The organism is bacterium (assembly GCA_037128595.1).
Classification (GTDB): domain Bacteria; phylum Verrucomicrobiota; class Kiritimatiellia; order CAIKKV01; family CAITUY01; genus JAABPW01.
Map to the genome: position 1 here is coordinate 1 of JBAXWB010000018.1, position 104,958 is coordinate 104,958.

Below are 104,958 nucleotides of genomic sequence, written 5' to 3' on the forward strand. Positions count from 1 at the left end.
TCGCACTTTTCTCCTTTATTGAAAAGTGTCAATCTACAGCCGGACGGGACAGGCGGCCTCGACTGCTTCCTGCTGACCACCAAACCCTTCTTCCCTTCAGGCAAAAGCAAGCCCGGCCCGGCGGCCAAAGGCGGCGGCACCTTCGACGCCAGCGCCTTCGTCTGGGTCGAAGGCGAAGCCGCACTGCACTCGGACCTTAAACCGCATAACTGGTATTCGAATATGGTCAAGAAGGACCAGCTCTCCGGAAACGGCTGGATTTCCACCTTCGACGGCCCCGCCGGCGCCATCGCCGACTACAGCGTCGAGGTTCCAAAAGACGGCGATTGGACCCTGTGGGCGCGCGCCAACCCCGTCCAGGCCCAGATCGAATACCGCATTGGCAATGGTGACTGGACGGCCATCGACTGCACGAAGGCCACTGATCAGGTCAACATCGCCACCGACTCCAAGCCCGATCTGCGCTTCATCGCCTGGATGAAAGCCGGCGTGATTCCCCTGAAGGCGGGCAAGCAAAACGTCTCGTTCCGCTTCGACGGCAAGGCCAATCACCACGGGGGCCTCGACTGCTTCGTGCTGGCCGCCAAGCCCTTCACCCCCAACGGCAAGGTCAAACCCGGCATGACGCTCGACACGGCCGAGCCGGGCTGGTTCGCCTTTGAGCCCCCGATCGACGAGTTTTCCAAAGACGCCCTCCTCGATCTGCGCGGACTGAATGAGCGGCGGGCCGGCGAGAAGGGCTTCGTCCGGGCGAAAGGTGACGACTTTGTCGATGGGGCCGGAACCCCGATCCGTTTCTGGGCCGCCAACGCCGGACCGGCTAAAGATCCCGATGGGGCCGACTACCTGGCCGCACGCCTGGCCAAGAATGGTGTCAACCTGGCGCGTCTCCACGGCGGCTGGTTCGATCGCACCGGGAACGATCCCAAAGCACTCAACCCGGTACACATGGACCAGTGCTTCCGCCAGATCCAGGCCTTTGCTGATCAAGGGATCTACGTCCACCTTTCAATTTACTTCCCCCTCTGGCTCCAGCTCAAGGCTTCGGACGGCATCGTTGATGGCGCCATCGGTAAAAATCCAACGGGGTTACTTCTCTTCGAACCCATCTTCCAGTCCCACTGGAAAGCCTGGGCCAAGGGCGTGCTGACGACCAAAAATCCCTACACCGGCAAGACTCTGGCCGAGGACCCCGCCGTCGCCTTCTTCGAGATCCAGAACGAGGACTCCTTCTTCTTCTGGACCTTCCAGCCGGAAGGCTTTGGCCCCGGCCCCTATCGCCAGATGTGCCAACGCTTCGGCACCTGGGCGACCAAACGCTACGGCTCCCTCGATGCCGCCAAGACTGCCTGGAAAGGCGAGATCCATCCCTCCGATGGGGAAGGCCGCCTTGGCCTCTATAAGGCCTGGGACATGACCGCCGAAGGCTTCAGCAAATCGAGTCCCGGCAAACAGGCACGGGCCACCGACCAGATCCGTTTCCTGGCCGAGCTGCAACACCAGACCTATGCCGAACTGGCGGAGTTCCTGCGTAAGGAGTGCGGTTTCAAGGGGGTGATCTCGGCCAGCAACTGGACCACGGCCGACAACCGGCAGCTGGGGATGATCGAGCGCTGGACTTATACGGCCACCGACTGTATTGACCGGCATGGTTACTTTGGCGGCAAACACCAGGGCGAGGCGTCCGGGCATATGTTGCGAACCGGCCACACCTTCACCGACAAAGCGGCGGTCCTGGATCCCACCACGGCCCTCACCGGCTACCTGCAACTGGCGGGCAAACCGCACATCAACACCGAGGTCATGTGGGATGCGCCCAACCGGCTGATCGCCGATGGGCCGCTCCTGCTGTCCTCCTACTCCGCCCTGCAGGGCGTGGACGGCATCTTCAGCTTTGCCACTCACAGCGGCACCTGGGATACCGACGGCACCAGCAAGTGGCCCATGATGCGACCCGGCTGGCTGGGCCAGTTCCCGGCCACGGCCCTGCAGTACCGCCGCGGCGACCTGAAGCCCGGCCCCACCGTACTGCGTCAGGTCGTAAGCATCGACGACCTGTTTGCCTTCAAGGGCTCGGGGTTTGTCGAAGGCCCCAACACCGACTTCCGGCTGAATGAGGCCCCCAAGGCCGGCGAAGCCGGGCGTGATGACGCCTTCGACCCCTACAGCTACTGCGTCGGCCGGGTCGAGCGTGTCATCGGCGGCGCGGGCACGCCCGAGTCCGCCGACCTGTCGAAATTTATCGACCACGCAAACAAGGTGGTGACCAGCGCCACCGGCGAGTTGCGCTGGGATTGGGGCAATGGACTGGTCACCGTCAACAGCCCGAGGAGTCAGGCGGTCAGCGGGTTTCTCGCCAAGGCGGGTCCTGTAAAACTCAAGGACGTGACCCTCTCCTGTCGCAATGACTACGGCACCGTTCACGTGATCTCACTGGATGGATTACCCCTGGCCACTTCGCGGAAAATCCTCGTCCAGGCGTTCACGGAGCAGAAACTCTACGGCTGGCAGGCAGCCAACGGCCGTATTCTTGATGTCGGCCAGGCCCCGATCAACGTTAAAGACGTGTCGGCCACCGTCACCTTTGCCAACCCGGTGGGGCTCACGGCGGTGGTCCTGGATGGTAACGGAGTGAAACGCGGCGACCTCGCCATGGTGGGGGGCGTCCTCACGCTTCCCAAGGATGCGCTCTACACCATCCTGACCCGCTGAGCGGGTCAGGAGCCGATCGCATTGGCCAGTAGCCGCACCTGATCAACCAGGCGCGGCCGGGCCTCCCCGATCATCTCGGGGGTTACTGGCCCAAGCGGGACCAGGCCAAAGGCCTGACTTACCCCATGGCGGCGCCACTCCTCCTCAGCCAAGGTCACCTGCCCGGCAATCACCGCCACCTTGGCGTGGTTCCGTCTGGCAGCCGCCACGATCCCGGAAACCACTTTCCCCTGGAATGACTGGTGATCAAGGCGGCCCTCGCCCGTAATCACCCAGTCGGCGCCCTGCATCGCTTTTTCCACGCCGCACACCTCGATCACCGCCTCAACGCCGGACACGAGGCGGCCGCCCAAAAAGGCCATCGCCCCGGCCGCCAATCCGCCCGCGGCGCCTGCGCCGGGCACCGCCGCCACATCACGGCCGGCCTGTGCTTTCATGAACCCCGCCAAGCGGCACAAGGCGGCATCCAGGCGCCGCACCATTTCCGGCGTGGCCCCCTTCTGAGGTCCGTAAACTGCCGCCGCACCCCGCTCCCCGCATAACGGATTCGTGACATCACACAACACCTCAACGGCCGGCAGGGTCAACGGGGACACAGGAGGGATCATCCGGGCAATCGCCTCGACACCGCCCCCCCCCAGTATGACCAGCTGGCCCGCGGCATCCAGAAAACGCCACCCCATGGCCATGGCGGCACCCACCCCGCCATCCACGGTGGCGCTGCCGCCGAGGGCCAACAAAATCCGGTCAGGCCCCTTTTCCAAAGCCTTCATCACCAGCTGCCCCGTGCCAAAGGTGGTGGTCAGCATCGGATTCAACTGGTGGTCCGGCACCAGGGTAATTCCACTCGCTGTGGCCATTTCCACCAGCGCGGTCCGGCTTTCCGGGAACCAGACAAACCCCGCGTCAACCGTCTGCTCCGGCAACGGTCCCATGACGCGACAGGGGCACCACTCGCCCGAAACCGCCGCCAGAACCGTCTCTGAAGTCCCCTCCCCGCCATCAGCCATGGGTTTGGAGATCACCTGCCATCCGGGCCGGACTTCCGCCAGCGTCGAGGCCACAATCCGGCAGGCCTCCTGGGCTGGGAGACTCCCCTTGAACGAGTCAAATGCCAGTAAAATTTTCTTCATGAGTTGAGGCTACTTAATCAGCCTTCGCCCTTCAATATATTCTATTAAGCCCATGCGCCAACCCTAAACCTGCGGCGACCTCTTGGCTGAGCCGGATTTAATCGTGCGCCGGCCTTTTCGCCTCGTCTTGTAGGTCACCCTTGCTTCCTTCACAACATTCCATGCGGCCGTAGCGGTCGCAGCTTCGTCGTCCTTCGAGGAAAGCCGCAGACTCGGCAAAACCTGTTGCGGGATGGTGTCGAAATGCGAGTCCCTGTGAACCAGTACGGCGCCACAAACGGCCGCGCACGCGGAAATCAAGGCGTCCATGGCTGGCAAACGGCCCACCGCCGCATCGCGGATCTCGATGGCGCGCCGGACCACACGTTCATCCACCGCCACAATATGCATGAGTTCATTGGCGTAAGCATCCACCGTCTTACGCCGGATGGCGGCGTCCAGGCCGATATCACGAAGACAGGCCTCCATTTCCAACAGGGAAGGCGCAGCAAGCCACAACACCGCATCTTCGTCATCGAACAAGGCCTGTACCCGGGCATGACCTACTTCTTTCTGGTAATGCGCCACCACGGCGGACGTATCTAATAGATAAGCACTCATGAATTCCCCAATGCCCGCCGCCGCTCTTCGTCATCACGGACCCGCTGCGCAATAAGCACGGCGACCGCATCTGATCCAGGGCGCGCCTGCTTGCTCCCGCGCCCCCACAGCTTACGCGCCAGTTCGCCCCGCGTTGGTAAAACCCGTACCTCAACACTCTGCCCGTCATCAAGAACGCGCCAATCCAGCCGCGATCCACGATGGATAGCCAGTTGTTCCGCAACCGAGACCGGGATCGTAACCTGATTTTTCCCTGTTACTTTTGTTATCATGTTCATGTCTTAATCCTTGATATATTAAATCAAGGATATTTATGCAGAATGCCTGACAATATTCAAGGTTCAAGTAGAACTATCCCGGTAAAGCGGCGCGTGATCGCGCTTGATTTCCCCGCCCTGTTCCCGCACCATATCCGTCCATGAAAGCGCTTTTACAGGCTAGCCCACGGGGGCATGTGTCCATTCATAAGGATTCATGGGTCTCAATGCATCGGCATTGAATTTGAGGGTTGGCCTGAATGAGATTTGAAATATTAGGGATTTCCCTCTGCCTGACCCTTCTGGCAACGTGGAACGGCCGTGCTGACGAACTCGATGAACTCATCTGTCTGGCCTACAGTAACAGCCCGGCCCTGCAGGCTGCCCGCGAAGGCACACGGCAGGCCGAAGCGGCCCATGACGCCACCGGCGAATTTCTCGATCCCCGCACGACCGCAACGGCCGGACGGTTAGACGGTAACGCCTCCGCCCCCCTTATCGCCGCTCCCGTGTGGTTGCCGACGGCCGATGCGTATGGTGGCGCCGCTGCCGTTGAAGTCCCGATTCGCCCGGGCATCTATGCCGGAGTCGGCGTCTCGGAGCAGTACCTGATCGACCCGGCAAAGGGAATCGACTCAGGCTATCGCACCCTCGTCGGCGGCCAGATCCGCATCCCGCTGCTCCAGGACCGGGGCTTCAGCCAGTGGCGCCTGAGTCAAGCCCGCCAGAAAGAACTGCAAACCGCCGCCGAGGCCCGCCAGCTGGAAACACGTCAAGCCGTCCGGCATGCCGTGGAACTGGCCTACATTGCGTACCTCATGGAAATGGCCAATGCCGCCACCTCAGGATCCGCCACCGACCGCGCCCAACAACTGCTGAAGGAAGCGGAGGAGCTGGTCCGGCTGAAAGTCGTCCCTGAATACCAGTTGGCTCCCGCACGACTCGAACTCGCGCTACGCCGCGAGGAAATCTGCGCCGCCAGCCAGGCGATTGATACCGCCCGCATCAGGTTGGAACAGGTTCTGGGGATTGCGCCGCCTTCCCTGCTGACAACCAATCCCGCCACGCTGATCACCCGCGCCACCAGCCTGGCCGTCCCGGAGCTGCCGGCCTGCACCGCATCGTGTGCCGCCCGCGGCGCCCTGCGCGAAGTCGACGCCCTCTCTGCAGCTGCAGCCGCTGAAAGCCGGGCGCTTGACGACAAGCTGCGCCCTGACCTGGGACTCTCCCTGCGCGGCGTCTGGGCGACAGAGGATACCTCTTCACAGACCGCCGACACGGGGACCCTTATTGGCGGCGATACCTCATCCGCCGCGGCGTTACTGGTCTGGACACGCCCTTGGAGCCAGACGGGCGCCCGCGCCCGACTCCGCGAGTCACGTGCGCGTGAAGCCCAACTCGCTGAAGTCCGCCGTGAACTGCAGAACCGGCTGACCGCCGATCTGGCGGCCGCGCACCGTGATGTGACCGGCGCCGGGGAGCGGTTCAAGGAGATCACCATCGCCGTGGAGCAGGCCCGCCGGACCCTTGAGGCCGAGGCCGAGCGCTTCCGGCTCGGCGAAGGGCGCAGCCGCAATGTGCTGGATGCCCAGAATGACCTGACCAAGGCCTACCGCTCCCGTAACGCCATTGTCGCCGGCCTGCTGAAGGGCCATTCGGATTTCATGTACGCGTGCGGCTATCAGCCGGGAGGCGCCCCTGATGGACATCAGTAAACTCAAAGAGTTGTTCGGGCTGGGTGACGACTCCCCCGAGGAACTTGAAGTCGCCATGGAAAAACAGATCCTGCCCGAGATCCGGGAGGCGAAGCCCGCCTCCGATCGCGCCACCTCCCATATCCACCGCGATGCCCAGGGCAAGGAAGAGCTCCTGATTTCGGCCGAAGATCTGCCGGAGTATACGAAGTTTGTCAAGGTGGGCCGCTGCCCGGCCTGTGGGGACCAGATTCTGGAACGGGCCGAACAACCCTGCGCCTGGTGCGACACGCCCTGCCGCCCGGAACAGGACGGCTTCCATCTGGTTCATGTGGCACTGGGCTCATTCCAGGAGCGGCATTGCTTCTGTTGCGACGATTGTTACGAAGCCTTTCGCCGGATGTATCCGGCCCGTGTCCACCGCAACTGCTACGAGCGGCCCTGCGCGGATTGCAACTTCTGCATTAAACGTTACACCGATGAATCTGACGGGTTTCCGGGACAGCCGCCGGGCCCCGTCGCACCGGAGAAAGCCTGAATATTATGGGAGAATACCGCACCACCACCGGGGAACCCGCACTGACGTCCGCGCCGCAACGCCAACGCCGCCGGTTCCGCCGCCTGTCTTTCACCCTTGCGATCATCCTGATCGTGGCGCTCGCCGGCCTGTTCATCCACCTTGAACGCAGCTTTCTCGCCAATGGGTATATCACCACCGAACATTATGCGGAAGTGCGCCCGGCCACCGTCGGCACCGTGGCGGACATCCTGGTCCAGACCGGGACCATCGTGACGCAGGGCCAGGTGCTGGCCACTCTGGACATGACGGAAGAGCAGGCGGTCGTGGAAGAAGCGCAAAGCCGGGTGCTCCAGACGGAATCCGAACTGGCCCGGCGGCAGGCGGAAATCGTTGAGGAAAAACGACGCCATGAGGAACTGATCGCCATTGCCCGCCTGCGCGTCCAGAACACCAGCGCGAAATTGACCCGCGCCCAGGAATTGCTCGAGAAGGGACTCCTGGCCGGGAGCGCCATGGAGGACATGATGCTGGCAGGCAAGCTCTCCGAGGCCGAACTGGAGTCGCTGTTGAAAAAAGATCAGACGGTCAACGATCAGGAGTTGGCCGCCCGGCGCCAGGAAATCAAAGCCCGCCGTGATGCTCTCGCCCGGGCCGCGTCACGACTGACCTTGAAAACCATCCGTGCCCCCGTGGCCGGCCAGGTGTTGCGCTATGAGTTTGTGATCGGGGAACTGATGCGGCCCGAGAATATCATGTATGAAATTTTCGGTGGCGACCGGCAGGTGATGAAACTGCGGATCCCCGAGCGCTACGCCGCCCGGGTCGCCGTCGGCCAGCCCTACAAGGCCTATCTGACCCCCTATGGCGGCCTTCAGCCGGTCGGGTTTACGGGCAAGATCGAAGCCCTGCGGAATGTCATCCAGACCGAGGGACAGAAAACCTACCGGGTGGCCTATGGTGACTTCGAGGCCCGTGGCCGGACCGTTCCGCCCGGCACCTCGGCCGAGGCGCGCATCTACTGCGGCCAGGTCAACGTGTGGCAATTCATTGTGGACCTGTAGTCAACGAGGGGCCTCATGCTCGCCGATAGACTGAAAGTGTTCATCCCGATGCTGTCGCCCTACAAGAGGCGGCTGTGGGGACTGCTGGGACTGACGGCCTTGTTATCAATCCTGGCGATGCTCCCGCCCCTGGTCATGCGGGCCATCGTCGACCGGGTGATCACCCCCGGGGACCGGGCCCCCCTCTTTATGCTGGGACTGGCCATGATCCTGCTACCCCTGTTGAGCGCCGGCTGTTCCTATCTGCAAACCCTGGGCATCACCTACGTAGGGCAGAAGTTTGTCTTCGACATGCGGCAGACACTCTACCGGCATTTGTTGCGGCTCTCCATGCGGTTCTTCGGCAAGACTGGCGTCGGCATGCTCGTCAACCGCCTCATGGGTGATACCGGGGCGGTCCAGAACCTGCTCACCGCACAAACCATCAGCATCGTCTCCGATCTGGTCTGCTCCGCCTTCGCCATCACCGCCACCTTTCTCATCAACTGGCGGCTGGCCCTCGTCATCCTGCTCCTGATGGTGATCTTCGTGATCAACGTCCGCCTCAACATCGGGTTCATCCGGCAGACCAACCGGAATTACCAGCGGTCCATGGACCGGCTGTCTGCCGGGCTGCAGGACCGGCTGATGACCACGATGGTCGTCAAAAGCTATGGAGCGGAGGCACGCGAACAGCGCGTGTTCCGGGCCCAGTCGGATTCCAGCCTGAAGCAGGTCCGCACGATGCAGGTCGCCAATAACACCTTCTCGACGAACACCTCGCTGCTGGCCGAGGCCGGCCGCGCCACCATTTATTTTTCCGGCTGCGCGATGGTGCTCATGGAGTTGATGACCTATGGCGATGTGCTCGCGTTCACCACCTACGCCATGCAGCTGCTCTGGCCGGCCGTGCGGTTCTCGCTGCTGGCCAAACAGATCCAGGATGTGGGTGTGGCCGCCGACCGGCTGACCGAGCTGTTCACGGAAACTCCCGAGATCCAGGATCTGCCCGATGCGCAGATCCTGCCCCGCCTGAGCGGCCGGGTGGATTTCGACCACGTTGACTTCCACTACAACCCCGGCAAGCCGATCATCCGCGACTTCAGTCTCCATGTGGCGCCCGGCCAGACGGTGGCGCTCATCGGGCCAACGGGGTGCGGCAAGAGCACCCTCCTCTCCCTGCTCCTGCGCTTCTTTGATGTCACCGGCGGGACCCTGCGGCTTGATGGCCATGATATCCGCAAGGTGCGGCTCTCACAACTCCGCCGCCAGTTCGGCATCGTGCTCCAGGAGCCGCAGCTCTTTACCGCCAGTATTGCCGACAACATCCGCTACGCCCGGCCGGGCGCCACCCAGGCGGAAATCGAGACCGCCGCACAGACTGCCGAGATTCACGACTTCATCATGACCCTGCCGAACGGCTACAACACCCTGATCGGCACCGAGGGCACCCAACTGTCCACCGGCCAGAAGCAGCGCATCACCATTGCCCGCGCCGTCGCGGCCAATCCGGCCATCCTCATCATGGATGAAGCCACCAGCGCCCTGGATAGTGAATCCGAGCAGGCCATTCAACTCGCCATGGAACGTCTGCTGAAAGACCGGACGGCCTTCATCGTGGCACACCGGCTCAGCACGATCCGCACCGCGGACGTGATCATCCTGATGCGTCAGGGGCAGGTGCTGGAGCAGGGTAGCCATGATGACCTCATGAAAATCCCCGGCGGACACTATGCGGCCATCTATGCCAAATTCATGGGGCGCGGCACCCTCGACGAAAGCCAGACCGCATGAAGCCACACCACCGTAATATCCGTTTTCGCCCCCCGCGCCGGGAGTATGAGCCGAACGCCGGGCACATGGACCTCTATTTCCGCTTTCTGCGTGAATACGTCTGGCCCCACCGGCGGATGTTGCTGGCGATCTCCATCTGGTGGGTGGTGAACGCCTGGACCCCGTTCCTGATGGCCTGGTACGGCCGGGTAGTGGTCGATTCGATTCTGGTCGTAACCACCACCTCGGAGACACCCAACGCGTCCGCCACAGCCCCCGACCTCGCCCCGCACCAGACGGATCGGATGCCTGAAAAAACCGGCCCCACCGGGGTCCAGACCCGCGACCGGGGTCCGGAAATGACCGTCCGGTCTGCCGGGGCCATGGGGATGCTCGGGACGCTTTTCGGCATTTACCTGGCGACCCTGATCATCTCCAATGTCGGGTCCCGCATCGAGACCCGTGGCCGGATCAACATCTCCCAGAAACTCACCGCCCGGCTCCGCGAGGATCTTCACCAGAAGGTCATGAGATTGTCCCTGGCTTACCATAAATCCCATGCCCCGGGCCGGTTGATGGCGCGCATCATGTCGGATGTCGGCGAGGTGCAGGATCAATTGTACATGACCTTCCTGACGTTCCTCAGCGCGTTCACGCTCATCACCACGGGCCTGACGATCCTCTTTGTACTCGACTGGCGTTTTGGCGTGATTGTGTTGCTGACCCTGCCCGCCTACCTGCTTGCCTACCGCCGGTCGCGCCGCGTGCTGAATGAGGTCACCGCTGAACTCCGGCACACCAACTCCTGGATGTATTCCCTGGCCTCCCAGAAGCTTGACAGTATGCGGGCCATCCAGTCCTACGGCCGTGAAAAACATGAAGACCTGAACTTCCACCGGCTCTCCGCCTGCTTTCTGCGGGACACCATGCTGCAGCAAAAAGCCTCCGCCGGACTGGGCGCCCTGTGCACCATTATTTCGACCATCGGGACCTGCGCCCTTTTCCTTTATGGCACCACGCGGGTGCTGGCTGGCGAGATGACCCTCGGCACCCTGATGTACGCCTACGGGGTGACGGCGGTGCTGTTTGGTCCGGTGATTACCCTGAGCCAGCTGAACGTCACCGTGGCCAAGCTGCTGGTCGTACTGCAGCGGCTGGTGCAGGTGCTGGACGAAAAGGAAGCCATCGTCGATGCCCCCGACGCCATGGAGTTCCCGGTCCCCCTCAAGCGTGGCGTCACCCTGCTGAATGCGCATTTCCGCCACGAGCAGCAGAGCGAACCCGTGCTGGAGGATATTACCATGCATATTCCCACCGGGTCCTGGATGTGCGTCATGGGCGCGAGTGGCTGCGGCAAGAGCACCCTACTCCACCTGCTCAGCCGCCTCTATGAGCCCCTGACGGGGGAGATCTTGTATGATCACGTTCCGCTGAACCGGATTCGTGCCGACGCCCTGCACCGGCGGGTGGTCCTCGTTCCCCAGGAGCCCCAAATCTTCGGCGGCTCGATCCGGGACAACATCTGCTACGGGAATCCTGATGCCAGCCCGCGCCAGATCATCGCCGCCGCCCAAGCGGCCGAAATTCACGACTCCATCATGGAACTTCCCGTCAAATACGAGACCCTGATCGGCGAGAAAGGCATGACGCTTTCCGGCGGTCAGCGGCAACGCATCACGCTGGCGCGGGCCCTGCTGAGCCAACCCGACGTCCTGCTGCTCGACGACTGCATGTCGGCGCTGGACGCCGAGACGGAGCGCCGGATCCAGGCCACGCTCGTGAAAATCCTGGACGGCCGCACCGCGGTGATCGTCTCCCAGCGTGTCTCCATGGCCATGCGTTGCCAGCGGATCTGCGTCCTCGATGGCGGCGTGGTGGCCGAGACCGGCACCCACGACGACCTGGTGAAGGGGAACGGCTTCTACGCCCGCCTCTACCGCCAGCAGACCCGGTAAACGCTCTTGCTTGCGTTGTAGCATACCGACCAAATCCTGTCATATTCGAAACACCCGATATTATGAGGGTTGTGCAAACAGAAAAAAGGCATGTACTTTCGGCTTGAACATCAATAAGTGACCTTTCATAATGAACTACAGAAAAGCTGGCCATGGACACCAATAACGACCAATACGACATCTTGACGAAAATGACGCCTGAACAACGCCTACTGGCTTTCCTTAAATTGTGTCGTTCCGCGCGCCGGATCAAGGAGGCGGCATTTCGCCAATTTCATCCCGACTGGTCAGAAGACGAAATAAAAATGGCACTACGGGAAAGTTTCCTACATGCCCGAAGTTGATCCTGTATTAATTTTTGTGAACCGGCTGAACCAATTGGAAGCCCGATACATGGTCACCGGATCCGTAGCCAGCATCGCTTATGGAGAACCACGACTGACCCATGATATCGACATTGTCGTTGAGTTGGACAGGATCCAAGCGGGTAGGCTGGTTCTGAGTTTTCCTGCCCCGGACTTCTATTGTCCGCCCATTGACATTATCCGACTCGAACTCGCGCGTGAATGCGGAGGGCATTTCAACATCATTCACCAAGGGACGGGATTTAAGGCAGACATCTATCCTTTGGGTCAAGATCCATGGTCGGCCTGGGGTTTGGCCCGGAGTAAAAAATTCATGCTTGAGGGGATGCCCATGATTCTGGCACCACCCGAGTACGTCATCGCGCGAAAACTAGAGTATTTCCAGGAAGGTGGCTCAGAAAAACATCTTCGCGACATACGAAGCATTTTGCGAGTTTCCCGCTCCCTGCTGAATATAGAGGAACTTGAGCGTTGGATCCAAATACGCCATCTGGAACGAGGCTGGCAACGGGTTCACGAACTTCCATTGTAAACGCCACTAACGTGCACCGCATCGTCAATCCGTTAGCTCTTACCGATGGGATCAATGCCGGCCCTCTGCCAGAACGGGGAGAGGTCCACAACCGTCCCCGTGCGTTGAGCCTCATCCATTCCGAAGGCGGTGAAGGCCGCGCGCAGACCGTCCTCAAGGGAGGTGAGCGGGGGAGTTCCCTTCAACATGGTGTCAGCCAAACTGGTCCCCAGGATACTGTCACCCCCGCCATGCCCCCCTGAAGAGGTCGACCGGCAATCCTCAAGCTGGGTGTTGAACCCGATCCGCTTCACTTCCAACTGACCCGTCATGACGTCAGCGCGGAGGGTGCCTTCCGTTCCGCAAATATACATGCGGCGTTCGGGAATCCCGGTGATGCAATTCGTGTGGAATGAGGCGCGAGTCCCGCTCGCGAACTGGAGAATCGCCACCTGATTGTCGAGAATATCCTTGTCGGCATTAAAGGGATTCATGATATTCCCGTTAATCTTGTTGTTACTCCACGTGGTGAAGGCCTGCTTTCCGTCAGGCGACTTTCCCAGCCGTTCGGAATGGTGGGCATTGGCCGGGGTAAAGAAATCACAGCCACCAAAGGAGGCGGCCTTGACCGCCAGCGAGTCCGTCATCCAGTTGACCAGATCGATATCGTGACAGCACTTTTCCAGCAGATGGCTGCCAGCCCATTCGGTCTTACGACGCCAGTCGGCATGGATGTAGCCTCCGTGGTTGAATTCGAGTGTTTCATTGAATTCCATGCTAAGGATGGACCCGATTTTACCGGAGGACAGGATTTCCTTGATCCGCCGGTAGTGAGGGGAATAGCGCAGGGTAAACCCGATGGTAAACAGTTTGCCGGATTTCCGCCAGGCATCGCGGATCGCGAGGCAATCGTCAACCGACAGCGCGAGCGGTTTTTCGCAGAAGACATTTTTTCCAGCTTCAAAGGCCGCGATCGTGTGACGGGCATGAAAACAATTCCAGGAACCGATCATCACCCATTCCACCGCCGGGTCACGCACCAGGGCCTGATAATCCTCATGCACACGGGCGGTGGGATTATAAGCGGCCTTCGTGGCCTCGATGGAGTGGGGATTGGGATCACACAGCGCCACGATTTCGACCTGATCTGTAGCCCGGGTCAAGTGCCCGAAAACATCTCGTAACCGCCCGCCACATCCGATCACTCCGATTCCTAATTTCTTCATAGCCTGCATCCTTTTCGTTAAACCGTTGTTTGCTTGTGCTGCTTAAATCATCGATTAAGTTAATATATTGATTGAGACTGCCCTTGAAAATAGCAATAATGACGATATGTTTAACAAAACCGATGATTGGAACGCCTGTTGCAAAGCGGCAAAGCGGATCACCCAGCATCCCAGGGATTATTTTCAGGGGCTTCCAGACACCCCTTTGATCCTGCCGAAAAACTTGTTGCTGTTCACCCGGCAGAAGGCCTTTTCGCAGGGACAAGGCTCGGCGCATCACCGGTTCCTGCTGATCCTCTGCCTCCAGGGGGATGGCTCCGTGATTGTGGATGATCATGTGGCGCGCCTCACTCCCGGCTCTGCCTTATTAGTCACCCCGCTCCAGTTCCACCATTACGCCCGTTTCACAGGCGGGCCATTGCTCTGGCTGTTCCTGAGTTTTGAATTGGATGAGGTGGAGGCGTTAAGCGCCCTGCGGGGCCGGGTCCTGGAGCTTACGCCCCTGCAAGTGACCTGCCTCAAGCAGTTGGCGGGGACCTATACGGACCTTGGCGAGAAACGGATGGCCAATCCGGAGATCACACTCCTCGCGGCCCTTATTTTGGGGGAATTCCATGGCACATCAGCACCCGGAAGCCCTGCAAAACCGGCTCCCTCGAAAAACACCCGGGGCCTGATTCAAGAGGTGGCGCGCCAGGTCCATCTTCATGTCGGTGAAGCGATCCAGATCGCGGATGTGGCCAGAGCGGTCGGGCTTTCCGAAAGTCACCTCCGCGCCCGGTTCCAGGCCGCCGCCGGTCTCGGACTGGGTGCCTACATCCGCAGGCTTCGCCTGCATCGGGCCCGGACCATGATGCTGGCCACCGAATTGCGGCTTAAGGAGATTGCCGAGCGGTGCGGCTACGACTCCATCTATACGTTCAGCCGGGCTTTCCATCGCGAGATGGGGATGAGTCCCAGCCGCTACCGGAAACCAGACGCTATTCCCCTTGCGTCCTTAACCTGAAAGGAATTACAATCCTTATGTAGGTTACATACAGGAATGGTCTGCACATTTACCCGAGGAGGGTTACATGAAAAGGATTAGACACTTGGAACGCCGCGAAACACTGGCCTACTGGCCCGCGCTTGAGGAACAGACGGGTGACTCGGTAGGACTTGTCACCAACCTCAACGAGGAAGGCATCAGCATCCACAGCCATCACCAATTCGAGCAGGGACATCGGCTCAACATCAGGGTCGGGGTCGATCCGGAATTGACAGGCCGCCCCTTCATTCATCTTCATGTCGAAAACGCCTGGTGCCATCCCAGCGGCATCGAGGGGATCTACCACGCGGGATTTAAGCTCATCAACCTGTCGGAAGAAGCCCGGGACGGAATCCAGAAATTGCTGACGTCGTTCAGTTATCCCGCCCCCAGCCCTCCTCAGGGCTAGCTTTCGTTGCCAACCTCAAGCTCCGTCTCAAAACGAACCGTCTTATCCCAGGTCCGTTCCTTCCTCACTACCACATCCTGATAAAGGGCGCGAATAATGGCGGCCATCCAGAGATACCCATAGAAGAAATACATCAATAGCCCAACCAGCAAGTTTCCTGGCTGCGCCTCTTTCTCGAGGGTGAGTGTGTACCAGATTTGTGCAAAGTAAAAGAGCGCGGTAAACTGCCAGAAGCAGAAAATCCACCCCGTATCATGGGTGAGGTGATTAACCCCAAACAACGACAACATGAGCGCCGTTTGTGAAACCACGAGGGCAATGAGAAACAAGTAACTCATCGACAGCATGAAGAAATTCTCGAAGGTGCGCCACTTGTCTTTCGACAAAGTGAAGGTGCGCATGATTTTCATGATTGCGTAGTTATTTCCACGAGCCCAGCGGGTACGTTGTGTCATCCACACCTTCAGGGTCTCCGGCTCCTGCTCCCAGCTTTGCGAGAAAGGGACATAATCCACCCGCTGTCGCTCCATATATAAGCGCGTCGACAGTTCGCTATCCTCCGCCAGCGCCTCCTCGTCCCACCCCCCGACCTCAAGAAGCGTACTTCTCTTGATCACGTAATTGGTGCCTGTTAAAAAAGCGATTTTGAGCATCATATGCCGTCCGGCCTGTATGACGCCCTGAAAGCAAAGCCCTTCAATATTGACGCAACGGGTGAGAAAGTTCTGGCTTTTGTTGCCGCAGCGGAACTTGCCCACGGCCGCCGCCAACGAAGGGTCCGCGATGAACCGCGCCATTAACCGCAATAACGCCTCGGGCTCAGGACAGTTGTCGGCATCGTAAATGGCAATAAAGTCGTCTTTCACGCGCAAGGCGGCTGCATTCAAGGCCGCAGCCTTTCCCCTTCCCCCCTCCGGCTTTTGACGATGGTAGACCAGCACACGCGGGTTCTCCTCGTGCAGGCGGTCCAGAATAGCGGCGGTGCCATCGGTCGACGCGTCGTTGATAACCATCAAGGTGAGCTTGGTCTCGGGGTAGCGCAACGCCAGCAAGGTTCTGACCGTGCGCTCGATCACCACCTCTTCGTTGTGGGCCGGCACCAGAATCGTAAGCGGCGGATATTGCGTGAGGTCAGGCCGTTCGCGGCTCATCTCCCTGACCGCCCGGCGGTGATGAAACAAGGCGCCCAGCGCCAGGAAAAACTGATACACAACCATGACTGCAACCAACGTGGTTGAAACGATCGCAGCGTAATGCAGAAAATCGGACATCATTCTATTATTCCTTGCCTTGCTTTTGGCACCATTCCGCCAAAAGCATCGAAAGTAGACCACATCGGTCGCCGTAAGACAAGGGCCTACCGTCCGCTTTCCGCCGCCTTGAGGGCGCGGGAAGAATCGCCATTCAACTGCAGTTTTTGAAAGGCAGGGGTTTCCGGCAGGAAAAGATGAAATTCAGAAATCACTTCAGCCTTTACCGCCCCCCCCTGCCAGGTGCAATCCAGGAGATGACCGGCACTCTTCCGGTCTTCTGAGATAAAATGCAAGTGGTACCCGGGAAGGTTGAGGGTGCGGACATACTCCGGGCACCAGAATCCAACCAGGGACCCCTTGACGCGTCGGCGTTCAAACACAGGCTGCCGGGCCGCGACGTCAACCAGTTTCGGATAAGGTTTCACCTGCGGGGGGACACTCCTGAACTTGACGTAATCAAATAGGCCATCTACTCGGATGGCAAGGAAGAGATTGTCCCCTGCACGCACTGCGTCCATATTCTTTTTTAACGCCTCATAATCGGACGCAGCGCCGACCGTCCAGGTCAGGTCCGGCCTGAACCCGGTCACCGCGGCAAAGGGGACTTTCAATGAGTCCGGAACACGTGCCACGGTCCCATCGGCTTTCGCCTGATAGATCACGCCATCAATCAGGATCATCTCGCCATCCAGGTGATCGAACGTTCCAATCCCGAAATCGCCCTTCCGGCGAAGCTCGCCGCAGGAGGTCACCCCGTCATAGCCGCCCTCCAAAAGGGCCGTGATGGTCGAGGTTTGAGAAAGGACTCCGGCCGGGGGCGGCGGCCCATGATGAACGCAGGACACTAACCCGGAGGCAATAAACGTAATTCCCATCACCCAAACACAGCGCCTGACAAGCATAACAAAGCTCCTTCCTTGGATGCGTGAAGCCTACCATCCGGACAACGATTCAGGAATACTGAATTATTGATCATTAAGTTCATCATGGTCCTTGAACTCTGCAACCTGTTGTCGCACCATGTTCGGCATGAAGCAGCTGTTATCCGGGGTCCTCATTTTCCTCATTTATACGCAGTGGGCCCAGTCAGCAGAGTTGACGATCGTGGTTGAGGGCCTGAGATCCACGCGCGGGGCCTTGCATATCGCGCTGTTTGACTCAGGAAAAGGGTTTCCGATGGAGGCCGCCAGTGCGGTTGCCCGTCAGTCATTGATATTGGCCACCCGCCCCACAGACCAACCCATCAGGGTCGTGTTTAAAAACCTGCCTGAAAAGAAATATGCGGTCTGTATTTTGCATGATGAAGATTCAGACGGGAAACTGAAAACTAATTTCATTGGCATCCCGAAAGAAGGGGTGGGGGTTTCCAATAACGCCAAAGGCCTGCTGGGACCACCGAAATTTGAAGCCGCGGTCTTCACTCTCACGGGGCCCCTGACGATTTCAGTAACGGTCTCGTATTTCTAACGCGATCACCGCAACGACAGTGAGGCCATGGCCGTGGCGTAGATGCGCCCGCCCGAGGAGCCCCAGCGGGGGTCGGCCGTCCAGCTTCCGGCGGCATCCCCGCGCTTGATTTGCCGGGCCACCAGATCCTGACGCATCGCCGTCAACCCCTGATGCGCGGATGTCTCATCCATTTTCTTGAGGGCCGCCGTCAGGAAATACCGGCGATAATAATCCATGTCGGGACCGGGCGCAGAGGCCAGTCGTTGGACCTGGGCCTTGATCGCCTGACGCCGGCCAGGGGATACCAGACCGATGTGGGCAGGATCCAACAGGCTCATAGCCCCCATGGCCGTCAGCGTTTGTGAGGCGCCACCCGGGGTATCCCCGCTCTTCTGGTAGCCAAAAGACCCATCATCCGCCGCCACGCCTGCCATCCAACGCAGGCCGCGCTCCACCCTTGGCCGTACCTGCGGCAGGCCTTGCGTTGCGGCCAGTCGTAACGCCTCAATCTGCCACAAGGTGATCGACAGGTTGGAGGCCGGATGCGCCTCATGGTAATACCCCCAACCGCCATCCGCATATTGACCGGCACAAATGACCGCCACCGCCTTCTCCAATGCCAACCGGAGCGGCTCACTGGGGTGGCGTTCACAGGCTTTCGCCAGCGCTAACGTGGCAATTCCCTGGTTGTAAGGCATCCCGGAAACCCGCTCACCAAATCGTCCATCAGGGTGCTGCTGTTGAAGCAGATAGGCAATCGCTTTGTCGATCGCAGGGTCTGCCCCGGGGGCGCCATCCATGAGGGTCATCAGGGAAAGCCCGGTAAGGGCGATTTCAAATTGTTTATCTCCCCCCCATTTGGCGACACTCCAGGATCCATCGGGTTCCTGAATCTGGCGCAACCAGGCAACGGCCTGCCGCCCGGGATCCATGGGCCTTGCTCCGGCCAGCCACAACCCGCCCAACAGCACAGCCAAAGAAGCCGCCAAAGGGAGCACCCAACGCCAACTGGGGATCCAGCCCGTCTTCTGGTTCGCTTCGGCCCTCACCTTGGCCAGGATCTCCGGAGCCAGGTCATGCGAGACCACCGCCGAAGGGAGGCGCTTAAGCCGGTCTATGACGTCTTGCTCAGTTTTCATCAAAAATCCCCCTCAGTTCCTGCAAGGCCAGATTAATCCGTGACTTCACCGTGCCGAGCGGGATCTCCAACACCTCGGCAATTTCCTGATAACGCAACCCCTGATAGATATTTAACACCAGGACTTCCCTCAACTTGGGAGACAGCCGGTTCAGTGCCGTCTGGGCATCCATTCCCGCCTGCGAGGCCGGTAGCGATACCCCCCCGCCTATCTCCGCGTCCGTTTTCAAACTGGCCTCAAGCCGCGTGTGCATTTTGGCTTTCCGGCCCCGATCCGCCCAGACATGGCGGGCCAGTACATACAGGAAGGTGGTGAACTTGGCCGCCGGACGATACCTGCCCCGCGCCTTATAGACCCTGATAAACGTTTCCTGCACCAGATCCTCGGCATCATTATAAACGCCCATCCGGACGAAAAAGTTCAGTAGCCCGTTCTGGTGGCGGTGGATCAATTCCGAAAATGAGGTTTCTGACCCGGCCGCCGTCTCCAGCATCAGCTGAACGTCGGGATCATGGCTCCATTCAGAATGACCGGATTCCGGATTCATGTCTACCCTCGCGCGACCGTCACCACGCAGACACGACCGGCTCCGGACGCCTTGAGTTCGCGGCTGATCTCCGACACGGTGGCTCCCGTCGTCATGACATCATCAACTAACAGGAAATGGCGGCCTTCAATCCATTCAGGACCGTCGGCCTGGAACGCATGGGCCACATTTTTTGCCCGGGCCTTCATATTCAGGCGGGTCTGTGTCCCGGTTTCCCGGACGCGTTGCAGGCACCCGCCCGCGAGAGGGAGTTTCATGCGGCCCGCCAGCTGCCCCGCCAGTAATTTAGACTGGTTATAGGTCCGCGAGCGCTCTTTAGCGGGATGGAGCGGCACAAACCCCACGGCATCAAATGGTTCATGCGCGTAATGGGTGGTGACGCAGGCGTGCAACAAGGCCGTTAAATCGGACGTCATGTGGGTGGCATTGGAATACTTAAACCGGTGCAGCACGTCTTTCATTCCTCCCTTAAAGCGAACGGCCGAACGCGCCTGATCGAAGGCGGGCTTACGATCTACACACAAGGAGCAGACATATCCGCGGGTAATGGCCCCCTCCACGGGATCTCCGCACACGCTGCAGAACGGCGGCTGAATCAGGGGCAGCGCACCCAGGCAGTCCCAGCAGAGGTAATGTCCCGCCTGGCCCGGGCGGGCGCCACAGAGCTCACAGGCCCTCGGCCAGACCAGATCGCACAACGGGCCCGCAGGAAACCGGTCCACCAGCTGCCGCCAGCGGCTCACCCCTGAGGACAGGCCGGACACCGTTAGAAGGCCCCAATCAGCAGCGTCGTAAACGACACCACTGGCGACGTCTCCCGAAAATCATCCACGGCGAGCCGGACTTCACCCACGGCGGCCTTGACTTCATTGTACAAGGTCTCATCATTCACCAGCTTACCCAGCAGGCCTTCGCCCCGTTGGATCTTCCCGGTGATCAGCTTAAGTGAATCCGCTGTCGACGAGATGTCCTTGTAGAGTTGATCATCGCTCGACAGCAGCTTGCCCAGAGTCCCTTCACCCTTATTGAGCCGGTCGCTGATATCCTTGAGATTCACCGCCACCGCCTGAATATTTGTATAGACTGAATCATCCGAAATCAGTTTGCCCAACGTGCCTTCACCCTTGTTGATTTTTTCTGCAATTCCCTGAACCTGGGCCGTCACCGCGCGGATATCCTTGGCCGCGCCCTGGAACTCATTGTAGATGCCGTCGTCATTGACCAGTTTCCCGATGGTCCCCTCGCCCTTATTGATTTTTGACGTCACGTCCTTGATGGAGGCAATGGTTTGCTCAAGATTGGTCAGAATCCCGCCTTCATTCATGGCGCCCCTGATTTCATGAACCGCCTGTGCAGCCTCGGCCATCAGATCAAAGGGTTTCTCCCCCTGCGGCATCACATCAGGAGGCAGGAGGGCGGCATTGGGCGACCCTTCCTTCACTTCCACGTAACGCCCTCCGAGGATCGAGGTGGTCACCACGGTAATCTTATAGTCCGTCTTCAGGCGAATCGGGCTGTCCAGCAAGGCCTGCACCCGCACCCGGCCGTCCATCAGGCGCAGGGTTTTGATTTTTCCCACCGTCATCCCCCGCTGCACCACCGTATCATCCTTGCGCAAGCCCATCACGTCCGCAAACTCGACTTCGAGGGGGAACTTCTTCTCAAACAGGCTGGCCCGCCCCAATACAATGGTGAAGTAGGCGAGCGCCAGCAAAATCATGAACATGAAGGTTCCCACAATCAACTCGATCGACATCTCCCGATCCACGCTGCTCTGTTTCATAGTCCGTTCTTCTCCCATTCACCGCGAACGGTGATAAACTGTGCTTCCAAAAATAGCTGTACTTCCTCGACGTTTGATTTCACAAATTCGGCCGGCTCCGCCAGTTCAATGATTTTCCCCTGGGTCAGCATGGCAATCCGGGTCCCGATCGAGAGCGCACTGTGAAGGTCATGGGTCACGACGACGCTCGTCACCCCAAGCTCTTTTCTCAAATGTTCAATTAAACGGTCAATCATGCGCGAGGAGACCGGATCCAGCCCGGACGTGGGTTCATCATAGAGAATGATCTTGGGATTGGTGACAATGGCCCGGGCCAGCCCCACCCGCTTACGCATTCCCCCGGAAATTTCGGCGGGAAATTTCTCAATATCCTTTTCCAGGCCGACCATCGCCAGTTTCTCCATTACCTTGGCCATGATCTCATCATTGGACAGCGTCGTTTTCTCGCGCAGGGGCAGCGCCACATTCTCCGCCACATTCAACCATTCCAGCAACGCACCGCCCTGAAAGAGAACACCGAATTTATCACGGATCGATTCCAGCTGTTTCCCGCTGGCCTCGCTGACCACCTGCCCGTCCACCACGACACGTCCTTCGTCGGGCGTCATCAGGCGGACCATGTGCTTGAGCGTCACGCTCTTGCCGGTGCCGGAAGGCCCCACAATGACCAGGGTTTCCCCCTTGCGGACCTCCAGATTCACCCCGTCAAGCACGTTGCGCGTGCCCAGGATCTTGGTGACATTTTCAAGTTGGATCATACGTAGAAGAACCTTGTAATCATATAGCCCACCACCAGAATCGACAGGAACGAAATGATCACCGTGCGGCGGGTGGCATTACCGACCCCGACAGCCCCCTGGGTGGTCGCAAACCCCTGATGGCAGGCGGTAATCACAATAATCACACCAAAGAGAAATGCCTTGAGCATTCCCACAAAAAGGTCCTTGTTGTCGGCAAACCGGATCGCATTGTCGATGTAAGCCGCCCAGGGCACATTCAACTGGGTCATCCCCACGATGCCGCCCCCCACCACGCCCATGATGCAACTGTAAAACGACAACAGGGGCGTCATGATCATCATCGCCACTAAGCGCGGCATCACCAGGTACCGGACCGGATTGATCGACATCAATTCCAGGGCCGCGATCTCCTCGGACACCACCATGGTCCCCATTTGGGCCGCAATAGATGACCCCACACTGGCCGCCAGGATGAGCCCCGTCATAAACGGCCCCATTTCCCGTAACATCGAAACCATCACGGCAGCGCCAATGTAGACCTCCTGGCCGAACCGCCGCATTTCGATGCCGGTTTGAAGTGCCAGAATCATTCCCGTAAAGGAGGCGACCACCGTAATGACGGTCAGGCTTTTGATGCCCCCCACAAACATCTGATGGATGGCTTCCCGGCGCGAGCGGCGGGTCATCACATAACGTATGCACAGGATCGCTTCCGCCAGAAGGAGCATGGCCCGGCCGGCGTTCCGGCAGGCGCTCACTACTTCCCGACCCAATTGACTGCGCCAATCCGTAGCCGGCGGGAAAAATCTTGGTTCACGCGTGATTATGGCTTGTTCCTCCAGTGAATAAAATACAACAGTCGCCAGCTGGTTCCTGCGTCATCATGGCGGTATCCTATCATCCCTTTTAGAAAATCCCAGTTCTTCTGCGTGCCGTCCCGATCTCCCCGCCCCCATGAGGCCAGTGGGAAAACCGAACCCTGGGAGGTGCCATTGGTTTTGATGCCCCAGTGGATCAACCCCCATAAGATATCGTTCTCACGTCCCAGCGGGGTCCGTTCGTATTTGTAAAGCGTCCACCAGGGCGTCAGGTTGCGCTCAAAGGCGACCGAATCACGGAAGGGCCACAAATCCGGAAAACGGAATTGCTTGTAATCCCCGCCATTACGCTCGTAAGATGCTAATGGCCAAACACTTACATATCGATCTATGACGGGATCCCCTGCTGTTTTCATCGAGGTGCTCTCGGACTGATAGACCGGGAAAACTCTCAGGCGGCGATTGGTCCGGTCTTTCTGCTGCTCCGTCCGATTCCAGATCAGGGGCCATAGCCAGAAACGCCGGTCCTCTTCAGCCGTGGTGCGGCGTCCATAGAGCGGCCAGATATAAAACTTATCCTGATCCTTGGACGATTGCGTCTGGATGATGGGCCACAGGAAAATATTTTCCGTGCCAGCCTTACCCGTGGAATGGCGGAAGAAAGGGGGCAGGAACATCCAGGTTTCACTGCCTTCAGTCTTCGCATGCCCATAGATAGGAAACAGCATATAGCCACTCCCGCGCGCGCCGGGCTGGTCATATCGAACCGTTGTCCAGAAGGGCCAGAGAATCGAACGATGTTCGCCGACCCCTTTCTTTTCGGAGCGCGCATAGAATGGAAACACCCTGAAGCGGTAAATGTCATCCCCGGTCGTACGGGCGATCAGAGGCCACAGGTAGTGATCGGTCCTGAGATCTTTCAACTCGCTGTGCCAGTAAAGCGGAAACAAGGCAAACTCCACCCGGTCCCGACCGAACCAGTTGTCAATGCGCCCGCCCAGCGGGAACACGGCGCCATAATCCTCCCCGTTCTTGTTCCGGCCTATCGCCAGAACGGGCAACAGCCAGAACCGATAGGCGGCAGCGGGATCCGTGACATCCCGATTCTCATAAATGGCCAGAAGAAACCGCCAATCGACTTCGTTGTACCACCAGAGGAAATGCGCGGCCGGCCAGAGCACATCCAGATTTTCCTTGCCGGTACGGGGCTCGAATTCATGGACAAAAAATGGGCGGACCGCAGTGAACGTGTTGACGCCGCTGCGGGTGGAATTCTGGAATATTGGCCCCAGGGCCCGCGTCGTGTCACGCCCCATGAGATCCGGCCCCGAGGAGGCCAGGCAACCATAGTCGTACACCGGACTTGCGGACACCCCCGCGACCAACCCGAAGCCGAGAAGGCTTCCCATTAAAAGTTTATGCACTGCGCTCATGATGAAAGGGGAAAGCCTATGACGACTGCTGGGCATAGTACCGGTTAATGGTCGCTTCCTTGCCAAAAATGGCGGCGATCAAGGCGCTCCGGATCCACATTCCATTACGCATCTGGCGCCAATACACCGCCCGGGGATCTTCGTCCACATCCACGGAAATTTCCTGGCGTCGGGGAAAGGGATGCATGATGACGGCCTCCGGCTTGAGCCGGCTCAAATGAGCACGGGTAAATGAATACCGGCTGATATCAATATTCCGGCTTTCGCCGGCCGCATCCCATTCATCCTGGATGCGGGTCATATAGATGGCATCCCCCATCGGAATGGCCTTTTCAAAGTCATTCATCAGTTCAAAGCTGACGCCCGCCCGGGATAACTGACTGAGCACATCCTCACCGATCTGCAGTTCCTGAGGCGCGACAAACAGCAGTTTCACGTTCTGGTAATTGGTGAGCAGCCAGGCCAGGGAGCGTACGGTTCGTCCGCGCGCGAGGTCGCCTACAAACACCACGGTCTTGCCGTCGATGCTGCCCCGGTTCTCAAAACTGCGCTGCAAGGTGTAGATATCCAGCAAGGCCTGGGTGGGATGCTGATCTTTACCCGACCCGGCGTTGATGATCGGAACCGGGCGTTCCGTATTGGATAACAACCAGGCCATCCGCTCGGCGAGTCCGCCCGTCTGGGACCGCATGATGATGAGGTCAAAATACGAACTGAAGGTCCGCACCGAGTCTTCCTGGGTTTCCCCCTTGAATTCACTCGAGGTGGCGGTATCGCGCACTTCGCCGATATTCATTCCGAGAATCTTGCAGGCCGCACAAAAGGAGAGAAAGGTACGACTGCTGGGCTGGCTGAAATACAACATGGCCCGCTGGTTCTGCAACTGCTGCCGCAGGAACGTCATCCCCTCCTCCTGTTTGGAGATGCGCCGGATGGCGGTGGCCAGGGCGCCCAGCTCTTCCAGCCGCTTGCGATTGAACTGTTGCGCCACCAGGACATGGTACTCCCGCCCCTGCCCCGCCAGATAGCGTCCTTTTTCATCCAGACTCATGCCGTGAAAGGCGGCCCAACTCATATCGCTCAATTGTACAGGTTCAGACATACTCATCCCTTCATCCTAATGATGCGACCATGACCGCCTTGATTGTGTGGACCCGGTTCTCCGCTTCATCAAAAACTTTTGAGAAGGGCGCTTCAAAGACCTCATCCGTCACTTCCATGGGGCCGATGTCTTTGGTCAATTCCGTCTCATAATTGTGGAAAGCCGGCAGACAGTGCAGGAAGATTGCCTGACCGGCCTCCAGATTCCCCGTTTGGCGCATCAGCTCCATCGTGATCTGATAAGGCCTGAGCAGCTTCAGGCGTTCCTCGAATTTATCTTCCTCGCCCATGGACACCCACACATCGGAATAGACGACATTGGCACCCCGTACGGCTTCGAGCGGACGGGTTGAAACCGTCACACTGCCTCCACGGGAAGCGGCCATCAGACCCACCTCCCGGCATAAATCCGCTGGGGGAGCCAACTCGGCGGGGGCGCAGTCGACAAAATGCATTCCCGCCTTGGCGCACCCGATCATCAAGGTATTCGCCACATTGTTACGCCCGTCACCCACATAGACCACTTTCAAGCCTTTGAGCCGGCCAAAATATTCCCGGATCGTCAGCAGATCGGCGAGGATCTGGGTGGGATGCCATTCATCCGTCAGCCCATTCCAGACCGGAATACCGGAATGTTTCGCCAATTGCTCCACCGTGTTCTGCTTGAAGCCCCGGAAGGCGATCCCATCAAACATGCGACCGAGCACCCGCGCCGTATCGACAATGGATTCCTTCTTGCCGAAGTGAATATCCTGGGTACCCAGGTATTCCGACTGGCCCCCCTCATCCCGGGCGGCCACCGTGAACGCACAGCGGGTACGGGTGGAATGCTTTTCAAAGATCAGGGCGATATTCTTGCGACGCAGGCTGTCGCCGCGAATCCCCATTTTTTTCTTCTGTTTGAACTCCTCCGCCAAATCGAGAAGATAGATCATCTCCTCGTCAGACAAATCATCCAGCCGCAGCAAACTCCGCCCTTTTAACGATACATTCGTTTTCATCGCATGACCCCAATCCACCTCATGGTGCTTTCCACATCAATTTATGCATATCACCAAACACATTCACCTGCGGCCCATTGGAGGTCAGCACCGACACCGCCACTTCCAGGCCATTCGTTCCATACAGATTAAATTCCGGTTTGTCTTTCAATGTGGACAGCGCCATCTGGGCGAGCCCCTCATGAGTGAAGAATCCGAAGGCGGGTTCATCTTCCGCCAGGATTCCCAGGGCATTGCGTTTCTGGCCACCCCGGTCAAAAAAGCTCAAGCTGGAACCTTTCCGGTCCGTTGTCAAGCCAACCCGGTCCCGGCCCCGGTCATCACTCAGATTAATGGCCGACGCCTCGCCATATAGCCCGATCCCGCCGCGTTTGACTTCCCGTTTATCATAAAAAAAGAGGCTGCTCCAATCCTCACGCGCAAAGAGGGCGGTCCGCTTTTTTCCCTGCGGATCGCGCATCACCAGGCCCGGGAACCCTTCCACGATGCCAAGCACCACCCGCTCATTCTGGCCCATGTCGAAAATCCCGACCGCCGGTTCGCCCTGGCGCGTCATCCCGATCCCCATCCGCTGCTGACCGGACTGATCGAAGAAAATCAAACGCGGTCCGCCCTCGGCAATGCCCAACCAGCCACGCATCTGCCCATCCGTGTCCCGGAGCACCAGATGCCCGGTATCGATCTGGCGGAACCGCCCGATCGACTTGTCATCATCCGTGGCATCAAGCCCCATGACCACCAGCGACACGATAGCCACCACCATCAGTGAAACCGCCCATCGGAATATCCGCAATTCCCGTTCCAGACGTTTCAGACGCTGCTCAACTGTGTGAAGTGTGTTCATTTGAGTCCATTTAGAAAGGTTTCCGCCAATGTTCTGTTCTTTAAATTCCCGGACTGACCGGCCAATTCAACCGCTTTTCCCGCCTCTATGCCCGCCTGTTTACGATCCCCTGACGCCTGCAAACTTTGGGCCGCGCGGATCCGGCAATCGAATGCCTCCCCCCATTTTGACTCGAGTTCCCACGCCAGGGCAGCCGCCTGAAGGGCCTCGACCATCTCGGGATACTGTCCCGCCTGCTTCAGCCAGCTCGCGCGACTAAGTTGCAAGCCGGCCTCCGAGCCAGGCATCAGCCGGGCCTGCACGAGCCTCGCCCCCAGATGATCCAGACGGGCCCGGAGCGTCGCCGCCGTATCCCGGCTGACCTGTTTCAGGGCCGACTGATAACACTCCCTGGCCGTCTGGAATTGTCCAGTCAGGAACCAAGCCTCGCCCTGCAAAAGCCAGGACTGGACCTGCCCCTCCCGGTCAGCGCCGGCCGCCAACGCCTGCCGGGCCAACTGTTCACTCTCCGGGCCCGCCCCGGCGAGGCGTGCCGCTTCAGATTCCGCCAACAGGATACGAACCGCCATCAGGCCGCGCTCGTTGGCCAACAGACGGGCCTGAGTCAGCAGATTACGCGCCTCTCCCAGCTGCCCCTCAATCATCCTGCACAGCGCCAGATTATAGGCATTCCGGGCGATTTCCTCGCGGTCATCCACCCGCCTCGCCCGCGCCAGGGCCTTGACATACAAGGCATCCGCCCGCGCCACCTCGCCCCGCTGAAAGGCGGCCTGCGCCGCCTCGGCCTGGGTTTTGATTTCCGGATCATAGCGGTGGGGGGGTGGTGTCGTGCAACCGCAAGTCATTAAGGCTGCAGCGGCACAGACCGCCAGGGAAAGGCCCAACCCGGGGATCCATAAGGGCCGCATCACGGGGCCCTCCCTTCTCCGCCTGCCACGGGGAACGGGGCCTGCATCGGAGTCGCTCCGGTCTCCTTGATATAACTGCGCACCAACCAGTGTTTCTGAACCCCTTCCACCAGCACCTGTGTTTCGCGCAGCATCGATTCGGCCTGCAGGAGGACGGCCTGGACATTCGCCACCTGGCCGGTCAGACCGCCCGTCACGCCATGGACATCCTGAACGACCCCGGCGGCATTTCCAGAGATCCGGGGGAATTCACTGGCCGACTCCTTAAGCGATACCGCCACCGCCTGAACATTGGTCATCACGCCGTCCATTTTGGCAGCCATGAGCGGGAGTTGAGCCGCCGTCTGGCGGATATCCCGGACGATGCCGTCCACCTGTTTGGCCCACTCCGGATCACCAATCAGTTTACCCGCCGTTCCCTCCCTCTGCTCAATTTGATGCGTCACCGAGCTGACATTGGACAGAATCATGCTGAACTCATCCAGCATGGGCACCGCCGCGCGGCGGAAATCATCGACCATTTTTTTCGCCGCCTCGATCAATTCCACATCCTGTTCGCATTGGATATAATCTCCTGACGTCACGAAGGGTTGCGCCCTGCTACCGAGGGTAATATCCACAAACGCATCGCCTGCCACCTCGAATTTTTTGCGTACTTTAGCGATGGAGTTCACGCGGACAAACTTGCTGAACTTGCCCTGCAGGATCAGGGCGGTTTCCATACCGCCATTCCCGGAGGGCAGGATTTCACCCACCCGGCCGGCCAACGTGCTCAAAATCCGGACTTCCGCCCCCTCCTGAAGCCCATAGGTTCCCTTGTCGGCATCAAATCTGACTTTCAGGATCAATTTTTTCTGAAACCAGCCCTGGGCGTGGCCGGCGGTATAGATGCCCACAACCAGCAGAAATAACCCGAGCAAAACAAAGCCGCCGGCAATCTCATTCGCATAACGGAATCTGAACGCTTGACTCATGTGTCAGCCCCCTTCTTGAATTTTACAGCCATCATTTTATCTCCCTCCATGCGGAAATGCCGGGCACCCGCGAGTTCCGGGCATTCCATCACACGAAGTTCATCGCAAATCCATAACACGGCCACGCCCCGTTTGGCGGCTTCGCCCACGGCCGCAAGCAGCAGGGGGGCATCCGCTTTCGGGGCCCCTGCCAGCGGGCGCTCCAGGATAATCAGGTCGGGGGTTCCCACAAACGCACGCACCCATTCCAATTTACGCAGGATCATGGGATGGATACGGGTGGGCCTCGCCTCAGGCACCCCATCCAGCCCGAACCGTCGCGCCAGCCCGCACACCTCCTGCTTGATCTCCGCGATCGGGCGCTGGGTATGATGACATTCCGCCAGAGTTAGATTCTCCATCATATCCAAATTCGCTACCCACCCGTAATGTTCAAATACCCGGCGGATCCGCCCGCGCATCAGGGACTGTGTGCCGGGGCCCGCCGCTTCCCAATCCTCCCCGTTAAAATATACGGTTCCGGCGTCGGGCGTCAGCAAGCCCTGAGCCAGCGGCGCCAAGGGGAGGGATTCGCGCCCCTCTTCCACCATGATCACGGCCATCTCACCGCGGCCCAGTGAAAACGTCACCTTGCTGATCCCGGTCGCCTGTAAGGCCCCGGAGCGAATCGTCACCTCCCTGAACTCTAGAATGGCTGTCAGTTCCTGCATGATTGGCTCACAAATACGTTAGAATCGAGATCACCACTGAGATAATTAAAACGGCCATGGTCGACCGCGTCACCGTGCGCGTCACCGCCTGGGGAATATCCGTGGCCACCCCTTCGACCGAAAGACCCTCCGTAGCGGCAATCACCCCGGTCACCAACCCCGGCAGTAAGGTCTTGGCCAAAACGTTATAGAAATCTCCCGGGGCGACCCCCCTCATCACACTCCGGGCAAAGATGGCGGGATCCGTGGGGCCGGTTTGAAGAAATGCCCCGGAGAGATACCCGCTGACGAAGGAAAAGAGGATAAACAGCATCGCCAGCCCGAACACACAAAGGGCCATGGATATGGCACGCGGCATCACCAGGAAGGCCAGGGGATCCAGCCCCTGAGCATCCAGGACATCCACTTCCCGTCGCACCTTCATTCCCGCCAGCTCGGCGGCCATCGCCGTGGCACTCCGCCCAATGACAATGAAGTTGACCAGCAGGGGGCCGACCTCGCGCACAATCACCGTAACCAGCAGGGGTCCAAGGAGTTCCGACTGACCCAGTCGCCCCATCCAGACCTGAGCCTGAACCACCACCGAAATCCCCGTGAGCATCGCCACCACCGCGATAAAGCCGATCGCATCATAGCCGGTGAAGATGATCTGGCGGGACAGCACGATACGCGTCGGTCTGGTCCAGGAGGATGGCTGAACAGCCAAGCTGACCACAGCGGAACTGATCGATAGCAACCGGCAAATCCGGCTGTAGAGATCGATGGCACCCTTTCCGATTGAAGCGAATCCAAACATGACATGAAGCTAACGGCGATGTTTTCCTGCTTCAAGCCTAATCTACAGAGGGAAACAGGTGTCGGAAGTCAGGATTTCTCCTTCCCTCAGGCCCCCGTTCATTCTAGTATGCGGGTTTTTACGACGGGAAGCCTGCGGGCGGATATGAAGGATTAGCACCATGGCGATACGAATCATTCTTGCGGACGATCATAAAATTGTTAGGGAAAGTTTCCGGGCCTTGCTCGAAAAGAATCCCGCGTTCGTGGTCATCGCCGATGTCGCCGATGGCGAAGCGGCGGTCAAGGCCACCCTTGAGCTCAATCCCGACATTGTGGTGATGGATATGACGATGCCCCTCATGAGCGGGGCGGAAGCCACCCGCCAAATTCTGGCACACCGTCCCGCCACCCGGATCATCGCCTTGTCCATGCACACCCACCATCGGGCCATCTCCGCGATGTTGCAGGCAGGCGCCACCGCCTTCATCCCGAAAACCTGTAAAGCGGCAGAGCTCAGCAGGGCGATTCACGCCGTGGCTCAAGGAGAAACCTATAGTGCACCCGGCCTGAAGATGCCCTCCCAGGACGTCTCCCAGCCCATTTCCCCCGCCGGGGATGTCCCACTCACCGCATTAAGCCAGCGTGAAAACCAGATCCTGGCCCTCATCGCCGATGGATACGAAACGCAGGCCATCGCGGAAAAACTGGGGATTTCAGGAAAAACCGTTGCCACGCATCGTAATCATCTTATGCATAAACTCTCCATTGACACAGTTGCTGGACTCACTAAATACGCCATCAGGGAAGGGATCTCCTCCATATGAAACCGGAAAAAACGGACTTACGCATCAGCGCAGAATTACTTCGCCTCGCCCAACAACAGGGACTCGATGTCAAAGGCGGCAAAATCCGGCGCACCTCCTCCCGCTTCTGCCTGGGCGTGGAGCATGGCGATTACAATGGCACCGAACTGTTCGGGGTGGGCACCGATCGCTTCATCTGGATGGCCTACAAGCCCAATGGCACGGATCAGATCCGGCTCTACAGCCAGAATTTCCCGAACGATGGCATTCTTGAGTTCACCGCCGCTGAGCTTCCCCCGCCCCGCCATCCCTCGGTCGCCGACTCCTGGGCCCGCTTCCCCTTTGGCTGCGCCCATGTCCTGCGCAAGGCAGGCTTCAAGCTTGAGACCGGATTTGATGCCGTGCTCATCGGGAACATTCCCGGCGGCGGCATGTCCCGTTCCGCCTCCCTGACCCTGAATCTGCTGCTCACCCTGCTGGAAGTCAACAAGCTCAAGTTGGGCCGGGACAAAATGCAGATCATTGACCTTGCCCAGGCGGTGGAGACCGAATACATCGGTTCCCCCTGCGGCCAACTTGATCAAATTATGATTTATTTCGCGAAGGCGGGAATGGGAACCCACTACGATCCCAAAACCCGGGCCATCCGCTATATCCCCCTGGGCGCCAACGCCCCCGATTTCCGGATTGTCAGCCTGGACACCGCAACCGTCCGTCCGGGTCTTGAAAAATCAACCTATAAACTCCGGCGCAAGGAATGCGATGAATTCGCGGCCCTGGCGGGCCGTAAGTTCGGCTTTAAAATGCTGGCGGATGTCCGCGACGAGGCGTTATACCAGAAAATCCTGGTGGCCTTTGGCAAGAGCCACCCGGCGCACTGTGCCCGCCTCACCTATATCTACCAGGCCCAACAGCGGTTTTACAAGATGCTCAAGGCCTGGCGGTCGGGAGACATCACCACGGTAGGCGCCATTTTCAGAGAGGACGGTCTCGGGTTGCGCGATCAGTATAAAATTTCCGGCCCGGAACTGGAAACCATGTGCGATATCGCCCGAACGGTTCCCGGGGTCTACGGGGAACGCATGCTGGGCGGTGGCGACAAGGGGGCGGCCGGGGCCATCGTGGCCGCAGGCAGCCTCAAGGCCCTCCACAAGGCGGTGGATACGGCCTATCCCCGCAGCGTCCCCTCCCTGGCGAAGAAATATGCGGTCCACGCCCTGACGGTCGTAGACGGGGTTACCGTTTTCGACTCCATTTAAGGATCCTCTGTTTATGACATTAACACTCCATTTGAAACCCGGGCGCGATATCCCCATTACCCGGGGTCATCCCTGGATCATGTCGGGAGCCATTGCCCGCAGTGAAGGCGACCACACGCTTGATGAAGCCGATATCCTGGCGGCCAATGGCGCGTTCATTGCCCGCGCCACGGTGCATCCCGCCTCCGAAATCAGGGCCCGCGTGTTTTCAACCACCGCCGGCGACCACCTCGACGCGGCAGGCATCCGGGAACGCCTTGAGGTCGCGCTGGAACGCCGTCAACGCTGGTTACCCTGGGGCCTGGATACGGCCGCCCGGCTCGTGTTCTCCGAGAGCGACGGGCTGCCCGGATTGATCGTGGACCGGTATGCCGACGTGCTGGTGATCCAACTGTTGACCGCCCCCTGGGAAGCCCGCAGGGAAATGCTCATTGAGACCCTGAAAAAACTCCTGCATCCCAAAACGATCTGGGAGCGTTCAGATGTGGATGCCCGCCGCCACGAAGGGCTTGAGCCCCGGAAAGCGCTGGTGTATGGCGCCCCCCTGACCGGGCCCGTCCCCTTCAAGGAAGAACAGATGCGTTTTCTTGCAGATGTCGAGAATGGGCACAAAACCGGGTTTTATCTCGATCAACGCGCCAGCCGGCAGGCACTCCGGACCTGGGTGGGCCAACTCGGGGCCCCCAAGGTGCTGAATGGCTTTGCCTATACGGACTCCTTTGGGGCCTGCGCCCTACAGGCCGGTGCGGCCAGCGTGCTCTCCCTGGATTCCTCCGTCTCGGCCCAGGAACTTTCAGACCGGCAGCTGGCGCTCAACTCCGGCTGTGATCCCGCCAAGCGGACCTACCGCATCGGTGATGCCTTCGAATTGTTCCGGGAACTGAAGCAGGAAAAAGCCCGGTTTGATCTCATCATCCTGGATCCTCCGAAACTGGTGAACCGGAAAGCCAAAATGCCGCAGGGCTTGCGCGCCTACAAGGACATCAATCTGCTGGCCTTTCAGCTCCTGAATCCCGGCGGGATCCTGTTCTCGTTCTCATGCAGTGGACTGGTGGAGCGGGATCTCTTCGGGAAGGTGATCGAAGGCGCCGCCCGCGACGCCAAGCGTCCCGTTCAATTCCTGGAAGACCTCAACCAGCCGGCCGACCATCCCCGCAAACCGGGGTTCGCGGAAGCCGGTTATCTCAAGGGGTTTGTTGTGGGCGTCTGAGACGTCCCGGCGTCTGGCGGGGGACCCCGATTCCATTGCCACGGGCATACCGGAACGTTTTAGCGGTTTGTCCCACCTGCCGCCGGAACATGGTCATAAAATTGCGCTCATTGGGATAGCCGCACAGCGCGGCGATCTCCTTGATCGGGCGGCTGGTATTATCCAGCATTTGCTTGGCCATTTTCAGCCGGTACCCCTGAATGTACCGCATCACCGGGATTCCGAAGGATTGGCGGAACATGCGATTGGCCTGCCGCAGGCTGATGCACATGCAGGCGGCGACATCCCGGACCTGGAGCGGAGCGTGAAAATTATTTTCAATGTGCAGCACCGCTTGATGCAGGCGTAAGTCCTGCGGATGGTCGCGATGCGCAGGCGTTTCAAGCGGGGTATGCTTACCGCCACAAAACGCATTCACCACGGCAAAGAAAAACTTCGTAAACAGACCGGGCAGGGAAAACTCGAACCCCGGGCCCTGCTCCACGATCTCCTCTGAAATCATCCGGCAGATTCCCTCAAATTTAGGAGCCGACACCAGCCGCTTCTTCGTCTCAATGAACGTCCGCACCATATCCGACAATTCCACCTGCGCGCCACCCCCTGCACTGGCACCGGAGTAGATACCGAAAGAGGCGCAGTAAATACCCAGAGGCGCTTTCGAATCCGCATGAAGGCCATGCTCCTCTCCCGGATGGGCAATCAGCAGGTCACCCCGGACCACACTCTGCCGCTGCCCCTTGATGGTATATTTTCCCGACCCCTGGGAAACAAAACAAAGTTCAAAAAAAGAATGGGCATGATCCTGATTATGCCAGTAATGCGGAGCCATCCGGCCCCAATTCAGGAGTTCCACATTGTAGCGTCCGACATGGACCAAACTCCGGGGCAACGCCTGATGAAAGAAAAAAGCCTTGTTATTATTATCTGCTGTCTTCATGAGACCCCTTTGTACCCATCGCCTTAATTTTTAAGGATATCATAATCCGTGTCCTGATTGCAAACATGCATGTCCCGACAGGAGACTTGTCCTTCTCCGGTAATCGGCTAACGTTAAAAGATGAATAACATTAAACGCTGCGGCTTGATTCTCCTTATGTGCCTGACAGGCATTTCGACCAGCCACGCCGAAGGGCAGGTTGTGACCAAGGATATCGGTAATTTTGCCGACGGGCAATGGGTCCCGTCGATGTGGAATGCCGCCTCAGGCAAAGTCACAGGGGGTAAGGAAACCGAAACCGTCGTGCTTTTCTCCGGCCGGGGCTTCGAGCATTTCACCCTTGAACCCAAGCAACCGCTCATCATCCCTGGCAAATGCAGCAAGGTGTTCCTGCGATACAAGATGAATGAAGGCTACGGCGTGACCCTGAAATTCAATGATGGATGGGGGCGAGGGGAAGCGGATGGCAAGAAGTACGAATGGGGACTCCCTGCTAAATCGCCGGACCAATGGCAGGATGTGGTGTTTAATGTCCCCACCAACTGGGTTATGCCACTTCAAATCACCGGCGTCTTCACCCATAACTGGGGCAACGATAACAAAAAGGCCGATTTCCACTTCACCCTGGGCGGACTGAAGGTGGAAACAGATCTCAGTGAGGTGGACCCCGTCTCCGGCAAACTGCAGTCATGGACCACGGAACCCCAGCCGAAAAACCCAAAAGACGCGTTAAAGGAATGCCCCGCGGTACCGTTGTTACAGGCCCATATCAATGCCACGGAATTGTCCAATGTGTTTGCCGGCGAAGAACCGCAAGTCCATGTGGTGGTCAATAACTGGAAGTCCGGCATCGCCACGGGCAAGCTTTCCTACAAGATTCTCGACAATAACGGCAAGGTGATATCGACCGGTGATAAATCCATTTCCGCCGAAAGTTTCTGTGATGTGCCCTTGCGGCTGCCAGTTGAAAAGTTCGGACGCTACCAGCTTGACGCCACGCTCAACCTGGAGGGCGGCACAGAGATCAAGGAGTCCCTCGTCTTTGCCAAGATTCCCGCCCCCCGCACCCTCACCGCGCAGGAAAAAGAGGCCTCCCCTTATGGGCTGAACATCCATTCCGGCAAACTCAGCGGCGACCTGATTTCGTATCTTCCCCCCTTCATCAAGGCTGGCCTGTACTGGTACCGGGATTATGCCTGGGCCTATGGCTGGCTTGAGCGCGCCCGGGGCGATGACGGCAAATTCGGAGGCTGGCCCTATTATAATAAGGTGGGCAAGCATGCCCAGGAACTTGGGATCATCCTGATGCCCTGTTTACAGGACTCCATCCGTGTCCCCAAAGAGGTGGATGGTAAAACGGTGATTAATACCCCTGACCGGAACTGGGTAAGTGGCCTAGTCCTGGCAATGAACGCGTTCCCGAACCTCAAATACTGGGAACTGGACAATGAATACAACCTCAGGGATAACCAGAAGAAACTGGAGGACCAGATCGGCTGGAAAAACTACAAGCTCTATCATCAACGGTTTGCCGATGCGGCGGACGCCCTGAGCGCCGGCGAAATCGTGGCGGTGGAAGAAGGCCGGGCCGGCTGTCACCCGGAAAAAATCGAGGACTGTGTCCGCAGCGGTAGTTTCGACAAGATCAAAGTGGTTAACAGCCACAGTTATTGCGGCAGCGAACCTCCGGAAACCAGCGGCGAAAACATGAACACCGGCGGCGGCGGGGATTCGGGGTCCGTTACGGCACGCACCTTTTATGACAACCTCCGGGACGCCAAGAAAGCCGGGTGTGCGGATGGCAAAGTCCGCCAGCACTGGCTCACGGAATTCGCGTGGGACACCCTGGCGGGCCATGTCGTCACCCCCTATCAGCAAGCCGCCTACCTCCCCCGCAGCTGGATGCTGGCACTGGCCTCAGGCACCGAAAAATGTTTCTGGTTCGGGGATGCCGACTCGGCCCACCCCGCCTTGTTCTTCGATGGATGCGGCCTGATGGGCCCCGGCCCGCGCAATGAACCGAAGCTCGCCCTCTGCAGTTTGGCGGGACTGACCCATATCCTCCCGAGCCCGACCTACATCGGCACCCTGGATGCCGGTGAGGGCTCCTGCGGCTACCTGTTCTCCCAGTACGGGAAACTCGTGGCCGCGCTTTGGATGATCGCCACCGATGATGGCCTCAAGGTGGATGTCAAAGCCGAGACGGTGTATGACTATCTTGGAAATCCGCTCTCCCCGGGAAAACAGACGCTAAACAACACGCCCCTCTACGCGGTCGGCGTGGACAAGGGCAGTCGCTGGTACGCCCAGACCGCCTATGAACTCGCCTCGCGTCATATTCTTGCTGGCGCCATCGGCGACACCGTGGAAGCGACCGTGGAAGTACGCAATAACCGGGAGCACCCGCTGACCTGCGAACTGTCGATGTCTCTGCCTGGAGGCTGGGAGAATAAGGCGGGCATCAAAACGATGACGGTTAAGCCTGGCGAAACAAACCTCGTAACGCTCCCGTTCTCAATCCCACTGAAAGCAGAAATGGGCGTAAAACCCATCACGATCGGAATCGCCGAAAATGGCAAGCCCCTGAAAACCATGTCCTTCACCCTTCAGGTGCGGGATCCTCTCTCACTGTCCATCAGCCCGCTCGGGAACAAACCCTGCGTGAAGAACGTCCAAATGACCATTGCGAATCTTTCGGCGTCACCGCGCACGGGCAACGTCACATTGCAACTGCCCTCGACCTGGAAAGCGACCCCCCCGAGCCTGGCGGTCACGGATCTGCTCCCTGGCAAGAAACGGGATCTGGAATTCAAAATAGACTGGAGTGCAGGGGTAAAGGAAGGCGACACCGCTTCAGCCACCTTTGCCACATCAGGAAACGCCCAGATCACCAAGCCGCTCATTGCGGGCATGACCACCCTCCACCGTTTCAAAGGAAAAATGAATCCTGACGGTGATCTCTCCGACTGGAGCGAAAAAAATCGTCTGCCGGACTGGATGATTGGATCGACCATGGGTAAATCAGGCGCGCAATTCTGGATGGGATGGGCCCCGGAAGGTCTCTATGTGGCGGTGAAAGTGGAGGACTCCATCCTGGACACCCTTGATCCGCGCAGTTTCTGGGGCGCTGAATGTCTTGAATTATTTGTCGCCACTACTGACGCTAAAAGTCATGAAGCCTACGTACCCGGGGACCACCAGTTCTGGGTGGTGCCGCAAGTGGCGAAAGCAACGGCCTACATCGGCCAATGGAAGCGGAACAATGAAATTCCCAACATCATCTATGACCTACAGGGAGTCAAGAGTGCGGCCCGTGCCAACGGCAGCGGGTACGTAATGGAATTCATGATTCCTTCGTCTGCCCTTCAGAAATTTGAGCCCAAGGTGGGCGGGCATATCGGCCTGAACCTCAATCTCAATATCAAGGGGAAAGGCTATGACCGCGAAGCGTTCTGGCCGGAAGCCAAAAACAGTACTATTATCAACCAACCCAAAGCGTGGGGTTCAGCCGAGTTGGCTGAGTAAACAAAGATCAGGAAACATCGATGAATTATCAACATATGGTCCGGATGGCTGTGATTCCCTGCGTCGTCGCCGCCTTGCCGGTGCTGGCGCTCGAAACGACGGGAGAGACCCGGATCGCCAAATGGAAATATGACCGGCAGGCGGCTTTCCTGCTGATGTTTGACGATAGTGAACCCTCTCATCTGAAATATGTTATTCCCGAATTGGAGAAGCGGGATCTGATGGGTACGTTTTTTATCGTTCCGGGCGCCCCCTGGTACGATAAAAATGCCTGGGAAACGAAAGTTCCCCTTACGCGAATGGAGCTTGGCAACCATACCCTGCACCATTCAGGCGCCACCAATAGTGTGGTCGCGGAAGCAGAAATCGCCGGCTGCCAGGAGGTGTTGCACCGGATTTATCCCGACCGGAAGAACCCCCGGCTGATTGTTTTTGCCTATCCGGGCGGAAGTCCCTGGACGCTCTCCGCTGCCGAGAAGGCGGCCATGCTGAAACAGAATCATTTCATCACACGTCCGCCGCCCGCCGGCCATTTCGGGGGAGTAGACCTGAAGACCGGCACCGCATTGGTGCAGGTCCTCGACCGGGCCCTGACAAACGGTTCGATGGAGCATCTCTCGTTTCACGGGGTTGGCGGGGATTGGCTCAGTGTCTCACTGCCCGACTTTACCCAACTGCTCGATGCCATGGTGGCTAATCGTGACAAGTTATGGGTAACCGATCCGGTATCGTTGCATAAGTATGAATCCGAACGGGATCAGGCCAAGGTGCAGGTTTTGGAACAACAACCCGGCGGACTCCGCCTCGCCCTCCACGGGCTGAAGGATCCCCTGTATGACGAAGCATTGACCCTGATTACCCCCGTACCCGCCGACTGGAAGAAATGTTCAGTGACCCAGGGCGACCAGGTGGCCACCGTCTCGGCCGTGCAGGGTTCGATCCAGTACGAAGCCTTGCCAGATGGTCCGGACATTGTGATTAAGCCTGTGCGCTGATCTAAGACCAAATTCAGACCGCAGGTTTTCAGTGAAAAGATCCCATTTTGACTTCGTCAAGGTGGCGTTCGACGTCCTCGGCGAACGATTCTACGCTCTGGCCGTCAATCAGCCGCCGAGGACGTCGGCTGCCACCTGTGCTTCGCGCTAATTTGTTCGCAAATTTTCTTCCATGGATTCTGCTGAAATAGTTTTTTTGGCGCCGGGGCTCCGCAATCGATCCATGTAGGGTTGACGCAAGGAAGGCTTCAACCGGTTAATAAAAAACTGGGCGTCCGCCGCATAATCAGAGGCATACGGTTCCCTGGCTTTGGCTTCAGCAATGGAGGTATACTTTTCCGCGAGCCTGATGTCCTGGTCATTCCACCCCAGGTTCAACAGGACAGCGGTCCCGTGATTGGCCATAGACTGAGTCACCGTTTTGCCATAGATCCGGATATCATCGGTCACGGTAATCCCGGAGATGAGAAAGGACAACTCTTTGAATCTGAATGCCGGATCATCGGCGATGGTGATGTCAAAAAACACTTTGGTTCCCGGCTTGGCCCCGGGTCCATCGCTCACTTTGGAAATGGACCGGATGATCGTGGTGTTTTGCTTGAGATAATTGTATTGCCAGATCTCATCAATCGTTGCCGGCCAGACACTGTCATCCCCTTTGGCGCCATAAGTTCGAAACAACCATTCCAGATAATCCTGACAGAAAGTGGGGACGGAATCGGCACAGAACTCGTGGGTCCCGAAGTGCACCAAGGCCCCGCTTCGTTTCATCGCCAGCGTATTGGCCTTTGCCTTGTCCAGGCCGAATGTCCGGGGAAACGCCAATTTAGCCAACTTCAGGTCATTCCGCCTGAGATCAAGGCCATCTTGCGGGTAAGTCTGATAGCCGCCATCCGTGACGCAGCACCTGATTTCCGGCAAGGCATAGGCGGCCTCAATATAGCGATTATCGCCGTTGGGACGGACTTCGACCGTCGGATAGAGGCTGAGTTTCTGTTTCAGGAAGTCCAGATTCGCTCGAATGGAAGTATAAGGCTCTTGAGAGGTTCCGGATTCGTGGCAGTACACGCCTCCGCCGAAGTCGGAAAAAGTCTGGAGTTCGCCCTCCGAGATATAAGGGTTCAGCTCCCCTCCTCTGGCCGGCACCCAGACGTTCATCGGGGCAACACCAAACCTGAATGGAACCACGTTTCCACACCCATCGGTCGCCCCTTTGTACTCACCCGCATAAATGCCCTGCCGGTAGGGAGCATCCGATTCATCATGGTAATAATAGCCCTTGTCATTTCCGTAGAGGAATGCGGTCTTGCGGGTGGAGGTGAACCGGTTATTGGCATATCTCTGCAAATAGGAATAAAACCCGACATGACCGTCATCCCCGGTAAAGGCGATCGCCCAATCTTTATTGTATTTCAGGGGGGCAATGGATAGCTGGATCCCATCGACCCGGGATGTGTCTGTGACATTCACCCCGATCCGGTAGGTTACCCAGTCGACAGTGGTGACAGCTGCTAAAGTCTCAGCAAATGCTAAAAACACCAGTCCCAGAACAGAGGCCCATTTCACGCTGAAATTCATCATATTTTCCTTTGCAAACTCACGTTCACCGCTATCCTGATCTGGAACCCTCCTAACGGATCCCGTAAACCGTGCCGATCAGATAGGTCAAAGATCCGTAGAGGTGTACCTCAAGGGCATCAGGCACGCCGTTGTTATTCAGGTCAACCGTCATCCAGTCGGGAAGCGTTGCCGTGATGCGGACATCGTCCAGATAAGCCACCCCCCTGTTATGCACCTGAAAGCTCGAATACGTGCTTCCTCCTGCCGCAAACGGCTGATCGACCAGCAACAAAACGCCATTAAGGAATATCGAGATTTTACGTAGTGAAAAATCCTGACACACGGTCAAGCGGATGAACTGATTTTCCTGTATTACCGGAACGGGTCCATTGGTGTAATTTTGCATGCAGGTCACCCAACCGCCGGCGGTGGCTACCACCAGATAGCCGCTCCGATTCACATAACTGACGAACAGGGCGGTACCGGTCGGCGCATTGATCGGCTCCCCTCCCAAATGTGGTGCCAGATAAAAGTCTGACCACACTTTCTGATCGGCGGCTGAGACCATGCGGTTTGAGATGACGGCACTATCCGGCAAAAAGACCGCCTGACTCACCGTTCGGCCCAGGCTATATCCGGCCAGCCCCCCGCCATTGGTCACCACCACGCCTGCCGTGGCACCCCATCCGCGGAATCCCAAGGCGTTGATTACTGAGCCTAAAGCATATTTCTGAAAATCATCAACAAAGGGAATCCCCATCACGGCATGATCAGTGAGATTATTCGTGACCGCAAACGGGCCGGTCATATCCACCCCAGTCAGGGATGAGATGAACCGGGAGGTTGCTCCCTGAAAGTCCAATCTGCCCCCAGGGGTGAGAGACAAAACCCCCGAATGATTGAACGTCACGCCCTCCGCCACGGTCACGAGCCCTGCAGATCCCACCGTCACCGAACTGCAAGCCAGAATACCAGACGACTGGACCACCCTTCCCGACACGTTCAAAGTTGACACGGTCACATTCTGGTTCAATGTAAGAGCCACCCCCGCCGCCACCGTGATACTTCCGGAAACCGTGAAGGCCGTCCCGGCGACAGTCACATTCTGGGTGATGGTCAGCGCTTCGTTATAAGTCCCCCCGTTCACACAGAGAACATCCCGCGGCCGATAGGCATTCAATGCGGCCTGCAAGGTGGGATATACCGGGTAACCGCTGCTTCCGCCAACATACTGTGTTCGTGCGGCATACCCGTAAAGCTGCAATTCCCGGGCATCCGCCAAGCCTCCGGCATCCCCGTTCCGGTTGGCCGTCAGGGTCGGGTTGCAGGAGGTTTGAATCCATACATCGTCCAACCAGGCGCTATTTTGTGCATTGCGGGCGATGAATTTACCATAGGTGGCCGCCGTCCCCACAAAGGGAAGATCCTGGATTACCAACTGGTCATTGACCATCAGGGCTGAATTAGACTTTGCATAGTCCTGATAAATAGAAATATGGGCCCAATTACTTGTAATCGGCTGGACAGGCATGCCCCACACATCATTACTGCAGGTTACCCAGCCATTTGAAGTGGCCACCACGACATAGCCGGCGGTACTGTAATAATGGATATGACTGGCGGCATTCGTGGGGGGCGCCAGTTGGACATCCCCTTTAAACGGCTTGATATGGAAATCGGTCCATACTGCGGATAAGACATTTGAGTTCACCCCATTTGTCAGCCCCGCATGCCCACTGAAAGACACCGAATTGGTCGCGGCCGCATCCGCAAAACGGTTGACCCCATTGGTTACCACCACGTTTGAATCAGAGCTCCAGTGATTCGTCGCAGTAGTAAAATCAAGCCCCACCCCATATCCCTGAAAGTCGTCACTAACGGGCAGCACAGCCCCGGCACTCATTGCTATCCCCATCACGGCGGAGAGAACCCAAAATTTTATCATGCTTTTCATGTCACCCCCAGTCATCAACCGCATCGGGCTGGATTACATGATGATGATCATCGTGGCTTCCGAAGGTATCAGAACCCATTCGGCAGGGGTCACAAACGTGGCGTTATTGGGATTCAGCAGATTCGAATAAAAGACACGCTCAGCCCCGCTGAAGCCCTGAAGGTTCACCGTGGCTCCGGGCGACAAAGCGCTCAGGTCCAGGTTTTTCACATAAAGCGCCTTTTTGCCTGCTCCCACACTATTGGTCAGCGTGAGGGTGCTATTATCAGACACAAACGCGAGCCGGTTGATGGAGAACGGTTCATCGGCGACACTGACATTATACCCGTGATCGGTACTTAAGGCCTCCATCTGGACGTTTGTACCAATGGCCAGGGTACCTTGGGCTGCCCAACCCCACTGTGCACTGTTGGTCATGGCCACATGCAGAACGGCGTTGGAGAGCGTCATCATGGAGTTTGCGCCCACATTGACGACGGCATTGGTACCAAGACGCATTTTCAAAGTCTGATCAAGCGCCGCCCCGGTCACCGTATTCGTTGTGTTGGCCACAATATCAAAAGTAGCCGCAGACTGATCATCCGAGAAGTGAAAAGCATAAGGATCGGAATCAGCCGCATACCCCTCCATGCGCGCTCCACTCATGGAAAGCGTGCCCCCATTATGAATGCGCAAATAGCTATGACTGGTATACGTGACATCGCGCGCCACATGCAAAGTTGTCCCCGCCCCCATCGCGAAGCATCCATTCACCCCACTGATCAGCATGCTTCTGCCGTAATTAATCCTGTACATCCCGCCAGCGCCGGAAACAGCTCCTGTCCGCGACAGGATGAACAGATTGAAATACTGATCAACTGTATTTCCCGCCGTCCGGAGAAACAAACGTCCCGTTCCGGCAAGTAGATTCGTCCCCGTTTGAGAGTTATCTTTGCCACCAAATGAGGACGCCACATTATTAAAAGTGATGTCAACCACCCCCGCTCCACCGACGACCGCGCTTGCTCCGGACGTCTGCACATGGAATGCCCGTTGCACATTTGTCCAGACCATATCCCCGTTCATGGTTACATTGGCCCCGTCCATGAAATAGATGCTACCCATATTGGGCGGATCAGTTTGGATCAAAGTCCGGTTACAGGTCAGGGTTCCTCCAAACGTAACCGACGAATTGTAACGGATGTAGAGAAGTCCAGGTCCATCAATGGTCCCGGATCCCGTTATGGCCACCTTTGCACTCCCCGCAATGGCATTAAGCCTCCCGGGCCCCGTAATCGTCCCATTGTTCGTAAATAAGAACGGAGAATAATCAATCGTCCCGAATGTAAACCCACTTGCCGCACCGATCTCAACCCGGCCTCCTGCATCAATAGCAAAGGTGCGATCTTTTCCTGCACTCCACTGCCGGTCATCCGTACTGGTGGATTTCCACACTCCGCCCGAGCGAATGGTGACGGAGGCTGCCTCCGTAAGCGCAGTTGATAAAGAACTCAATTCCATCATTTGCTCAAACACACCGTGAGGACCAACGGTAATAGGGCCGTTTATCCCCGCCCTCTGGATAGCACTTCCGGTAAGCAACAGCGTATGTGTGCCAGAGCCCGTCGTAGTCCCGATGTCAATGGCACCCACATCAATTCTTTGAATGTCATTCTTCCACTGGGAGCTATAGTCTCCATCCACATTGATGGAAATATCATTGGTGGACACTGGCGCAACCCCGCCCACCCATCGCGCCGGGTTGGTCCATATTCCTGTCGTTGCATCGAGCCATACAGAGGTCGTCGCTCGTGCCGTCAGCCCGCCTGCCAGCAGGATTACGCCAAACAGGAGCCCCAGGATTGATTTCGATAAAAACGTTACTGTATTCATAGTCGCTTTTCTCCCCTTTTCCAATTCGTTCTAATATATCCCGTATTCCACTTGTCACAAGTGACTGAAAGAGACATACGTGTTTGCAAAACGGACATCGCCGTCCTGAGACTGGTTATCCGAGGCAAGAGGTCAGGAGGGCGAAAGCAGAGAAGAAGAGTTCCAGGCAAAAAAAATGCCCGCTGTCACTTGAACAGCGGGCACCCAGGAATCTTTACACCGTCAGGATGGCATCCTTGGCGGCCTTGGCGATCTTGAATTTCAAAACCGTCTTGGCGGGAATCTCAATGGATGCCCCTGTGGCAGGATTGCGCCCCGTCCGGGCCGCACGCTCCACCTTGACAAGTTTCCCCAACCCCGGAATGTTGAACCCATCCGACGCTTCACGGAACGCCATTTTGACCAGGGCCTCCAGCAGCTCCGCGACCTGTTTCTTTTCAACTCCGACCGTTTCGGCCAACTCAGTAATGATTTCACTCTTGGACTTCATAACGTCTCCTTGTTGAGATTGATAACAAACACCCCTTGACTTTACGCTCCCCAGCGTTCTGTAACAAGCGGATAATGCCGATAATGGCGCCCCGCATCACCCCTCACCCCTACCACGTCATTTTCAAGAGGGGCTGGATCTTGTTTTCTTCGGGCAGCGCGGGGGTAGGATTTTGATATTCCCAAGGCCGCTCTGAAGTCACTACCGCCCAGACACCCAGCTTTTTCTCCCTGGCCTGCTGCTCGGCTAAGGCCAATGCTTGAGACTGGAAATATTGAGGGTAATGCCAAGCCCACCCTTCCGCCACCATTTCCCGGTTGACCCATCTGCTCCCTACATAAACCTCGGCAATCACGTAGTCATACCCATCTTCCATGTCTTTGATACTGACCACCTGGATGGTCACCTCATTACCCAGTACTTTCCCCGCCAGAATCTGCCGGGAGGCATCCCAGTAGATTTGCCCTTTTTCGGGGGCTTCAATTTCCGCCAGCCACACCTCAATTTGACGGGTCTCAGGGGTGAGCAACGTAAGCGTTTCCCCACTGGCCACGTCAATGACTTTGCCAATGAACACCTGTCCGACCTGAATGGCCGGACTTCCCTGACTTTGCAGACGCAAAGTTACCTGATTAGGCTCCGAATAAACCATTACCGGGAGCCATAAAACGCCACAAAGAAAGGTAGCATAAACTTTTACTAATGCGTTCATGACGTCACCTCACCTTCTGTAATACGTACTGTTTTCAGATTCAGATAACGCGCACCCCTTACTTAACTTTAATCGTCCCTATGGCCTACCTCACTCCCTTCTTCCCCATAAACATTATACTCGGGACACCCTTGATTGAGAAACATAATATCCATTGTGTATCAGCCCCGGGCATCGAGCACCCCTTTACTTACCGTGTTTTGTTTGCGATAGTTATTACAAATGAAACGCACCATGAGTCTGTTTTTATTATTCCTTATCGTGGGCGGTCTAGCCCTCTGGTGGGGGTCTCAGCGATCGACGTTGCAGCCTCCCCCAGTAGCCGTCCCTGCCTATGACCGTTATGATTACGGCCAAGGCGACACGTCCCGCATCATTGACATTGGCACCCAGCCCAGCGATCTGAGTCCTTCATTTATCAGCGAATGCCTGTTCCATGACCGTATCTTACAGCAACAACTCGCGACCGGGGGCTGGACGCTCCGCGAACACCGCTATCTCAATGGCCGGGATATGCTCCCTTACTGTGACGGCCGGCTCGAGCTTATGCTCCTCGGCGACCTACCGTCCTTCCTTGCCATGGCACACTATCGCACCGGGCTTTTCGCCATCAGCAGTCACGGGTATGACACCATCATCTCCGCGCATACGCTCACGCCTGACCAATTGAAGGGGCTCCGGATCGGGTACCCGCCAGGCACCAGCGCCCATTTTACGCTCGACCGCGCCCTCACCATTGGCCATCTGGCATTTACCGACATTATTTCAGTCCCGCTTCAACAAAAAGACATGGAATCCGCCTTGCGCAACCATCATGTGGATGCGGTGATCGCCTGGGAACCAACCGCCTCCGGCATCTTTGCCCACCTCCCGGGCACCCGCACGGTTTTCCGCTCCGAGACTTACACCTATATCGTGCTCGACCTGGATTTCTGTACCCGTCAGCCTGCACTCCAGCAAAAGCTTCTCGCGGCCGTTCTGCGCGCCATACGCTGGGGAAGTCTTGACGATCAGAACCTCCGCACAGGGCTCCAATGGATGCACGCGGGAGAACTGGCGTTCACAGGAACTGCTACCACCGAGGCCACTGACAAATGGATCAACCTCCTTCGCCTGGAAGGCATCGCCAACCCATCTTTCCCCATGCTGCCGCTTGGCCTTGCCGACCCACAGGGCCAGTTCCATCAACAGTTCGAATTCCTGAAAAAGAATGGCCTCCTCGCGGACTCTAACAACTGGGACCGCATCAGCGCCTGCCTTGATTTGACAACCTTACCGGGAATCGTCAGCAATGAATCCAAGTGGCAGGTCGACCGCTTTGACTACGCCCCCGCCAAGCTCTTCAACGTCAATAAACGGGCTTTGACCAAATGAAGCTCATTCCTACCAGCTTCCGGGCGCGTATTATTTTGGGCTTCAGCACCCTCATCCTTATTTTCATGGGGACGATGATCGGGGTTGAGTTGGCGGGTATTCCGGGCACAGCCATTGAAGGGAGTTTCGCCCGCCAGCGCGCCAGTGTTCTTAACGATATGGAGTTGGTCTCAACCCTTTTCAGCCAACGGATCAGCATTTGGTCCACTGATTGCCGTAGCAGCCTCGAAGGGTTAAGCCGGTCCCCCTTCCTACGGCGCACCTTGGAAGCCACTCCCCCTGCGGGCGCCCTTGAACTGACGGGCGAACTCGAGGCTTTTTTATTGAGTCATTCCCCTTTTGATTCCATCGCCCTCATTGACCCTGAAAGCGGCACCGTCCGCGCTGAAGCAGGGAAAGTGATGAATAACCGGTCTGCCGCTGACACCATGTTCACCCCCGCCCAACTGGCACGCCTGGTCATCCCCGGCTATTCAGAAACCATCGACGTTCATGCGTCATCCAGCAATGGCGAACACCTGCGCCTCATCCGCCAGGTGATTTCACCTGACAGCCCGAACAAGGTGAAGGCCCTCCTGGTTGGGCAAACCAGCCTGGACAACGCTTTCCAGGCGCTCATCGGCACGAGAGCGGCCCTTGACTCGCGCGACTGGGAACTCCTGCTTGCCAGCAATTTCAGCAGCACAACCAATATCATCCGCCAATACAACCCCCACTCAAACTCAGCCAAATATATTATTGATCAGCAAAATATTTTCCCCACCTTAGGCCTGGCTATCTCCGGAACAGAAGGCGCCTACGATGGCCCCGACGAAAACGGGCGAAAGGTACTTGCCTTCCATCGCCAGATCAGAATCAACGGCAGCATCGCCTGGGGGCTGGCGCTAAGGATGGATCATCGCCTCGCACTTAAGCCAGCTGCAGCGGCGCTTATAAATCAAGTCTTTTTCTGGACCATTCTCATGATTATCGGTATTGGCATCTGCATCCTGATCGCCCGCCAACTATCCAATCCTGTCCATGAGCTTATTGCCGTGGCACAACGCATCGACCAAGGCGATCTCACCGCCCGTGCGGTAATCAACGATCAATCTGAACTCCTTCTCCTGTCCGACGTCTTCAACAACATGCTTAACCGCCTCCAGCATTGGCATCAGAATCTAGAGCTGGAAATCAGTGAGCGCACCCGCGAGTTAAGGGCCAGCGAAGAACGCTTCCGCCAGCTGAATTCGAAGTTGGAGAAACGTGTGATCGAGCGTACCAAGGCACTTGAATCCGCCAACAGCGATCTGGAGTCCTTCAGTTATTCGGTTAGTCACGATTTGCGTGCGCCGCTTCGTGCCATTGAAGGGTTCAGCCAGACTATTGAAGAGGACTGCTCCGGAAAGCTGAATGCCGAGGAAAAGGAATATCTGGCACTCATCCGGAAAAATGCCGCCAAGATGTCCTCCTTGATCGAGGACCTGCTGCGCCTTGCGCGCATGACCCGGACCGAAATGCGTCATGAACCCGTCGATCTCACTGCACTGGCCGTTGAGCTGAGCCATTCAATCCAAGCACAGAATCCGCAGCGCCGGGTCGACTGGAGAATTGCTCCCGGTCTCCGCACCCAAGGCGATAACGCCCTCCTGCGTATCGCCTTGGAAAACCTTCTTAACAACGCCTGGAAATACACCGGACACAGCGAACAGGCGATCATTGAGTTCAGCCGGACAAAGTCCGGAGAGCCCCCGGCCTTTGTGGTGCGTGACAATGGCGCCGGCTTTAACATGGAATATTCCAGCCGGCTTTTCTCCCCGTTTCAACGAATGCATTCCTCACAGGATTTTCCCGGGACAGGTATTGGCCTCGCGATCGTCCAGCGCATCATCAGCCGGCACAGGGGGCGTATCTGGGCTGAAGCCACGGTCAATCAAGGCGCGGCCTTCTTCTTTACGTTAGCCGATTCTGATAACGCCTGATCCGGCCTAGCCGGAACCAAAATCCGGATGTCCATGCTCCTGTTCCCGCTTTTGCCACTCGTTTAGCAATCGCATTACTCCACACCGGCTCCACCAGTTTTCGGGCAGGTCACATTCCCTGTTTTCCACTGCCATACCGACTTCATCTTCAGCAGGATCAATTACGCCGAAACGGCGCAGTTGCCCCCTTAATCCCACATCTTTCGAAGTTATAACCCATGAGGAGAACTGTGTTAAAGGATTGAGACCCGACAACGGTAGCCCTTTCTGCTTTCCCCTGTTACTTGGCGTTCATTGAACCATTGCTCCACGTCAATCGGCTCAAGTTCATGGATGAATTTGTCTCCGAATTTGCGGGCGAAAACCTTGAATTTCGAGAAATACCCATCAATGGTAATCTCGGCCGTGCCACCGCCGCGCTTACTCTGCAGGAACTCCTCAATCAAACCAGATACCGTTCTTTGTTGCGGCCTTGGTCTTACGCGAAATCATGATTCTTTTGTCACCAGTGATCTTGCGCGAAAGAATCACTTGCCAAGATGCCCCTCGCTTCCTTATGTTGTAACCCGTTTTAAGCATTGCAGCCCTCGATTTCGAATTTAGGATACGGGGCGATGATGTCAGTCTCCATTAAAGACATAGCCGCAAATGCTTTAATACAAACGACTTTGGAGAGGTGGCCGAGTGGTCTAAGGCGCAGCACTGTCCGCCACAGGCGGATCCGCCAGCCCGCTGAGGCGGGCGTGTGGCGGAGAGATGCTGAAGGGCACTCGAGTCATGCGTGAAGGAATGTTTTATTCGTATGTAATATGGAGTGAAAAGCTCGGAAAGCTTTACGTTGGATCGACTGAAGATCCGCACAAAAGGTTGACCCAGCACAACAAGGGATTGTCTCACTTCACATCGCGGGGAGTGCCGTGGGTGTTGAGATATACTGAAGGTTATTCGGAAAACGTAGTAGCAAGGCAAAGAGAGCGGTTTCTTAAAAGCGGTGCTGGAAGAATTTTTATAAACCGTGTATTGTTGCAAGCCGTTGGATATCCCGAATCTGAACTTCCTCCAACATGTTTGATTTTTGAACGTTTTTGACCATTTTTATTTTATGGAGAGGTGGCCGAGTGGTCTAAGGCGCAGCACTGGAAATGCTGTGTACCGCAAGGTACCGTGGGTTCAAATCCCACCCTCTCCGCCACTTCCGCCATATGCCTGTAAACATTGGCTACTACACTCATTCACTCTTCGCGACGATACTTTTGGATAACGGTAAAGGATAACGTTTCCATTTTCGTCACCCATGTTTAAGGATGTCGGAATTCAATAAATTCCTGATCACCGGCCAGACGTTCAGCCTCCTGTCCTCTTCGACCACCACAACACCGGCGAGGAAAGCCTCACCCAGAAGGAATCCGACTCCGGTACAAAACCTACCGGGAAACCCTGACGGCTGATCACGTGGCCTGAATAAACACCACGTAGTTGTTTGCCTCCGCCGGGGGCGTGCCGGTCCAGTTGTTGGTTCCCAGATAAGTCAATTCCCCGCCGTTCATGTCGTCGCTGCAATAGATCGAGTGGGAACGTCCGTTGATGATGATCTTGTCGGCGTTTTTTCTGAACCCGGTGGGGCTGCTGACCACCGGGAACTGTTCATTCGCGTCGTCGTAAACCACGTAGACCCGCCCCACCCTGCCGATCTTGAAGACCACACCCTCGCCCGCCGAGGTTCGGGCATCGCCGTTGGCAACCATGAGGTAATCGGCGCCCTTCAGGTAATCCGGCAGTCCCTTGAAGACCCATTCCTCATCCGTGTAGATACGCTTGCCGTCGGCCGCGCCTTTGGCCAGAACGGCCCCGTTCGGGAAAGCAACGCTCAACCCAAAAAGGCTTTCCCCCGTCGCGGAAGCGCCGGGCAGTTCCTCATCGAAGGCATCCATCGGAGGTTTCGGCGCAGGGCCTAGATCGGGATCGTACACGGGTTCGCCGACCATGACGACGGGAAGAACCGCTGGTAATCGACGGGCGAGGCCGTTCTGCAATCCTTCGTCATGCGACGGAACGTCCACCGTCGCGGCCTTGAGCTCGTCCGACTCAGCCGTGACCCTGATCGTTCCCGGAGTCTCGGTAGAACGGATGATAACGCGGTGGATGCCGTTGAGTACGGGGAGTTCCTGGGCGTTGGCGTATTTCTTGACGTCCTCCTCCCAGATGCCCCCGCGCCAAACGGCGGGGCCCTCAACCTGGTAGCGGACAAGATTCTGCGCGAGCGGACAGCGGCGGCCTTGAATATCAACCGCCTCGGTTTCGATCAGAACGAGGTCGGAGCCGTCGGCGCGCAGGCCGTCAGGATGTGCGATCACCTTCAAGCGCAACGCCGCCGGATCGCCGGCCGTTTCATGCGCGGAGCGGGCCGTTTCCCTGCCGGCGGCGTCGTACCCCACCGCTTCAATCCGGCCCGGCTCCCATTTGACCTCAGGGAACGTGAAGAGGAATGTGTTGGCGCGCCTGCAGCCGGGAAGATCCCGGCCATTCAGCAGCAGGCTCACCCGCTCAACGCCGGGACTGACGAACACCACCATGGGCTTGACGGTGCCCGCCGGATAGTTCCAATGGCCGGGAAGGAAGATGGCGGGGCGGCCCTCCGTCCAGAGCTCCCGGGTGTTGCTCCACATCGTCTGGTTGCAGAAGAAGGCATCCTTCGGCACGCGCATCGCGTCGGTGGGGCCGCTGCGGCGGAACGTGTCCACGCTGCGGGTAAAGCTGTCCGAGTCGGCGAAGAAGATCTGGGTACCGCCGTTGCAGACTGCCTCGCCCGTGCCTGGCCGGGCCATGTAGTATTGCTCATACACCATGGATTGCATCACGCAGATGTTATCCTGGTTCCGGTTCCAGCCACCGGCATTGTCGGTGAGCTTCCACTCGCCGCCTTTGTTGAAGTAAGGCGGCGACCATTGATCCCACCAGCGGCGCGGCGATTCATCGCGCAGATACTCGGTGTCCACCGAGAGGCGGACTTTTTCCTTTCGCACGCCATACATCCATGAAACCCATTCGGGGCCTTCGGAACGGCCGCCCATCGGGCGCCGGGTTCCTCGCGGGTCCCAGCGGTCGCGCAGGGCGATCATTTCCCGAGTGTGCTCCGGGGTAAGGACGTTGTTGGCGGCCTCCCAGAGGATGATGCTTGGGTTGTTGCGGCAATAGAGGATGGTGTCGCGCATGATCGCCACGCGCATGTCCCACTCGCGCCCTACCGAGTCGTTCTCGCGGTCGGCGCCGGGCATGATCTGCGGCAGGCCGACACGGTCGCAGGAGGCGACATCCTGCGGGGAGGGCATGGTATGTTCCCAGCGGACCACGCGGGCATTGCCCTTGACCATGAAGCCGTTGGAGAAATCGTGAAGCCAGTCAGGGTAGGCCGCGCCGACGGCGGCCCATTCGTTCTGGCTGCGCGGAGTGTAGCCGTGGGTCATGAGCGCGCGGTTGTTGAGGTAGAATGCCGCCCCGCGCACCTCGATCTTGCGGAAACCGGTCGTGAGCTTGCGCACGTCGGGTGGCGCGCCCGACCCGGTGCCGACAATCGTATAGACATCGTAGAGATACGGGTGGCCGGGCTGCCAGAAATGCAGGCCTGCCACGCTCCCGCCGAGTTTGAACGTGACCGTCTCCTGCGCGTTCACTTCGAGCGGCGCTGCCACGAAAGCGGCGACCTCGCGGCCATTGCGGTCCACCAAAACGGCCTTGCAATGGGTCGTCCTCGCCGCAGCACCGTCATTGCGCACCTGCACCTCGATCCCTATATCGGCGGTCCGCTTTTCGGTTGAGATGTTTTCCGCATGGACATAGGTGCCCTCGGTTTCCAGGAAGGTGTAGAGCGGGTGGGTGGCATAAACCTCCGGAACCACATGAAGGAACACGTTGCGGATGATACCGCCGTAGAGGGAGTTGAATTCCGGGAAATACCAGCACATGGCCGCACCGGTCTCGAACTCCTTGTCGTCACAGTCGATTTCGACGTGCAGGAGGTTTTCCATTCCAAGCCGGACCTGCGGCGTGATGTCGAACCCGAACGGAGTCACCCCGTGGGAGACGCGGCCAAGCAAGTGGCCGTTCAAGTAGAACTGCCCACGCTGGCGGATTCCCTCGAACTCAAGGATCAAGTGCCGACCCTCATAGTCCCTGGGCACGGTGAAGCGCTTGCGGTAGGTATGAGGTCCACGATCCTTGAGGCCGCTCCTGATCCCCTGGTAGCCGAACCGTTCGTGGTAAGTGTGCGGGGTTGAAACCTGTTCCCAGCCCCCGTCGTCCGTTCCTTCCAGCGCAAAACGGCCTTTGGCCAGCCGCCATCCTGAATTGAAGTTGAGTTTTAACGAGGAGGACACGGGCGGCTGATAAACGGCCGCGCCAACAGGGGCGTTGTTCATGATGGGTCCCTTGATATTTTCCATGCGCTCCCGGTTTAGCGGACGCCTGCAAGCTTACTTTTCCGGCACGTTCTTCATGATTTGTCCAGCGACTTTCGCGCGCATCCCATCATAGCCGCCGAATGACTGGAGCAAGGCGCTTGTGCCCTTGTTCAAGTCCATCATGGCACCCGGCTTGGGCGCCAGAACCTGCAAAACAGCCTCCCACGCCATCTGTTCGTCACCCGTGCGCTCCTTGACCTCGAGGTAAAGGGTCTGCAAGTAACGGGCATCGTCAATCCCTTCACGCGTGGCCAGCCAGCCCAACGTGCCGTACCATTTCGTGTTCGGCCGGTTAGCGAACCGCTCATAATTCTCCGGATAGACGAGGCACAGATTGCTTGCAGGCGTTGTGTTCCAGTCATAACAGAAGACCGTGATATTATCCAGATAGCGGCAGTACCAGGACATGAGCCCGATTTGGTAACGGACATAGGGCATGGTAAAGCCACGGGCCTGGTCGTAAACCCACTTGATATTCTGCTGATACCACTGGCGCTGTTCCTTGTTGCGAACGAGGGCTTTCATTTGCCTTGTTTTCTTATCGATGGAAACCGTCAGATGATTCCAGAAACCGGGGTCGGGTCCGCGTCCGAGACTCAGCACTTGCACGCCTTTGTCAGTCCTGAAAAGGAATTGCCCGCCATTTTCAAAATAATAATCATACCCCGATCCAAAAGGCGTTCCGCCGCCGTTGTACCAGAGAGAGATACTCCACCCCGCCGAGTCTTTAAGCGGTTTTGTCGGCGGCTGCAAGCGGTCGCTCATGCCGGAAGCAAATCTCAGCCCTTTCCCTAGTCTTCCTTCACACCAGGCAGCGCCATCCTTAATGGTGGCGTCATTGCCATAGCCACTTCTGTCGGCGGCGACGTCCCCTTTGCCTTCGTCCATCGGATAGTAGGCCAGCAAACCATCTTTGGCGGGTTGTTCGCTCTGGCGCAGAATCTCCTCGTCCGTCAATGCCCGGCCGTAAACGCGCACTTCGTCTATCATCCCCTTGAATCCGTATTTGGGTGCATTCCGCATTCGACCGATGATTGGAATGGCCTGGAAGGTGTCGGCCATCTCACCCGTGAACGGACTCGAAATAATAGTCTCCGGGTCAGTATAGAAAGCTCGGATGTTGTTCATACATGACTCGTCTATTCCCGACTCCCAGTGGGACGACCCCATGTTGAGCGGCCAGTTATGCGTGGCCCAGACTTTGAGACCGGCCTGATGCGCCCTATCGGCAACAAACCGTGTCCAGGCCCGACGCCATGAAGTTCCGTCCGGCTCATCCACCGGAAAAAGGCGGAGGTCCAATCCGATGCGTTTGGCTTCATCACGGGCTAGTTCCATGACCCGAACCATCGTCTTCTCAATTTGCGGCAACTTGGCCTTCAGCTCCGCCACCAGGTTGGTATCCACCGGCTTGACCGGTGCCGTTTTGGGTGTGGCCTGCTGGCCGGTTAGAGGATCAATCAGGACGTTTTCGGCGAACCATTGTTCACCAGCGGCACCCTTGATCCCGGCCACTTTGAAAGCCGCGGACAGCGCAGCCGTTTGTACGGAACGGTCATTAACGCGATTCGACAACCCGGCTTCTTTCAGCACTTTCGCCAGTCGTTCCCATTCTTCTGAATTGGCTTTCAGTGAGCCGTCGGCGTTGATGGTAACCTTGAAACTGGCGCCACCTACCAGCGCCAAACCGTCGAACCCGTGATCCTTAATGTCCTGGATGCAGGCAACGTTGTCCGGCTCTTCAATCGGCGTCCACTGTTGCCGATACATCCAATACGTCTGCCGAGCAGCCGCCAACTTGAAGGGGTAGACCTCGAGATGCAGGGGAATCCGCCCTAGCACCTCTTTTCCGGCGCGGACAACCACCGTACCCATGTACTGGCCGGGAGGCAGGTCTTCCGGCAGGTGCGCGTCCAGCACAAATCGCTTGGTATGTCCCGCCTTGAGGGACACACCGCCTTCCTCGATCGGCTTGAGCAATTGAGGAATGGCGGCCTGTTCGAGCCAGGGCAGCGTCTGGCTTAATCTCTTGAACTCCGTGCTATCAACGAAGTAGCGCTGGAAATCCTTGGGCGCCATACTCCGCTTTACACCTTGTCCCGCAAGCGGCTCGACTTCGAAGGTGAGACCTTCAAGCGGCTTCAGACCGAATACACTGAAGGAAACGGGCTCCCGTTCGCCGGCGCATGCGGACAGTTTCAGTTCATTCCCAACCAAATCGTCAAGCGCCGGAGCCTGCTCCGGAAAGACGAACTCCTCCAGCGGACGAAGAAAGATCAGATCAGGGTCAGGGGCTGGACGCGTCGAGATTGCAGATATCTCCACAGGATACTCACGCAACCCTTCTGGAATCCGCGACACGAGTTCCAAGGTGTTCTCTCCCTTGCGGATCAAACCGGAGTCCGGCTGAAAAAGGTACTCGTAGTAGTGTGACCGGTAGTTCGCCTGCGCCAGGATATTCCAGGTTTCGTCCATCGCATAAGTACCGGCAGGCTCCGTGTCGTTGAATGGGACGTAATCGCTATCGGCTTTCAGGTACCAGGCCCCGGATTGTTCTGTGAAGGATGGGAGTCCTTCGAGAACTTTCTCTTTCCCCTGCACCTTAAGCCGGTCGTAGATCGTATTCTTGGTGTTTAGGATGGCCACATTCTTCAGCGTAAGTTTTGTCCCGTTGAGTGCGAGTTGCAGTGTATACGCGCCCTCCCGCTCGCCCTTGGGCAATGCAATCCGCGCCCGCAACCAGATCAACTGCGATTGACTGGCCGTTTTGGCCTCAAATGTCACCGTGTGTGTCTGGCCGTTCATCAGGCGAATAGGTCTCACGCCCTCCGCAGATGCCGTCTGCGCAGGAATTGATGGGCTGGCCAAAGCCAAGGAACACATCGTTACACTCGTTCGTAAACACGTCGTCCATTTCGTTTTCATCTTGATCTCATCCTTTCTAAGTCAGTTTGATAAACATCCATGGCGTACGGCCATGACATCTTACGGTCTTTCCATAAATCGCACAAAAGCAATGAACCCAGCCAAGATCGCCGCCTGCAGTGCAAGTTGGAGTCCGAACAAACCTGCAAAATGTGCATTCCCGGAGCGAAGATAGTTGAAAGCATAGACCGCGCTGACCGCTATGGCCCCACAGATCACAAGTCCGTGAACGACGATCAGGCCGCGGTTCACCCCGCCGTCCTGACACGCCGGCAAATCTTCAAGCCGGCAGTTGCCTGCCGGTGGCTGGTAGCCCGCCTCGCCCCCCAACCGCTTCCACACGCGAAAACCCCGATAGTGGAAGTAGAAGGCGATGACCGTGAAGGTCCCGCTCCAGAGAAAGAGGAAGCGATAGGCATACTGACCGTCCGGAAAGAACCGCCGCACCCCGTCCAGGAAGAGTCCGGCCAGCAGGCCGCCAAGCATCGTGCCTGCTGAGCGGATCAGCGATTGGGCTCCACAGAACTGACCAAAGCGCTCGCGCGGGAAGAGTTTCATCTCGCGCGGCAATGATGCGGCGCCCATTATGGCTGCGCTGAACATGCCGCATGGAAGCACGGCGATTGCGGTCCAGAAGTAGAACCCGGCCGAAGGCGGTTCGACGAAAAGCCAAATCCAGTTGTTGAACGCCAGAAATGCCCCCATTGCCGCACCGTAAGCGATCACACGCACCGGGTGCCAACGGTCAACCAGTACCCCGGCAAACACAATCGCCGCCGCCACGCTCCATAGGGAGATGGCTCCGAGTTTGCCGATCTGGTCCAGCGTCAACCCCAGCGACAGCGAGAAGAAAGTGCCGAAATTCCCCAGAATCGTCCCACCCACGGCACCGAACATCGTATACAGGAACAAATCCCAATAGAATCGACTTGAGTAGCACTCCCGCGCAAACGTCCGGATATCTTGCAGCAGGCTCGGACTCGGAGCGAGGTCGTCGGGCGGAGGGTATTCGCGCTCCTTCACACGCAGGCACATGAGCCCGAAACCTACGGCATATAATACCGCGACGCTCAGGTAGATGACATGCATGTGGCTCAAGGCATATTTGAAGATAAAGAAGCTATACAAGCCGCTGCTCACGGTGCCCACGAAGCGAAACCAACCCATGAACCGCCCAATGTGAGACTCGGGCACGACGTCGTTGAACAGGTAGTAGAACACCGACGCCACAAACATGTTGAACAGGTCGAAACAGCCTGCAAACACCGCCAGCAAGATGACGACCACCGATGTCTGACGGATGGCATTGCCGGCAAAAAAGACGCTATGGACCCATCTGCCAATGTCGTCGCTGAATCCGATCAGCACCAACGACAGCGTGAGGAACGGCAACGTCGACAGAATGAAGGGGATGCGCCGGCCCCAGCGGCTGCGGTAGCGGTCGCTCTTGAAACTGACCCACGGGCAGATCGTCGTGTTGAAAATGCCGGGAAGGGTGGACATGATCAACCCGATCGTCCAGTTGGGAGAGTCCAACCCCTTGAGTTTAAGGGGCAGGATGGACGGCACGATCGCCTCCATCAGAGTGAAACAGAATTCGCCCCACAACAACCAGGTGAAGACAGCGAACAACCCGTGGCGGGTGTAGACAAGATTGCCACACCGGTAGGTTTTCACGGTCGCCTCATTTGTCATTGGCGTACCTATTCTCATTGCTCTCCGTCTTGACCAGTCTGATAGCCGTGTACGTCATCCCCTGCTCGATCACCTGCTTCGGATGCTTCGGGTCGCCGCGCTCCGCCAGATAAGTGTAGGCGGGACTGTGAATACGCTTCCCTTCCATTTCGAGAAAGGTGCGGCCGTTGAGGAATCTAATGTTAGTTTTCACGATGCTCCTTATGACTGCGAAACAGAACCTCATCAAGACTCATGGCCGGTTGCATCTACTTGACAGCCGTGACACCCGGCCCGTCGTCGGTTCGGAAGGGACAGGCAGGCAGGCCCTCCTTGTTGTACAGGTTGCACGCAGGATTGTCGGCCCAGGCGTAGCGTAGAGCAACGGGCTTGTCGACCTTGTCGCTGCGGACGACGACGGCGTCGCGGTCGATCTTGGCCTCGGCCCAGACGAACTTCCGATCTTCCCCGGCGACGGCGAATCCCTTGACAGGCTGGTCATTCTTGGTCACCAGGCCACCGCCCACATGCTTGAATTTAACGCGGATGGCACCATCCTCGATCCGCATCGACTCATAGATCGGGCCGGAGTAGACCAGATCCTTGCCGTAGGCCACCTTCATCGCCGCCAGGGCCAGTCGTGCGCCCACCTCCTGCTTGTTGGCCGGGTGCAGGTCGTTGGCATCGCCGATGTCGATCGTCACCGCCAAACACGTCCTGGGAAGCGACAGGGCCATCGCCTGAGCCTCACGGAGTTCCGCCCAGGCGCCTTCGACGGGCTCATCCTTGACCGGACCGTAGTTAGCGATCTGGACGATCAGGAAAGGCAGTTCCTGTCCGGCGTTCCTGCGCCAGGATTGGATCAGCAGGGGCAGCCGCTTGCGGTATTGGCGGGCGGCGGGCACGTTGCCTTCGCCCTGGTACCATGCGACACCAGCCAGACCGAACCGCATCAGGGGGTGGATCATCCCATTGTAAATCACCGACGGCGACCAGCGTACGTGCCCCGGGTCCAGCGGGGGCTTGGGCGCTTTCGGGTCATCAGGAGTGCCTGCGGTTCCGGCCTGGGCTGCGGGTTGTGTAGCATGCTCCTTGCGATACTCCGCCAGCCGCTTTTCATAGGCCGCCATCACGGCCGGGAAACCTGCGACGCTCTTCCGCCAGCGCTCGACTTCCGGCCGGAACTCCGCTTCGGCTTCCATCGCCTCCAGCGGCGTCCAGGGCTCGATCGGGGTGCCGAGCCAGGAGGCGTGAATCAGCCCGACGGGGACCGAAAGTCTCTGGTGAAGTTCACGCCCAAAGTAGTATGCCACAGCCGAGAATTTGGCGACGGTTTCCGGGCTGCACTCCACCCACTCGCCCTGGACGTCGTCCAGCGGCGTGGGCGAGGTCTGGCTGGCCACGCGGAACAGCCGGATGGTCGGATATTTCGCCTGGGCGATTTCCTGCGTGGCATTTTGCGCACTGGCAACGCTGCGTCCCATATTGGACTGCCCCGAGCACAGCCAGACTTCCCCCACCAGGATATTGGTCAATTCAATCCGGTTGCGACCCTGTACGACCATCGTCACGGGCCCGCCGCTCTTGAGCGGCGCCAGTTTAAGGGACCACTTGCCGCCCTTATCGGTTGTAACCGCGACCTCCTGACCGGCTACGGAAACGGTGACTTCTTCCCCCGTCTCCGCCCATCCCCACACAACTACCGGTGCGCCCTGCTGAAGCACCATATTGCTGCCGAAAATCGCCGGTAGCCTGACATTCGCCATTGCGGACGAGGCTATGAGACCGCCACAGGCTATAAAGGTCGTTAAGAAAGCGTGTGTCCATACTCTGTTCATACAGTTTCCTTTCTCCGGAGTTATTGCGATCACAAGATCTCTCCTGTTGTTTTCGGTTCGGTCAACGCGAGCAATTCAGAGTCGATCATAAAGAAGATCGCAGCTGTAAGAATGCCGCTGGTAGGAAGAATCTTCACCTCGTATCCAGAAAGATCCACATCCGCGTCTCCGTACTCCCATCCCGTATCCAAAAGGACATCAGCTGGCCGTATCTGTTCGATTTGATCTTTTCGATAGGTGGCGATGCAAAAAGCCACGGTACCGCCCGCTTCACGGAAACGATCAATCAGATGAAAACTACCTGCATCGTTGAAAATGTGATCGTACCCGGCCACCAAAAGGAAGTCGCCCTTTTGAAAAGACAAATTTGGGTCGGCTTTCTTAGGGTCCAGCGTGCGCGGATCGATTCGAATGAAGAGCCCGCCATCGTGGGGCATCCCCAGAATGGCCGCGACTCCGTGTCCGCCAGTAATCGCGAAAGCCCGGTGTCCCGCGTGGCGCGCCTCGTTCGCCAGCTTCGCGATCCGCACAATCTTGTCCGATTGATTTTTGCGAACGGTCGAGAGTCGGTTTCGCGTCGCCGCCAGCCAACGCAATGCAAGTTCGCCTTCTTTCGCCGCCGGGGGGCAGAAGGCCTGGAAGCGGATGTCGCGCAGTTTCGCGTTGCGTTCTTTGCCGGTTGGGATGCGGATGGACTGATACATCGGCGGCATGCTTCCGTGCCGCGTGCAGGCGGCGACAAATTCACCTGTCCACACCCACAGCGCCGCCATCGCCGCCGTTTCATAAGTAGGTGTCACCCATGTGCCAACGGCGGAACGAAACAATCCGTTCCCGACGGCGGCGGGAATGATCATCTCTGCGTCCGCCTTGAACGATGCCACTCGCGCCTGTTGGAGCAGGTTTGTGCTGCCAAACAGAATCACTCGACAGCCATGCCGGCGATACAGCGCCAAACGTTCGAGATCCTCCGCCATGCGATCCTCGCGAAGGCAATAGAGTAAAACACCCCGCCACTCCTTTTCCGGCGATCGCCCCAACATGGCCATCACTCCGCCGCTGCGATACTGCGCTTCGGCAACGAAAGCGGCGTTGCCGTCCGCACCGAGGCCCAGGGTGGCGTCTTCCACGTACCATTCCGCCGCCGCGCTTGCACATGCCGTGATCGCCGGTAACTGACGTTCCAGTTCATTCAAGGTCCAAAAGACCTGCCGGTAATAAGCTTCCGCACCCACCGTCGGGGGAGCAGACTCTTCTGGCGTTGCCGCCCAATCCGTGCCGGCCGAGAGTGAAGTGATCACAATAAGCGTATGTAAAATGGCAAACTGTTTCATGATTCCTGACTCCTTGTTATTGAGCACAGACCGGAAAGACGGCGAGTCGAAGTTGTGTGCAACCGTAGGGCACGAGTGTCACGGTTTCGAGCCGCTTACCCAGACGCCCCGTCAGATCCTGTGGCGCGAGCAATTGAGGAGTGAAGGCATACCGGCCATGCTCGGTTTCGTCCCGAACGCCTCCATTCGGCGCCCAGTAATGTACCTTAACCGTTCGAGGGCGTTCGATTTTCCAGCCGGACACCCGGCGGGCCGGAACATGCAACAGGCAGGGGGTCGTCCCGGCATCCCAGGGAAATCCGGTGGCGGGTCGGCGGACCACGCTTACGCGCTCCTCGAGTGACCGCTCATCTACAGCCAGCGCATAATTCCACGGACTGGCTGGCGTCAGGTTCCACGCGGGCAGATCGCACGTCTGATTTTTCTCCGCCCGGTCGATTACCCGGTGTTCGCGAATCGGCAAGGCGTACACCAGAGGCCCGTGCTCGACGCCAATCCCACCCCGCGGCCAGCGGCTGAGTTTCAGTTCCATCGGCAACGTCAGGGTGATGCGGTCGTTCGGCTCAAAGGTCCGGCGCAGTTCCGCAAACGTGCCCGGTCGGCATCGCAACCGCAAGTCCCGCCCGTTGAGAGCGATGACCGCCTTGCGGCACCAGCCTGGAATGCGCAAGCGAAGCGAAAAGGTTGCCGGCCCGTTGGATCGAACCTGGAATTCGATGTGCTCCGAAAAAGGAAATTCGGTCTCCTCGACCAAAGTCACCTCGCGGACTGGCTTTCCGACCTGAAAGGTCAGGCGTGAGGCTCCGTACAGGGCAGCAACCACCCCACCGTCGTGATCGCGCAGCCACATCCGTGCCGCGTAGTTGGGCAGGATGCGGTTCACGTTTCCGGGGCAGCATTCCGTTCCTGGATTCGGCCGGAACGACATCCATTTCCAGCCACGATGGTAATCGTTATGATTGCTCTTGTCCGTTGCCAGCACCTGGTTCGGGCAGGAAAAGTATTGCAGCGCCTTGAAGTCCTTCGTGACCGCCCCCGGCGCGGCGTTCAGGCAGGCCCGTTCGATCTTGTCGGCATATTCCGCGCGCCCGGTTGCCAGCAGCAGATGGCCCGCCCCCCAGGTATAGTCGGCGATGTCGCAAACTTCATGGCTGTCGAGGGGGTCTTTTCCGCGCAGCCTTTCGCTGGAACTCGGAATCCCGCTGATCAACATCTGGTCGCGATCCATCTTGCGGTAGGCGTTCACCGCGGCGGCCAGCGCCCGCCTGTCACCCGTGTGCGCATGGATCAAGGCGCCGAGCTTGCCAATCTCGTTGTAGTTGACGCCGTGATCAGTAGCCCGCTTGACCGAGAGCAACTGGCGCTGTGCGGTATCAGATGCGGACTGCCTCCGATTATAGTCCCGATAGGCCTTCATGGCCAGGCGTAAGAGCCGGCGGTCACCGGTTTGCCGCCAGGCCCATAGCATCGGCTCCAGGTGGCAGATCTCACGGCCGTGGCTGTAATCTGCCGTGCCGGACAGATAATACCGACGGATCACCTCGACGAAGCGTCGCTCACCGGTGACGCCTGCATGAGCCATCAGGGCGCGGAAAAGAATGACATGCGGCCACTGGTTTTCCTTCTCGCGTGGACGCAGGGCGTTAATGCCCAGGAACCCGTCTTTTGCCTGATGGCGGAGCACAAACTCGATCTGATCCAGCGGCTTGCGAAGCAGGGCCTCGTCCCGCAACAGGTGGGCGCAGCGCAAAGCGCCGTCGATCCAATAGGCAATCTGTTCATACGGCCACCAGATAATCTTGCCCTTGGTAATCAGCCGTTGCGTACCCCACCCTTTCGTGTCGAACGGATAACCAGCCGCCTCGATGTGACCGGTCAGCCCCGTAGCTTGACGTTCCAGCCACACGCGTAGCCAGCCCTCGGGAGTGATGGATCTCAAGGCGACTTCCTCAAAGGCGCTATATACCGGCGTAGCGCTCGAAGTTGGGCGGCAATTCATTCTGCTTGTTTCATTCATGGCTTCCTTCAGATGTAACAGTCATACTGCCTATAGGCCCAATTGCTCGATCAGGTCGGCCAGGCGATTTCTCATTTCGTGCAGCGTGATCGTTGTGTTGACCTTTTCGGCGAGCTTGGGGTCCTCAAGGATGGCCTTGGCTTGTTCAATGGGCCCTGCGGGCATCTGGCGGGAATTGTCAATCCGCCGGACCCTCTCTCTCAAGAGGGCCAGATAGTCGTAGTCCTCGACAGCATCGCGCAGGGTCTCCAGGCGGATCGAGGTGGTGATGCCGTGCGGCCCCGGATACACCACGCAACCCATGTAATTACCGCTGGTCCAGTTCTTCTTGTAGACGTCTTCCGTCCAGCGGCAGGTGCTATAGACATAGCGCCCGTCCACACCGACGGCAAAATCGTTCCAGAACTCCGAGCGACATTCTGCCGGCACAAACTCCACGTGCCAGATCAGGTTGGCGTTGCAACTGAAGAACTGATCGCCCGCCTGCTTGCGTGCCACGGCCTTGTCGCCCCACCCCAGCGGAGGGGTGGGTTTGCCCCACCAGGGAGACTTGGGGCTTTGGCCCAGCCAGACATCCACGAACCCGAACAATTCCTCGACTTTTGCGCCATAGTAGCAATCAAGAATGGGGATTTTGCTTTCCTGCTTCCAAGCTTTCGCCCATGCAACGACCTCGGGAATCTTCTGGTCGGTGTGCTCATCGAATGGCGCGTAGATGTAGGCGTAATTGATCACGTTGTTCGTGATCAACCAGGCTTCGTTTCCCTTGCTTTTACCGGAGGGGAAAACGCTCAGGCCGCGGCCGACATTCTTGTATTCTTCCCAGCTCGTCACGCCGCTCAAGAACATCGTCGGCGTCCAGCCATATTCCAAGATCAGCCGCCAGTATTGATCCCTGGCATTCTTGCTAATCGTCTTCACCGCTTCGGCCGGAAGGCCCAATATCTCCCAATTGCTGGCGCCGTTCCCATGCCAGCCCACCATGCCAGTGCTGCACCGAAGAGTTGCACGCCTGGGAAGGACAAAGGCATTGACCTTGACTTCCACGGGAAATTCACCTGCGGGCTTGCCGGCCAGGGTCAGGGTGACGGCACCCTTATACAGACCGGGCCTGGCGTCGGGTTGGGCGCGCACGGTTACCCAGTAAACCCGTTTGTGGCCCTTCTTGATGAACGCAATATTCTGTTGCGCGATCGGGGCGTTGGGTATCTTAGCCTCCCAGTCGGACTCAAAAAGCGGATCGGGCCACTGGCCGATGGGGAAACCCAGAAAGTAGCTGGGTGTTTCGGTGGTCAGGTAGATCTGTTCGCGCACCTCGGCCTTCTCCAGGGCAGCACCCTCGCCATTCCGGAGCGCCGAGAGTCCCACCTCCAGCGCCATCGGATCGGCCGGCGCGGGGATTTCGATCGCAAACTGTAGGCATTCGTATTCCCCACCTGCCAACCGGATAAACGCCGGGCGAAGTGCATCTTCGTATAGCAACGTGTCCTCCAGAAAGATCCGATCGGGAACCAGTATCTGCCCGGCCTTGAGAACGGCGTTGTTCACCAACGTCCGCCAAGGCTTCACTTCCCGCGCCTTGCGCCGTGCCCATGCGAAGCCGTCGTTCTGCCATTTCGGAATCACCACCGCAGGCGGAGGGCCGACAACCAGAGGCAGAGTGATGGCGTCCTGCTGGCTTCCGACGATCTTCCCTAGCGGGAGTTTGTCCGGGCCGGCATACAGGGCAAGCGAGAGGCGGTAGACGCCGTTCGAGGGTGGAGTGAAGCGATAGTCCAACCGGGCGATCTTGCCAGGCGTCAACCGGACCGGCCGCTCCGGCAACTCCAGAACGGGCCGGTCGTTGGCGTCGAGCACTCGACCTTTAAGGCACTTTTCGCCCAACTCCATCGCGGCGGCGATGTTGACCGTGAGCCTCGCCTCCCTCCCGGGCTGGAGCGGCTCGTCGGCAACATCGACCGACGCGGCCAGTTCGGGCGCAACATAAGTCACGTTGCCCAGATTCGGCATGGCGGCGATGACATAATCGGTTTGCCAGCTTTCTCCGGGTTTCAGCGCAATGCGGCTGTAAATGGTTTGGAGCGTGAACCGGGGCGAACGCTGCCAGAATAAGTGCTGGAAGACCTGTCGAAAATCGGTGATGCTGCAGACCATCGGTAGTTCTTCACTATTTGTCGGGCCCGACGTCCGGGCCGTCCAATCCGTCACCGGATCGGCCCACCGTTCATGGCCCAGGTTGACGGGCCCCTCGGGTTGAAGCAGGCGGTTGTTGGCCAGGCCGGCCAGGGACTTTTCGAGATGGCCCCCAACATGCGACAGCCACGGATTCAACTCGAAGACCGTCTGGCCGACGTTTTCCAGTTTCCATCTAACAATCAGGCAAGCCGCCCCCCGCGTTAGCGTGTAGGTTTTTGTGGAACGAAGGGCGCTACGTGCAACGGTCGCGCCATCCGGCGTTCCCGGTTGGCCGAATTCGTAACTGACTTTCGCTACCGCGCGCGCCCCCCCCTGCTCGATAATCTCGGTTTGAATGTTTGTGGGCGTGACCCATTCCGGGAGCCCCTCGGCGTTATACCGTTCGCGGCAATAGCCCATCGGCACAAGCTGGTTGGCAAGCTGGAGATTCATGGGTTTGTAAACCAGGTCCATGATCTGCCCGGCATTTTGGCCCGTGCAGATGCCCGCCTTAAGGCACTCGTTTTCCAGGTAGATCGCCTTGGGATCCAGCACCAAGTCCAGTTGCTTGGTTTTGGGGTCAAGGAACAGGATCTTACCAAACCCGGCCGTGACGGGCAGTTCCTGCGCCAAGCTGGCGGCGGTAAACGCCAGCCATAAGCCCACGGTTGCTCGAAAAAAAAGCAGGCGCATTACTGGCCTGCCTTTTTTCGGGCAACACCAAAAGCCTCAAGCAGATCGGAAATTTCGTTCCGTAACGCATGGAGGGTTTCGACGGTCATGACACGCGTCGACAGTTTTTGATCATTCACGATTCCCTCGGCTTTCTGTATCGCGAACGCGGCGGTATTCCCTTTCTTTGCGGTGGCCACTGCCTCGCGCAGGAGCGTCAGATAGTCATAATCTTCCGCGGCATCGCGCAGGGTCTCCAAGCGGATCGAGGTGGTGATGCCGTGCGGCCCCGGATACACTAAGCAACCCATGTAGTTGCCGGTGGTCCAGTTCTTCTTATAGACGTCCACGGTCCAGCGGCAGGTGCTGTAGACGTAGCGGCCGTCCACGCCGATGGCGAAGTCATTCCAGAACTCCGAGCGTCCCTGGACAGGGATATACTCCACGTGCCAGACCAGCGAGGCGTTGCAACTGAAGAACTGATCGCCCGCCTGCTTGCGCGCGATCGCTTTGTCGCCCCACCCCAGCGGCGGGGTGGATTTCCCCCACCAGGGTGACTTGGGACTTTGTCCCAGCCAGACATCCACCAGGCCAAACAGTGGCTCGACTTCGCGGCCGTAATAGCAGTCGAGAACCGGAGTTTTGTGCTCCGCCTTCCACTTCCTCGCCCATTCGGCGACTTCCGGCACTTTGCCATCGGGATGCTCGTCAAACGGGGCGTACATGAACGCATACTTGAGCAGGTCATTCTTGATCAGCCAATCTTCGTCCTGTTTTTTACCACCCGAGGGGAAGACACTGACCCCACGACCCACATCCTTGTATTTTTCCCAGACAGTGGCGGGACCAAAGCACATCGTAGGGGTCCAGCCATACTCGATAATCAGCCGCCAGTAGGAATCCATGGAGGTCTTGCCGATCTCCTTGATCTCTTCGTCGGGTAGGCCCAGCGTCGCCCAGTTGTTTGTAGCGTTTCCTCGCCAACCCACCATGCCTGTGGCGCATCGCAGGGCCGCGCGCTTCGGAAGGACAAAGGCATTGACCTTGACCTCGACAGGGAATTCGCCAACAGCCTTTCCGGCCAGCGTCAGGCCGATTCTGCCCTTGTAGAGGCCCCCTTTCGCCTCGGACTGTGCATGGACTGTCATCCAGAACACTCGTCTATGCGACTTCTTAATGAATTCGACATTCTGCTTCGTAATCGGCGCGTTCGGTATCTTCGTTACCCAGTCGGTCTCAAACAGCGGATCAGGCCACTGGCCAACCGGGAAGTCCGCGAAGTCGCTGGGGATTTCCGTGGTTAGGTAGATTTGCTCTCGGACCCGAACACTCTCCAAGGCAACCCCTTGGTCGTTTTTGATCGTCGAAAGAGTGACCGCCACCGCCATAGGGTCTTCCTTTTCAGACACGTCCACCACGAACTGGAGGCATTCGTATTCCCCCCCCGCCAAGCGGATGGCAGCGGGTTGCGCCTTTTCCTCATAGATAAATTTGTCCTCCGGGAAAATCCGTTCGGGTACCAGCACCTGGCCCGCCTTGAGGGCGGGTACATTAACTAGGGTTCGCCAAGGTTTGACCTCGCGCTCTTTGCGGCCCGGAAAGCCTTTATCCTCCGCCTGCCAGTTTTGGACGACCACCGCCGGCGCGGGGCCAACCACGATCGGCAGCGTGATATAGGTCTTCTGCGACTTGATTTCCTCGCCGAGTTTGATGGGTTGCTGACGGTCGAAGACCGTAAGATTGATGAAATAGACACCGTCTTTCGGCGGGGTGAATGCATATGACACCACACTGATTTTGCCGGCCTGCAACTGTACCTGCTGGTTGGGAACCTTTGCCACCTGTTCACCCGTTGCTGTGGCAATCTGCCCCTCGAGCCGTTTCTCGCCCAGGTCCACGCCCGCTGCGATGTTCACCTTCAGAGAGAGTTCCTGTCCCGGCTTGATTTCGCTGGTTGTTTCCAACGATGCCGCCAGTTCGGGGGCGGCATATCCCACATTCCCCAGATTGGGCGTAACCAGAAGCACGGAGGGCAGTTCGGACGCCTCACCGGGTTTCAGATCCACGCGGGTCAGGGTTGTCTCCAGGGTATAGCGGGGCGGCACCGCCCATGCGCACTGCCGGAATATCCGGCGGTAGTCCGTCAGGCTGGTGACCATCGGGGTCGTCTCACTATTTTCTTCACCCGAAAGCCGCACGACCCAGTTCAACGTCGGCACAAAATCCCAATCGAGTTTGGTCAACCCCTGTGGCATCACGATCTTGGCCTGACCTTTCAGGAAAGTCTCGCCCAACCCGCCCACATGTTTGATCCACGGGTTGTAAAAGATCCTGTCAGTACCGATGTTTTCCTGCTTCCAGTCCACCTGGACATTAGACGCACCTTTTTTGAGCGTATAGGTCTTGGTGTGACGGAGGGCGATCTTCTTTCCAGCCTCTTCACCGGTGCTAAGGTAAGTGATGCGGACCTGGGCCTGTGTATCCGACTGCGAGAGGATTTCTCCTTTGCCTTCGGTGATCACGCCGGGCACCCCGCGATCTTGCCAATAGCCTTGGAGGGTCATCGGATTGCATAATTCCTGACCGGTGGGCTTATAGACCAGCGAAAACACCTGACCGGCGTACGGAGCCACGGTAATGAGGGCTAGTCTGAGGTGCTCGTTTTCCAGCCAGACCGCGTTCGGATCCACCGTCACCTGCTGTTTGTTGGCTGGATCGACGCGCCCATACGGCGCGCAGGTGGCGGTCACCGCCTGGCTCGATGCCACGCTGCCCAGCACACACACAATAATCCACGCCGCTGCGATTCGCAGTTTACTCATCTTCATTTAAAATCCTCCTTGTTCTCAAACTCACATCTCACTTGACCTCTTTTTACCAGACACTACGGGATCTACCATGGACAAAACGGTTTGGGAAACTGGACATTTAGGACTGGTAGCTTCCGACGGCGGATGCCAATAATTCCATCGGTTTCATGGATGGGGGTCCAATGTTCCAAATGGCTCAATCACCAGCGCTGCATCATGGGCAGGGACAGTAATATTGTCGCCAACAACTCCCAAAGGATGCAAAAGTTCATAGCCCCCCGCGCCAACGCCCCACGCACTTAGTTTCCATGTATGCGGACGTGGCAGGTCATTAAAGATAGCCACCGCTCTTCGCCCCTCCACAGTTCCCGCAAACACCTGCGGCCAGTATCCTGCCCGACAAGCGACCGGTCTGGGATGATTCAACCGCAAAGCAGCTATTCGCTTTAGTAAATCCAAGCGTTCGGACGACAAACGTTTCAGATGATCACTCGTGATAATCACACCTGTGAGAATGCCTGCCAGAGCACTGAGCCGGGATTCCCCTTCGGTCAGGCGGGAATTGTCTTCACGAACAAACACCACGTCCGGATCAGCCCGGAACCAGCGATCGATCATCCACCATCGCGAAAGCGCCTGATGCAAGGCATTTGACAAACAGGGGGCTTCGGGATCAGGCGGTGCATTTTCCTCCTCATAAGAGGTTCCTTCATCTAGACGGTGCTTGATCCAGCAAGCAGCCGTATCAGCACTGATACGGGCATGGTCAATAAAACCTAATGAGGCCAAGTAAGGCGGACAACACCCGACCAAAGTAGCGTTCGGGACTGCACGACGAATAGTATCCAAGGCCAGACGATAAGCACTCACACCCGTCGCCTGTGGGTCGGAACGGAAACCAGCGGGCGTCATGAAACCCAAGCCATCCAGTTTAAAGTAGTCAAACCCCCATTTGTAGAGCGTGACAAATATCCGCTTAAGGTGTTCGCATACTGCCGTTTGAGTTGCATCCAAACAGGCCCAGTGATGTTCTGGCGGGGCCGACCATCCCCGCATAAGCCAGGGCTGTCCGCTTTGATCCTTAACGAACCAGTCGGGATGATGACAAAACAACTCACTGGAAGTGGATGCGAGTAATGGCATCAACCAAATTCCCGCACGCAGGCCGTCGTGACGAATGCGCGAGGCTACTTCCTCAATTGAACCAGGCCAATGTGAATTGTTGACCAACCAGTCGCCGTGATGAGACTGATATCCGTCATCAATTTGCGCAATCTGCGCGGGAAAATCGCTCCGCGCCGCAACTAAAGCTCCAACGTTATCCATAAAATTGTCGTGAGTAATTTGATCGTGATGGTAATACCAGGAACAATAGCCCAGCACGTTTTTTTCAGGGCGAATAGGAGCCACGCCAGCCTGCCGGGCGGCCTGATCGGCATATTCGATCAATAATGTTTGCCAATCCTCGCCTTCCAGACACACCATCCTCTCCGGTTCAGCGTCCGGCGGAATATCCGGCTGATAGAAGCTGACGCCAGTGATGCGTGTCTGGCGGCAGTGTAAATGCAAATACGTCAACGAACGTCGCGCCGTCACCGCGCCAACCAGTATGTAGCGGGAGCTTCCCACGTCGCCTGCAATAAGAAAATCCTGGCTGGCATGATCTGCGTCGAACCCCTGTAGCAAGCGCATGACCGGCCCGTAATCCGTGGCCGTCATGTTGTTGAAATTCCGATGGAAGAACTTCGCCTCAGGCGGCAAGTCCAGCGGCATGAATTGATGGTAACAACGCCCGGAATGATCTATCGAACCAAGTAGATTCATTTTTTCACATTAGCACGCCTTTGGCGTCCGCTCTATGGACAAAACAACTTGCGTTTCTGGACATTTCGCGCCCGCCGTCGAACAGTCACTCATACGCCGTGATCACCGGATCGTAAAGACGGAACCCATCTGAAACAGCCAATTGACATTATGTCCGCTGTCCCGCGAATAGAATGCCATAATGGTCGAACCACCCGAAGCGTCGGAATACGACACATTCACATTACCAGCGGTACCACTCCCGACCACGGAGAGCATCCACGTAGCCGTAGCTTGCAGGTCAAGAAGGCTGTCGGGCTTACCTGCCAGGCTAAGGTTGCCACCCACCGTGATTACCGAACCATTGAGTCCGGATCCCACTACCTGCGCATCGCCGCCTATCGTAAGGTTTCCCGAGGTTCGGATCGGTTTGCCATTCACATTCAAACATCCGCCGGTCACCGTCACCGCGGCGTTGGAGACGCCTGAAAGAAGCGTCACGGTCCCGGCGGACATGGCCATGGTCAGGGCCGGCTGCTGGGGCATGGTATTGAGATTCACATACCGATCCTTCACTCCCGTCAGCGTGATGCCCCCCAAAAAGCGCGATTTATTGGTCACAACAGCGGCGTTCATTCCGTTGGAGAGACTCCCCCCAACATTAATGCTCGAAGCCGTACAGTCCAGCGTAGCCGCCCCGGCTTCATTGTTCTGGTAGAATTGGATGTTGCCATCGATGTTATAGACTCCATTCGTTAGATACCATGTCGTCGTATAAGTTTCACCCCACACGACGAGATTGGTCATCTGATAGTGCCCCGGCGGGAGCGTATTCCCCCCGATTGGCCTTAACAATTCGATCGAATTCAGATCGATGACGCCGCCAGGGGCAAACTGAATCGACCCGCTCAACCCAACACCCCCGGCGCCAGTAAGCCGCCCCGTCGCAAAGACATGGATATGCAACGGATTGGCATAGCCCAACGACAACGATCCATAGATATCCAGGTTACTGCTGACGTTGATATAGGTACTGCTACTTTCGCCATTGTTGGTAACCACGGCATTCGAAGCGATCGAGAGATTCCACAAGGACTGGTAGTAGTTGGCCTTGATCCCCACGTTCATCCCCGTCATCACAACGGTCGAGGAATTCGGGTTGAGTTTCCTGTTGCTTGCCCCCATACCAGAGTAGTCGAAACTGCCTCCGATGGTCCAGGTGCCGTTTCCAAGGGAATTGGTGCCGTTGACGCCGGAAGCGAAAGTCACATTTCCCGTCACCGTCACATCGGGGTTATACGTAGCCGCATCCAGATGCCCCGTATAGCCGTTGACCGACACACTTCCGATCGTTAGAGGATTGATGTCGATCCGGCAATTGCCGTTCTCACTGGCGGTGAAGTAAACATTGTCTCTGGTTCCCGGCAGGCCAACGCCGCCGACCCCGTTGGAGGAAGTTGCCCAGTTCGCGGCATTGCTCCAGGCACTTGCCGCCGAGGACACCCAGTAGATATTGGTGCTCTGTCCACCGGAGATATCGCTCGGCGTAAACGTCTTCACTGCCGACGAGGCGCCACCTGCCGAGTTGGAGACCACGACCACGTAGGAGTAATTGCTGCCCACCGAGAGTCCGCTCAGGGTGGTCGAAAAAGTCGCGCCTTGAAGTCCTTTGGCTACTGTCGTCGTGGTCGATTGGCCGTCAATCCAGTACCGGAACCACGCTGAGGGAGTGTCGCCCCCGGTATCGGTCACCTGAGCCTGAAGGTCGGCCGTTAGTCTCCAGACAGTCACACCAAGATTGGTCACAACGGGCAAGGTTGTACCGCCTGAAACGAACTGCCAATTGGTGTTATTACCGCCATCCGTGGAGTTGACAGCGCGGATGGTCGAACCCCCGGAAGCGTCGGAATACGACACATTCACATTGCTGGCGGCGCCGCTTCCGGTCACCGAAAGAGTCCACGGAGCGGTGGCATGCAGGTCGAGTGGCGCCCCCCCGCCGCCGCTTACATCTAGATTCCCGCCCACCGTGACTGCCGAGCCATTGAGGCCGGATCCCGTAACCTGCGCATTGCCCCCGATCGTGAGATTCCCTGTGGTCCGTATCGGCTTGCCGTTCACATTCAGGCATCCGCCCGTCACCGTAAGCGAGGCGTTGGAGACGCCCGACATGAGCGTCACGGTTCCGGCCGACATGGCCATGGTCAACGCAGGCTGCTGGGGCATGGTATTGAGGTCCACGACCCGGTCCTTCGTTCCCGTCAGCGTGACGGCCCCCACAAAGCGCGATTTATTGGTCACGACGCCCGCATTCCTGATATTCGTCAGGTTACCACCAACCCGCACGACGGCGGCCGTGCAATCCAGCGTGACCGCACCGGCCTCGTTTGTCTGCAATAATTGAATGCTGCCGTCAATGTCGTACACGCCGTTGGTCATCTTCCACGTCTTGACGTAGGTTTCACCCCAGAAGAGCAGATTCGTCGCCTGATAATGACCCGGCACGATGTAACCTGGGGTCGTATTGTCCGATACGAACTGAATGGTGTCCAAATCAACAACACTACCGGGTTCAAGCAGTTGGATTCCGTAGCTGTTCTTAAGATAGATCAGACCGGAACCCGTGACCCTCCCGGAGGAATGGACCCGAAGCCGGTTGGGCTGTATCCGGGTGGCATTGGCCAGCGATATAATAGTGCCGTAGACGTCCATGTTGTTCGTTACCATAAGGTAGGAGGTGCTCGTGCCGTTGTTGGTGACGACGGCATTCGATGCGATCATCAGGTTACACAACGTCATAGTATAAACCGCCTTGAGACTCACGTTCGTGCCGGTCATCACAACGGTGGACACACCGGGAATCATAGCCCTGCCAGTGCCGCTCCCCATGGCGCTGTAATCGAAACTGCCGCCGATCGTCCAGGTGCCGCGGCCGAGGGAGTTCGTTCCACTATTACCTGACGCGAACGTCACATTGCCGGTAACCGTAACGTCGGGGTTCAGGGTGGCACCATCCAGATGCCCCGTGTAACCGTTGACCGATAGGAGCCCGATCGTGACCGGGTTCAGGTCTATCTGGCAGTTGCCATTCGCGCTGGGGGTAAAGTAAACGCTGTCGCCAGTCCCGGGAACCCCAACCCCTCCCACCCCATTGGACGTGCCGCTCCAGTTCGCGGCCAAGTTCCAAGTACTCGCAGAGGCGGATACCCAATAACGGTTCGCCCCGTGGGCATTCAAGAGCCACCCACAAAGCATTGCAGTAGCCACGCAAAGAATTTTCTTCATAACGGTTTCACCCCCTCGCTCTATGAAACAAACACCATCCCCTTATTTTGGATAGTATGCACCGCGGTTTAATGGCTGAACATGGACAAACCGCTTTCAATTTCTGGACTTTTCGCCTCACTGATAGGCCCACACCCACTGCGCGCCACTCAGGATGCCGGAATGGCAATAAGTTAGGTCCATGGCGGCCATACACCGTGATCACTGTACGATAAGAACGGAACCCGTCGCCGGAAGCAGCCAATTGACGTTATGGCCTCTGTCCCGCGAAGAGGAGGCCGTGATGCTCGAACCACCGGAGGCGTCGGAATACGCGACCTCAACGTAAACGGCGGTTCCGGTGCCTGCCACCGAGAGCGTCCATGGAGCCGAGGCATGCAGGTCAAGAAAGCTGTCAGGCTTACCTGCCAGGCTGAGGTTCCCGCCCACCGTGATTACCGAACCATTGAGGCTGGTTCCCACAACCTGTGCATTGGATCCGATCGTCAGGTTCCCCGACGTGCGCACGGACTTGCCGTTGAAATTCAAGTTTCCGCCGGTCGCCGTGAACGAGGCGTTGGAGACGCCCGAGAGCAGTTTCACGGTTCCGCCGGACATGGCGACCGTGATGGCTGGCTGATTCGTCAAGGTGTTTAGGTCCACAACTCGATCCGTCGTGCCTGTGAGCGTGACGGCGCCCAGGAAACACGACTTGTTGGTCGTGACGCCCGCCGCCATGCTATTCGTCAGGTTGCCACCCACCCGCACGACGGCGGCCGTGCAATCCAGCGTGACCGCACCGGCCGCGTTGTTCTGATGCATCCAAATGCTGCCGTCAATGTCGTACACGCCGTTGGTCATCTTCCACGTCGCGGCGTAGGTTTCACCCCAGAAGAGCAGATTCGTCGCCTGATAATGACCCGGCACGATGTAACCTGGGGTCGTATTGTCCGATACGAACTGAATGGTGTCCAAATCAACAACACTACCGGGTTCAAGCAGTTGGATTCCGTAGCTGTTCTTAAGATAGATCAGACCGGAACCCGTGACCCTCCCGGAGGAATGGACCCGAAGCCGGTTGGGCTGTATCCGGGTGGCATTGGCCAGCGATATAATAGTGCCGTAGACGTCCATGTTGTTCGTTACCATAAGGTAGGAGGTGCTCGTGCCGTTGTTGGTGACGACGGCATTCGATGCGATCATCAGGTTACACAACGTCATAGTATAAACCGCCTTGAGACTCACGTTCGTGCCGGTCATCACAACGGTGGACACACCGGGAATCATAGCCCTGCCTGTGCCGCTCCCCATGGCGATGTAATCAAAACTGCCGCCGATCGTCCAGGTTCCGCCGCCGAGGGAGTTCGTTCCATTATTACCTGATGCAAACGTCACACTGCCGGTCACCGTGACGTCGGGGTTCAGGGTGGCACCATCCAGATGCCCTGTGTAACCGTTGACCGAAAGGAGCCCGATCGTGACCGGGCTCAGGTCGATCTGGCAGTTGCCATTCGCGCTGGCCGTAAAGTAAACGCTGTCTCCAGTCACGGGAACCCCAACCCCTCCAACTCCATTGGACGTGGCGCTCCAGTTCGCGGCCAAGTTCCAAGTACTCGCAGAGGCGGATACCCAATAGCGGTTCGCCCCGTGGGAATTCATGATCCACCCACAAAGTATTGCAGTAGCCACGCAAAGAATTTTCTTCATAACGGTTTCACCCCCTCGCTCTATGAAACAAACACCATCCTCTTACTTTGGATAGTGTGACCTGCGATTCAATGGCTGCACATGGACAAACCGCTTTAATTTTCTGGACTTTTCGCCTCGCTGATAGGCCCACACCCACTGCGCGCCCCTCAGAATGCCAGATCCGGCAACTCAACTGGAGGAAAAATTATGCTGTGTGAATGGCCATTCCGCGGTGGCTGTTTTGCCGAAAGCGGAGAGGACTCATGCCTGTATGTCGCTTGAAGACACGGCAGAAATAGAAAGCGTCCTCGTAACCCACTTCCTGACTGATTTCCCCGACCGACAACGCCGAGTGTTCCAGAAGTCGCTGGGCCTGTCGCATGCGGATCGACGCCAGATACTGGCTGGGAGATTGACCGGTGCGCGATTCGAAAGTGCGGCGTAAGTAACTGACGCTGCATTGGGCGCGGGCGGCTAGATCGGCAATGCGGACACACTGTTTGTAGTTCTGATTGATGTAAGCGATAGTTGATTCGGTACGGTCGGCTGACACTTGCGACGTATCGCTGCCCGAGAGGCGCAACAAGCGAGCCACTACCAGACGCGTCATGCCGTCCAGTTCCACACCCAGGCATCCGCCCCCTTCCGCGTAGAGCCACATTCGCTCAACAAATTCCGTCAATTGGCGGTCATCCACATGAAGCACAGCCCCCGTCGGGCACTGGTCAAGCGCCTGACCGCGCAGGCCGACCCAAATGATGTCGATGTTACTTTCGGCCAACTCGGTGTGGGATAATTGGGCAGGAATCAGAAATGACCGGAAAGGGCATAACGGCAACTTGGTACTGGTAATGAGCATTCCTTCTCCTGATCGAACCGTACCGAGTTCCCAAAAGCTATGGGAAGCTAGGGCTCGCTTGGAACGGGGCCCGTCGTATCGGTCAATATAGATCGGTGTGACATCCGAAGCCCGCCCACCCAGAATACCGCCCGCCCAGAGTTGGTCACCCAGCGGGTGGAGGTAAGGCGTATGTAATAGCGTATTCATCGAACACTCATTCCTCCTCGGCTAGAAATAACTACTAGCATTCGGGAAGCGCCTATGTCAATTTCCCAATCGGACACCCTAAACTCAGAAATAGTGAAGGGCACACAGACAGCCTACACAACAGGGCTCTCACGGGGGGAAACCAAGGGATAGGCACCCACCTCACAAGTCTTTGGCTATCAATATCAATTATCCGAACCGACATGTATCAGCCGGATGTTGGGAGCCAGATGGGAATACCCGAATAGCCGCAGATCAGGCGAGAGGCGGATAGAGCCCAGTTGTCTGCATGGTTCCAAACATCATGCGCACCCCCTCGCCCGCATAGAGACTAAAGCCATAATGGTGTTTGATTGACGATGGCGAGATGAAAAAGTACCGTATTCATCACAAAGAGAGATTATCATGGCCAAACCCGTTAAAGAAAACCCATTTTGCATGGGATAGACTGACTGATAATCCCCCTCTCTCTGCCATTTTTTTATAATACCCTATTTATGAGATCAAAATATACATTCATTGGCTTTGATTTAGTCCTGACCCTACTCCTTTTTTGTTTTGGGTGTGCCACTCTGACCACTCCCACCGCCCTGCAGGTGCAACGGTGGCAGTTAAAAGCGGAGCGGGGGGATGCGAATGCCCAATACAAGCTCGGTGTCTGCCTCATGAATGGACAAGGGGTGTCGACTAATTATCCTGCGGCGAGGGAGTGGTTTATCAAATCAGCCGCCCAGAATCAGCCAAAGGCACCATGCGCTCTTGGGATAATCTACAGCCAAGGCCTGGGGGTTGACCGCAACAACGATGAAGCCCTGGGATGGTTCCGAAAAGCAGCAGAGAACGGGGATCCTGAAGGGCAATTTCATCTTGGAGTCGCCTATGCGAAGGGAACCACGGTTGACCGCGACTATGCTGAAGCGGTGAAATGGTACCGGAAGGCGGCTGATCAGGATTTTGCCATGGCCCAATATTACCTGGGGGTGGCCTATGCCGAAGGCCGAGGGGTTGAAAAAGAGGACTCCCTGGCGGTGGGGTGGTTCAAAAAAGCGGCGGGCCATGGAGACGCGGACGCCCCATACGATCTTGGAGCATGTTATGAATTAGGGATCGGGGTTGAGCCAGACCATCAGGCTGCCTATGGATGGTTTCTATTGGCTAAAAATAGAGGACATGATAAAGCCGCCTCAAGACTGGCACCCCTTGAGAAGGAATTATCCGAGGCACAATTGAAAGCCGCAAATTCCTGGGCGACGAAATGGAAGTCTGTCCGGTAAGTGCGCGAAACGGAAAGCGGAAAAAGAATGAAAATGCGAATCATGACGGGCTGGATGTTCCCCCCATTCTTTGCCTCACTAATTCTGCTCATCAATGGCTGCTCATCCATCCCTGAAGCGCCAGATCAATCCAAGCCGCCCCTTCCCATCGTGCAAGGCGGACAGCTCTTATCCGCCAAGGTCATAGGGGTCATTGATGGGGCGACCATTAAAATCCTGACCTCCTCCAATAACTCCAATATCGAATTCAGGGTAACGCTGGCGGAAATTGAGGCCCCCGAAAAATATCAGGCGTTTGGGGATAAGGCTAAACAGGCTCTTGCGGATAAAACCACAGGCCGGGAAATCACTTTAAGAGTGGTCCGCCAGGATCGATATGGGGATGTCTTTGCCTTTATCTTTATCGGCGAACGCTGGATAAATCTGGAAATGGTGGCGGAAGGATATGCGTGGAGAGGCCAATATTCCCGCATAACGGAATTGGCCCAGGCGGAAAAAGAAGCGAGGCAGGGCCGGATAGGATTATGGGCGGATGAACACCCGATGCCCCCCTGGGAATACCGCAGCCAGAGACTGAACCCTCCTGAAGAACATAACCGGAATGAAGGAAGAAATATCCAACCCCTGTTCACCATTCAGTGGTGAACACAGGGTCGCTTAACTGGCGGGATTCCTCCTCACCGCTCGGTAATGCCCTTGAAGTGGTCCGTTCTAAATGGCGATGCGGGAAGACCGCTTTTGTTGATGAGATTACAGACCGGATTGTCCGCCCAGGCGTATCTGACGGCAACCGGGTCTTTGACTTCAGGACTGGATACCATGATTGAATTGCCTGTGATTTTGGCGTCAGCCCATACGAATTTCAGATCCGCTCCACAGATGGCAAACCCCTTGACCACTTTACTGTCACGGGCCTTGAGCCCACCCCCGCAATGATCAAAAAAGATCCTTATGGCCCCCTCTTCGATTTTCATAGACCTGGCCACGGGGCCGGAGGATTCGACGTTCCGGCCATAGGTATTGGCCAGGGCATTCAGGGCCAGTCTGCGCCCGACCTCCTGTTTGTTTTTCGGATGGATATCCTTTGCATCCCCGATATCAATGATGACCGCCATGTCAGTATTGAATGTGGCAAGGGTCTGGCGCTGGGCGTCACGGAGTTCGGCCCAGGCACTGTCGGAAGGCTGATCCTTAACCGGCATGAAATTCGCAAGTTGCACGAAGTAGAACGGGAAATCGCCCTGGCCCCACCGGTCACGCCAGCTTTTGATCATGGTCGGGAACAGAGTGCTGTATTCATGGGCGTTTCCGGCGTTGGACTCGCCCTGGTACCAGATGGCCCCTCGTATGGCGAAGGGAATCAACGGCGCAATCATGGCGTTGTATAGACAGGAAGGGCAGTTCTGAAACGCCGGCAAGATGGGGAAGGCTTTCCCGTCTTCGATCTTCCTGAACCATTCCCCCGCAATTTTCAGTGACTCCTCATTCGCACCAACCGGCGGCGCCAGGACAAAAGTTTCAGGAGCTGATGGTAAACCGCCCCCCATATAGTCATTGAATACCCGCACCGCTATGGTGTTCCGGCCCGCCTTCACGAGCGTGCCTGGGACCTTGTAGCAGCGCTTGACGGTCCACCACTCGGGAGTGTCCTTGCCGATGGCCCCGATCTTCCGGCCATTGAAATAGGTAGTATCAAAATCGTCGACGAGGCCCAGGTTCAACACCAGATCCCGGCCGGCCCAGGATTCAGGGACGTCGACGTCACGCCTGAACCAGACCGACCCGTAGATTGTTTTATCCGGGAACCAGCCATTCGGCACCTTGACCTTATCCCAGCCGGCGAGGTCGGCCCCCTCATTCTGCCAGCCAGCGGCTTCCCCCTTGTTACCCGGGTCCACTGCCCGTTTCTGCATTTCCGCGATGATGGCAGTACGTTGTTTTTCAAGCCCGGCAAGATCCGCCTTCGGAATATTGCAATCCCTCGTATACTCATCTACATAGTGCGCCAGCACCGGGTTGGCCTGGAGATATTCGATCGGCGTCCAGGACTGGGCCGGCGTTCCGCCCCAATCCGACTCAATCAGCCCGACCGGCACATCCAGTTCTTTGTTAATTTCCCGGCCGAAGAAGTAACCTGCCGCCGAGAAGCCGGCCCAGCCGTAGCCATTTTGAGCGATGATGGCGGGATCGCAAACTTTCCAGGCAGCCCCCTCAATCTCGCCCTTGGGCGCGAACGCCGTGGAGTTGGGAACCATAAAAAACCGGATCTCAGGTTTATCCGCCGTGGCGATCTCTTTCAGCGCCTCCTTCACCTGACCCACGCCCATCTCCATATTGCTTTGCCCAGAGCAGAGCCAAACCTCGCCGACAAGAATGTTTTTCAGGGTGATCCCCGTTTTGCCGCTCACCGTCAATTCAGCCGGCTTGTGGGAGGCCTTAAGGGGAGCGAGCCTGACCATCCAGCGGCCATCAGCGGCCGCCTGGGTTTCCTTGATCTGTCCGGCAAAAGACACGCTGATCCGCTCCCCCGGCTCGGCCTTACCCCAGACGGGGACAGCGATTTCCCGTTGGAGGACCATGTTGTCGGTAAAGACCGGAGCAAGGGTGGGCTCCGCTTGTCCGATAGCCACCATTCCGAGCAACACTCCCGCAGTCATACAAATGAATTTCGCCATACGTCCGCTCCTTGCATTGTTATATTCGAATCAGTCGTGAATAGTAGGCCGCCCGCTCCTTTTGAGCCAGCAGATTTACTTGCACCTCCCCCTTTAGTTCATTTAACCTGATCAACAAATGACAACCTCAATACATGAACCCGGACGTGACCTCCCTGTTGCAGGGAGGTTTGATGTGGTGGTGGTGGGCGGCGGAATTGCCGGCGTGGCGGCCGCCGTCGCGGCCGCACGAAACTCTGTCACGGTCTGCCTGATCGACAAGGAAAGCGCACTAGGTGGACTCGCCACCCTGGGTAACGTCACGACCTGGTTACCGATTTGTGATGGCCATGGCCGCCAAGTGATCGGCGGGCTTGGTGAAGAACTGCTGAAACTCTCAGTCGCCAATTTGCGAAACGACAATCCGACCGCCCAATTCGTCAATATCCCGGCCTGCTGGCGTCCGGGCGGTAAGGTGGCGGAACGGAAGCAGCTTCGCTATCAGACCGATTTCAATCCGTCCGATTACCTCTTTGCCCTTGAAAAACTGGTGGTGGATTCGGGCGTAAAGCTCATGTATGACACCCGGTTCTGCGCCATCCGCCGCGAGGCCAATGGTCTTTCGCACCTCATTGTTGAAAACAAATCCGGTCGCTTTGCCCTTGCCTGCGGCACGGTCGTGGATGCCACAGGTGATGCCGACGTTTGTTTCCTGGCCGGCGAAAGAACCGAGTCGTTGAATTCCAACGTCCCCTGCGGTTGGTATTATACGTTCAAAAAGGGTCAGCTTGAGCGACATGCGCATTCAAATCCTTACAATTCCTACGGCACGCAAGAGGGGGTCCATGGCCCCTTCTTCAGGGGCGATGATGGCGAGCAGGTAACCGGTCATATCTTAAAATCCCGCGAACTGGCCCGTGCCAAACTGGCCAAACTCCGCGAATTGCACCCCGAAGAGGACGTGCAGCTTATCACCCCGGCCACTATCGCCTGCTTTCGTATGACGCGGCGTCTGGCCGGCCCGTTTTCCCTTGGCGAACAGCATATGCATCACTGGTTTGATGACACCATCGGGCTGACGGGAGACTGGCGGAAGGCCGGCCCGGTATACGCCCTGCCCTTGCGAACCCTCTGCGCGCCCCACACCCCCAACCTTCTCGTGGCCGGACGGTGCATTTCCGCCGACACCACGGTATGGGATGTGACGCGTGCCATCCCCACCTGCGTGGTCTCAGGGGAAGCGGCAGGCACGGCCGCGGCGCTCGCGGTCAGAACGACACACTCCAACGTTCAGGCGCTGGATATCGGAGCCTTGCAGCAGCAGCTTCAATCGCAGGGCGTATTGCTCGATCCCGCCTTGGTCAAACCTTTAGCCGCCACTCCCTGACTTTTCCTTACGTCGTTGAACCAACCGGACCATCCGGTCCTGCATCAACACTCCCGCAACGAACAAGCCCAGGGCGATGACCGATGCCGCAATGACGGGGCCATAGGCCTTGGCCTCCACATGGGCGCCGATGTAAGAAGAAAGCAGAATGCCGGGGAACCGGGCGACCATGGCGGCGATAAAAAAATGGAGCGGCCTGACCGGCGTCAGTCCGGCAATGTAGGTCAGGATATCCTTGGGGCTGCCGGGAATAAGGAACAACATCACAATAATTAACTCGGTTTTAGGATGATTCAGCAGAAATCCAAATTTATCGAAAGATTTTGCAGGCATCATCACTTGCAATAAAGGCAAGCCGAACCAGCGCCCCAGGGCGAATACGACCACTGAACCCATCAAAATTCCGATCATTGAGAATAATGTGCCCGGGATGGTTCCATAAATAAACCCGCCGGCAAACTGGGTCACTTCGCCCGGAATCGGGGCAATCACCACTTGCACCGCTTGAAACAGGACAAATATTGCCGCACCCCATATGCCAAAGGAGGCAAGGTAGTCCCCCACCTTATTTGCATTGCTGAGGAACCGGGTTAAAGGGGCGGCATACATTACCGTGACATAGGCCAATCCCGCCACAATCGCCACCAGTACTATGCCTTTTGCCCACAGCTTCTTTTTATTCATAGTTACCAACCGGCTCAGGAATCACATGGCCTCGCACCGACATCCCGGCCCGACAGGTGGAGTCCGGATTTCCAGTAATCAGCGGATGCCACGACGGCAGATCATGCCCTTCGGTCAACAGGCGGTAGGTGCAGCTGGCCGGCAGCCAGGCCAGCGTCTCCGGGGTACACCGGAATAAGTCCACGCATTCCGGCATCCGTTTCTTCCGGGTGCCATAGCAGGCACAACGGCAGCTCTCAAGATCGAGATGGCGGCAAGCCCACTTGGTGTAATGGACCTTCAAGGTGTCAGGGTCTTCATACTTGATGACACAACATCGGGCGCACCCGTCGCAAAGGGAGTCCCACTCCGCGCGCGTCATCGCCCCCAGCGCCTTGCGCTTCCAGAAGGGACGCTCTGTTGTTCCGCTCTTCATCACGCTGCCCACTGTTTACTGTCCACTGCCCGCTGACTCTCCCAGCGCCTTTTTCATGGCCGTGCGGGCAAGTTGCAAGTCGTCGAAGGAGATATTCCGGCGCTGATAACGCGCCTCCATCCGCTCAATAAAGTTCTCCCAATCTTCACGCGTCGGTGGTGTGGTATAGTCGAAGCGTTCTTCAGTGGCCAGTTTGAACTGCCAACTGACCTTGCCCCGTTCCACTGACCACCGCACGTCCCGCTTGATTCCATCCGCATTTTTTTCAATCCAGCATATCTGGCGCATCATAACCTGAATCTCCTGTCGTTGTGAACGTTCAGTCTATCACCTCCCCCCGCAGGGGTGTAGGACAAATGCACAGAAGCGCGCTTGAAAAACTGGCGCAGATTCCCCATAGTGTCGCCCTTTGAAAGATACCCCCCTATGGCCTTATTAAGTTTAAAAGATGTCAGCGTGAGTTATGGCGGTCTTCCGTTGCTGGATAATGTGGAGTTCCATGTTGAGCGAGGAGATCGCATCTGCCTGTTAGGAGCCAATGGGGCGGGCAAAAGCACCATGCTCCGTATTCTCGCCGGGGAGTCCAAGCCGGACCTGGGTAAAGTCATCCAGCCCCCCGGGACCCGCGTCAGCCGGCTCCCCCAGCAAGTCCCGCTCCACCTGACCGGACGGGTCCTTGACATTGTCTGCCCTGATCCCGACGCACTGGATAATCATCGTGACGCGCTGGAAGCCGAACAGATCCTGACCCGCCTGCAAGTGGATCCCGAGGTCCATTTCGAAACCCTTTCCGGGGGAACCCGCCGCCGTGTGCTCCTCGCCCGCACCCTCCTGGGCAAACCCGACGTCGTGCTTCTGGATGAACCGACCAATCATCTGGACCTGGATTCCATTGCCTGGCTGGAAGGGTACCTTCTGCGCCACTGCCGGACGTTCCTCTTCATCACCCATGACCGGGCCTTCCTGCGGCGCATCGCCTCACGTGTGGTTGAACTTGATCGTGGCCATCTCGTTGACTGGCGCTGTGACTATGACACGTTCCTGAAACGTAAGGAGGAGACCCTCCAGGCGGAAGCCCTGTTATGGGAGCGTACTGACAAGCGGCTGGAGAAGGAAGAAGCCTGGCGCCGCCGAGGCGTAAAGGCACGTACGGTCCGTAATCAGGGCCGGGTCCGGGCCCTGGAAGCGTTGCGCACGGAACGCCGCCAGCGACGCGAGCGGACCGGCGCCGTTCAGATGGCGATTCAGGAAGCAGACCGGACAGGCCAGATTGTCCTGAAGGCCGAGTCCGTTGTCTTCGGCTATGACAACCGTGCCCTGATCCATGATTTCACGGAGGTCATTACCCGCGGCGACCGGATCGGGATTCTCGGCCCCAATGGATGCGGCAAGACGACCTTGCTTCGCCTGTTGCTTGAACCCAGCGGCACCGGACTCACGCCGCTCTCCGGCAAAATTGCACATGGCACCAACCTGCAAATCGCCTATTCCGACCAGCTTCGCGCCCAATTGGATGAAACCCAGTCACTGGCCGAAAACATTGCCCAGGGCAAGGAATTCATCATGATGCAGGGCGTCAAACGCCATGTCATGGGGTATCTTGAGGACTTCCTGTTCACCCCCGACCGGGCGCGACAGCCGGTATCCGTCCTGTCGGGCGGGGAACGTAACCGGCTTTTGCTGGCACGTCTGTTTGCGCAACCCTCCAATGTGCTGGTCCTGGATGAGCCCACCAATGATCTGGATCTCGACACGCTGGAGTTGCTTGAAGAACAACTGGCCGCCTATACCGGAACCGTTCTCATCGTCAGCCATGACCGTTCCTTTTTAAATAATGTGGTCACGAGTGTACTGGCTTTCGAAAAACATCCACCGGGCCGGAATGATATCTGGCTGAAGCCGGATGACGGCTGGTTTGTTAACGAATACGTGGGCGGGTATGATGACTGGGCCGCCAAGCGCCTGCTCCCGCCTGAAGCTGAGCCGGCCGCCAAACCGGGGCCCCTTAAGACAGAGCCCATGGCCCAGCGCAAACTGACCTTCCGCGAGCGCAAGGAACTGGATGAATTGCCCGGGAAAATCGAAGCCATGGAGGAAGAACAGACCCAATGGCATGCCTGTCTGGCTGATCCGGCTTTTTTCAGAAAGCCAAAAGCAGAAATCACCAAGGTCACAGAACGCTCCGAAGCCCTGGCCACCGCCCTTCAGACCGCCTATCGCCAATGGGAGAAGCTGGAAGCGATTGCCAACCCTACTTCAACATCTGCGCCACCCGGTCCGTGATGCCGTTAAGTTCCCGGGTCAATTTGGCCCGTTCCTGATCAATTTCCACCCGCTTCCAGTTGGCCAGTGAGGCGGCATAGTCCCGATTCAGCTGCTGGAAGCGTTTTTCAATCTCCGCGGCCCGGGTATTGAGCGCAAGCAACTCCTTGACCTGCCCGTTTTCCTGCGAGGCTACATCAAGTTCTTTCCTTGCTTTTGACACTGGGGTACTGACATCAATCCCGGGGTATTGTTTCTGAAAATCCTCCCAATAGGCCAATTGGACACCGGGCGGGGAGTTGGTAAAGGTTTTGTCCGAGAGCATCTTCTCAAGCTGGGCCTTGCCGGCCGCCGCCACCCGGATCCGTTCCGCCTCCGCCCGCTGGCGCATGTCCGCTTCCTCTTTTTCCCGCGCGGCCATCTTCTCTTTTGCCTCTTCAGCGGTAACCAGAAAGGCCCGTGTGACCCGGCCCGTCATGAAATCCACGGTCCCGCGGTCATAGTAATACGTCGTCCGCTGCCCCCCCTTGACCTGCCCTTTAGGTGGCCCCAGCTTCTGAATCACCTGCTCAAACGAATCGCCTTTTACCGCCACCGGCGAGGAGTCAGCTCCGAACGCATCGGTCAGCAACAGGACAGCGGACAACGCTAACACAGAGGCGACACTATTCATTCTGGCTCCTGATTCCCGACTTCTGAATTCTTCCCCGCTTACCCCAACTGGGCAAGGACCACCTGATTGACAAGTTTACCGTCGGAACGGCCCTTGACCTTTGGCATCAGCGCCTGCATCACCTTGCCAAGGTCTTTCTTCCCGCTGGCACCGGTCTCGGCGATGATCGCTTTCACCAAGGCTTCAATTTCAGGCTGTCCCAGCTGCTGGGGCTGATACTTACGGAACCATTCGATCTCCTGCTGTTCCTTATCCGCCAGATCCTGGCGGGCGGCGGCCTTAAACTGCTCCACCGAGTCCTGCCGCTGTTTAATCGCCTTGGCCACGATGGTGGCCACCGTCTCATCCGACGGTTCCTTTCCCACATTCACCGTCGCATCCTTCACCTGGGAGTGCAACATCCGTAACGCCGATAACAGCCCCTGATTTTGCGACTTCATCGCCGTTTTAATATCCGCCAACAATGCATCCAACAAAGGTGAGCCCATATTATTCCTTCTTTCCCATTTCACATCTCACATCTGACATCTCACGTTTCACATCTACTGGTAACACACCGCCAACCAGACGGTATCCTCATCCGGCGCGGTCCATTCCACCCGGTGCCGTTCATGGGCCTTGATATTGATCCAGTCCCCGGGCTCCATGACCATCGGTTCAGGGTGCCCTTCGAACTTGAGGCAGGCCCGGCCCTTGATCAACACCAGAAACTCATGATCATCCTGATCATACCAGAAACCGTCCGGCGAGGAGTGGCCCCGGGACACAATCCGTTCAACCCACATCCCCCCCGACTGACAAATGACTTCAATAAATTCTTCAGGCAGGGCATGCGGGATGTTCTTCAATAAATTCTTCTTCATATTCAACACATTTTCTCTGGCACGCTCACCCAACCGCTTCATCCATATAGCGGATAGACATCGCCAGGGGCCGTTTCTTGGGGCCAGCCGAGATCCGGGCGGGGTAACCCACGGGGATCACCGCCATAAATTCACCTTCCGGCTCTGCGAGGAACGTCAGCACCTCATGCTTGATCAGGTACAAAATACCGAGCCATACGGTTCCCATCCCGACCGAGGTGGCGGCCAGCAGTAAATTCTGAACCGCCGCCGCAGAACTCTGAATCTCCATGGTCCTGAAGAAATCGACTTCCTCGGGCCGCTTGACCTGGAACAAATCCGAGCCATGCCGGATGAGTTCCCCGGTGTTCGCCACCGCGATCACCACCGGGGCACTGAGAATCGTGCGTGAAGCCATCCGGAGCAAGGCGCAGGAGGGCCGCGGGAACGCGCCTGCATGGCTATTCACCAAATCAGCCAGCGCGGCCTTTTTGGCATCGCGCAACACGATGAAACGCCAGGATTGCTGGTTATGGGCCGAAGGGGCCCTGTTCGCGGCCGCCAGAATGGTCAGCAGATGCATTTCAGGAACCGGCTGATCAGTAAACAGGCGGACGCTGCGCCGGTCGCGGATGGTCTGCAGCGTTTCGTTCTGCGTAATATCGGGGGTTGTGATCATCCTTACTCCTTCAACTGAGCGGCTGCAAAATCCCAGTTCACAAGCTTATCCAGAAAGGCGGTCACAAAATCCTTCCGGCGATTCTGATAGTCGAGATAATAGGCATGCTCCCAGACATCGCAACACAGCAACGCCTTCTGACCATGCGCCACCGGAGTATCGGCATTTGACGTCCGGATCACCTTCAGCCCCTCTCCCTCCACCACCAGCCAGACCCATCCGCTCCCGAACTGACCCACGGCCGCGGCCGTGAAGGCTTCCTGGAACTTCTCAAAGCTGCCAAACGACTTCACAATCATCTCCGCCAACACGCCCGAAGGCTTTCCCCCGCCGTTTGGCTTCATGCTGTTCCAGAAAAAGGTATGATTCCATATTTGCGCGGCATTATTGAAAATTGCAGGGCCATCCTTGTCCTTGGAGTTGGTGGTAACCTTAATGACCTCCACCAATGGCATCGACTCGAGTTCCGAGACCGCAATCAGTTTGTTCAAGGCGTCGGCATACCCTTTATGATGTTTGCCATAGTGAAAGCTCATGGTCCGCGCCGAAATGACCGGTTCCAAGGCGTTTTCAGCATAAGGAAGGGGGGGGACCTGAAAGGCACCAAACCCGTTGCAAGCCACCAGCATCCCGGCCACCACCGCACCTAATCCTCGATTTTTCATTCAGTCCTCCTCTGTTAATTGGGTTTAGCGAAACGGACTCAGAAAGGGTTAACATGGATGTACAGGATAAACAGGATCATTCAAAAAACAAAACCCCACCTCTGTATCCTGTAAATCCTGTATATCCATGTTGGATTCTCTTTTCTGCCTGCTAAAGGTATCTCCTTCAATGCTCCATTCTTAAGGGGCTCAGGCTTCGCGTGAGTAAATCTTGTTTTTATTCTTACTCAACAGACTACAGCAAGACCCATGACGAAAAAAGGGAAAAGCGGAGGAGTGCAGCACCAGGTGCTGATCACGGAACAGGATGGAAATCTTCAGGATGGCGAATCTGGGTTTTAACTTCTCCGGCGGCAGTCCGGATCCAGGTCGAGAAGCTCCGACTGCCTTCATCCAGTTCAATGACCCGCGCGCCACCAGCGGGGAGGCCATGATAACTGTAATCCCCGGTTTTTCGCCCGAAGGCGAGACAGATACTATGAAAGGAGGCCGCATAGTCATTGTTGTGATCATGACCGACAAAGGTGCCGAGGATCGATTTGGACTCCACCATCGCCGTAAACATCCCTGAATTCAGCTTGGGACAACTGACGTTCTCCTGCTTTTCACCCAGCACTTTACCAGCCGAAAGGGCCTCATTGTATTCAGGGAAAGGAATGTGAAAAAAAGCAAGAGACGGAAGCGGAGTTCCACCGTTGGCGTCGGTATTGATCTGGGCCTGGCGGCGGAACCACTCAATTTGACGAATGCTGAACCAGGCATAACCATCTGAACTGTTTTTGTCCGCGTAGTCACCCGAGTCCAGGCAGTAAAGGGCGGCCTTGACCTGTTGCGTCCCATGGGCCATGACCGGGAGAAGATAGTTCCCGCCTCCGCCCAACTCAGTTGGCCCGCACTTGGAAAGCGCAAAAGGCAGGGTTCCGATGAACGTGACAAGCTCATGCTGGGTCTTTCCGGAATATTCATAGTCATGATTTCCCATGACGACGGCCCAGGGGATTTTCCGATCCATTACCGGAGTGGCGAGTTTGCGCCAGGCTTCGAAGGGCTGCTCACGTGTGGTCACATTATCACCGGTAAACACGACCAGATCAGGTTTTTCCACATCCAGTACGCTGGAAATCGTCGCCACCACCCCTTCGGCCTTAGTGACGGTATCGGCAGGGTTTCCTTCCAGGAAGTGGGTGTCGGTGAATTGGACCACCTTGAATTTACCGTTCTGCGAAAATTTCAGTTCAGGCATGTTGGTTTCCTCCGCAAAAAGAGTGCCGGCCAAAAACATCACCGCCGCCATCGCGTAGAGGAATCCACGAGGATGATGACAGAGAATCAATCCGGTCTTTTTTCGAGCGAACTCCATTTGCGGAAAGAAGGTGCCATAAGATCGCCATAACCTCAAGCACGACATCGGTGCGGCAGCTTTTCCCGCAGGGGCCTCAGAGAATTTGGCCATCAGCCAACAGCCGCGCCTTGAGTTGCGGATAGGGAACCTCCTGCACGGAAGTGCCGGACTCAATGGCTATGCACGCGGCGGTGGCCGCCGACTGACCGAGCGTCATGAAGACCGGCTCCATGCGGATCGAACCGAAGGCCATATGCGAGGCGGAGAGGGCCCAGGGGACCAGTAAATTGGAACATTCAGACGCTTTAGGCACAATCGAACGGTAAGCGATGGGATACGGATGAGGAATGCGGTGCTGAATATCACCTTCATTCAGAACGCCTCCCTCCTCACTTACATAACGCTGCGTATGGTGGGAATCCATCGTGTAAGCGCCCAGGCCGATCGAGTCCTCTGCCGTAATATGACTTAAGCAGTTATGCTCGGTCATGACATAATCCGAAACCATCCGGCGACCTTCACGCACATAGATGTCGTAGGGCCAGTGCTGATGGTCGGCAAACTCATCTTTTGGAAGCCCCCAGCCGGCATAAAAGGCACGAATTTCCCAGGGGACACGCGGGTGGTGCTGCAGGGTCCAGATGAGCCCGCGCTGCCAGTTTTCGTGTGCTTTTTCAACTTCAGCACGTTTGGCATACCCGGCTTCCGCATAATTCCAGTCAGGCCCGTAGTTCATTCCGATAAAATCGCAGGAAACCGGCCCCTCATTATTGGAATCTGTTTTCCGGTTGGGCATCAGGCTGAGCTTGAAAAACCGGGTGGCGCCTTGTTCGATATGACGAAAGAGGATTTCGTACTCACGTTCATCATAGCCCTGGGGCTTCTCAACGGCCATGCGATTCGCGGGAACATCGGTGAGCACCATCCGGTAGCAATAGGACTGCAACCGCCGGTCACCGTCGCCATCCCGCCCACCCGCATCCGGATTGATGTGCGGCAGCAGGCCACTCGCAGGCGCTGAGGGAATGACATACGGACTCAGGGGCGTGATTTTGGAAAACTGGTGACTTTTGGAGCGCCCCGCCTGGATACCGCTGATCGTTTCGTTGTAAACAGAGTTGGCTTCCCGGCCGACGATGTAACTGACGCCTGAGGCCGCGAGCAGATCACCTTCATAAGTGGCATCGATATACACCTTCGCGCGGAATTCCTGCCCGGTTTCGGTGCGGATCGCCATCACTTCAATACCCTTCTTGATGACACCACTCTTCCGGTCAAGCCGGGCGACCACGACACGGACACCTGCTTCGTGTAGCATTTCATTAAGGATCCGCTCCGCCACGCCCGGCTCAAAAACCGTTGCCAGTTCCTTGCTATGGATAAACGCTTCCGCGCCCTGTCCGGCATTTTTGAACTCATTTTGGTTTTCCCAGATCCAGGCCGGTCCTTTGCGATAATGGAGATAGAGTCGGTGGTAGAATTCCCGACTGATCCCCCCCAACACGTTTTCGTCCCCGAAATCAGTCCATCCGAGACCACTGGTAGTCATTCCGCCAAGGTGGTTCGTAACCGAGATAAGCACGACCGATTTACCCATGCGCGCGGCCTGGATGGCCGCCGTTACGCCGCCTGAGCCCCCGCCATACACACACACATCAATAGGGTTATCGGGGGTGTTGAGCTTTTGTGCGGTTTTCATATTAATATTAATTAACTTTCTTTGCCGGAAATTGCAAGGTCACGCAATGCCTAATTGCCCGTTTTCCGAACAGCCCGTTCTGGACTGTTTCTTCTAAACCCACCCTTTTCGAGCTACGTCTAATTGGACTTGGCTAATTGGGCTTGGCTTGACGGATGCCTTTTGCCACTATGAGGCATGAAGAAAATGCATAGGCTTGCACTTTTCCTAGGGCTTTTTTTTTCGGTCGCCATTTCATTTGCCGCAGTTGAAACGCTTCCCATTTCACTCTCCTCACCCCAGGGCTGGTGCACAAAGGCCGCCGCCCAGGCCTTGACCGAATTCCGCGCTCACGCCCCGTCCGACACCAACGCGCTTCTGGAATCCCTGATTTCAACTGGCCAAGCGCTTGAACTGGCCGACGAAACCACTGAAGCGGCGCGCCTGTATGGGCAGGCCATCATGCTCGCCCGAAGCCAAATTCAGAATACCGGGACCAACAAGGAAGCCAGCTTACGCTCCTATATCCAGTCGCTCATTCATCTTGGCGGGGTGGCTTATGACAAAACCCATTACGAGGAAGCCGAGAAACTCTGTCATAGCGCCGTTGAGGCGGCGCGACTCACTTTGCCAGAAAAGGACCTACTGGTTAAGATCGCCCGTAACCGCTATGCGCTCGCACTCGGCCAGCGGTATCAACCCGAACAACGCCGGGCACTCTATCTCTCTCTGGAAGCGTCCTGCGTCAAGGCCTTCGGGAAACGTCACGAAGAGACCGCGCTCGTCCTTGACGAACTCGCGGCGATAGCCATGATAACGTCCGACTATAAACAGGCAGCCAGCTACGCGGCGGAAGCCCTCAAAATCCGTCGCCGCCTCCTGAGCACCAACCACCCCCGTTTGGCGGATTCGATCAACCACCTGGCATCCGTAGATTTCGCCAGGAACAATCGCTCAGATATGGTGCCCCTGCTCAAGGAAGCCCTGAAGATACGAACCGAGGCCTTTGGCCCCGACCATCCCAAGACCGCGCTCTCCCGCAAAAACCTGGAATTGTTCGGGAGCGTCAAATAGTCATATAGCGGCGACCAGGGCAGACGCATCTAAAAATGCTCGAAATAAAGGGGATTTTACCACGGAGACGCGGAGATTCAGGGAGAGAATTCAAAGATAATGTTGCGGAATTTGTAATTCCGGAGTACCGAAATTAAAAATTCCGCAACGGTTTTCTGGAGTAATACCACGAGAAAGAGGGATTAAAGAATACGTGGCACGACCTGGCCAAAGGAACCTGGCCGAAAGAAATGGCCTGCTGTGAGTGAGTCGCACTGTCGAAGTATTCGTCTGTGTTCCTCAAGGAAACCGTGGCGTTTATTCCGCCCACATGTACTCATGAGGGCGGAATAAACGCCACATTTGCATTTTCTGCTCTCTCTAAATCTCCGCTTCTCCGCGGTAAATCTTCCTCGTTTCCCAGTCAGTGCGAATCAGGGGAAGATTCCGTTGTTTTGCGGCATTTAGAGGCGTCTGCCCTGTAGCGGCACAGGACGCCCGAATGCGGATTACCCGTTTTTCTTCTCGAATTCCTTCATGAAGGCCACCAGGGCCTCCACACCGGCGACCGGGAAGGCATTATAAATGGAAGCGCGAATGCCGCCGACCATCCGATGTCCCTTCAAGCCCTTCATCCCCTGCTTTGAGGCTTCCTTGATGAAGGTTTCCTCCAGGGCTTCCGTAGGAAGACGGAAGGTAATATTCATGTCAGAACGGAACTCCTTAACCGCTGTCCCCTTATAAAAAGAGCTGCTGTCGAGGGCATTGTAAATTCGGGCCGCCTTATCCACATTCTGCTTGTAGAGGTTCTCCTGCCCCATTTGCAGGATCCACCGTGTCACCAGCGACAAGACATAGATGCCAAAGGTCGGCGGGGTATTGTAGAGGGAGTTTTCCTCAATATGCGTCTTGTACTTGAGCATGGTGGGTGCGTTGGCAGGAGCCCGCTCCGCCAACTCTTTCCGCATGACCACCAGCGCCAATCCCGACGGGCCCAGATTCTTCTGAGCCCCGGCATAAATCAAGCCGAACTGGTTGATATCGAAGGGACGGGACAGGATATCCGAGGACATATCCGCAACCAGAGGCGCTTCCGTTTTGGGAAACACCTTCCACTGGGCTCCGGAAATCGTCTCATTGGAGGTGATATGCACATACGCCGCGCCCTTGGTAAACTTCAGATCCCCGTTCTTAGGCATCCGGGTGGGAATATCTTTGCCGGTATTGGCGATGACATTCACCGCTCCAACCAGTTTGGCCTCTTTAACCGCTTTGTCCGCCCAGGTTCCCGAGTTGACATAATCAGCTGACTGCCCTGCCCCCAACAGATTCATGGGAACCATGGCAAACTGCATGCTGGCGCCACCCTGAATGAACAACACCGAGTAATCATCGGACAATTTCAGCAATTTCTTGACGTTTTCAACCGCCTCGAGGTGCACCGCATCGTATTCCTTGCCCCGGTGGCTATGTTCCATGATGGACATGCCTGACCCCTTGAAATCAAGCAACTCTTTTTGGACCTCTTCAAGGACTTCAACAGGCAACACCGCAGGACCCGCTCCAAAATTGAATACACGCGCCATAAAAATGCCTCTTTCTTGATAAAGTTGAGCCCGCATTGTAGTCAGTGCGCCAAAATCTTCAACTGCGTAATTACGATTGACGTGGCTTCAAAAACTTCTACACTTCATGTCTTTTCAAAAGGAGTATATAAATTATGGCATTGATTACATTCGGTAAAGAGAAGGAAAACATCGTCACCCGCAAGGAATTTTCTGTCGCCAAGGCGCGCAAAGTTCTGGCCAAAGAGACCATCGCCATCATCGGCTATGGCGTTCAGGGCCCCGCACAGGCATTGAACCTCAAGGACAACGGATTCAAGGTCATCATCGGGCAGGCTCCTGAATTCAAAAAGGACTGGGATCGCGCCTGTAAGGATGGCTGGGTTCCGGGCAAAACCTTGTTTGATATCCCCACCGCCGTGAAGCGCGCGACCATCATTCAGTTGTTGGTGTCCGATGCCGCCCAGCGTCAGGTGTGGCCGACCATCAAGGCGAATCTGAAGCCCGGTGATGCCCTTTATTTCTCCCACGGGTTTTCGATCGTGTACAAGGATCAGACCAAAGTGATCCCGCCCAAAGATGTGGATGTCATCATGGTCGCGCCCAAGGGGTCCGGCTTGAACGTCCGTCGTAACTTCCTCTCAGGCGCTGGCATCAACTCCAGCTTTGCCGTTGAGCAGGATGCCACCGGCCGCGCGACCGAGCGTTGCATTGCACTGGGCATCGGCATTGGCTCCGGCTACCTGTTCCCCACCACCTTCAAAAAAGAGGTGTGCAGCGATCTGACCGGGGAACGCGGCGTGCTGATGGGCGCCCTGGCTGGCATGATGCAGGCCCAGTATGATGTCCTGCGCTCCAATGGCCATTCGCCCAGCGAGTCCTTCAATGAGACCGTTGAGGAGTTGACCCAGAGCCTTATCCGCCTCGTGGACGAAAACGGGATGGACTGGATGTACCAGAACTGCTCGGTCACCGCCCAGCATGGTGCGTTGAAATGGCGCCCCATCTTCCACAAGGCCAATCTGCCGGTCTTCAAGAAACTCTATCAGTCGGTCAAGGTGGGTCAGGAAACCCGCGAAGTCCTCCGCGATTGCGGCGGCAAGGACTACCAGAAGTTCCTCGCCAAGAAACTGGCCGAGATCCACCAGTCGGAAATGTGGCAGGCGGGTGCCGCCGTGCGCGCATTGCGTCCGAAATTGGCAGCCAAGGCCATTGACAAGAACGTCAAGGGCGTGGGCGGCCGGTTGTCGAACTAACTGAACCTCATTCAGTTAAAAGGGCAGGACTTAATGGTCCTGCCCTTTTTATTTTCACCGTCTCACGTGCGTCTTACATCTCACGCCTTACGTCTTACCTCTTCTCACGGTCTCTTCCATCAGCGCCAAAGTCTCGCGTGCGGCCTTGTCCCAGGTGAAGGTTTTGACCCACTCCAGCCCATTCGCCCGCATCTGCGCGTACAAAGCGGGATCACTGAGCAACTGCTCCAGGCGCGCCTCCATGGCAGCCACATCGCCATGGGGCACCAGAAAGCCGGTCTTGCCGTCCTGTACGGCCTCATTCAAACCGGGCGAATCACTTGCCACCACCACGGTGCCGCAGGAATTGGCCTCAAGAACAGACAACCCCCAGCCTTCCTTGGGAGACGGGTAAATCAGGACATCCGCCTGCTGCATCAGCTGAATTTTGCGTTCATGCGAAATCCTGCCGGTAAACTCAACATTCTGTTCAACGCCTAAATCCCCTGTCAGCTTACGGAGTGGCTCAAGATAGTCCCCCGCGCCCACGATCTGGAAAAGGATATCGGGATAGCGGGATCTCAGCCTGACGACCGCCTCAATTCCCTGCTGGATGCCCTTGTACCGTTTGATCCGACCCACATAAATAAAAGTAGGCCTGACCCGGGGCGGCTTAACGGCCGGCGCGGGGTAGTCCGCATGCGTAAACCCGGGGTGAATCACCCGCGTCTGGTCCATGGGAATTCCCCGGGCCACCAAATCCACCTGGGTGCTCTTGGACAAAAGGGAGAACATGCACCGGCGATACGCCTTTGAGATCCCGCGCTCGAGCAAATACACATAGGAGGCGGGGAGGAAGGAAACCTCCTGGAAGACAGTACTGCCAAACAGATGCGGGACAATGGCCATAATCGGCGTTTTACGTTCAAACAGCGGCAGGTAAAAGGGGATTTTGTCAATGCCTTCAATGATCAGGTCGTACTGATTGGCCCGCAATTCAGTCCGGTAGACCCAAGGCGCCATGTAATTGAAGTAGGCTTGTCGCCCCCGCCGGATAATACGAATTCCGGCCTGGAGTTCTTCCGGGGCCCCGCCCTCAAAGCCATTGCAGAGATAGTCCACCCGATGCCCCAGCGCCACGATGCGACGGAAGACCTCATACAGCACAATTTCCGCCCCCCCCGCCAGGGGGTGCTTCATGTCACGGTATTCAATAAGGAGAATGTTCATGAGGGAGAATTCGGAATCCAGGATTCTGCTTTCATTTTCTCATGATCCCGGATGTTCGAGCGTCACCTTTTGCGCGCACAGCGGACAGGTTTTGGGATCAAAGGTCACGGGCTCCATCTGAAGCAGACTCACGGTGGGCGGCACGAAACGGGCTTTCCCGCCGCTCCGGTCCACGAGGACGGTCACCGCCACGACCTTACCCCCACGTCCCTCGATGATGTCGATGGTTTCCTGCACGCGCCCGCCACGGGTAATCACGTCCTCGGCCACCACGAAGGCCGCGCCTTTCGGGACCTCGAACCCGCGCCGCAACACCAAGGCGCCCTCGTGCTTCTCGGCAAAAATAGAGACCACCCCCAGCGTCTTGGCCACTTCATGCCCCACAAAGAGCCCGCCCATGGCCGGCGCGATCACGCCATCCACATGGAGCCCTGGATGTTCTTTCCGGAGTTTCTGTACGAGGGCCTCACACAACCGCGCCGCAATACGCGGCTGCTGCAGCACTTTGGCGCATTGAAAGAACTGGTCGCTATGCAATCCCGAGCGGAGCTCAAAGTGCCCCTTCAACAGGGCCTTGGTTTCGAGAAAGACGTTCAATACTTCATTGTCGGTCATAATGTCTCCTTTATTGACTTTTCCATCCCCTCACCCTAACCCTCTCCCTCAAGGGGAGAGGGAACAGAACTTCACCCTCTCCCCTTGAGGGAGAGGGCTGGGGTGAGGGGTTATTTCACCACGGCCCCTGAGGGGAACTCGCCATCCACCGTGATCAGTTTTAATTCTTTTCCGATACTGGCGGCCAATAGCATGCCATTGGATTCCACGCCGCGGATCGTGGCCGGTTTCAGGTTAGCCACCACCACGACGGTTTTCCCAATCAACGCGGCGGGCTCATAATGCAAGGCGATCCCCGCCACCAGCTGGCGTTTTTCGCCCCCCACCTCAATCTGGAGCTTCAATAACTTATCCGCCCCCGCGACTTTTTCTGCCTCTAAAATTTTGGCGGTTCGCAATTGAATCTTCTGAAAATCAGCATACTCCGCCAAGGCCACGCCAACGGGGGCCGGTACCGGCGACACGCCGGTTACTAAAACTGAGGCTTTCCCTGTAGCAACCGCCGTTACGGCGGCATCTTTAGAGGTAGGTACCGGCGCCACCACAGGCATAATCCGAGGGAAGAGCGACTGCATCTCACCTAAGCGGCTCCCCGGCTTTAACAAGCCCCATTCTTTAAGGGACCTGATATCTGGCACCGTTTCCTGAATGCCCAATAACACCCGCAATTCACTCATCTTGGCGGGCATGACCGGATACAATAATCCGCTGACGATCCGCAAGGTTTCCGCCGCCGTGTACAAAACCGTATGCAACGGACGCTTGTCCTCCTGCTTGGCCAACGTCCAAGGCTGCTTGATCTCGAGATAGCGGTTGGCCGCACGTACTACATTGGCTACGGCCGTCAGCCCCAGATCCAAACGCATATTGGCAATCGTGGTTTCCATCGTGCGGGCGGCATCCAGCGCGGCCGTCCGTAGCGTGAGTTCATCCTCGCCGCTCACATCGGGCTCCGGCAAAAGGCCCCCGGTATAGGTGCTGATCATCTTGATCAACCGGCTGAGCATATTACCCAGATCATTGGCCAGATCCGCATTATAACGGCGGATAAAAGCCTCCTCGGTGAAGCTGGCATCCTGTCCCAGGACCATCTCCGCCATCAGAAAATAGCGGAAGGCATCGACCCCGTATTTATCAACGAACTGCATGGGGTCAACGACATTCCCGGTCGTCTTGCTCATCTTGCTGTCCCCCATCAGCCACCATCCATGGGCGAACACCGCCTCGGGCAGCTCAACCCCCATGGCCTTGAGCATGATGGGCCAATAGACGGTATGCGTCGTCAGGATGTCCTTGCCGATCAGGTGATAGGAGGCCGGCCACCACTTCTTGAATTTCTCATCATCGGACAGATATCCCACGGCACTGATATAATTTGTCAGGGCGTCGCACCAGACATAGGCGACAAAATCCTTATCAAAAGGCAGTTCAATGCCCCAGCTCAGGCGGCTCTTCGGACGGGATACACACAGGTCATTCAACTTTTTGCGCAGGAATCCAAGGGTTTCGTTCCGCCTGAAATCAGGCTGAATGAACTTCGGATGATCCTGAATATACTGAATAAGCCACTCCTGATACTTGCTCATTCTTAGGAAATAGTTGGATTCACGAATCCGCTCGACGGGCCGTTTACAGTCGGGACAGGCGCCATTATCCAGATCTTTCTCCATGAAGAACCGTTCACAGGGCACGCAATACCAACCGTCATATTCCGCGCGGTAAATCTCATCCTTCTCGTATAGCTTCTGGAAGATTTCCTGAACCACCGTTTTATGCCGGGGCTCGGTGGTCCGGATAAAATCATCGTTTGTAATTTCAAGTTTTTTCCATAATTCCTGGAAGCGGACCACCGTGGTGTCCGCATGTTGCTGGGGAGTCACCCCGCCCTTTTCAGCCGCCTGTTGGACCTTCTGCCCATGCTCATCCGAGCCCGTCAGGAAAAAGGTGGGCACGCCCAGTAACCGGTGATAGCGGGCCAGAACATCAGCCAGGATCGTGGTATACGCATGCCCGATATGGGGCCGGTCATTCACGTAGTAAATCGGCGTCGTCACATAAAACTTATTAGTCTGCATAGCAATATCCTCTAGTTGTTTAAAATAACGGCTAAACCATCAAAAGCAAAGCCAAGAAAAGACTTCACCACTAATTTTGGAAATGAGGGAAAGCCAGAAAAATAAAACCGTTGCGGCATTTTTATCCCGCAATTGCGGGATAAAAATGCCGCAACATTCTTTTTTCTTAGCGTACTTTGCGGACTTCTGTTTAAACTCTTTTCTGAATTTCTCCCATTTCCCAAATTAGTGGTGAAGTCCCCTCTCTACATCAGGGAGACGGCGTCGACATCGATGACGACGGAGACACCATGGGGCCAATGGAATTCACGGGCTACCACTTTTAACGGGGTGGTAATGGCTTTAGTCGTTGGAGCCCGGAGCATGATCTGATGGCGGAACTGGCCTTTTGCCTTTTCCAAAGGAGCCGGGGATGGGCCGCTGACAATGACATCCGACGAGAGTAATGGCTGAAGCTGGGCGGTAAACTGTTCCGCCGCCTTCGTCACCTTGACCTGATCCAGTCCCTTGATGCCGACACAGACCAGATGGCCATAGGGCGGGTAGCCCAGCTCCCGCCGGAACTCATTTTCCTGATCACAAAAACCATCATAGTCCAACCGCCGCGCGGCCTGAATTGCCTGATGAAACGGAGTTGACGTCTGAACGATCACCTCTCCGGGAATCTCACCACGCCCGGCCCGCCCCGCCACCTGAGTCAACAGCTGAAAGGTACGTTCACTGGCCCTGAAATCAGGCATATGCAGGCTCATGTCGGCATTCAGCACCCCGATCAGCGTCACATTTGGAAAGTCCAACCCTTTGGCGATCATCTGCGTCCCGACCAGTATGTCAATTTTTCCGGTTTTGAATTCATTCAAAATCCGCCGATGCGAATCCTTGCCCCGCGTGGCATCCGCATCCATACGGGCAATTCTGGCGTGCGGGAACAGTTTGCCGACAGTTACCTCGACCCGCTGAGTGCCGATACCGGCAAACTTAAAAGCGGGATCCTGACAGCCCGGACACCGGTCGGGCACCCCCTGGATCGCCCCGCAAATGTGGCATTTGAGCGTCTCATCGTGCCGGTGATAGGTCATGGAAATGCTGCAGTCGTTACACTTGGCGACCAGCCCGCACTTCGGGCAAACCAGCGAGGAGGCATAGCCGCGACGATTCAGGAACAGTATGACCTGCTCGGCTTTGTCCAGCCGCTTGCGGACCGCATCCAGAAGGTCGCGGGAGAACACGGACAACCGTCCCGTCCGCTCCGCTTCCTGGCGCATATCCACCACCCGCATGTGGGGCATGGCGCGGTGGTCCACCCGATTCATCATTTCCACCAGATGATACTTGCCATTTTTCGCATTGGCGAAGGATTCAAGCGCTGGCGTGGCCGATCCAAGCAACACGGCGCATTTCTCAAAATGCCCGCGCATCACCGCCACATCGCGCGCATGATAACGAGGCATTTCCTCCTGCTTGTAGGTGTGCTCATGCTCCTCATCCACCACAATGAGCCCCAGATTGGCCACAGGCGCGAAAACGGCTGACCGTGCCCCCACCACGATCCGGGCAATCCCATCATGGATCCGGTGCCACTCATCATGCCGCTCGCCGGACGATAAGTGGCTATGAAGCACCGCGATCGTATCACCGAACCGTCCACGGAACCGCTCAATGGTTTGGGGGGTAAGCGAGATTTCCGGGACCAGGACAATGGCCCCCTTGCCTTGGCTGAGGGCATAATCAATCGCTTGGAGATAGACTTCCGTCTTGCCGCTGCCGGTTACGCCGTGGAGGAGGATGACGGAGGAGGATGAAGGGAGCGCCACACACGCCTTCTTCTCCCTCTCCCCTTGAGGGAGAGGGTTGGGGTGAGGGGTGCTACCCACTCGTGAAACTCCCCCTTTGTTCCGGGAATCCCCCTCACCTCGGTCCTCTCCCTCAAGGGGAGAGGAAGGTTTAGGGCTACCGCTCACCTTATCGATCGCCTGTTTCACCACCTCCAATGCTGCCGCCTGTCCCGTCATCAAGGCGAGTGGCTCAGTATGCAAAATCGTGTGGGTGGCAAACGGATCACGCTGGGCCGCCTGCTTATTGATGAGGACCAGCCCTTTTTTCTCAAGGGTACGAACCGTCGCGGCTTCGGCCCCTGAAAGCTTGACGAGGTCATGAAGGAACATCCCCCCCCGGGCACGGAGAAGCTCGAGCACGGCGACCTGTTTGGGGGATTTTAGGCGGACCGAAACGCTTGAAGAGACCCTCACCCCAGCCCTCTCCCCTGAAGGGAGAGGGAGTCCGCTCGCAGGCCCCCCTCTCCCTTCAGGGGAGAGGGCTGGGGTGAGGGTGTTGATTATGGATAGTTCCGATTTCGCCGGGACTAATTCCACAAACAACTGTTCCTTGAATTTTGCGCTTTGATTGCGTACGGCCCCCGGCAGCACCGCTTGCACGGCCAATTCAACGGGGGCGCAATAATAGTCCGCCATCCAGCGGGCAAGCTTCAGGAGGCTTTCCGCAATGTAGGGCTTCTCACCCACCACCGACTCAATCGCCTTGAGCTTGGGATGACCGGAAGAGTGGCTGAAACCGACGACATAGCCCTGGGTTTGCCTGGGGCCGAAGGAGAGATTGACCCTGGACCCGAGCCGAACCTGAGCGGTCAAGGAGTCGGGAATCAGGTAGTCGAATTCCTTGTCTACGGCAACATCAACTACGATTTTGGCGATCATGGGTGGAAAATCTGAACAGATATATTTATGAGTGTAAAGCTAATCAGCATACAACCTTTTAAGTGCTGCAATCTCATTAGGTCCGAAAAATAAAAAGCCGGAACCATAGTGGCTTCCGGCTTACAGTGCAACAAATCAAACAGCTTTAATTTTCTTTAATCGTGAGCCCTGTCATAAGATACTTGTGAATAATTTTACCAGTTGATTTATCTGGCTCCAAAATCGTCATTCTGCCTTGGTGCGTGATTACTAACGCTAATCTGTCGCCAAAAGGCTTAATGAGCGGGTCCAGTTCCCAGGTTGTTTGCGTTGGATCCTTCACATTCCTGGAAATAAGGAAGGGCATATCATCTCGACTCTGCGGATCTACCACAACCTTCCACGCTACTTGGTCTTTCGTTAAATCCGACCAATTCGTAGTCGCACAGGCGGGCATTTCAGGCCCAGAAACAAATGCGGGGGTGACATTAAGAATACCCATCGAGCCCCACAATTTAAAATAATCGGTCGCAGTAGCCGCATTGGTATCCACCGGCCACACCGACGTTTCATAACGCGCACTTCTCGCCAGATTTTCAGCATAGATCATGGTGGCAATCTGTTTGCCACTGCTACCGGCACTCGTAGCTTTAGCTTTCAACACTGCACCAGAAATCGCGGGAAACAATAGGCCAGCCAAAATTCCGATAATGGCGATAACCACCAACAACTCGATCAACGTAAACCCTTTAACTTTGCCAAACAGCTTACTCATAGAGAACTCCTTATTGATGATTAACCACTTCTTTGCTGAAACTAAAACGAAGTAAGCCTATACCAACTGCATAAGGTCGTCAATAGGCTCGTTTTATTACTAAACTCTAGATGCGTCGAAATCTTCAATTATATCCAGATTTTGACAGAATTTACAAAATGTTCAAAATAAGAAAAACGTCTTTTGCTTCATAAAATATTTTGTTGATTCTGTTCATTCTGTCAACGCTTCGCGATTTTACGCCAAATCCCGCTCGCTCAACTCGTCTTCATCCAGACCCAAATAGTGGCCCCACTCATGCAGCAGGGTCTTCCGGAGTTCAACCCGATAGCGGGGCATATCGGCCTGCGCTTCGTCCCAAATATTAAAAAGGAATAAAAAGATTTCCGTGGGCATGGGATCCGATGCCTCATGAGGATAGTCATCGCCCACAAACAAGCCCATGACGTCCGCTTCAACCCCATCGGCAAGGAGGTCAGGTGGTGGCGATTTCTCGAAAATAATCGGGATATCCTGGATTTTAGAGCGGATTTGAGGGGGAAGTCGGCTGATTAACAGAGATGTCTCCTCGTCAGCGACATCGCGCAACCGAGTCCAAAGAGGATCATGCATAATCAATACTTTTTCCGCTCTTTTTTTGTGGGAGGGGCACTATGTGCCGCGACAGCCCTATTCTGTCACTGAAAGGAACAGTCGCGGCGCATAGCGCCCCTCCCACGGGATAGGATATTGAATCCGCAGGAGTGGACTCACTCAAGAGTGTGCTCTTTTTTTATCTTCTCGAGCTTGGGGGCGATGATAAACCGGCAATAGGGGGCGGACTTATTTTTATTGAAATATTCGGCATGATAGTCCTCGGCGGGATAAAATTCCCTGGCCGGGGCGATCTGCGTCACTATCGGCGACTTAAACTTTCCTGATTGATCGAGAGAGTGTTTGGATTTTTCCGCAGCCATCTTTTGATCCGAATCATAATAAAAGATCACCGAGCGGTATTGAGTACCCACATCGGCGCCCTGCCGGTTCAATGTGGTGGGGTCATGGCTCAGCCAGAATATTTCCAATAAACTTTCGAAAGACACACCATGAGGATCGTACGAGACCTGGACGACCTCGGCATGACCGGTGTCCCCGGCACAGACTTGCTTATATGTTGGATTTTTAGTTTCCCCGCCGGAATATCCCGATCTGACCGAGATGACACCGGGGACACGCTGAAAGATGGCTTCGGAGCACCAGAAACAGCCTGACCCGAACATGACTACCGCAGGATTAGTATTCATAAGTGGGGAACTTTCGTTGGTAATGACGGGAGCAGAAGAAGATGACAGCGCCAGGAATGATGAGAAGGCCAACAGATACACCATTTTAAACATCTTTTACGTCCTGTTTTAATAAATGGAGGGTTTTGCTCTGCCAAAACCATCTTATGCGGCGCTGACAGAGCAGCGCCCTCCATTGAATTCCAAAGACTTTGACTGAACGTATACTGCGGAAGGTGGATGAGCGCAATAAAAAAGGGCTTGTGATGTTACTCACAAGCCCTCGAAAAAAAATCCGGCAACGTGCTACTCTCCCAAAGCCAAAGCTCTAGTACCATCGCCGCTGAGACCCTTCACTTCCGTGTTCGGTATGGGAACGGGTGTTACCTTCTCGCCATGGTCACCGGAAAAATCCAATAAAGTAAAAATAGAGATGGGTAAGAAAGAAATTAAGTCAAAGGTAAGGTCAAAATAAAGTCAAGCCACACGGCTGATTAGTACTGGTCAGCTGAAACCCTCACGGGCCTTACACCTCCAGCCTATCAAGGTCGTAGTCTACAACCTGCCTTTAGCTCCTTGCGGAGGGGAGATCCAATCTTGGAAGAGGCTTGGCGCTTAGATGCTTTCAGCGCTTATCCTTTCCGTACATAGCTACCCAGCGATGCTCCTAGGATGGAACAACTGGAACACCAGAGGTACGTCATTCCCGGTCCTCTCGTACTAAGGAATGTTTTCCTCAAATCTCCTACGCCCACAGCGGATAAGGACCAAACTGTCTCACGACGTTTTGAACCCAGCTCGCGTACCGCTTTAATTGGCGAACAGCCAAACCCTTGGGACCTT

At 57.0% G+C, this 104,958-nt stretch carries 80 protein-coding genes, 1 tRNA gene, 2 rRNA genes and 1 pseudogene; 24 read left to right on the top strand and 60 right to left on the bottom strand.

From position 1 onward, the window contains the following. Nucleotides 1-2,712: hypothetical protein (locus tag WCS52_11910; protein MEI6167891.1), on the top strand; the 2,712-nt coding region annotated here is incomplete at its 5' end. A 5-nt stretch (nucleotides 2,713-2,717) separates the two neighbouring features. Here the strand turns inward: WCS52_11910 and WCS52_11915 are convergent. From WCS52_11915 to WCS52_11925, 3 genes are all read right to left on the bottom strand, one after another. Further along, nucleotides 2,718-3,845: a glycerate kinase gene (locus WCS52_11915; protein ID MEI6167892.1), complete on the bottom strand. Its 1,128-nt coding sequence runs from the start codon at nucleotides 3,843-3,845 to the stop codon at nucleotides 2,718-2,720. A 63-nt stretch (nucleotides 3,846-3,908) separates the two neighbouring features. Further along, nucleotides 3,909-4,445 carry a PIN domain-containing protein gene (locus WCS52_11920; GenBank protein MEI6167893.1) on the bottom strand — a complete coding sequence of 179 codons (537 nt, stop codon included), beginning with the start codon at nucleotides 4,443-4,445 and terminating at the stop codon, nucleotides 3,909-3,911. Beyond that, nucleotides 4,442-4,723 (bottom strand): AbrB/MazE/SpoVT family DNA-binding domain-containing protein, encoded by a 282-nt coding sequence (locus WCS52_11925; protein ID MEI6167894.1) that lies wholly within the window; start codon nucleotides 4,721-4,723, stop codon nucleotides 4,442-4,444. The genes WCS52_11920 and WCS52_11925 overlap by 4 nt, the downstream gene beginning before the upstream one ends. Nucleotides 4,724-4,962: 239 nt before the next feature. On the opposite strand from WCS52_11925, the gene WCS52_11930 reads away from it, so the two are divergent. From WCS52_11930 to WCS52_11955, 6 genes are all read left to right on the top strand, one after another. Beyond that, nucleotides 4,963-6,417, top strand: coding sequence for a TolC family protein (locus WCS52_11930; protein MEI6167895.1), 1,455 nt, complete (start codon nucleotides 4,963-4,965; stop codon nucleotides 6,415-6,417). Further along, nucleotides 6,404-6,934, top strand: a complete 531-nt coding sequence (locus WCS52_11935) for a hypothetical protein (protein MEI6167896.1) — start codon at nucleotides 6,404-6,406, stop codon at nucleotides 6,932-6,934. Before WCS52_11930 ends, WCS52_11935 begins: the two co-directional genes overlap by 14 nt. A 5-nt stretch (nucleotides 6,935-6,939) precedes the next feature. Next, entirely contained in the window at nucleotides 6,940-7,977 is a 1,038-nt protein-coding gene (locus WCS52_11940; protein ID MEI6167897.1) for an HlyD family efflux transporter periplasmic adaptor subunit, read from the top strand. 15 nt (nucleotides 7,978-7,992) lie between these two features. Continuing rightward, entirely contained in the window at nucleotides 7,993-9,750 is a 1,758-nt protein-coding gene (locus WCS52_11945) for an ABC transporter ATP-binding protein (protein MEI6167898.1), read from the top strand. Next, complete coding sequence (locus WCS52_11950) at nucleotides 9,747-11,684, top strand: ABC transporter ATP-binding protein (protein MEI6167899.1); 1,938 nt, start codon at nucleotides 9,747-9,749, stop codon at nucleotides 11,682-11,684. Before WCS52_11945 ends, WCS52_11950 begins: the two co-directional genes overlap by 4 nt. Before the next feature lie 330 nt (nucleotides 11,685-12,014). Further along, complete coding sequence (locus tag WCS52_11955; GenBank protein ID MEI6167900.1) at nucleotides 12,015-12,581, top strand: hypothetical protein; 567 nt, start codon at nucleotides 12,015-12,017, stop codon at nucleotides 12,579-12,581. A 32-nt stretch (nucleotides 12,582-12,613) separates the two neighbouring features. Here the strand turns inward: WCS52_11955 and WCS52_11960 are convergent, their stop codons facing one another. Further along, nucleotides 12,614-13,786 carry a Gfo/Idh/MocA family oxidoreductase gene (locus tag WCS52_11960; protein MEI6167901.1) on the bottom strand — a complete coding sequence of 391 codons (1,173 nt, stop codon included), beginning with the start codon at nucleotides 13,784-13,786 and terminating at the stop codon, nucleotides 12,614-12,616. Nucleotides 13,787-13,892: 106 nt separating this feature from the next. On the opposite strand from WCS52_11960, the gene WCS52_11965 reads away from it, so the two are divergent. Together WCS52_11965 and WCS52_11970 are read left to right on the top strand one after the other, a co-directional pair. Beyond that, entirely contained in the window at nucleotides 13,893-14,792 is a 900-nt protein-coding gene (locus tag WCS52_11965; protein ID MEI6167902.1) for an AraC family transcriptional regulator, read from the top strand. Between the two features lie 67 nt (nucleotides 14,793-14,859). Then, a complete protein-coding gene (locus WCS52_11970; protein MEI6167903.1) occupies nucleotides 14,860-15,222 on the top strand; it encodes a hypothetical protein in 363 nt (120 codons plus the stop codon). Here the strand turns inward: WCS52_11970 and WCS52_11975 are convergent. Further along, entirely contained in the window at nucleotides 15,219-16,496 is a 1,278-nt protein-coding gene (locus tag WCS52_11975) for a glycosyltransferase family 2 protein (protein ID MEI6167904.1), read from the bottom strand. The two genes, WCS52_11970 and WCS52_11975, sit on opposite strands and share 4 nt — an antisense overlap. Nucleotides 16,497-16,579: 83 nt before the next feature. Beyond that, nucleotides 16,580-17,377, bottom strand: coding sequence for an acetolactate decarboxylase (gene budA / locus WCS52_11980; GenBank protein MEI6167905.1), 798 nt, complete (start codon nucleotides 17,375-17,377; stop codon nucleotides 16,580-16,582). A 127-nt stretch (nucleotides 17,378-17,504) separates the two neighbouring features. On the opposite strand from budA, the gene WCS52_11985 reads away from it, so the two are divergent. Continuing rightward, nucleotides 17,505-17,942, top strand: a complete 438-nt coding sequence (locus WCS52_11985) for a DUF2141 domain-containing protein (protein ID MEI6167906.1) — start codon at nucleotides 17,505-17,507, stop codon at nucleotides 17,940-17,942. Between the two features lie 5 nt (nucleotides 17,943-17,947). Here WCS52_11985 and WCS52_11990 read toward each other — a convergent pair whose 3' ends face one another. From WCS52_11990 to WCS52_12055, 14 genes are read right to left on the bottom strand one after another with little or no spacing between them, the layout of a single operon-like run. Next, nucleotides 17,948-19,063, bottom strand: coding sequence for a prenyltransferase/squalene oxidase repeat-containing protein (locus WCS52_11990; GenBank protein ID MEI6167907.1), 1,116 nt, complete (start codon nucleotides 19,061-19,063; stop codon nucleotides 17,948-17,950). Then, nucleotides 19,053-19,610 carry an RNA polymerase sigma factor gene (locus tag WCS52_11995; GenBank protein ID MEI6167908.1) on the bottom strand — a complete coding sequence of 186 codons (558 nt, stop codon included), beginning with the start codon at nucleotides 19,608-19,610 and terminating at the stop codon, nucleotides 19,053-19,055. Before WCS52_11995 ends, WCS52_11990 begins: the two co-directional genes overlap by 11 nt. Nucleotides 19,611-19,612: 2 nt before the next feature. Further along, entirely contained in the window at nucleotides 19,613-20,374 is a 762-nt protein-coding gene (locus WCS52_12000; GenBank protein ID MEI6167909.1) for a ComF family protein, read from the bottom strand. Between the two features lie 2 nt (nucleotides 20,375-20,376). After that, complete coding sequence (locus WCS52_12005; protein MEI6167910.1) at nucleotides 20,377-21,393, bottom strand: MlaD family protein; 1,017 nt, start codon at nucleotides 21,391-21,393, stop codon at nucleotides 20,377-20,379. Beyond that, on the bottom strand, nucleotides 21,390-22,151 hold the full coding sequence (locus WCS52_12010; protein ID MEI6167911.1) for an ABC transporter ATP-binding protein: 762 nt from the start codon (nucleotides 22,149-22,151) through the stop codon (nucleotides 21,390-21,392). Before WCS52_12010 ends, WCS52_12005 begins: the two co-directional genes overlap by 4 nt. Next, nucleotides 22,148-22,906: an ABC transporter permease gene (locus WCS52_12015; protein MEI6167912.1), complete on the bottom strand. Its 759-nt coding sequence runs from the start codon at nucleotides 22,904-22,906 to the stop codon at nucleotides 22,148-22,150. The genes WCS52_12010 and WCS52_12015 overlap by 4 nt, the downstream gene beginning before the upstream one ends. 50 nt (nucleotides 22,907-22,956) lie before the next feature. Then, a complete protein-coding gene (locus WCS52_12020) occupies nucleotides 22,957-24,375 on the bottom strand; it encodes a hypothetical protein (GenBank protein MEI6167913.1) in 1,419 nt (472 codons plus the stop codon). A 25-nt stretch (nucleotides 24,376-24,400) separates the two neighbouring features. Next, a complete protein-coding gene (pyrB, locus tag WCS52_12025; protein ID MEI6167914.1) occupies nucleotides 24,401-25,486 on the bottom strand; it encodes an aspartate carbamoyltransferase in 1,086 nt (361 codons plus the stop codon). 10 nt (nucleotides 25,487-25,496) lie between these two features. Next, on the bottom strand, nucleotides 25,497-26,486 hold the full coding sequence (argF, locus tag WCS52_12030) for an ornithine carbamoyltransferase (GenBank protein ID MEI6167915.1): 990 nt from the start codon (nucleotides 26,484-26,486) through the stop codon (nucleotides 25,497-25,499). Nucleotides 26,487-26,505: 19 nt separating this feature from the next. Then, the gene (locus tag WCS52_12035) at nucleotides 26,506-27,330 is read right to left on the bottom strand and encodes a hypothetical protein (GenBank protein ID MEI6167916.1); all 825 of its coding nucleotides are present in this window, start codon (nucleotides 27,328-27,330) and stop codon (nucleotides 26,506-26,508) included. Then, nucleotides 27,327-28,241: a hypothetical protein gene (locus WCS52_12040; GenBank protein MEI6167917.1), complete on the bottom strand. Its 915-nt coding sequence runs from the start codon at nucleotides 28,239-28,241 to the stop codon at nucleotides 27,327-27,329. Before WCS52_12040 ends, WCS52_12035 begins: the two co-directional genes overlap by 4 nt. Next, nucleotides 28,238-29,212, bottom strand: coding sequence for a hypothetical protein (locus tag WCS52_12045; GenBank protein ID MEI6167918.1), 975 nt, complete (start codon nucleotides 29,210-29,212; stop codon nucleotides 28,238-28,240). Before WCS52_12045 ends, WCS52_12040 begins: the two co-directional genes overlap by 4 nt. Further along, nucleotides 29,209-29,922: a hypothetical protein gene (locus WCS52_12050; protein ID MEI6167919.1), complete on the bottom strand. Its 714-nt coding sequence runs from the start codon at nucleotides 29,920-29,922 to the stop codon at nucleotides 29,209-29,211. Before WCS52_12050 ends, WCS52_12045 begins: the two co-directional genes overlap by 4 nt. Nucleotides 29,923-29,929: 7 nt before the next feature. After that, nucleotides 29,930-30,718, bottom strand: a complete 789-nt coding sequence (locus WCS52_12055) for an ABC transporter permease (GenBank protein ID MEI6167920.1) — start codon at nucleotides 30,716-30,718, stop codon at nucleotides 29,930-29,932. A 160-nt stretch (nucleotides 30,719-30,878) separates the two neighbouring features. Here WCS52_12055 and WCS52_12060 point away from each other — a divergent pair, with 160 nt between their 5' ends. From WCS52_12060 to WCS52_12070, 3 genes are read left to right on the top strand one after another with little or no spacing between them, the layout of a single operon-like run. Next, on the top strand, nucleotides 30,879-31,523 hold the full coding sequence (locus WCS52_12060; protein ID MEI6167921.1) for a response regulator transcription factor: 645 nt from the start codon (nucleotides 30,879-30,881) through the stop codon (nucleotides 31,521-31,523). After that, nucleotides 31,520-32,761: a hypothetical protein gene (locus WCS52_12065; protein ID MEI6167922.1), complete on the top strand. Its 1,242-nt coding sequence runs from the start codon at nucleotides 31,520-31,522 to the stop codon at nucleotides 32,759-32,761. The genes WCS52_12060 and WCS52_12065 overlap by 4 nt, the downstream gene beginning before the upstream one ends. Nucleotides 32,762-32,774: 13 nt before the next feature. Then, on the top strand, nucleotides 32,775-33,971 hold the full coding sequence (locus WCS52_12070; GenBank protein ID MEI6167923.1) for a class I SAM-dependent methyltransferase: 1,197 nt from the start codon (nucleotides 32,775-32,777) through the stop codon (nucleotides 33,969-33,971). Here WCS52_12070 and WCS52_12075 read toward each other — a convergent pair. Continuing rightward, nucleotides 33,946-34,908 (bottom strand): AraC family transcriptional regulator, encoded by a 963-nt coding sequence (locus WCS52_12075; GenBank protein ID MEI6167924.1) that lies wholly within the window; start codon nucleotides 34,906-34,908, stop codon nucleotides 33,946-33,948. The genes WCS52_12070 and WCS52_12075 overlap by 26 nt on opposite strands. A 120-nt stretch (nucleotides 34,909-35,028) precedes the next feature. On the opposite strand from WCS52_12075, the gene WCS52_12080 reads away from it, so the two are divergent. After that, nucleotides 35,029-38,433: a sugar-binding protein gene (locus WCS52_12080; GenBank protein MEI6167925.1), complete on the top strand. Its 3,405-nt coding sequence runs from the start codon at nucleotides 35,029-35,031 to the stop codon at nucleotides 38,431-38,433. 20 nt (nucleotides 38,434-38,453) lie between these two features. Further along, nucleotides 38,454-39,428: a polysaccharide deacetylase family protein gene (locus WCS52_12085; protein MEI6167926.1), complete on the top strand. Its 975-nt coding sequence runs from the start codon at nucleotides 38,454-38,456 to the stop codon at nucleotides 39,426-39,428. 147 nt (nucleotides 39,429-39,575) lie between these two features. Here the strand turns inward: WCS52_12085 and WCS52_12090 are convergent, their stop codons facing one another. The 5 genes from WCS52_12090 to WCS52_12110 all read right to left on the bottom strand — a co-directional run bounded on the left by WCS52_12090 (nucleotide 39,576) and on the right by WCS52_12110 (nucleotide 46,016). Beyond that, on the bottom strand, nucleotides 39,576-41,009 hold the full coding sequence (locus tag WCS52_12090) for a hypothetical protein (protein MEI6167927.1): 1,434 nt from the start codon (nucleotides 41,007-41,009) through the stop codon (nucleotides 39,576-39,578). Between the two features lie 49 nt (nucleotides 41,010-41,058). Next, nucleotides 41,059-42,942 carry a hypothetical protein gene (locus WCS52_12095; GenBank protein ID MEI6167928.1) on the bottom strand — a complete coding sequence of 628 codons (1,884 nt, stop codon included), beginning with the start codon at nucleotides 42,940-42,942 and terminating at the stop codon, nucleotides 41,059-41,061. Between the two features lie 33 nt (nucleotides 42,943-42,975). Next, nucleotides 42,976-44,814, bottom strand: coding sequence for a hypothetical protein (locus tag WCS52_12100; protein MEI6167929.1), 1,839 nt, complete (start codon nucleotides 44,812-44,814; stop codon nucleotides 42,976-42,978). A 214-nt stretch (nucleotides 44,815-45,028) separates the two neighbouring features. Continuing rightward, nucleotides 45,029-45,304, bottom strand: coding sequence for an HU family DNA-binding protein (locus WCS52_12105; GenBank protein ID MEI6167930.1), 276 nt, complete (start codon nucleotides 45,302-45,304; stop codon nucleotides 45,029-45,031). Nucleotides 45,305-45,413: 109 nt separating this feature from the next. After that, a complete protein-coding gene (locus WCS52_12110; GenBank protein ID MEI6167931.1) occupies nucleotides 45,414-46,016 on the bottom strand; it encodes a thermonuclease family protein in 603 nt (200 codons plus the stop codon). Between the two features lie 234 nt (nucleotides 46,017-46,250). On the opposite strand from WCS52_12110, the gene WCS52_12115 reads away from it, so the two are divergent. From WCS52_12115 to WCS52_12125, 3 genes are all read left to right on the top strand, one after another. Beyond that, nucleotides 46,251-47,390, top strand: a complete 1,140-nt coding sequence (locus tag WCS52_12115) for an ABC transporter substrate-binding protein (GenBank protein ID MEI6167932.1) — start codon at nucleotides 46,251-46,253, stop codon at nucleotides 47,388-47,390. Continuing rightward, nucleotides 47,387-49,351 (top strand): ATP-binding protein, encoded by a 1,965-nt coding sequence (locus tag WCS52_12120; GenBank protein ID MEI6167933.1) that lies wholly within the window; start codon nucleotides 47,387-47,389, stop codon nucleotides 49,349-49,351. Before WCS52_12115 ends, WCS52_12120 begins: the two co-directional genes overlap by 4 nt. 1,104 nt (nucleotides 49,352-50,455) lie before the next feature. Continuing rightward, nucleotides 50,456-50,543, top strand: a tRNA-Ser gene (locus WCS52_12125). Nucleotides 50,544-50,799: 256 nt separating this feature from the next. Here WCS52_12125 and WCS52_12130 read toward each other — a convergent pair. The 13 genes from WCS52_12130 to WCS52_12190 form a co-directional block, all read right to left on the bottom strand. Further along, a complete protein-coding gene (locus tag WCS52_12130) occupies nucleotides 50,800-53,790 on the bottom strand; it encodes a sugar-binding domain-containing protein (GenBank protein MEI6167934.1) in 2,991 nt (996 codons plus the stop codon). 30 nt (nucleotides 53,791-53,820) lie between these two features. Next, nucleotides 53,821-56,613, bottom strand: coding sequence for a LamG-like jellyroll fold domain-containing protein (locus WCS52_12135; GenBank protein MEI6167935.1), 2,793 nt, complete (start codon nucleotides 56,611-56,613; stop codon nucleotides 53,821-53,823). A 180-nt stretch (nucleotides 56,614-56,793) separates the two neighbouring features. Further along, complete coding sequence (locus tag WCS52_12140; GenBank protein MEI6167936.1) at nucleotides 56,794-58,428, bottom strand: PucC family protein; 1,635 nt, start codon at nucleotides 58,426-58,428, stop codon at nucleotides 56,794-56,796. Further along, a complete protein-coding gene (locus tag WCS52_12145; GenBank protein MEI6167937.1) occupies nucleotides 58,418-58,621 on the bottom strand; it encodes a hypothetical protein in 204 nt (67 codons plus the stop codon). The genes WCS52_12140 and WCS52_12145 overlap by 11 nt, the downstream gene beginning before the upstream one ends. 55 nt (nucleotides 58,622-58,676) lie before the next feature. Beyond that, nucleotides 58,677-60,245, bottom strand: coding sequence for a sialate O-acetylesterase (locus tag WCS52_12150; protein ID MEI6167938.1), 1,569 nt, complete (start codon nucleotides 60,243-60,245; stop codon nucleotides 58,677-58,679). Between the two features lie 29 nt (nucleotides 60,246-60,274). Beyond that, complete coding sequence (locus WCS52_12155) at nucleotides 60,275-61,579, bottom strand: hypothetical protein (protein MEI6167939.1); 1,305 nt, start codon at nucleotides 61,577-61,579, stop codon at nucleotides 60,275-60,277. A 16-nt stretch (nucleotides 61,580-61,595) separates the two neighbouring features. Further along, nucleotides 61,596-63,596, bottom strand: a complete 2,001-nt coding sequence (locus WCS52_12160; GenBank protein ID MEI6167940.1) for a beta-L-arabinofuranosidase domain-containing protein — start codon at nucleotides 63,594-63,596, stop codon at nucleotides 61,596-61,598. Between the two features lie 30 nt (nucleotides 63,597-63,626). Further along, a complete protein-coding gene (locus WCS52_12165) occupies nucleotides 63,627-66,464 on the bottom strand; it encodes a DUF4091 domain-containing protein (protein MEI6167941.1) in 2,838 nt (945 codons plus the stop codon). Next, entirely contained in the window at nucleotides 66,464-69,271 is a 2,808-nt protein-coding gene (locus tag WCS52_12170) for a hypothetical protein (protein ID MEI6167942.1), read from the bottom strand. Before WCS52_12170 ends, WCS52_12165 begins: the two co-directional genes overlap by 1 nt. Before the next feature lie 147 nt (nucleotides 69,272-69,418). Beyond that, nucleotides 69,419-71,077 carry a glycoside hydrolase family 36 protein gene (locus tag WCS52_12175; GenBank protein MEI6167943.1) on the bottom strand — a complete coding sequence of 553 codons (1,659 nt, stop codon included), beginning with the start codon at nucleotides 71,075-71,077 and terminating at the stop codon, nucleotides 69,419-69,421. Between the two features lie 102 nt (nucleotides 71,078-71,179). Next, on the bottom strand, nucleotides 71,180-74,341 hold the full coding sequence (locus WCS52_12180) for a hypothetical protein (protein MEI6167944.1): 3,162 nt from the start codon (nucleotides 74,339-74,341) through the stop codon (nucleotides 71,180-71,182). Nucleotides 74,342-74,542: 201 nt separating this feature from the next. Continuing rightward, complete coding sequence (locus WCS52_12185; protein ID MEI6167945.1) at nucleotides 74,543-76,027, bottom strand: hypothetical protein; 1,485 nt, start codon at nucleotides 76,025-76,027, stop codon at nucleotides 74,543-74,545. Nucleotides 76,028-76,214: 187 nt separating this feature from the next. Continuing rightward, a complete protein-coding gene (locus WCS52_12190) occupies nucleotides 76,215-77,057 on the bottom strand; it encodes a helix-turn-helix domain-containing protein (GenBank protein ID MEI6167946.1) in 843 nt (280 codons plus the stop codon). Nucleotides 77,058-77,554: 497 nt separating this feature from the next. Between WCS52_12190 and WCS52_12195 the strand changes: the two genes are divergently transcribed. After that, on the top strand, nucleotides 77,555-78,331 hold the full coding sequence (locus tag WCS52_12195) for a tetratricopeptide repeat protein (GenBank protein MEI6167947.1): 777 nt from the start codon (nucleotides 77,555-77,557) through the stop codon (nucleotides 78,329-78,331). A 27-nt stretch (nucleotides 78,332-78,358) separates the two neighbouring features. After that, nucleotides 78,359-78,976 (top strand): thermonuclease family protein, encoded by a 618-nt coding sequence (locus WCS52_12200; protein MEI6167948.1) that lies wholly within the window; start codon nucleotides 78,359-78,361, stop codon nucleotides 78,974-78,976. Nucleotides 78,977-79,008: 32 nt separating this feature from the next. Here WCS52_12200 and WCS52_12205 read toward each other — a convergent pair whose 3' ends face one another. Next, entirely contained in the window at nucleotides 79,009-81,006 is a 1,998-nt protein-coding gene (locus WCS52_12205) for a sialate O-acetylesterase (protein ID MEI6167949.1), read from the bottom strand. A gap of 118 nt (nucleotides 81,007-81,124) precedes the next feature. Between WCS52_12205 and WCS52_12210 the strand changes: the two genes are divergently transcribed. Further along, complete coding sequence (locus WCS52_12210; GenBank protein ID MEI6167950.1) at nucleotides 81,125-82,372, top strand: FAD-dependent oxidoreductase; 1,248 nt, start codon at nucleotides 81,125-81,127, stop codon at nucleotides 82,370-82,372. Here the strand turns inward: WCS52_12210 and WCS52_12215 are convergent. From WCS52_12215 to WCS52_12225, 3 genes are read right to left on the bottom strand one after another with little or no spacing between them, the layout of a single operon-like run. Further along, the gene (locus WCS52_12215) at nucleotides 82,355-83,056 is read right to left on the bottom strand and encodes a VTT domain-containing protein (protein MEI6167951.1); all 702 of its coding nucleotides are present in this window, start codon (nucleotides 83,054-83,056) and stop codon (nucleotides 82,355-82,357) included. The two genes, WCS52_12210 and WCS52_12215, sit on opposite strands and share 18 nt — an antisense overlap. After that, on the bottom strand, nucleotides 83,049-83,471 hold the full coding sequence (locus tag WCS52_12220) for a YcgN family cysteine cluster protein (protein MEI6167952.1): 423 nt from the start codon (nucleotides 83,469-83,471) through the stop codon (nucleotides 83,049-83,051). The genes WCS52_12215 and WCS52_12220 overlap by 8 nt, the downstream gene beginning before the upstream one ends. A gap of 15 nt (nucleotides 83,472-83,486) precedes the next feature. Continuing rightward, complete coding sequence (locus WCS52_12225; GenBank protein MEI6167953.1) at nucleotides 83,487-83,762, bottom strand: hypothetical protein; 276 nt, start codon at nucleotides 83,760-83,762, stop codon at nucleotides 83,487-83,489. A gap of 135 nt (nucleotides 83,763-83,897) precedes the next feature. Here WCS52_12225 and WCS52_12230 point away from each other — a divergent pair, with 135 nt between their 5' ends. Beyond that, the gene (locus WCS52_12230; protein MEI6167954.1) at nucleotides 83,898-85,754 is read left to right on the top strand and encodes an ATP-binding cassette domain-containing protein; all 1,857 of its coding nucleotides are present in this window, start codon (nucleotides 83,898-83,900) and stop codon (nucleotides 85,752-85,754) included. On the opposite strand, the gene WCS52_12235 is transcribed toward WCS52_12230, so the two are convergent. From WCS52_12235 to WCS52_12265, 7 genes are all read right to left on the bottom strand, one after another. After that, the gene (locus tag WCS52_12235) at nucleotides 85,723-86,406 is read right to left on the bottom strand and encodes a hypothetical protein (protein MEI6167955.1); all 684 of its coding nucleotides are present in this window, start codon (nucleotides 86,404-86,406) and stop codon (nucleotides 85,723-85,725) included. The two genes, WCS52_12230 and WCS52_12235, sit on opposite strands and share 32 nt — an antisense overlap. Nucleotides 86,407-86,444: 38 nt before the next feature. Further along, nucleotides 86,445-86,894, bottom strand: coding sequence for a GatB/YqeY domain-containing protein (locus WCS52_12240; GenBank protein ID MEI6167956.1), 450 nt, complete (start codon nucleotides 86,892-86,894; stop codon nucleotides 86,445-86,447). Nucleotides 86,895-86,948: 54 nt separating this feature from the next. Further along, nucleotides 86,949-87,269 carry a cupin domain-containing protein gene (locus tag WCS52_12245; GenBank protein ID MEI6167957.1) on the bottom strand — a complete coding sequence of 107 codons (321 nt, stop codon included), beginning with the start codon at nucleotides 87,267-87,269 and terminating at the stop codon, nucleotides 86,949-86,951. A 25-nt stretch (nucleotides 87,270-87,294) separates the two neighbouring features. Then, nucleotides 87,295-87,927: a nitroreductase family protein gene (locus tag WCS52_12250; protein ID MEI6167958.1), complete on the bottom strand. Its 633-nt coding sequence runs from the start codon at nucleotides 87,925-87,927 to the stop codon at nucleotides 87,295-87,297. Between the two features lie 2 nt (nucleotides 87,928-87,929). Continuing rightward, complete coding sequence (locus WCS52_12255; protein ID MEI6167959.1) at nucleotides 87,930-88,556, bottom strand: superoxide dismutase; 627 nt, start codon at nucleotides 88,554-88,556, stop codon at nucleotides 87,930-87,932. Nucleotides 88,557-88,887: 331 nt separating this feature from the next. Continuing rightward, nucleotides 88,888-89,952, bottom strand: a complete 1,065-nt coding sequence (locus WCS52_12260) for a metallophosphoesterase family protein (GenBank protein MEI6167960.1) — start codon at nucleotides 89,950-89,952, stop codon at nucleotides 88,888-88,890. Nucleotides 89,953-90,028: 76 nt separating this feature from the next. Continuing rightward, the gene (locus WCS52_12265; GenBank protein ID MEI6167961.1) at nucleotides 90,029-91,633 is read right to left on the bottom strand and encodes an FAD-dependent oxidoreductase; all 1,605 of its coding nucleotides are present in this window, start codon (nucleotides 91,631-91,633) and stop codon (nucleotides 90,029-90,031) included. Nucleotides 91,634-91,819: 186 nt separating this feature from the next. On the opposite strand from WCS52_12265, the gene WCS52_12270 reads away from it, so the two are divergent. Beyond that, complete coding sequence (locus tag WCS52_12270) at nucleotides 91,820-92,686, top strand: tetratricopeptide repeat protein (protein ID MEI6167962.1); 867 nt, start codon at nucleotides 91,820-91,822, stop codon at nucleotides 92,684-92,686. Nucleotides 92,687-93,174: 488 nt separating this feature from the next. On the opposite strand, the gene serC is transcribed toward WCS52_12270, so the two are convergent. Next, a complete protein-coding gene (serC, locus tag WCS52_12275; GenBank protein ID MEI6167963.1) occupies nucleotides 93,175-94,251 on the bottom strand; it encodes a 3-phosphoserine/phosphohydroxythreonine transaminase in 1,077 nt (358 codons plus the stop codon). A 134-nt stretch (nucleotides 94,252-94,385) separates the two neighbouring features. Here serC and ilvC point away from each other — a divergent pair, with 134 nt between their 5' ends. Continuing rightward, nucleotides 94,386-95,486, top strand: coding sequence for a ketol-acid reductoisomerase (gene ilvC, locus WCS52_12280; GenBank protein MEI6167964.1), 1,101 nt, complete (start codon nucleotides 94,386-94,388; stop codon nucleotides 95,484-95,486). 87 nt (nucleotides 95,487-95,573) lie between these two features. On the opposite strand, the gene WCS52_12285 is transcribed toward ilvC, so the two are convergent. The 9 genes and pseudogenes from WCS52_12285 to WCS52_12325 form a co-directional block, all read right to left on the bottom strand. After that, entirely contained in the window at nucleotides 95,574-96,695 is a 1,122-nt protein-coding gene (locus tag WCS52_12285; protein ID MEI6167965.1) for a glycosyltransferase family 4 protein, read from the bottom strand. Between the two features lie 39 nt (nucleotides 96,696-96,734). Further along, entirely contained in the window at nucleotides 96,735-97,310 is a 576-nt protein-coding gene (pyrE, locus tag WCS52_12290) for an orotate phosphoribosyltransferase (GenBank protein MEI6167966.1), read from the bottom strand. A 110-nt stretch (nucleotides 97,311-97,420) separates the two neighbouring features. Beyond that, nucleotides 97,421-99,403 (bottom strand): annotated as a pseudogene (gene metG / locus WCS52_12295) (methionine--tRNA ligase). A gap of 227 nt (nucleotides 99,404-99,630) precedes the next feature. Further along, nucleotides 99,631-102,099 carry a primosomal protein N' gene (gene priA, locus WCS52_12300; GenBank protein ID MEI6167967.1) on the bottom strand — a complete coding sequence of 823 codons (2,469 nt, stop codon included), beginning with the start codon at nucleotides 102,097-102,099 and terminating at the stop codon, nucleotides 99,631-99,633. A gap of 145 nt (nucleotides 102,100-102,244) precedes the next feature. Then, nucleotides 102,245-102,853 carry a type II secretion system protein gene (locus WCS52_12305; protein ID MEI6167968.1) on the bottom strand — a complete coding sequence of 203 codons (609 nt, stop codon included), beginning with the start codon at nucleotides 102,851-102,853 and terminating at the stop codon, nucleotides 102,245-102,247. Between the two features lie 237 nt (nucleotides 102,854-103,090). Beyond that, nucleotides 103,091-103,465: a metallopeptidase family protein gene (locus WCS52_12310; GenBank protein ID MEI6167969.1), complete on the bottom strand. Its 375-nt coding sequence runs from the start codon at nucleotides 103,463-103,465 to the stop codon at nucleotides 103,091-103,093. A gap of 137 nt (nucleotides 103,466-103,602) precedes the next feature. Then, nucleotides 103,603-104,136 (bottom strand): peptide-methionine (S)-S-oxide reductase MsrA, encoded by a 534-nt coding sequence (msrA, locus tag WCS52_12315; protein ID MEI6167970.1) that lies wholly within the window; start codon nucleotides 104,134-104,136, stop codon nucleotides 103,603-103,605. A 272-nt stretch (nucleotides 104,137-104,408) separates the two neighbouring features. After that, a 5S ribosomal RNA gene (gene rrf / locus WCS52_12320) occupies nucleotides 104,409-104,523 on the bottom strand. A 65-nt stretch (nucleotides 104,524-104,588) separates the two neighbouring features. Further along, nucleotides 104,589-104,958 (bottom strand): 23S ribosomal RNA (locus tag WCS52_12325); the annotation flags it as partial.

Bases quoted from the DNA above. Each gene is read 5' to 3' on its own strand.
- WCS52_12120 (MEI6167933.1), top strand. From the start codon at position 47,387: ATGAAGCTCATTCCTACCAGCTTCCGGGCGCGTATTATTTTGGGCTTC.
- WCS52_12140 (MEI6167936.1), bottom strand. From the start codon at position 58,428: ATGACAAATGAGGCGACCGTGAAAACCTACCGGTGTGGCAATCTTGTC.
- WCS52_11995 (MEI6167908.1), bottom strand. From the start codon at position 19,610: ATGAATCCGGAATCCGGTCATTCTGAATGGAGCCATGATCCCGACGTT.
- WCS52_12150 (MEI6167938.1), bottom strand. From the start codon at position 60,245: ATGAACAGAGTATGGACACACGCTTTCTTAACGACCTTTATAGCCTGT.
- WCS52_12195 (MEI6167947.1), top strand. From the start codon at position 77,555: ATGAGATCAAAATATACATTCATTGGCTTTGATTTAGTCCTGACCCTA.
- WCS52_11915 (MEI6167892.1), bottom strand. From the start codon at position 3,845: ATGAAGAAAATTTTACTGGCATTTGACTCGTTCAAGGGGAGTCTCCCA.
- WCS52_11940 (MEI6167897.1), top strand. From the start codon at position 6,940: ATGGGAGAATACCGCACCACCACCGGGGAACCCGCACTGACGTCCGCG.
- WCS52_12225 (MEI6167953.1), bottom strand. From the start codon at position 83,762: ATGATGCGCCAGATATGCTGGATTGAAAAAAATGCGGATGGAATCAAG.
- WCS52_12085 (MEI6167926.1), top strand. From the start codon at position 38,454: ATGAATTATCAACATATGGTCCGGATGGCTGTGATTCCCTGCGTCGTC.
- WCS52_12130 (MEI6167934.1), bottom strand. From the start codon at position 53,790: ATGGAAAATATCAAGGGACCCATCATGAACAACGCCCCTGTTGGCGCG.
- WCS52_12285 (MEI6167965.1), bottom strand. From the start codon at position 96,695: ATGAACATTCTCCTTATTGAATACCGTGACATGAAGCACCCCCTGGCG.
- WCS52_11925 (MEI6167894.1), bottom strand. From the start codon at position 4,723: ATGAACATGATAACAAAAGTAACAGGGAAAAATCAGGTTACGATCCCG.
- priA (MEI6167967.1), bottom strand. From the start codon at position 102,099: ATGATCGCCAAAATCGTAGTTGATGTTGCCGTAGACAAGGAATTCGAC.
- WCS52_12215 (MEI6167951.1), bottom strand. From the start codon at position 83,056: ATGAATAAAAAGAAGCTGTGGGCAAAAGGCATAGTACTGGTGGCGATT.
- WCS52_12035 (MEI6167916.1), bottom strand. From the start codon at position 27,330: ATGAACACACTTCACACAGTTGAGCAGCGTCTGAAACGTCTGGAACGG.
- WCS52_12155 (MEI6167939.1), bottom strand. From the start codon at position 61,579: ATGAAACAGTTTGCCATTTTACATACGCTTATTGTGATCACTTCACTC.
- WCS52_12205 (MEI6167949.1), bottom strand. From the start codon at position 81,006: ATGGCGAAATTCATTTGTATGACTGCGGGAGTGTTGCTCGGAATGGTG.
- WCS52_12075 (MEI6167924.1), bottom strand. From the start codon at position 34,908: ATGAAGACAGCAGATAATAATAACAAGGCTTTTTTCTTTCATCAGGCG.
- WCS52_12240 (MEI6167956.1), bottom strand. From the start codon at position 86,894: ATGGGCTCACCTTTGTTGGATGCATTGTTGGCGGATATTAAAACGGCG.
- WCS52_12270 (MEI6167962.1), top strand. From the start codon at position 91,820: ATGCATAGGCTTGCACTTTTCCTAGGGCTTTTTTTTTCGGTCGCCATT.
- WCS52_12260 (MEI6167960.1), bottom strand. From the start codon at position 89,952: ATGGAGTTCGCTCGAAAAAAGACCGGATTGATTCTCTGTCATCATCCT.
- WCS52_12045 (MEI6167918.1), bottom strand. From the start codon at position 29,212: ATGAGTCAAGCGTTCAGATTCCGTTATGCGAATGAGATTGCCGGCGGC.
- WCS52_12185 (MEI6167945.1), bottom strand. From the start codon at position 76,027: ATGAAGAAAATTCTTTGCGTGGCTACTGCAATACTTTGTGGGTGGATC.
- WCS52_11955 (MEI6167900.1), top strand. From the start codon at position 12,015: ATGCCCGAAGTTGATCCTGTATTAATTTTTGTGAACCGGCTGAACCAA.
- WCS52_12065 (MEI6167922.1), top strand. From the start codon at position 31,520: ATGAAACCGGAAAAAACGGACTTACGCATCAGCGCAGAATTACTTCGC.
- WCS52_11950 (MEI6167899.1), top strand. From the start codon at position 9,747: ATGAAGCCACACCACCGTAATATCCGTTTTCGCCCCCCGCGCCGGGAG.
- WCS52_12050 (MEI6167919.1), bottom strand. From the start codon at position 29,922: ATGCAGGAACTGACAGCCATTCTAGAGTTCAGGGAGGTGACGATTCGC.
- WCS52_12170 (MEI6167942.1), bottom strand. From the start codon at position 69,271: ATGAAGATGAGTAAACTGCGAATCGCAGCGGCGTGGATTATTGTGTGT.
- WCS52_12235 (MEI6167955.1), bottom strand. From the start codon at position 86,406: ATGAATAGTGTCGCCTCTGTGTTAGCGTTGTCCGCTGTCCTGTTGCTG.
- WCS52_12070 (MEI6167923.1), top strand. From the start codon at position 32,775: ATGACATTAACACTCCATTTGAAACCCGGGCGCGATATCCCCATTACC.
- WCS52_11935 (MEI6167896.1), top strand. From the start codon at position 6,404: ATGGACATCAGTAAACTCAAAGAGTTGTTCGGGCTGGGTGACGACTCC.
- WCS52_12105 (MEI6167930.1), bottom strand. From the start codon at position 45,304: ATGAAGTCCAAGAGTGAAATCATTACTGAGTTGGCCGAAACGGTCGGA.
- WCS52_12265 (MEI6167961.1), bottom strand. From the start codon at position 91,633: ATGAAAACCGCACAAAAGCTCAACACCCCCGATAACCCTATTGATGTG.
- WCS52_12135 (MEI6167935.1), bottom strand. From the start codon at position 56,613: ATGAACGGCCAGACACACACGGTGACATTTGAGGCCAAAACGGCCAGT.
- WCS52_12095 (MEI6167928.1), bottom strand. From the start codon at position 42,942: ATGAAAAGCATGATAAAATTTTGGGTTCTCTCCGCCGTGATGGGGATA.
- WCS52_12245 (MEI6167957.1), bottom strand. From the start codon at position 87,269: ATGAAGAAGAATTTATTGAAGAACATCCCGCATGCCCTGCCTGAAGAA.
- budA (MEI6167905.1), bottom strand. From the start codon at position 17,377: ATGCTTGTCAGGCGCTGTGTTTGGGTGATGGGAATTACGTTTATTGCC.
- argF (MEI6167915.1), bottom strand. From the start codon at position 26,486: ATGAAAACGAATGTATCGTTAAAAGGGCGGAGTTTGCTGCGGCTGGAT.
- WCS52_11985 (MEI6167906.1), top strand. From the start codon at position 17,505: ATGAAGCAGCTGTTATCCGGGGTCCTCATTTTCCTCATTTATACGCAG.
- WCS52_12160 (MEI6167940.1), bottom strand. From the start codon at position 63,596: ATGAATGAAACAAGCAGAATGAATTGCCGCCCAACTTCGAGCGCTACG.
- WCS52_12200 (MEI6167948.1), top strand. From the start codon at position 78,359: ATGAAAATGCGAATCATGACGGGCTGGATGTTCCCCCCATTCTTTGCC.
- WCS52_12190 (MEI6167946.1), bottom strand. From the start codon at position 77,057: ATGAATACGCTATTACATACGCCTTACCTCCACCCGCTGGGTGACCAA.
- WCS52_12250 (MEI6167958.1), bottom strand. From the start codon at position 87,927: ATGATCACAACCCCCGATATTACGCAGAACGAAACGCTGCAGACCATC.
- WCS52_12305 (MEI6167968.1), bottom strand. From the start codon at position 102,853: ATGAGTAAGCTGTTTGGCAAAGTTAAAGGGTTTACGTTGATCGAGTTG.
- WCS52_12005 (MEI6167910.1), bottom strand. From the start codon at position 21,393: ATGAAACAGAGCAGCGTGGATCGGGAGATGTCGATCGAGTTGATTGTG.
- msrA (MEI6167970.1), bottom strand. From the start codon at position 104,136: ATGAATACTAATCCTGCGGTAGTCATGTTCGGGTCAGGCTGTTTCTGG.
- WCS52_12180 (MEI6167944.1), bottom strand. From the start codon at position 74,341: ATGAAGAAAATTCTTTGCGTGGCTACTGCAATGCTTTGTGGGTGGCTC.
- WCS52_12115 (MEI6167932.1), top strand. From the start codon at position 46,251: ATGAGTCTGTTTTTATTATTCCTTATCGTGGGCGGTCTAGCCCTCTGG.
- WCS52_11990 (MEI6167907.1), bottom strand. From the start codon at position 19,063: ATGAAAACTGAGCAAGACGTCATAGACCGGCTTAAGCGCCTCCCTTCG.
- WCS52_12230 (MEI6167954.1), top strand. From the start codon at position 83,898: ATGGCCTTATTAAGTTTAAAAGATGTCAGCGTGAGTTATGGCGGTCTT.
- ilvC (MEI6167964.1), top strand. From the start codon at position 94,386: ATGGCATTGATTACATTCGGTAAAGAGAAGGAAAACATCGTCACCCGC.
- pyrE (MEI6167966.1), bottom strand. From the start codon at position 97,310: ATGACCGACAATGAAGTATTGAACGTCTTTCTCGAAACCAAGGCCCTG.
- WCS52_11960 (MEI6167901.1), bottom strand. From the start codon at position 13,786: ATGAAGAAATTAGGAATCGGAGTGATCGGATGTGGCGGGCGGTTACGA.
- WCS52_12080 (MEI6167925.1), top strand. From the start codon at position 35,029: ATGAATAACATTAAACGCTGCGGCTTGATTCTCCTTATGTGCCTGACA.
- WCS52_12060 (MEI6167921.1), top strand. From the start codon at position 30,879: ATGGCGATACGAATCATTCTTGCGGACGATCATAAAATTGTTAGGGAA.
- WCS52_12255 (MEI6167959.1), bottom strand. From the start codon at position 88,556: ATGCTGGTGGCTTGCAACGGGTTTGGTGCCTTTCAGGTCCCCCCCCTT.
- serC (MEI6167963.1), bottom strand. From the start codon at position 94,251: ATGGCGCGTGTATTCAATTTTGGAGCGGGTCCTGCGGTGTTGCCTGTT.
- WCS52_11920 (MEI6167893.1), bottom strand. From the start codon at position 4,445: ATGAGTGCTTATCTATTAGATACGTCCGCCGTGGTGGCGCATTACCAG.
- pyrB (MEI6167914.1), bottom strand. From the start codon at position 25,486: ATGTCTGAACCTGTACAATTGAGCGATATGAGTTGGGCCGCCTTTCAC.
- WCS52_12090 (MEI6167927.1), bottom strand. From the start codon at position 41,009: ATGATGAATTTCAGCGTGAAATGGGCCTCTGTTCTGGGACTGGTGTTT.
- WCS52_12220 (MEI6167952.1), bottom strand. From the start codon at position 83,471: ATGAAGAGCGGAACAACAGAGCGTCCCTTCTGGAAGCGCAAGGCGCTG.
- WCS52_12310 (MEI6167969.1), bottom strand. From the start codon at position 103,465: ATGCATGATCCTCTTTGGACTCGGTTGCGCGATGTCGCTGACGAGGAG.
- WCS52_12165 (MEI6167941.1), bottom strand. From the start codon at position 66,464: ATGCGCCTGCTTTTTTTTCGAGCAACCGTGGGCTTATGGCTGGCGTTT.
- WCS52_12175 (MEI6167943.1), bottom strand. From the start codon at position 71,077: ATGAATCTACTTGGTTCGATAGATCATTCCGGGCGTTGTTACCATCAA.
- WCS52_12100 (MEI6167929.1), bottom strand. From the start codon at position 44,814: ATGAATACAGTAACGTTTTTATCGAAATCAATCCTGGGGCTCCTGTTT.
- WCS52_12010 (MEI6167911.1), bottom strand. From the start codon at position 22,151: ATGATCCAACTTGAAAATGTCACCAAGATCCTGGGCACGCGCAACGTG.
- WCS52_11945 (MEI6167898.1), top strand. From the start codon at position 7,993: ATGCTCGCCGATAGACTGAAAGTGTTCATCCCGATGCTGTCGCCCTAC.
- WCS52_11965 (MEI6167902.1), top strand. From the start codon at position 13,893: ATGTTTAACAAAACCGATGATTGGAACGCCTGTTGCAAAGCGGCAAAG.
- WCS52_12210 (MEI6167950.1), top strand. From the start codon at position 81,125: ATGACAACCTCAATACATGAACCCGGACGTGACCTCCCTGTTGCAGGG.
- WCS52_12110 (MEI6167931.1), bottom strand. From the start codon at position 46,016: ATGAACGCATTAGTAAAAGTTTATGCTACCTTTCTTTGTGGCGTTTTA.
- WCS52_11930 (MEI6167895.1), top strand. From the start codon at position 4,963: ATGAGATTTGAAATATTAGGGATTTCCCTCTGCCTGACCCTTCTGGCA.
- WCS52_11975 (MEI6167904.1), bottom strand. From the start codon at position 16,496: ATGATGTCCGATTTTCTGCATTACGCTGCGATCGTTTCAACCACGTTG.
- WCS52_12055 (MEI6167920.1), bottom strand. From the start codon at position 30,718: ATGTTTGGATTCGCTTCAATCGGAAAGGGTGCCATCGATCTCTACAGC.
- WCS52_11970 (MEI6167903.1), top strand. From the start codon at position 14,860: ATGAAAAGGATTAGACACTTGGAACGCCGCGAAACACTGGCCTACTGG.